A 101,549-nucleotide genomic window follows, 5' to 3' on the forward strand; every position below is an offset into this window, starting at 1 on the left:
GCGCGCATCAAGGACTGGTTCGGCGGCGACCTGCTGGTGCTGACGCCCTACCGGCGCGGCGAGGAGCCCGTGCCGCTGCCGGACCGGGTCATCCGTTCGGTGTCGTCGATCGACGGGGTCTACGGCCTCGTGGGCGCCCGCGTGGTCATCGAGGTGATGTCCTCGATGAAGCGTCACGGCATCAGCGAGCAGGACCTGCCGCAGTTGCACTCCGCCATAGAGAACGTCCGTCTCGAGGGCTTCGCCATCCACCTGCCGCTGGACCGTACCGACGGCTCGGACGCCGTCGAGGAGGTCATCGGCTGGATGGACCGGCTGCGCGCGGCGCGCCTGCCGCTGCACACGATGTTCGTCAGCCACCTCAAGGCCGAGGATCTCGCCCGGCTCCAGCAGCAGTTCCCGCAGACCCGCTTCCGCGCCCGCATCGGCACGCGGCTGTGGCTGGGGGACCACGAGGCCACCGAGTACCGCGGGGCGGTCCTGGACGTCACTCGCGTGGCCAAGGGCGACCGGTTCGGCTACCGCCAGCAGAAGGCGGCCTCGGACGGCTTCCTGGTCGTCGTGGCGGGCGGTACGTCACACGGGGTGGGCCTGGAGGCTCCCAAGGCGCTGCACGGCGTCATGCCGCGCGCCAAGGGCGTGGCCCGCGCCGGCCTCGCCACGGTCAACCGGAACCTTTCTCCGTTCGTCTGGGACGGCAAGCAGCGCTGGTTCGCCGAGCCACCGCACATGCAGGTGTCGATCCTGTTCGTCCCCTCCGACGCCTCGGAGCCGAAAGTCGGTGAGGAGCTGGTGGCCCATCTGCGGCACACCACCACGCAGTTCGACCGGATCGTCGACCGCTGAGCGTCGCACGGACTCGTACGGACGACTGAAGAGCCGTACACAGACAGTCGAAAGGCCGTACACGGACCTCCCGTGTACGGCCTTTTACGTGGGCCGACTACGCCTTGTTCGCTCAGAGCGAACGTTCTGGGGAGGAGGCCGGATCGCCCCACTCCACCTGCGGCCCCCCGAAGTGGGCGGCGTGGCGTGGGGGATGAGCCGCGGGGCCCAGGACGAACACGTCCTCCGCACCGTCGAGCACGCCCCCCGAGGGGTCGTCGTCGCCGGCCCGGCGTACCACGTCCCGCTCCGGCATCCAGATGTCGCGCACCACCACGGCACACAGGTACAGCGTCCCGAGCAGATGCAGCCCGATGGCCCAGTGATAGCCGTCCTGGGGCAGGCCCTTGTGGGCGTCCGCACTGGTCGTGTACGCGAGGTACATCCAGATCCCCAGGAAGTACGCCACCTCGCAGGCCTGCCAGATCAGGAAGTCCCGCCACTTGGGCCGTGCCAGTACGGCGAGGGGGATCAGCCACAGGACGTACTGCGGCGAGTAGACCTTGTTGGTGAGGATGAACGCCGCGACGATGAGGAAGGCCAGCTGGGCGAAGCGCGGCCGACGTGGGGCGGTCAGGGTGAGCGCGGCGATTCCGACGCAGGACAGCAGCACCAGCAGCGTGGCGAGCGTGTTGACCGTGTCGGTGCTCAGCGGGTCGGTCGAGTTCTGGGCCAGGATCAGCCAGAAGGACCCGAAGTCGACTCCCCGTTCCTGACTGAACTCGTAGAACTTCGACCAGCCGTCCCAGGCGAGGAGCATCACCGGAAGGTTCACCACCAGCCAGGAGACGGCGGCACCTCCCAGTGCCTTTCCGAAGTCCCGCCACTTGCCCGCGCGCCAGCACAGCACGAACAACGGGCCCAGGAGAAAGACAGGGTAGAGCTTGGCGGCTGTGGCGAGGCCCAGCAGGACACCGAAGGCGAGAGAGCGGCCCCGCGACCACATCAGCATCGCCGCGGCCGTCAGGGCGACCGCCAGCAGGTCCCAGTTGATGGTGGCGGTCAGCGCGAAGGCTGGCGCCAGTGCGACCAGCAGACCGTCCCAAGGCCGCCGGGCGTGCGTACGGGTCACGCATACGACGATGACGGCGGCACACGCCATCAGCATTCCGGCGTTGACCATCCAGTACCACTGCTCCTGGTCCTGGATGCTGCCACTGCCGGGCGTGAGCCAGGAGGCGACCTCCATGAACACACCGGTCAGCACCGGGTATTCGAGGTACTCCATGTCTCCGTTGAGCTTGTCGAAGTACGGCACGAGCCCATCGGCGAAGCCGCGCCCCGCGTAGAGGTGCGGGATGTCCGAGTAGCAGGCATGCGTGTACTGCGAGCTGGCGCCGAAGAACCACCCGCCGTTGTAGCAGGGCGCCTTCTGGACCAGACCGAGGGCGAACATCCCGATCGCCACGAGCGCGATGATGCGCACGGGAGTCCACCAGGACGTCCCTAGCAGCGCACGCCGCCCGATGGGACCACCGATCAGCTCACTGCCACTCGCGGCGATCTCGTCGTCCTTGGTCGGCCGCACCGTGTCCGGCTCGTGGACGCTCGCTTGCGTCGATTCTGCGCTGGGCATGGGGCACATCCTGCCGTACGTCTCTGGGAATACGCCGTGGGCCGCCGCACCTGGTGGGTGCGGCGGCCCATGTTTCACGTGAAACACCCTCGGCGGGCGATATGGCGGCTAACCGCTCGATCCTCCGAAGATGCCTCCATTGCCGTTGCCTCTGGTGTTCCCGGTTGTCTCCGTGGCCGTCGGCGTGGAACTCGTGCCTCCGTCCGTGCCGCCGGTGTCCGTACCGCCGGTGTCCTCGCACTGGAAGCCGAAGCAGGTCTCCGTCGCCGAGGGCGAGGGAGCAGTGAGGGTCGGGCTCGGCGTCGGCGTCGGCGTCGCCGTGACGGACGGGGTCGGCGTCGCGGTGACGGACGGGGTCGGGGAGGGAGCACCATCCTCGTCCTGGACCTCGCCGATCTTCTCAGCGTCCGGGAAGCCGGGGTCGTTGTCGCCCTTCAGAGCAGCCTTCATGTACTCGGTCCAGATCGACGTGGGGATATCACCACCGTGGATGGAGTCCTCACCCGCCGTGCCGTTCATGGAGAGCAGCTTGCTGTTCTTCGGGTCCTCTCGGAACATCGCGATGGACGTCGACAGCTGCTGGGTGTAGCCGACGAACCAGGCCGACTTGTTGCTGTCGGTGGTACCGGTCTTGCCGGCCGCCGCACGGCCCAGGGCCTTCGCATTCTGACCCGTACCATTCTCGATGACGTTCTCGAGAGTGTCCGTGACATTGTTCGCCACGTTCTCGGGCATCGCCAGCTTGACCTTCGGCTTGTCGAAGCCCGGCAACTGCTGACCGTCCTTCTTGACCTCGGTCACGGAGTACGGGTCCGCGTGCTTGCCGGATGCGGCGAAGGTCGAGTAGGCGTCAGCCATGCGAATGGCACTGGGAGTCGAGGTACCGAGGGCGAACGACGGATTGAGCGCCTCAAAGCTTTGATCCAGGATGCCGGACGCCTTGGCCACATCCCGCACCTTGCTCATCCCCACGTCCATGCCGAGCTGCACGAACGGCGTGTTGATGGATTGCTCCATCGCCTTACGGAGACTGATGTAGCCCCAGGGGTAGTCACTCTCGTTCTCCTGGTAGAAGACCGAGTTGTCCTTCTTCAGGACGTAAGTGCCGTCGTTGTTCCTGACCTTCAGATGGTCGTTGCCGTTGTACTTGCTCAGTGGCGAGACCCCGACGTCCGGGTCCTTGTACGTGCCGTACTCCATGGCTGCCGCGAGGACGAACGGCTTCCACGTCGAGCCGACGGGGACACCCGAGGTGTCCGCGTTGTTGTTGAAGTGGTCGTTCTCGTACCCGGCGCCCCCGTACAGAGCGACGATGGCGCCGTCCTTGGGCTTCACCGACGCCGCACCGAACTGGACGTGCTTGTCCAGCTCACGCTTCTCCGGGTCGATCTTCTCGCTCTCGATCTTCTTCACGGCCTTGGCGAGGGCGTCGACCTTGTCCTTCTCGAAGGTCGTGCGGATCTGATAGCCGCCCTTGTCGAACTCGGTCCGCGAGATGTCCGAGTGGGCCAGCACGTACTTCTTGGCCGTGTCGACCAGGTAGCTGATCTGGCCGGTCATGCCCTTGGTCGCCTTGAGCCCCTGGGGCATGGGGTACTTCTTGGTGGCCGTTTGGTACTCGGCGTCCGTCAGATGCTTGTCGTCGTGCATCTGCTCGAGGATCCAGCCCCAGCGGTACTTGGAGCGCTCGGTGTTCTTCGCCTTGGTCGCCGAGGGGTCGTAGCTCGTGTTGTCCACGGGGTCGTAGTACGTCGGCCCCTTGAGCAGCGCGGCCAGGAAGGCGCACTGGCTCGGCGTCAGTTTTTCCGCGTCCACGCCGTAGTAGGTCTGAGCGGCGGCCTGGATGCCGTAAGCGTCACGGCCGTAGTACGAGGTGTTCAGGTAGCCCTGGAGGATCTCGTCCTTGGTGAGCTTCGTGCCCACCTTTATGGAGATGAACATCTCCTTGAACTTCCGGGAGACGGTCTGTTCCTGGCTCAGGTAGGTGTTCTTCACGTACTGCTGGGTGATCGTCGAACCACCCTGTGTGTCACCGCCCCGCGCCATGTTGGCCAGCGCTCGGGCGATACCCATGGGGTCGACACCCGAGTCGGAGTAGAAGCTCTTGTTCTCGGCCGAGATCACGGCCCACTGCATGGCCTTGGGAATCTTGTCGATCGTGACGTTCTGCCGGTTCGCGCCGGCTCCCGTCGCGACCATCTGGGAGCCGTCCTCCCAGTAGTAGACGTTGTTCTCCGACTTGGCCGCGGTGTTCTCGCTGGGGATGCCGACCATGGCGTATCCGATACCCGCGATCGCCACCAGGCCGCCGAAGAACGCCAGGCACAGCCCGGAGACGAGCTTCCAGGACGGCATCCAGCGCTGCCAGCCGTACTTGCCGGCGCGCGGATAGTCGATGAACCGGTTCTTGCTCGAGGCGGCGGCTCGGCCCCGTCCAGGACCGCTCGGGCCGCCCGGGCCACCGCGTCGGGCGCCACGGCCGGCGGGTTCGGCCGCTCTGCGTCGGCTGCCCCCGCTTCTCTGGCCCGCGCGCCGGGCGTCGGCGCGGCCGCCGTACGGCCGCTCCTCGCCTCCCGACCCGTATGAACCCGACCCGTACGAGTCGGAAGGAGACTCGGTGGCGCCACGCGGTGCCGCACGGCGGCCGGAGGACGAGCCGGACTGGCCGCGTCGGGCCGCGGCACGTCCGCCTCCCTGCGGCTGCGGCGGTTTGCGACGGTGCTCGCTCATCGAACGACTACTCCTCGGGCAGGCGCACCTTTGCGCGCCTGGAAACGGCGGCTGGTTTCCGGTCCCCCCGAAGTACGGATGTGGTCGCTTTCGCATTCACCCGTACTGCACCGAGGACGACGACGCCCCCAGGCGTCACTCGGTTCCCGGTGGTGTGCATGCCGCACAGACTACGCACCGTCAAAACCCGCCTAGCCCCGAAGTTCACCCCAAATCAGGCAACTTGCCTCGGATGAATAAGTGATGTGATCCCGTTCACCATCCCCCCACTTGTCCCATCCGGATGGCCGTTCTATCGTCGTGATGTATCGAGTCGATACATCAGAGCGAGATAAGCGAGCCAGGGACGAGGAGGCGAGAGGATGAGCCGACGCTCAGGGATCCTCGAGTTCGCCGTACTCGGCCTGCTCCGCGAGTCCCCGATGCACGGCTATGAGCTGCGCAAACGACTCAATACATCACTGGGCGTGTTCCGTGCGTTCAGCTACGGCACGCTCTACCCCTGTCTCAAGACGCTGGTCGCCAATGGCTGGTTGATCGAAGAGCCGGGGCACGCTCCTGAAGACGCTCTCGCCGCATCACTCGCGGGACGTCGCGCCAAGATCGTCTATCGGTTGACGGCGGAAGGTAAGGAGCACTTCGAGGACCTGCTCTCGCAGACCGGCCCCGACTCCTACGAGGACGAGCACTTCGCCGCGCGTTTCGCCTTCTTCGGCCAGACGTCGCGCGACGTACGCGTACGCGTGCTGGAAGGCCGCCGCAGCCGGTTGGAGGACCGGCTGGACAAGATGCGCGTCTCCTTCGCGCGCACCCGGGAGCGCCTCGACGACTACACGCTTGAGCTCCAGCGCCACGGAATGGAGTCCGTGGAGCGCGAAGTGCGCTGGCTGAACGAGCTCATCGAGAGTGAGCGGGCCGGACGGGACCTCAAGGGGTCCGACTCCGGGGGGCCCGCTCAGCCCTCTCAGCAGAACAACACATCTGGAGCGTCGGGCAACCTGCCACGGTCCGGGGACACCCCCCGGCCCGATACGCCCGACGACACCACCACGTGAGCGCCCAGTCAGGGCCTCACTCATACACACAGGGAGCAACCGGAATGGGTTCGGTCCGCGTAGCCATCGTTGGCGTGGGCAACTGCGCCGCGTCGCTGGTCCAGGGAGTCGAGTACTACAAGGACGCCGACCCGGCGACCAAGGTCCCCGGCCTCATGCACGTCCAGTTCGGCGACTACCACGTCGGTGACGTCGAGTTCGTCGCCGCCTTCGACGTCGACGCGAAGAAGGTCGGCCTCGACCTCTCGGACGCCATCGGTGCCAGCGAGAACAACACCATCAAGATCTGCGACGTCCCGAACAAGGGCGTCACGGTCCAGCGCGGCCACACCCACGACGGGCTCGGCAAGTACTACCGCGAGACCATCGAGGAGTCCGCCGAGGCCCCGGTCGACGTCGTCCAGATCCTCAAGGACAAGCAGGTCGACGTTCTCGTCTGCTACCTGCCCGTCGGTTCCGAGGACGCGGCGAAGTTCTACGCCCAGTGCGCCATCGACGCCAAGGTCGCCTTCGTCAACGCCCTTCCGGTCTTCATCGCCGGCACCAAGGAGTGGGCGGACAAGTTCACCGAGGCGGGCGTCCCGATCGTCGGTGACGACATCAAGTCGCAGGTCGGCGCCACCATCACGCACCGTGTGATGGCGAAGCTGTTCGAGGACCGCGGTGTCCGTCTCGAGCGCACCATGCAGCTCAACGTCGGCGGCAACATGGACTTCAAGAACATGCTGGAGCGCGACCGCCTCGAGTCCAAGAAGATCTCGAAGACGCAGGCCGTCACCTCGCAGATCCCCGACCGCGACATGGGCGCCAAGAACGTCCACATCGGTCCCTCGGACTACGTGGCCTGGCTCGACGACCGCAAGTGGGCCTACGTCCGCCTCGAGGGCCGTGCCTTCGGTGACGTCCCGCTGAACCTGGAGTACAAGCTCGAGGTCTGGGACTCCCCGAACTCCGCGGGTGTCATCATCGACGCCCTGCGCGCCGCGAAGATCGCCAAGGACCGCGGCATCGGCGGCCCGATCCTGTCGGCGTCCTCGTACTTCATGAAGTCCCCGCCGGTCCAGTACTTCGACGACGAGGCCTACGCCAACGTCGAGAAGTTCATCAAGGGTGAAGTCGAGCGCTAAAGGCGCCGAAGCTCACTGAAAATCGCTCCTGCCAGGGCTGTGTCGAGGGTCCCCGGGTTGTACCGCCCGGGGACCCTCCCCGTGTGTGAGGCTGACGGGTTTCGGGATCCGTAGTGATGGGTCGATCCCATTGGCCTTATGTGGCGGCATGTCGGTGTCGCATGTGAGTACACAGATCGAATGCGTGACCTTTTCGCGGAGTTGTCGTTGATCGGATGACAACATCGCCTCGGGAAAGGGAACGCTGGTGAGCCGGATGCTGCCGCTGGGTCGGGGCGAGACGGCCCGTACGGCCTCCGCCCGTGGCCTGCTGCGGGCAGGGGTGGTGGAGAAGACAGGCGAAGTGCTGTCGGCCAGCGTGCTGGCAGAGCGGGTGGGCTGGGCAGCCGGTCTGGTATCCGGCATGACCACTGAACTGCTGGCGGCGTACTGGAACGCCACCCATGTGGACATGTTGGCCTCCGGTACGGACGCCGAAGGCCGGGCGCTGCCGTCGAACGCGTGGATGGCGCTACGACGTCTGGGCTGGACCGTGACCCCGACCAAGAACATCCGGGTCAACGACCGGATCGTGCGCATGGCCCAGGAACAGGCCGGGCGCACCCTGCGGTCGGTGAAGTGGCGCGCCGACCTGACCGCCGCGATTCTGGCGACGTGGCCCGCCTGTTCCGCGAAGCGCACCCCGAACGAGTGGGACGCCGTCCGCGCAACCGTTCCCCACGGCCGACACCTTCCCTCGAGCGTGATCAGATCCCGCACCCAGCAGATCACCGCTTTCGAACGGCGGTACGGCCGGTTTCCCGTCGATGTGTTCGAGCTAGAGGCCGCTCCACACACGGCGCAGATGCTGCTGCTGTCGGCCTGTGACAGGCAGCAGGCATCGATCGCCCGCGCCGACGATCCGAGCCGGGCGCTGCTTCGGGTACAACTGCCTACCCGCCCGGACCCGCGCTCCTACACCGACTGGACGTGGGTAGCCTGCCCCATCGTGCTGCCGCCGACCGTCCCGTCCAATGCGGCGCTGCACCTGCCCACGCTCCGTGTCCACCAGAACACGGTGCGAGCTGATCTGGCCTACACGCACGCCGTGCCGAAGGCCCGGCGCAGCGGGCACGCGATCGCGCTGGGTGTGGATTGGGGGCTGAACACGCTGCTCAGCGTGGGCGCGGTTCGGCTGCACGGCGACGGGAAGATCACTGCTCTGGGCGCGGGCGGGATGTTCCGGGCGGGCGGTGTCCTGGCCAAACAGCACCGGCTGCGCCGCGAGTCCGAGTACCTGCACACGAAGACCGACCAGTATCAGCGGCTCATGGTCGATGACGCGCAGCATCCGCTGAGGGACAAGCACCACGTGCTCGCCGAAGAGATCCGGCACGTCTCCCTCCGGCGCTCGAACCTCAACGGCGCGCTCGCCTGGGCTGCGGCCCGCTGGGTGGTCGACCAGGCCATCACCTCCAGCGCGACAGTGATCTACATCGAGGACCTCCGCTCTATGGAAGCGCGGGGCATGGGCCGTACCGTCAACACCCGCCTGTCCCAACAGGTCCGCGGGCAGATCATGGAACGGACACAGCACCTGGCCGCCGAGGCCGGTATCGCCGTCGTGACTGTGCCCGCCCGGGGCACCTCCCGGCACTGCCCCCGCTGCCTCGTCCCGCTACGCCATCGCAAGGCTCCCAACCGACCCACCGCCCCCGGCTGGAAATGGGCCGTCTGCCCCAGTCCAGAGTGCGGCTGGCAGGGCGACCGCGACACCGGGGCCTGGCAGCGCATCGCCGCCCGCGGCTTGGCCCATCAGACCAAGACCGTCACCGACAGGGCTGATGGCACCATGGCCATCCGCTCGGTGGTGGACAAGCTCGAAGCCAACGCCGTTGTCGCCCCGGCCACAAAGACCCGCCGGGACCGGTCCAAGTCCGGGCCCACCCGGCGCCAGAGCCCACGTCCCGCGCCCAGGCGACGCGGGGCACCCTCCCCCACCAGACCCTCGGGTCCGGCGGGCCAGCGTCCGGAGGGACACGCACCACCGGGCCGGAGGTGGCTGCCCCGCGCAGCCCACCGGCACCAGGGCGTGACGACGATCAGCACACCATCCCCGAGCCTTCATCCGGGGGGACCCCCATCCGGCCGACACCGGCCACGCGGAGCAGCACGAGGCGCAGGCTTCCACCTCCACGCCCACGCCACCCCGCCACGATGGGCGGATCCCGCGCCGGACATTGGGTCTGGCATGGGATCGCTTAGTTGATCTGAGACGCTGTGCGCCATGGCCGTCGTACGTGACCTGCGCGTCCTGCTGCGCTTCCAAGGCTTCAGACGCCTGCTCGCCGTACGTCTGCTCTCCCAGGGCGCCGACGGCGTCTACCAGGTCGCACTCGCCGCCTACGTCGTCTTCTCCCCGGAGAAACAGACCTCGGCCACCGCCATCGCCGCCGCCATGGCCGTGCTGTTGCTCCCCTACTCCCTCGTGGGGCCCTTCGCCGGCGTCCTGCTGGACCGCTGGCGCCGCCGTCAGGTCTTCCTCTACGGCAACCTGGTGCGCGCCCTGATGGCCACGGCGACCGCCGTCCTGATGATCAGTCACGTGCCGGACTGGCTCTTCTACGTCTCCGCGCTGTGCGTCACCGCCGTCAACCGCTTCGTCCTGTCGGGCCTGTCCGCCGCCCTGCCGCGTGTGGTCGACTCCGAGCGCCTCGTCATCGCCAACTCCCTCTCCCCGACCGCCGGCACACTCGCCGCGACGGCCGGAGGCGGCCTGGCCTTCGTCGTACGCCTGGTGTTCGCGGACTCCGATGCCGCGGTCGTGCTGCTGGGCGCCGCCCTCTACCTGTGCGCGGCGCTGGCCTCGCTGCGCATGTCACGGGAGCTTCTGGGCCCCGACCAGGAGTTGGTGCGGCCCGGCCTCTCAGCCGCCCTCTCCGGCACCGCGAACGACCTGGTGGCCGGCGTACGCCACCTCGCCTCCCCACCGCGCCGAGAGGCCGCCCGGGCGCTCGCCACGATGACGCTCATGCGGTTCTGCTACGGCGCCCTGCTGGTGATGCTGCTAATGCTCTGCCGGTACGAGTTCTCCTCGACCACCGATGACGGACTCGCCCTGCTGGGGCTGGCGTTGGGCACCTCCGGCGCGGGCTTCTTCGTGGCTGCGGTGTTGACGCCCTGGGCGGCGGGACGGCTCGGCCCCGGTCGCTGGATCGCCGTGTGCGCAGCGTCCGCCGCGGTCCTGGAACCGGCTCTCGGCCTCCCTTTCGCCGTCGCGCCCATGCTCGTCGCGGCGTTCGTCCTGGGCCTGACCACGCAGGGAGCGAAGATCGCGACGGACACCATCGTGCAGTCGTCGGTCGACGACGGGTTCCGGGGCCGGATCTTCTCCGTCTACGACGTGCTGTTCAACATCGCGTTCGTGGGCGCGGCCGCCATGGCTGCCCTGATGCTGCCGCCCGACGGGCGTTCTCTGGTGCTGGTGGTCACGGTGGCCGTTATCTACGGGGCAGTTGCGGCGACTATGGCCCGCTTTGAACGCCCGTAAGTGTCACATCAATGACACAGAGTCCCCCTGGGTTGCAGGAGTGTCAGTGGGGCCCGGTAACTTACGTGCGTCTTACTCGCTCCTTATGCGTGCCACACGCCCATGTTCTAGGGGGACCCCCAAGTGACTACTCCGCCGCCCCAGGGCCAGAACCCGTACGCCCAGGGCCAGCAGCTCCCGGCCCCGTACCCGCCCCAGGGCGGTAACCCCTTCGCCCAGGGCCAGCCGGGCGTCCCCCCGCAGGGCGGCGCGCCGTATGCGCCGGTTCCGCCGACCCCTCCGGCCCGGCGCTTCAACAAGAAGCTGCTGCGCATCGCGGGCTTCATCGTCGTCGCGATCCTCATAGCCGGCGGCAAGTGGTTCTTCGGGCAGACCGATGCGGAGACCACGTCGGTGGGCAGCTGCATGCACAACGAAGGCACTCAGGTCAGCCCGGACCTCAAGACGGTCGACTGCGGCTCCAGCGACGCCCAGTACAAGGTCGTCGAGAAGTTCGAGGACACCAGCGACAGCGACAAGTGCGAGGCCGTCAAGGAGGCCGAGATCTCCTACTACCAGACGGGCGATGGTCACGACGTGGTTCTCTGCCTGAAGGAAGTCAAGTAGGACCTGCGGCTACGCCGAGGGGCGCTGTTTCACGTGAAACAGCGCCCCTCGGCGCATCCCGGGGGCATGTTTCACGTGAAACATGCCCCCTTTCGCTGTCTCAGCTCTGCTCGTCCCACCACTCCTTGAGCGCCTTGGCCGCAGCGTCTTCACCCATCGGCCCGTTCTCCAGGCGCAGTTCCAGCATGTGCTTGTAGGCGCGACCCACGGCCGGGCCGGGCCCCACGCCGAGGATCTCCATGATCTGGTTGCCGTCCAGGTCCGGGCGGATTGCGTCGAGCTCCTCCTGCTCCTGGAGCTGGGAGATGCGCTCCTCCAGGCCGTCGTACGCACGGGACAACGCGGCTGCCTTGCGCTTGTTGCGCGTGGTGCAGTCGGACCGGGTCAGCTTGTGGAGGCGGTCGAGGAGGGGGCCGGCGTCACGGACGTAGCGGCGGACCGCGGAGTCCGTCCACTCGCCCATGCCGTAACCGTGGAAACGCAGGTGGAGTTCGACCAGCCGCGAGACGTCCTTCACCAACTCGTTGGAGTACTTCAACGCCGTCATCCGCTTCTTGGTCATCTTCGCGCCGACCACCTCGTGGTGATGGAACGAAACCCGGCCGTCCTCCTCGAAACGGCGCGTACGCGGCTTGCCGATGTCATGCAGCAGGGCGGACAGACGCAGGACCAGGTCGGGTCCGTTCTCCTCGAGCGCGATCGCCTGCTCAAGGACGATCAGCGAGTGCTCGTAGACGTCCTTGTGCCGGTGGTGCTCGTCGCTCTCCAGACGCAGGGCCGGCAGCTCGGGCAGGACGTGGTCAGCGAGCCCGGTGTCGACCAGCAGGGTCAGTCCCTTGCGCGGGTGCGCGGAGAGGATCAGCTTGTTCAGCTCGTCCCGTACCCGCTCGGCCGAGACGATCTCGATGCGCTCCGACATCTCCTTCATCGCGGTGACGACATCGGCAGCCACCTCGAAGTCGAGCTGGGCGGCGAAGCGCGCGGCCCGCATCATCCGCAGCGGGTCGTCCGAGAAGGACGCCTCGGGAGTGCCGGGCGTGCGCAGCACACGCGCCGCGAGGTCGTCGAGCCCGCCGTGCGGATCGATGAACTCCTTCTCCGGCAGCGCGACAGCCATCGCGTTCACGGTGAAGTCACGCCGGACGAGGTCCTCCTCGATGGAGTCGCCGTACGACACCTCGGGCTTGCGTGAGGTCCGGTCGTACGCCTCCGACCGGTACGTGGTGACCTCGATCTGGTAGCCGTCCTTCTGCACCCCGACCGTGCCGAAGGCGATCCCGACCTCCCACACGGAGTCCGCCCACGGGCGCACGATCTTCAGTACGTCCTCGGGGCGGGCGTCGGTCGTGAAGTCCAGGTCATTGCCGAGCCGGCCGAGCAGCGCGTCCCGGACCGAGCCGCCGACCAGGGCGAGAGAGAACCCGGCCTCCTGGAAACGGCGGGCGAGGTCGTCGGCGACAGGGGCTACCCGCAGCAGTTCACTTACCGCGCGGAGCTGCACCTGGCTCAGGGCACTGGGGGTGTCTTCGTTGGCGTTCGGCACAACAGAAGAGGGTACGTGGCCTGGGCGACGCCGAGCGCCTCCATTAAATCTGCACAGCCAGGCATGGGACGCTCACCCCTCGGACGGGCAAAATCGCTGCCCTTTATACGCACACATACGGGACGCCCCGGACCCTTCCCCCGATCTTGTGGAGCAGTCCGCGGCACTTCCCCTCAGCGCGCATCGTTACCATGCGTGGACGCACATTCCGACGACCACTGACGACGACGAGGGACGGGCGAGCGCGTGGCCGAGGCGGCAGACTTCCAGGGGATGACTCCCTCACCTGCCCGCCGGTGGCTGCGGCGCACCGGAGCCCTGCTCGCCGGGGTGCCTCTCCTGGCCGGCCTCCTCCAGCTGCCCGCGGCCACACCCGCGTCGGCCGCGTCCGGCTCCAGCACGGTGGCCGTCGCCCTCGACACGCTCACCCCCAGCGCCCCCACGGACGGCGACACGCTCACGGTGTCCGGCACCGTGACCAACAACGGCAAGCAGGCGGTCACCGACGCCCAGGTCGACCTCCGCGTGGGGCCCTCGCTCAGTACCCGCTCGGCGATCGACACCGTCGCCAAGCGCACCGACTTCCAGCCGGGTCTCGACGGGACGGTCGTTGGCGGCAAGTACGTCAAGAAGTTCACCAAGCTCGCCCCGCGCGTCGCCCAGGACTTCAGCATCTCCGTGCCGGTCGACGAGCTGGATCTCGGCTCGGACGGCGTCTACCAGCTCGGCGTCTCCCTGACCGGTGAGACGTCCGCGCAGCAGTGGCAGCAGGTGCTCGGCATCCAGCGAACGTTCCTGCCCTGGCAGCCCGAGGGCGCCGACACGAAGACGAAGACGACCGTCCTGTGGCCGCTCGTCTCCACTGTCCACATGACGGCGGAGACGGGGTCCAACGAACAGCAGACGCCGGTCTTCCTCAACGATGACCTCGCCAAGGAGATCTCCCCGGGCGGCCGCCTGGAGCAGCTGCTGTCGCTGGGCAAGGAGCTGGACGTCACCTGGGTGATCGACCCGGACCTGCTGGCCTCCGTCGACGCGATGACACGTACCTACCGCGTCGAGTCGGGCAGCACCACCGTGGCGGGCACGCACCAGCGGGTCGCCATGGCGTGGCTTGCCGAGCTGCAGGAGGCGGTGACGGACAAGGAGGTCGTCGCCCTCCCCTTCTCCGACCCGGACCTGGCCTCCCTCGCCCACAACGGCACGACGGTCACCGGCTCGCTGAGCCACCTCAAGGAGGCCACCGACGCCGCCACCACGACGGTGAAGACGGTGCTCCACGTGACGCCGAGCACCGACTTCGCCTGGCCCGTCGAAGGTGCCGTCGACCCGTCGATCGTCAAGGTCGCAACCTCTGCCGGCGCCGACAAGGTGATCGCGCGCAGCGACAGCCTCCAGGAGACCGGCGGGCTGCCGTACACGCCTTCCTCGGCCCGCCCCATCGGCGGCGGTACGACCGCGGTGGTCTCGGACGCGCGGCTGTCCACGGCCTTCGAGGGCGATCTGACGACGGCATCCGCCACGACGCTCGCCGTGCAGAAGTTCCTCGCGTCGAGCCTGGCGCTCAACGCCCAGATCGACAAGCAGCGCAGCATCGTCGTCGCTCCGCAGCGCATGGCGACGGCGAGCCAGGCCCGGGCGATGGCCGAGGCGGTGACGGCCCTCCAGGACGGGAACTGGTTCCAGGCTCAGGGCCTCACGTCGGCGGCCGCCGCCAAGCCGGACACGAGTGCCACCACCAAGGTGCCGTCGGTGTCCGCCTACCCGTCCTCGCTGCGCAAGCAGGAGCTGCCCAAGGCGGCCTTCGAGCAGATCGCGACCACGCAGGACAAGCTCGACAGGTTCAAGGTGATCCTCACCGACGCGTCCCGGGTGGTGACCCCCTTCGGGCGGGCCATGAACCGCGAGATGTCCACGTCGTGGCGCGGCCGCGCCGCCGAGGCGAACCGCTACCGCAACGCCGTGGAGCAGTACCTCAACTCCCTGGTCTCCCAGGTCAGGCTGATCGACAAGTCCGAGACCAAGCTCTCCGGACGCAGCGCCACGATCCCCGTGACCGTCCAGAACAACCTGGTGCAGGGCGTCGAGCACCTGGTGCTGCGGCTCAGCTCGACGAGCCCGACCCGCCTCAAGATCGGCGACGGCGACTACCAGGAGCAGCAGGTCGAGGTCTCCGGCGGGCACAGCCAGTCGGTGAAGTTCACCACCTCCGCCCAGGCCAACGGTCGGGCCACGGTGACCGCCCAGCTGTACACGGAGGACGGCCAGGCGTACGGCGACCCGGTCCAGTTCGACGTGCGGGTCACCGAGTTCACGGCCACCGTCATGCTGGTCATCGGTGGCGGCTTCCTCCTGCTCGTCCTGGCCGGCTTCCGGATGTACACGCAGCGCAAGCGCGCCGCCGCCCGGGAGGCCACGGAGGACGACCCCGACGAGACCGGCGAGGCCGTGGACGCCACGGAGAACCCCGCGGACTCCGAGGGCCGTCCCACGAAGGAGTCCGGCACCGGGCGCGGGGCAGACGACCCGCAGCAGCAGAGTGACCCTGCACCGGACACCGCAGCGGAAAGCGCCGACCCGTCCGGCACGGGTGAGAGAGTGGACCGTTGAGGATGTCGTGGCCGCCGATGGGCCCGGGACGATGAGGTGGGGTAGCCATGAACGCGCCGTACGACGGTGACCGCGGCCAGGCCGCGGGCAGCTCGGGCCACCCCGAGGGCCCGCCGCCCGAGCACGGCCAGGTGCCGCCGCAGCCCCCCGCGGACATGTACCTCCAGGACGCCTACGACCAGGACCCCTACCGGGCGCAGGACCTCTCCGCCCAGGACCCGGTCGCCGAGGCGCTCTACGACCGCGCCGCGCACCCTCCGCCGCCCCCCGGCACGTATCAGCCGCAGCAGCCGCTGTATGCCCAGCCTCAGCAGTCCCCGTACGCACCGGACCCGCACGTGTGGGCCCAGACGCCGGCTCCCGAGCCGGAGGGTCCCACCCAGTACCTGCCGTACGGCGACGATCCCCGCACGACTCAGTACGTCGGCGTCGACGACCTCGTCACTCACTCCGCCGAGGAGCGCCACGAGCCGGACGCCTTCGCCCACCTCTTCCGTGACCAGCAGCAGGGTGGCGGCCAGCCGCCGTACCAGCCCCCGTCGGTCCCCGGTCCCTCACCGGCACCGGTCCCGGGCGCCGAGCCCCCCATGCCGCCCCTCGCGGACAGGACCATGAACCTGGGCACCGCCCCCGTACCGCCTCCGCCCGCGCCGGCTCCGGCGAAGAAGGGCGGCAAGGCCACGGGCCTGCTGAAGTCCAGCGCGGTGATGGCGGCGGGCACGATGGTGTCCCGGCTCACCGGGTTCGTGCGCTCCGCGATGATCGTCTCGGTACTGGGTCTCGGCCTCCTCGGCGACTCCTTCCAGGTCGCCTACCAGCTGCCGACGATGATCTACATCCTGACCGTCGGCGGCGGCCTCAACTCCGTCTTCGTGCCGCAGTTGGTGCGTGCCATGAAGGACGACGAGGACGGCGGCGAGGCGTACGCCAACCGGCTGTTGACGCTCGTCATGGTGGTGCTCGCCGCGCTCACCGCACTGGCGATGTTTGCCGCCCCGCTCCTGGTCCGCGTTCTGTCGAACCCGGTCGCGACCAACCCCGCGGCCAACGAGGTCGCCGTCACCTTCACCCGCTACTTCCTGCCGTCGATCTTCTTCATGGGCATCCACGTGGTGATGGGACAGATCCTCAACGCCCGCGGCAAGTTCGGCGCGATGATGTGGACCCCGGTCCTCAACAACATCGTCATCATCGTGACGCTCGGGACGTTCCTCTGGGTGTACGGCACCGCGGAGCGCTCCGGCATGGCGGTCACCAACATCCCGCCGGAGGGCCAGCGTCTCCTCGGCGTCGGCATCCTGCTCGGCATGGTGGTCCAGGCACTGTCGATGATCCCGTACCTGCGGGAGACCGGCTTCCGGATGCGGCTGCGCTTCGACTGGAAGGGACACGGCCTCGGCAAGGCCGCCATGCTCGCCAAGTGGACGATCCTGTTCGTCCTGGCCAACCAGGCGGGCGCCCTCGTCGTCACCCAGCTCTCCACCGCCTCCGGCATCGACTCCGGCGTGAAGGGCACGGGTTTCGCCGCCTACGCCAACGCCCAACTGATCTGGGGCCTTCCGCAGGCCATCATCACCGTGTCCCTCATGGCCGCCCTGCTGCCCCGCATCTCGCGCTCGGCCGCGGAGAACGACGCCGGCGCGGTCCGCGACGACATCTCCCAAGGTCTCCGGACCACGGCCGTCGCGATCGTGCCCATCGCCTTCGGCTTCGTCGCCCTCGGCATCCCGATGTGCACCCTGATCTTCGGCGCCTCGGGCGCCGACCAGGCCACGAACATGGGCTTCATGCTGATGGCCTTCGGTCTGGGCCTGATCCCGTTCTCCGTGCAGTACGTCGTCCTGCGCGCCTTCTATGCCTACGAGGACACCCGGACCCCGTTCTACAACACGGTCATCGTGGCGGCCGTCAACGCCGCCGCGTCCGCCGTCTGCTACTTCGTGATCCCGGCCCGCTGGGCCGTGGTCGGCATGGCCGCCTCGTACGGCCTCGCCTACGCCGTCGGCGTCGGCGTCGCCTGGAACCGTCTGCGCAAGCGGCTCGGCGGGGACCTGGACGGTGCCCGCGTGATGCGGACGTACGCCAGACTGTGCATCGCCTCGGTACCGGCGGCAGTCCTCAGCGGCGCGGTCTGCTACGGCATCGGCCACACCCTCGGGCAGGGCGTCATCGGATCGTTCGCCGCCCTGATCGTCGGCGGGGTCGTTCTGCTCGGGATCTTCTTCGTGGCCGCGCGCAAGATGCGCATCGAGGAGCTGAACTCCCTGGTCGGCATGGTGCGCGGACGGCTGGGGCGCTGATAAACGGGTACGCGCACAACCATCGTCCGCCACCGTGTGTCGTGCATAGCGGCGGACTGTGGGCACAATTGGGTTCGGCGTCGGACGGCGCGCACGGAAGTCGGTCGGCGCGCAACGAATGGGGAGGCAGGAACGACGGTGGCGGAACGCAGCACGGCTGCCGTCGACGTGGCAGACAACAGTGGCGACGAGCCGCTGACCGCACAGGCGGACCAGTCCACGGCCGACGGGGTGGCCCAGAACCGGGAGCGGGACACGGACAACAAAGAGGCACAGGGGAGTGGTGGGACCGAGAGTCCCGGGAAAGCCTCACCGCCCGAACTGCACAGCGGCCACAAGCTCGCCAGACGCTACCGGCTCGAGGAGTGCGTCACCCGCCTGGACGGCTTCAGCAGCTGGCGTGCGGTCGACGAGAAACTCCGCCGCGCGGTCGGCGTCCACATCCTGCCCGCTGACCACTCACGGGCTCGTTCCGTCCTGGCCGCGGCCCGTTCGTCCGCGCTCCTCGGTGACCCTCGCTTCGTCCAGGTGCTGGACGCCGTCGAGGAGAACGATCTCGTCTATGTCGTCCACGAGTGGCTGCCCGACGCCACCGAGCTGACCACGCTTCTGGCCCCCGGGCCGCTGGAGCCGCACGACGCCTACCAGATGGTCAGCCAGATCGCCGCTGCCATGGCGGCCGCCCACCGTGAGGGCCTCGCGCATCTGCGCCTCAACCCGAACGCGGTGCTGCGTACTTCGAGCGGCCAGTGGCGCATCCGCGGTCTCGCCGTGAACGCCGCGCTGCGCGGGATCACCTCCGACACCCCGCAGCGCACCGACACCGAGGCGATCGGAGCCCTGCTGTACGCGGGGCTCACCCAGCGCTGGCCGTACGAGAGCGACGCCTACGGCCTGTCCGGACTGCCCAAGGACGTCGGCCTGATCGCCCCGGACCAGGTGCGGGCCGGCGTGCACCGCGGCCTGTCCGAGCTGTCGATGCGCGCACTCGTCAACGACGGCGCGACCGCCTCCCGCCACGAGTCCGCGTGCACCACGCCCGAGGAACTGGTGAAGGCGATCGGCGAGATGCCCCGCATCCGCCCGCCGGAGCCGGCGTTCACGGCGCCGCCCGAGTACCAGCACACGACGTACCAGCAGGGCACCTATGGTCGCCCCGCGCCGCACCCGGGTGCCACGCAGGTGATGGCGACCCCTCCGCCCCCGCTGCAGAGCCGCACCGGCAGGGCCCTCAAGTGGGCCGTGTCGGCCCTTCTGATCGCCGCGCTGGGCCTGGGCAGTTGGCAGCTCGCGGACGCCCTCATGGACCAGGGCAACAAGTCCGACGACACCAACCAGACCCAGACGACGGACGACAACGACAAGGGCGGCGACAAGACCAAGCCGACCAAGACGCTCGGCATTGAGGAAGCCCAGGAATATGTCGCGAGCGGCGACGCTCAGGCGCCCGGTGACGTCAAGCTGACCTACGACGGCGACAGTTCCACGTATTGGCGGACCAAGCGATACAACGCCGGTCCGACACTGGCCCCTTACAAGCCGGGCGTCGGCATCGTCTACGACCTCGGCTCGTCGCAGGAGATCTCGACCGCGTCGATAGGGCTCCGGTACCCGGGCAACAACACGACCGTGAAGCTCTACGCCACGGACTCTCTCTCACCCTCGACGGGTGTCGACGGGATGACGGAGATCGGAACCGCCACCACCAAGGACAACTCTCTTACGGTGAAGGCGTCGAAGACCGTCAAGACGCAGTACGTGCTGCTGTGGATCACGGCCGTGCCGTACGCGCCGACAGACGGGTTCAGCGGGGCCGGCTACAAGCAGGCAGTGACCGACGTGACGTTCAAGGGCTGAGCGCACCGCATCCCAGGGGAGGGGGTCCGATGGCAGATGGCACCGCATACGGCGACGTAAGCGATCAGGACCTCCTCGCCTGGCATGTGGAGGGCGATCCCGACGCCTTCGGCGAGCTCGTACGGCGTCACCGTGATCGCCTGTGGGCGGTGGCCCTGCGGACGCTCGGGGATCGCGAGGAGGCCGCTGACGCCGTTCAGGACGCCTTGGTTTCCGCCTACCGGGCCGCCCACACCTTCCGCGGCCAGTCTGCCGTCACGACGTGGCTGCACCGCATCACGGTGAACGCCTGTCTCGACCGCGCCCGCAAGGCGGCCTCCCGCAAGACGTCCCCGGTCGACGACACCGAGCGGCTGGAGCAGCTCCTGGAGCCGCACGAGTCGGCGTCGGCGCCCGCGGAGCGCAATGATCTGCACCGCCAACTTCTGGAAGCCCTCGGCACGCTTCCGCCCGACCAACGGGCGGCCCTCGTCCTGGTGGACATGCAGGGATACCCGGTGGCCGAGGCCGCCCGCATGCTCGACGTCCCGACCGGCACGGTGAAGAGCCGCTGCGCCCGCGGCAGAGCCAGACTCCTCCCCCTCCTCACTCATCTGCGGCCGGAAAACACCGGTGACAGCAGAGAACCGAGCGGGGGACGGAACCGGGTGCAGGGGACATCCGTCCCACCCGCAGCGGAACCTCGTGACGGAGGTCCCCGCGAGACAGGTCCAGGCGATTCAGCTGCTGTGAAGGGCGGAGGTGGGCGAGCGTGACATCGACAGACACGGCCGGGCACCCGGACGTCGCGGAGATCTCCGATCTCACCGAAGGCATTCTCCCCCCGTCCCGGACCACGGACGTACGGCGGCATCTGGACGAATGCGAGCTCTGCGCAGACGTCCACGCGTCCTTGGAGGAGATCCGGGGTCTGCTCGGTACGATGCCGGGTCCCCCACGCATGCCCGACGACGTCGCGAGCCGAATCGACGCCGCACTGGCCGCCGAGGCTCTGCTCAACGCCACAGCCCCCGACACCGTGGATGCCCCCGCGCTCATCGAGGCGCATGTTTCACGTGAAACATCGATGTCGGCGGACCGACCCGTCGGCCGCCCCCGCAGCTCCACTACAGGCCCGGGCCGCAAGGATCGCTCCCGTGACGGGCGCCGCAGGATCGCCGTTCTCGGCACGGTGTTCACGGTCGCCGCTCTGGGGCTCGGTTCGGTCCTGTTGTCGTCCTTCAACGACGGCAAGCCGTCCGACCCGTCCACACAGGCCGCCGTCTTCTCCGGGAAAAAGGTCGAGACCGAGGTCTCCGCACTTCTGGCACAGAGCTCCGGGGCAAACTCTCGCGCCCCCCAGAGTCTCGGTGTGAACACCGTCCCCGAGAACAACCTCAAGAACAAGACCGTCCCTCGGGTGCCTGCGTGCGTCCTTCAGGGCATCGGTCGCGAGGACGACGCAATGGCCGCCAAGAAGGGCACGTACGACGGCGATCCGGCGTATCTCGTGGTGATGCCCGACGCGAAGGACACCAGCCGTGTCGATGCCTACGTGGTCGACGCCGCCTGCGAAACGGATTCCTCGTCCTCGGCGAAGGTTCTGCTGACGCACTCCTACACGCGATCCGCAGGCTGACACTTCACGCGCGGTCCACGGGCTGATCCTTCGCCTCCGGCCGGCGTGGTATCCCGTACGGTGTCGCCTCTCCGTGTGCCCGGACACACCGGGAATGCGCGCCCCTTAGGATCCGTTGGGTGGGGTGAGAGTTCTGACAGGGGCTCCCGCCGGCCGTACTGACGCAGTCCAGAGACGAGGAACCAAGTCGTGAGCGACGTCCGTAACGTGATCATCATCGGCTCCGGGCCTGCCGGCTATACGGCGGCGCTCTACACCGCGCGCGCGTCGCTGAAGCCGCTGGTCTTCGAGGGCGCCGTCACCGCAGGTGGTGCGCTGATGAACACCACCGAGGTGGAGAACTTCCCGGGCTTCCAGGACGGCATCATGGGTCCCGAGCTCATGGACAACATGCGCGCCCAGGCCGAGCGCTTCGGCGCCGAACTCATCCCGGACGACATCGTCAACGTCGATCTGACCGGCGAGATCAAGACCGTCACCGACACCGCCGGCACGGTCCACAAGGCGAAGGCCGTCATCGTCACCACGGGCTCGCAGCACCGCAAGCTCGGCCTGCCCAACGAGGACGCTCTCTCCGGCCGTGGCGTCTCCTGGTGTGCGACCTGCGACGGCTTCTTCTTCAAGGACCACGACATCGCCGTGATCGGCGGCGGTGACACCGCAATGGAGGAGGCCACCTTCCTCTCGCGCTTCGCCAAGTCCGTGACGATCGTCCACCGCCGGGACACTCTGCGCGCCTCCAAGGCGATGCAGGAGCGCGCCTTCGCCGACCCGAAGATCAAGTTCGTGTGGGACAGCGAGGTCGCCGAGATCCAGGGCGACCCGAAGCTGGCCGGCCTGAAGCTGCGCAACCTCAAGACGGGCGAGCTCTCGGACCTCCCTGTGACCGGCCTGTTCATCGCGATCGGCCACGACCCGCGCACCGAGCTCTTCAAGGGTCAGCTGGAGCTGGACGAGGAGGGCTACCTGAAGGTGGAAGCCCCCTCCACGCGGACCAACCTGACGGGTGTCTTCGGCGCCGGCGACGTTGTCGACCACACCTACCGCCAGGCGATCACCGCGGCCGGCACCGGCTGCTCCGCCGCCCTCGACGCCGAGCGTTTCCTCGCCGCCCTCGCTGACGAGGAGCAGGCGGAGCCCGAGAAGACCGCTGTCTGACCCTCCCTTCCACCCCACCCCGCATAACCAGTTAAGGAGCCCGCCGTGGCCGGCACCCTGAAGAACGTGACCGACGACTCCTTCGAGCAGGACGTCCTCAAGAGCGACAAGCCCGTACTGGTGGACTTCTGGGCCGCCTGGTGCGGTCCGTGCCGCCAGATCGCTCCGTCCCTCGAGGCGATCGCCGCCGAGTACGGCGACAAGATCGAGATCGTCAAGCTCAACATCGACGAGAACCCGGGTACGGCCGCCAAGTACGGCGTCATGTCCATCCCGACCCTGAACGTCTATCAGGGTGGCGAGGTCGCCAAGACCATCGTCGGCGCGAAGCCGAAGGCCGCGATCGTTCGCGACCTCGAGGACTTCATCGCCGAGTGACGTTCCACGTGACAGCTGAATGATGTTTCACGTGAAACACGAATGGGCCAGCCCGTGAGGGCTGGCCCATTGTCGTTACAGCGGCCGTAGCGCCGGTTCCTTCTGTACGGCCCCCAGGAGCCGGTCCAGCGCCATCTCCACGTCTTCCTTCCAGGAGAGCGTCGTCCGCAGCTCCAGCCTCAAGCGTGGATGCAGGGGGTGAGGGCGGACCGTCTTGAAGCCCACTGCCAGGAGGTGGTCGGCGGGCAGAAGACAGGCCGGCTCCCGCCAGCGAGCGTCACCGAAGGCCTCGATCGCCTTGAAGCCGCGCCGCAGTAGATCCTTGGCCACCGTCTGGACCATCACTCTGCCCAGCCCCTGCCCCTGATATCCGGGCATGATGAACGCCGTCATCAACTGCACGGCGTCAGGTGACACGGGGCTCGTGGGAAACGCCGTCGAGCGGGGGACATAGGCCGGAGGAGCGTAGAGCACAAAGCCCACCGGCACCTCGTCGACGTACACGACCCGGCCGCACGATCCCCAGTCCAACAGGACCGAGGAGATCCAGGCTTCCTTCTCCAGGGCGGCTGTGCCTGCCTTTACCGCGGCTTCGCCACTGACTGGGTCCAGCTCCCAGAAGACACACGAGCGACAGCGCTTGGGAACGTCCTGAAGGTTGTCCAGCGTGAGCGGTACGAGCCGACGGCCCATGAAGGCTGCTCCTCGCTTCCCTCGCCCGCGGCATCGCGGGCGGCTGTCAGAGCGCTGTGTTCCCGGATCAGGCTGCCGACGAAGCCGCCGACGGCGCCCAGCCCCAGGCCCGCGCTCACCAGTCCGGTGCGGCTCACCGTTCGCATGACACCTGCTTTCCCCTGAAGGTGCTGCCGGGTGGATGCGCCATACCCGAACGCATCGTATCCACGATGTGATTGCCTCGATACCGCCTGAAAGCAAAGAGCGGGCTGTGTCCGGTACCCACCGGACACAGCCCGCTCCGTCGACTGCCGGGCACCGCGCCCTGCCGGTCTGAGGCTCTAGTCCTCCATGTCTTCGGCGTCGCCGTCCAGAAGACTCTTCTGGAGGACGGGTCCCTCGCCGGGGGCGAGCGTGCCCAGGATCCGCTCGAGGTCCTCCATGGAGGCGAACTCGACCGTGATCTTGCCCTTCTTCTGCCCCAGGTCGACCTTCACCCGCGTCTCGAAACGGTCCGAGAGACGGCCTGCCAGGTCGGTCAGCGCCGGGGAGACCCGGGCGCCGGCTCGCGGCCCCTTGGAGCGCTGAGCCGTCTGCGGCCGCGACCCCATGAGGGTCACGATCTCCTCGACGGCACGCACCGAGAGTCCCTCGGCGACGATCCGGTGAGCCAGGCGGTCCTGCTCCTCCGAGTCCTCGACGGAGAGCAGGGCGCGTGCGTGCCCGGCGGACAGGACCCCGGCGGCCACCCGGCGCTGGACGGCCGGCGAGAGCTTCAGCAGACGCAGGGTGTTGGAGACCTGCGGGCGGGAGCGTCCGATACGGTCCGCCAGCTGGTCGTGCGTGCAGTTGAAGTCCTTCAGCAACTGGTCGTAGGCGGCAGCCTCTTCCAGCGGATTCAGCTGAGCCCGGTGCAGGTTCTCCAGGAGCGCGTCCAGGAGAAGCTTTTCGTCGTCCGTGGCCCGCACGATCGCCGGGATCGCTTCCAGGCCCGCCTCACGGCTGGCCCGCCACCGCCGCTCGCCCATGATGAGCTCGTAGCGCCCAGGACCGACCTGCCGTACGACGACCGGTTGGAGGAGACCGACCTCCTGGATGGAGGTGACCAGTTCCTGCAGCGCATCCTCGTCGAAAACCTCACGCGGCTGGCGCGGGTTCGGCGTGATGGAGTCGAGCGGGAGCTCCGCGAAGTAGGCGCCCACGGGAGGCCCGGGCGTCTCCGCGTAGCCGTTGACCGACGGCTCCTCGGTTTCATGTGAAACAGGCGGCAGCATGGCCACCTTCGCCGCAGCCACTCCGCGGTCGGTCGTCAGCACCGGTACGGCCGACGGAGACGCGGAACCGGCGCCCCCCACCGCGGCCGGAGCCGGGTTCTTCTCTGTCGGGGCAGCAGGGATCAGTGCGCCGAGCCCACGGCCCAAACCCCTCCGTCGCTCACTCACTGAATGCCCTCCACCATGCTCGGGTTGCTCTGGGTGCCGATATGGGCCTGCGTCGGGTCATAGGCGACGCCCACGCCCTTCAGCGCGATTTCTCGTGCCGCCTCAAGATAGGAGAGGGCACCGCTCGATCCTGGATCGTAGGTCAGCACCGTCTGCCCATAGCTCGGCGCCTCGGAGATACGGACCGAGCGGGGAATGCTCGTCCGCAGCACCTCGTCACCGAAGTGGGTGCGCACCTCGTCCGCGACCTGGGACGCAAGCCGCGTCCGGCCGTCGTACATGGTGAGCAGGATCGTCGAGACATGCAGGTTGGGGTTGAGGTGCCCCCGCACCAGGTCGACGTTGCGCAACAGCTGCCCCAGACCCTCCAGCGCGTAGTACTCGCACTGGATCGGGATGAGGACCTCGGCGCCGGCGACCATCGCGTTGACGGTCAGCAGGCCGAGCGAGGGCGGGCAGTCGATGAGGATGTAGTCCAGCGGGTGCTCATACGCCTGGATCGCCCGCTGAAGCCGGCTCTCACGTGCCACCAGAGAGACCAGTTCGATCTCCGCGCCGGCGAGGTCGATCGTGGCGGGAGCGCAGAAGAGACCTTCTACGTCCGGGACCGGCTGGACGACTTCAGCCAGCGGCCTACTGTCGATCAGGACGTCATAAATGGACGGTACTTCGGCGTGGTGGTCGATACCCAGGGCCGTGGATGCGTTTCCCTGCGGGTCGAGGTCGATCACGAGGACACGGCTGCCATGCACTGCCAGTGAAGCGGCGAGGTTGACCGTTGTCGTCGTTTTGCCCACGCCACCCTTCTGGTTGGCGACCACCATGACGCGGGTCTGCTCAGGCCGAGGCAGGCCCTCGCCGACACGGCCCAGTGCCTCCACCGCCAATTGGGCAGCACGACCGATGGGAGTGTCGTCCATCGGGGGCGGTGTTTCACGTGAAACATCGTCCCCCATCGACTCGGTACGGGGGCCGGGGACCGGATCGGTCATCGGTCCCGCGATGTTGGCGTCGGACCGCAAGGATTCACTCTCCTCGACTTCAGGCTCGCAATGAACAGAGCCTCCCATGTCTTCGGGGTCGTGAACCAGTGAGGCCTGGCGTTCTGTGGAGAAATCCACCTCTGTGGACAACTCCGTTACCTCTCCGAGAGACCCGAGAGGCTTCCGGTCACGCGGTTCGGCCGCGGCGCGACCACGGCTGATGATGCCGTGCAGCAGTGAGCGACGTTTCACGTGAAACACGATGCACAGCAGCAGAGCCCGAAGTGTCGCGACACTCCGGCATGCGTACGTTTGACAGCTTGTGTGGAGTACGTCTCGTCGTCAGGACGGATCAGCGACGCCTGCGGGTCCGGCCCGTCCGAGCCGCCTTGGCCCGCTTTGCCGCGAAGCGCACGCCGCCAGGGCTCTCACCGACCTCGACCCGCACCACCGTGGACAGCGGATCCACCACGCCCTCCCCGACATGCAGGACCGACGTCTCCACAGCGCCCAGCTTGCTCAGCGCCGTGCCCGCGGCCTTGAGCTCCTCCTCCGCCGTGTCGCCCTTGAGCGCGAGCATCTCGCCGTACGGGCGCAGCAGAGGAATACCCCAGGCGGCCAGCCGGTCCAGCGGGGCCACGGCACGCGCCGTCACCACGTGCACCGGTGGCAGCTTGCCCATGACCTCCTCGGCACGCCCCCGGATGACCGTGACATGGTCCAGGCCCAGCAGCTCCACGACCTCGGTCAGAAAGGTCGTACGCCGCAGGAGGGGCTCCAGCAGCGTGATCTTCAGGTCCTCCCGGACGAGCGCCAGGGGAATGCCGGGGAGGCCGGCGCCCGAGCCGACGTCGCAGACCGTCACACCCTCGGGAACGACCTCCGAGAGCACCGCACAGTTCAGCAGGTGCCGCTCCCACAGCCGGGGCACCTCACGCGGGCCGATCAGACCGCGCTGCACGCCCGCCTCAGCGAGCAGCTCCGCGTACCGGACCGCATCCGCGTAGCGATCACCAAACACCGTGCGCGCCTGCTCGGGCGCAGGGGGAAGCTCCGCTGCCTCCGTCACGGGGACCGTCCTTCCGTACCGCGATGGGCGCACGCGGCGCCGATCACCACATCCACCAGAACTATCAGGCTGACAAAGTTCGGCCCCGTCTGCGCTACAGACGGGGCCGGAGGAACGTACGGACCGATCAGGCGGGAAGCACAACGACGAAGCGCTGCGGCTCCTCGCCCTCGGACTCGCTGCGCAGACCGGCAACCTTGACGGCGTCGTGCACGACCTTGCGCTCGAACGGCGTCATCGGCTGCATTTTCACGGGCTCACCCGTGTTCTTGACCTCGGCGGCGGCCTTGGCACCCAGCTCGGAGAGCTCGGCACGCTTCTTGGCGCGGTAGCCCGCGATGTCCAGCATCAGCCGGCTGCGGTCCCCGGTCTCCCGGTGCACGGCCAGGCGCGTGAGCTCCTGGAGCGCCTCCAACACCTCGCCGTCGCGGCCGACCAGCTTCTGCAGGTCGCGGCCGCCCGAGTCGCTGATGATGGACACAGCAGCGCGGTCGGCCTCGACGTCCATGTCGATGTCGCCGTCGAGATCGGCGATGTCGAGCAGACCCTCGAGATAGTCCGCCGCGATCTCGCCCTCCTGCTCCAGGCGGGACAGAGTGTCTACACCCTCGGCAGCAGCGGAGGTGGTGCCTTCCGTCACGGGATGGACTCCTTCTTACTTCTTGGACGGGGACTTGGGCCGCTGCGGACCCTTGCGCTGTCCGGACTGGGCCTTGCTGCGGGTATTGCCGCCGGGCTGCTTCTTGGCCGGAGCGGCGGGCTTGGCGTCCTCGGGCTCGTCGGACTTGGTGAGCGACGTGGGCTCGTCGGCCGCCTTCGGGGCACCTGTAGCACCGCCGGACTGCCGCTGCGACTTGCTCTGCCGCTTCGGCTGCTGGCGCTTGGGAGTGCCGCCGGTCGTCGGCGTACCGTCCTCGGTCTCGGCGGCGGCCTGGGCCTCGCCCTTCACCACGGTGCCGTCCGCCTGGGCCACGAGGCCCGTCTTGCTCAGAGCGTTGATGAACTTGCGCTCGAACTCGTTGCGGTCGCGGCCCTTGGCCACGATGGCCTTGACGATGGCCTTCTCACCACGGCTGCGCGTCTTGCCGTGGTTCGTGACGTGCTTGGTCAGGCGCTCCAGATAGGCGGCCTGGGCCTTGGAACCCGGGGTCGGGTTGTTGTGGATGACGTACATCTGCTGGCCCATGGTCCACACGTTGGTGGTCAGCCAGTAGACGAGGACACCGACGGGGAAGTTGATGCCGAAAACGGCGAACATGACCGGGAAGACGTACATCAGCATCTTCTGCTGCTGCATGAACGGCGTCTTCACCGTGGTGTCGACGTTCTTCGTCATCAGCTGGCGCTGCGTGTAGAACTGCGACGCCGACATCATCACGATCATGACCGCGGTCACGATGCGGACCGTGGTCAGCGAGGCGTCGAGCGCGGCGACGTCCGAGGAGCTGTCGGTGAACTTCGCGGCCAGCGGGGCCCCGAAGATGTGCGCCTTCTGCGCGCTGTCCAGCAGGCTCTGGTTGATCGAGCCGATGGTGTCGTTGTTCGCGATGGCGTTGAGCACGTGGTACAGCGCGAAGAAGAACGGCGACTGCGCCAGGATGGGAAGACACGAGGAGAGCGGGTTGGTGCCCGTCTCCTTGTAGAGCTTCATCATCTCTTCGGACTGGCGCTGCTTGTCGTTCTTGTAGCGCTCCTGGATCTTCTTCATCTCGGGCTGCAGCGTCTGCATCGCCCGGGTCGCCTTGATCTGCTTCACGAAGAGCGGGATCAGGCAGATACGGATCAGGATCACCAGGGACACGATCGACAGGCCCCAGGCCCACCCGGTGTCAGGGCCGAAAACGGCGCCGTACACCTTGTGGAACTGGACGATGACCCAGGAGACAGGTGTCGTGATGAAGCTGAAGAGGCTGGCAATCGTGTCCACTAATCATGCTCCTTGGGCATGGGACGGTGTCTCTGCGGCCGGGCTCGAAGGAGTCTGTCCTTCAATGGCCGTTTCGGCGGCGGAGTGCCCGCCCTTGCGTGCACGCCAGGCGTTACGCAGAAATTCGTGCCACCGCGGGCGCTTACGGGGCGGAACATGGTCCACACCGCCCAGTGACCACGGATTGCACCGCAGGATGCGCCAGGCGGTGAGCGCCGTGCCCTTGATGGCACCGTGCCGGTCGATGGCCGTGTAACCGTAGTGGGAGCACGACGGGTAGTACTTGCAGACAGGCCCCAGCAGCGGACTGATCGTCCACTGGTACAGCTTGATCAGAGCCAGCAGCGGGTACTTCATCGCGCGCCCCCTCCCAGCAACCGCTCGATGGCGGCATCCAGGTCTCGGGCCAGCTGTGCATGGTCGGCGTCACCCGCACCGGGTAGCGCTCGTACGACTACCAGGCTACCGGGGGGAAACAGTTCGACCCGGTCGCGCATGAGATGCCGCAGTCTGCGCTTCACCTTGTTGCGCACCACGGCACCGCCGACGGCCTTGCTCACGACGAAACCCGCACGCGTCGGGGGAGCGCTCTCCCCAGGCGCGTGCGGGTCCGTGGCACCGCTACGAAGATGGATGACGAGGGACGGGCGGCCTGCCCGGCGCCCCCGTCGTACCGCGGTCGCGAAGTCCTCGCGCCGCCTCAGCCGATGCTCGGTAGGCAGCACGACGTCATGACCTGATCAGGATCAGGCGGACAGGCTGGCGCGACCCTTGCCACGGCGGTTCGCGAGAATCGCGCGACCGGCACGGGTACGCATCCGCAGGCGGAAGCCGTGGGTCTTCGCGCGACGACGGTTGTTCGGCTGGAAGGTGCGCTTGCTCACTCGGGGGCTCCAGAAACTAATCGGTGGTGGCGGGTGCCGTCCTGGCTGTCACCGTGCGCCCACGAGTAGCTCTCGTTACGCCCGAGTGCACCGCTTCCCGATCACCTGACGCGATCTTGGCCCATCGGAGGCAGGCGGCAGCAGCCATCGACAACTCGACCTGGTTACGGTACGCGCGGCTACGCCATCCGGTCAAACCAGCGGTCACCGGGAGACACTATCCACAGGCTGGGGACAACAACTTGAACCGCACCCGTCGCCCTGACTACCGTGGCTGAACTCCGATTCGTTCCCATGTCTCTGCCCCACCCCCTTTGAATCCCGACTCGTCCCACCACCACACGATCGTGGGACCCCGTGAGAGAGCGTGCCCTGTGGCTGACGTACCTGCCGATCTTGCCGCAGTGTGGCCACGAGTACTCGAGCAGCTCCTCGACGGGGGCCGTGGGCAGGGGGTCGAGACGAAGGACGAGCACTGGATCCGCCGCTGCCAGCCCCTCGCGCTGGTCGCCGACACCGCCCTGCTCGCCGTACCGAACGAATTCGCGAAGGGCGTACTCGAAGGCCGCCTCGCGCCGATCGTCAGCGAGACGCTGAGCCGCGAGTGCGGCCGCCCGATCCGCATCGCGATCACCGTCGACGACTCCGCCGGCGAGCCCCCGGCCCCTCCGTCCGCCCGCCCGCAGCCACGCTACGAAGAGCCCGAGCTCCCCTCCAACCAGTACGACGGCCAGACCGACAGGCAGTACGAGGGCTACGGCCGCCACCGCGCCGACGACCGCCGGCCGGGCCGCGCCGAACAGAACGACCAGCTGCCCACCGCGCGTCCCGCCTACCCGAGCGAGTACCAGCGCCCCGAACCCGGCGCCTGGCCACGCCCGCAGCAGGACGAGTACAGCTGGCAGCAGCCACGGCTCGGCTTCCCCGAGCGGGACCCGTACGCGACGCCGCCGTCGCAGGAGTCGTACTCCCAGGACTCGTACTCCTCGCCGTCGCAGGACTACCGCCCGCAGCCGATGGACCGCCCGCCCTACGACGGCCAGCGCCCCGACTACGACCAGCAGCGGCCCTCCTACGACGACCAGCGGCAGGACTACGACCAGCCGCGCCGCTCCTCCGACTACGACCAGCCGGGCCCGCGCCGCGATCTTCCCGAGCCGCCCTCCGGCGGCGGGCACATGCACCGCGGCGGCCCGGCGGTGTCCGCGTCCAGTGGCGCCCCGAGCCCGCTGGCCGCGAAGCCCGCACCCGCGGCAGGCCCGGGTGAGCCGACGGCGCGCCTTAACCCGAAGTACCTCTTCGACACCTTCGTCATCGGCGCCTCCAACCGCTTCGCGCACGCCGCCGCGGTGGCCGTCGCCGAGGCGCCGGCGAAGGCGTACAACCCCCTCTTCATCTATGGGGAGTCCGGGCTCGGCAAGACGCACCTGCTGCACGCGATCGGGCACTACGCCCGCAGCCTCTATCCCGGCACGCGCGTGCGCTATGTGAGCTCGGAGGAGTTCACCAACGAGTTCATCAACTCCATCCGCGACGGCAAGGGCGACAGCTTCCGCAAGCGGTACCGCGAGATGGACATCCTGCTCGTCGACGACATCCAGTTCCTCGCGGACAAGGAGTCGACGCAGGAGGAGTTCTTCCACACGTTCAACACGCTCCACAACGCCAACAAGCAGATCGTGCTCTCCAGCGACCGGCCGCCCAAGCAGCTGGTCACGCTGGAGGACCGGCTGCGGAACCGTTTCGAGTGGGGTCTGATCACCGACGTCCAGCCGCCGGAGCTGGAGACGCGTATCGCGATCCTCCGCAAGAAGGCGGTCCAGGAGCAGCTCAACGCTCCGCCGGAGGTCCTGGAGTTCATCGCCTCCCGCATCTCGCGCAACATCCGCGAGCTGGAGGGGGCGCTGATCCGGGTGACGGCGTTCGCGTCGCTCAACCGGCAGCCGGTGGACCTGGGCCTGACCGAGATCGTCCTCAAGGACCTCATTCCCGGCGGCGACGACGGGGCGCCGGAGATCACGTCGACGGCCATCATGAGCGCGACGGCCGACTACTTCGGCCTCACCGTCGAGGACCTGTGCGGCACCTCACGCGGCCGCGCACTCGTGACCGCCCGCCAGATCGCCATGTACCTGTGCCGAGAGCTGACGGACCTCTCGCTGCCGAAGATCGGCGCGCTGTTCGGCGGCCGCGACCACACCACGGTCATGCACGCGGACCGCAAGATCCGCAATCTGATGGCCGAGCGGCGCTCCATCTACAACCAGGTAACGGAGCTCACGAACCGCATCAAGAACGGCTGACGGCCGCAGAGACACTCGCTAGGGCGCCCCGGGACGAGTTCCCGAGGGCGCCCTTCTTCATGACGCCGTAGCCCGGTGTTCGAATAGCTGTCGCGTTACGGCCTCTCTCCACAGATTCGGCGACTTTTTCCCGTCCACACCCTGGGGACTGGGAAGTTGTCCAGACTGTGTCCACAGGCACCCGCGCTGAAAGGCCATCAGGGCAGGTCACCTGGTTGTGGATTCGTGGATGAAGGATCTCCACAGCCTGTGGACAGAGAAAAGATCCACAGGCTGTGCACGAAGTTGTCCACCGGCAACCCACAGGGTGAGGCGTGTTGTCCCCAGCGATCACCAGTTTCTCCACACCGCTGTCCACTGTTCGGCAACGCGACGCGGCTGCTCACCGGGTCGAGTGAAAGGCGTCACACGAAGGTGCCGGGTTGGCCTGTGGGAAACGTGGGTAAAGCTGGGGACGACGTTGGGGAGAAGTCGCCTCAGGCTGTGCACGGGGTGTGCAGAACTTTTCGTTCTCCACAGATGAGCCCGGTTGTCCACCGCCTCCGCCCACAGGGCCAGTGGACAAAATTTCCGGTGTGACCTGCGAAAACGCGGTTATCCACCGTTTCCACAGCCCCTACTACTACTTCCAACTAGAGAGAGCTGGGAATCCGTTTCGAAGTGGGTCCTGTGCACAACTCGCTGTCCGGCTCCCGACTGCCCCTCGTCACGACTTGACCCCGAGAGGCACCTACTGTCAGTGGGGTGCGTCAGACTGTTCCCCGGTGTCCTTCCCCTCACCGGGACTGACGACACCGAGTCAGACGACGAGGGCCAGGCAGAGCGAAGCGCCGGCAACAGCAGGAGGCGGCAACAGTGAAGATCCGGGTGGAACGCGACGTACTCGCGGAGGCAGTGGCCTGGGCGGCACGCAGCCTCCCGGCCCGTCCGCCGGCGCCTGTCCTCGCCGGCCTTCTGCTGAAGGCCGAGGACGGCCAGCTGAGCCTGTCCAGCTTCGACTACGAGGTCTCGGCGCGGGTGTCCGTGGAGGCCGAGATCGAGGAGGAGGGCACGGTCCTGGTGTCCGGCCGACTCCTCGCCGACATCTGCCGCGCGCTCCCCAACCGACCGGTGGAGATTTCCACAGACGGTGTACGGGCGACCGTGGTCTGCGGCTCCTCGCGATTCACACTCCACACCCTGCCTGTGGAGGAGTACCCGGCGCTGCCGCAGATGCCGACCGCGACCGGCACCGTCCCGGGTGAGGTCTTCGCCTCCGCCGCCGCGCAGGTCGCCATCGCCGCCGGCCGCGACGACACGCTGCCCGTCCTGACCGGTGTGCGCATCGAGATCGAGGGCGACACCGTCACCCTGGCCTCCACCGACCGCTACCGCTTCGCGGTCCGCGAGTTCCTGTGGAAGCCGGAGAACCCCGAGGCGTCCGCGGTGGCCCTGGTGCCCGCCAAGACGCTCCTGGACACCGCCAAGGCGCTCACGAGCGGCGACAGCGTCACCCTGGCGCTCTCCGGCTCGGGTGCGGGCGAGGGCCTGATCGGCTTCGAGGGCGCCGGTCGTCGTACGACGACCCGCCTCCTGGAGGGCGACCTCCCGAAGTACCGCTCGCTCTTCCCGACGGAGTTCAACTCCATCGCCGTGATCGAGACCGCCCCCTTCGTGGAGGCCGTCAAGCGTGTGGCCCTGGTCGCCGAGCGGAACACCCCGGTGCGGCTGAGCTTCGAGCAGGGCGTGCTCATCCTGGAGGCAGGTTCCAGCGACGACGCACAGGCTGTGGAGAGGGTCGACGCCCAGCTGGAGGGCGACGACGTGTCGATCGCCTTCAACCCGACCTTCCTGCTGGACGGCCTGAGTGCCATCGACTCCCCGGTCGCCCAGCTCTCCTTCACCACCTCCACGAAGCCCGCGCTGCTCAGCGGCAAGCCGGCGCTGGACGCCGAGGCGGACGAGGCCTACAAGTACCTGATCATGCCCGTGCGCCTCAGCGGCTGACCCTTCAGAGAACCCGCAGGTCGGGGCATACGTTTGAGCGGGTATGCCCACAGGTGTGCGTGAGCGTCCGGGTTTAGGCTCGGACGTGGGTACGAAGGTGCCCCACACGCCACAGCAACCTAAGGAACAACTGATGGAGCTCGGTCTCGTCGGCCTCGGCAAGATGGGCGGCAACATGCGCGAGCGGATCCGCCGCGCAGGTCACACCGTCATCGGATACGACCGCAACCCGGACCTCGCCGATGTCCACAGCCTGGAAGAGCTTGTGGGCAAGCTCAAGGGCCCGCGCGTGGTCTGGGTGATGGTCCCGGCCGGTGCCGCGACCCAGTCGACGGTCGACGAGTTGGCCGAGCTCCTGGAGCCCGGCGACGTCGTGGTGGACGGCGGCAACTCCCGCTGGACGGACGACGAGAAGCACGCCGAGGAGCTCGCGGCCAAGGGCATCGGCTTCGTCGACTGTGGTGTCTCCGGCGGTGTGTGGGGCCTGGAGAACGGCTATGCGCTGATGTACGGCGGCGACGCCGAGAACATCGCCAAGGTGCAGCCGGTCTTCGACGCGCTCAAGCCCGAGGGCGACTTCGGTGCCGTGCACGCCGGCAAGGTGGGTGCGGGCCACTTCTCGAAGATGGTCCACAACGGCATCGAGTACGCGATGATGCAGGCCTACGCCGAGGGCTGGGAGCTCCTGGAGAAGGTCGACTCCGTGACGGACGTCCGTGAGGTCTTCCGCTCCTGGCAGGAGGGCACCGTCATCCGCTCCTGGCTGCTGGACCTCGCGGTCAACGCCCTCGACGAGGACGAGCACCTGGACAAGCTGCGCGGTTACGCACAGGACTCCGGCGAGGGCCGGTGGACCGTGGAGGCCGCCATCGACAACGCGGTACCGCTTCCGGCGATCACCGCGTCCCTGTTCGCGCGGTTCGCGTCCCGTCAGGACGACTCGCCGCAGATGAAGATGATCGCGGCGCTGCGCAACCAGTTCGGCGGCCACGCGGTCGAGAAGAAGTAATCCACAGGGCTGCGTCGCGATCCACAGGACGCGAGGCGCAGTCCACAAGCTGGGGGAGGTCGGCGCCCGACCATGCACGTCACGCATCTGTCGCTGGCCGACTTCCGCTCGTACGCCCGGGTCGAAGTTCCGCTCGACCCGGGCGTCACGGCTTTCGTCGGCCCCAACGGGCAGGGCAAGACGAACCTGGTCGAGGCGGTCGGCTATCTCGCCACCCTCGGCAGCCACCGAGTCTCCTCCGACGCCCCCCTGGTCCGCATGGGCGCCGACCGCGCGGTGATCCGGGCGCAGGTCAAGCAGGGCGAGCGGCAGCAGCTGGTCGAGCTGGAGCTGAACCCGGGTAAGTCCAACCGTGCCCGTATCAACAGGTCCTCGCAGGTCAGGCCGCGTGACGTGCTCGGCATCGTGCGGACCGTACTGTTCGCGCCGGAGGACCTCGCGCTGGTCAAGGGTGACCCCGGTGAGAGGCGCCGTTTCCTCGACGAGCTGATCACCGCGCGCTCCCCGCGCATGGCCGGCGTGCGCTCCGACTACGAGCGGGTCCTCAAGCAGCGCAACACCCTGCTGAAGTCCGCGGCGCTCGCCCGACGGCACGGCGGCCGCTCCATGGACCTGTCCACCCTCGACGTGTGGGATCAGCACCTCGCGCGTGTGGGCGCCGAGTTGCTCGCCCAGCGGCTCGACCTGATCGCCGCGATCCAGCCGCTGTCCGACAAGGCGTACGAGCAGCTGGCTCCCGGCGGTGGGCCGATTGCCCTGGAGTACAAGCCGTCCGCGCCGGGCGAGGCACACACCCGCGAGGACCTCTACGCGCAGCTGATGGCGGCGCTCGCGGACGCCCGCAAGCAGGAGATCGAGCGGGGCGTCACCCTCGTAGGCCCTCATCGAGACGATGTGATTCTCAAACTCGGTCAGTTGCCCGCCAAGGGGTACGCCTCGCACGGTGAGTCCTGGTCGTACGCGCTGGCGTTGCGCCTGGCGTCGTACGACCTGCTCCGCGCGGAGGGCAATGAGCCGGTGCTGATCCTCGACGACGTCTTCGCCGAGTTGGACACCCGGCGCCGGGAGCGGCTGGCGGAGTTGGTGGCGCCAGGTGAGCAGGTGCTGGTGACGGCCGCGGTCGACGACGACGTACCGCATCTGCTGGTGGGGGCGCGGTACTCGGTGTCCGAAGGGGTGGTGGAGCGCGTATGAGCAGCCCTCAGGAACCCGCTCCCGAGAAGGGCCCTGAGCCCTCCGGTGTCGACCTCGCGCGCGTGGCGCTCAGGGCGGCCAAAGAGCAGGCACGCGCGCGCGGGGACGCGGCGCAGCAGAAGAAGCAGGCGCGGCGGGGTGGTCTGCGTTCCGGCGCGCGCGCCGACGGGCGCGACCCGATGGCGCTGGGCTCCGCGATCAACCGGCTCATCAGTGAGCGCGGCTGGGAGGCTCCGGCGGCGGTGGGCGGGGTGATGGGGCGCTGGCCGGAGATCGTCGGCGAGGACGTGGCCAAGCACTGCGAGCCGGAGCGATACGACGAGGACGAGCGGGTCCTGATCGTGCGCTGTGACTCCACGGCCTGGGCGACCAATCTGCGGCTGCTCGCGCCGACGCTGGTGGCCCGGCTCAACGAGGATCTCGGGCACGGGGCCGTGCGGGTGATCAAGGTGCAGGGGCCCGCGGGGCCCGCGCGGCGCTATGGCCCCTTGCGCGCCCCGGGCAGCACGGGCCCTGGTGACACCTACGGGTGACCGGCAAACCTGCGGGTGACAGACATCACATCCAAGGCCGTCGACGGCTGCGAAGGACCGTCGGCGGCCTTCGTGTCGCAGGACCACACGCGGTTGCGAACAGCGACGTGACTCCCAAGTAGCCAAGGGTTGACAGCCCGAAGCGCTGAGTGCCTCCGTGAGCCTCTTGGAGCCCTGCTCTGTATATGGGGACCCGGAGGAGGAGGATTTAGGGCGGCACATGCGGACTCAGGTACCGGCAAACCCCCATCACTGTCGGCGCTACCGGTAGACTGGAAGCTAATCCCGCCCCACTCGTGGGGACCGCCGGGACAAGCTGAGCAACGCTGAACAAGGCTTACCAACGCAACATGCCGCAGCCGCTCCGGCAAACCGCCGACGAGCCTGGCTCGTGCTGTGCCAGAAAGGGCGCTTCGTGGCCGATTCCGGCAACCCCAACGAGAACATCCCGTCCACCGGCGTCGGAGCGAACGGCGAGGTCACCGCCTCGTACGACGCCAGCGCCATCACCGTCCTCGAGGGTCTGGACGCGGTTCGCAAGCGACCCGGTATGTACATCGGCTCGACCGGCGAGCGCGGCCTGCACCACCTTGTGCAGGAGGTCGTCGACAACTCGGTCGACGAGGCGCTGGCCGGTCACGCGGACACCATCGACGTCACGATCCTCGCCGACGGCGCTGTGCGCGTGATCGACAACGGCCGTGGCATCCCGGTGGGCATCCACCCCGTCGAGAAGAAGCCGGCCGTCGAGGTCGTGCTCACCGTGCTGCACGCGGGCGGCAAGTTCGGCGGCGGCGGTTACGCCGTCTCCGGTGGCCTGCACGGCGTGGGTGTCTCCGTCGTGAACGCGCTCTCGTTCAAGCTGGCCGTGGAGATCAGGACCGACGGCTACCGCTGGACGCAGGAGTACAAGGCGGGCGCGCCCACCGCTCCGCTCGAGCGGCACGAGGCCACCGACGAGACCGGTACCTCGGTCACGTTCTGGGCCGACCCCGACATCTTCGAGACCACCGTGTACTCCTTCGAGACGCTCTCGCGGCGCTTCCAGGAGATGGCCTTCCTCAACAAGGGCCTGACGATCAATCTCACGGACGAGCGCGAGTCGGCGAAGGCCACCGCCGGTGCGGACGAGGCGGGCGAGGACGAGAAGCACGAGGTCAAGACCGTCTCGTACCACTACGAGGGCGGCATCGTCGACTTCGTGAAGTACCTCAACTCCCGCAAGGGAGAGGCGGTCCACCCCTCCATCATCGACCTCGAGGCCGAGGACAGGGAGCGCCACCTCTCGCTCGAGGTCGCGATGCAGTGGAACGGCGGCTACACCGAGGGTGTGTACTCGTTCGCCAACATCATCCACACGCATGAGGGCGGTACGCACGAAGAGGGCTTCCGCGCGGCGCTCACGAACCTGATCAACAAGTACGCGCGCGACAAGAAGCTGCTGCGGGAGAAGGACGACAACCTCACGGGTGACGACATCCGCGAGGGTCTGACCGCGATCATCTCGATCAAGCTGAGCGAGCCGCAGTTCGAGGGCCAGACGAAGACCAAGCTGGGCAACACGGAGGCGAAGACCTTCGTGCAGAAGGCCGTCTACGAGCACCTCAACGACTGGCTGGACCGCAACCCGGTCGAGGCCGCGGACATCATCCGCAAGGGCATCCAGGCGGCCACCGCGCGCGTGGCGGCCCGCAAGGCCCGCGACCTGACGCGTCGCAAGGGCCTGCTGGAGTCGGCGTCGCTGCCGGGCAAGCTCTCGGACTGCCAGTCGAACGATCCGACCAAGTGCGAGATCTTCATCGTCGAGGGTGACTCCGCCGGCGGCTCGGCCAAGTCCGGCCGCAACCCGCAGTACCAGGCGATCCTCCCGATCCGAGGAAAGATCCTCAACGTCGAGAAGGCGCGGATCGACAAGATCCTGCAGAACCAGGAGATCCAGGCGCTGATCTCGGCCTTCGGCACGGGTGTGCACGAGGACTTCGACATCGAGAAGCTCCGCTATCACAAGATCATCCTTATGGCGGACGCCGACGTCGACGGACAACACATCAGCACCCTGCTGCTGACGTTCCTGTTCCGCTTCATGCGGCCGCTGGTCGAGGCCGGGCACGTGTATCTCTCCCGTCCCCCGCTGTACAAGATCAAGTGGGGCCGGGACGACATCGAGTACGCGTACTCGGACCGCGAGCGCGACGCGCTGCTCGAGATGGGGCGCCAGCGCGGCAAGCGCGTGCGCGAGGACTCGATCCAGCGCTTCAAGGGTCTCGGCGAGATGAACGCCGAGGAACTGCGCGTGACGACCATGGACCAGGAGCACCGCGTCCTCGGCCAGGTCACCCTCGACGACGCCGCCCAGGCCGACGACCTGTTCTCGGTCCTGATGGGCGAGGACGTCGAGGCCCGCCGCGCGTTCATCCAGCGCAACGCCAAGGACGTCCGCTTCCTCGACATCTGAGTCGGTCTCAGCTGACCGCACCAGGAAGGATCTTCACCAGCAATGGCCGACGAGAACACTCCTGTCACCCCTGAAGAGGGCGGCATCATCGCCCAGCGTGTCGAGCCCGTCGGGCTCGAGACGGAGATGCAGCGCTCGTATCTCGACTACGCGATGTCCGTCATCGTCTCCCGCGCGCTGCCGGACGTCCGGGACGGCCTCAAGCCCGTCCACCGCCGCGTCCTGTACGCCATGTACGACGGCGGCTACCGACCCGAGCGTGGCTTCTACAAGTGTGCCCGTGTCGTCGGCGACGTCATGGGCAACTACCACCCGCACGGCGACTCCTCGATCTACGACGCGCTGGTCCGCCTCGCGCAGCCGTGGTCGATGCGGATGCCGCTGGTGGACTCCAACGGCAACTTCGGCTCTCCCGGCAACGACCCGGCGGCCGCCATGCGGTACACCGAGTGCAAGATGATGCCGCTGTCCATGGAGATGGTCCGCGACATCGACGAGGAGACCGTCGACTTCACGGACAACTACGACGGCCGCTCCCAGGAGCCGACCGTCCTGCCCGCCCGCTTCCCGAACCTGCTGATCAACGGCTCGGCAGGCATCGCGGTCGGTATGGCGACCAACATCCCGCCGCACAACCTGCGCGAGGTGGCCTCCGGCGCCCAGTGGTACCTGGAGAACCCGGAGGCCTCGCACGAGGAGCTCCTGGACGCGCTGATGGAGCGCATCAAGGGCCCCGACTTCCCGACCGGCGCGCTCGTCGTGGGCCGCAAGGGCATCGAGGAGGCGTACCGCACGGGCCGTGGCTCGATCACCATGCGCGCGGTCGTCGAGGTCGAGGAGATCCAGAACCGCCAGTGCCTGGTGGTCACGGAGCTGCCGTACCAGACCAACCCCGACAACCTCGCGCAGAAGATCGCCGACCTGGTGAAGGACGGCAAGGTCGGCGGTATCGCGGACGTCCGGGACGAGACCAGCTCCCGTACCGGTCAGCGTCTGGTCATCGTGCTCAAGAGGGACGCGGTCGCCAAGGTCGTACTGAACAACCTCTACAAGCACACGGACCTCCAGTCGAACTTCAGCGCCAACATGCTGGCGCTGGTCGACGGCGTTCCGCGCACGCTGTCGCTGGACGCGTTCATCCGCCACTGGGTGACGCACCAGATCGAGGTCATCGTCCGTCGTACGCGCTTCAGGCTGCGCAAGGCCGAGGAGCGGGCGCACATCCTGCGTGGTCTGCTGAAGGCCCTTGACGCCATCGACGAGGTCATCGCGCTGATCCGGCGCAGCGACACCGTGGACATCGCGCGCACGGGCCTGATGGAGCTCCTGGAGATCGACGAGATCCAGGCCAACGCCATCCTCGAGATGCAGCTGCGCCGACTGGCCGCCCTGGAGCGCCAGAAGATCATCCAGGAGCACGACGAACTCCAGGCGAAGATCACGGAGTACAACGCGATCCTGGCCTCGCCGGTCCGCCAGCGCGGCATCGTCAGCGCGGAACTCGCGGTCATCGTCGAGAAGTTCGGCGACGACCGCAAGACGATGCTGGTCCCCTACGACGGTGACATGTCCATCGAGGACCTGATCGCCGAGGAGGACATCGTCGTCACGGTCACGCGCGGCGGTTACGTCAAGCGCACCAAGACTGTCGACTACCGCGCCCAGAAGCGCGGCGGCAAGGGCGTGCGCGGCACGAAGCTCAAGGAAGACGACATCGTCGACCACTTCTTCGTCTCCACGACCCACCACTGGCTGCTGTTCTTCACGAACAAGGGCCGGGTCTACCGAGCCAAGGCGTACGAGCTTCCCGACGCCGGCCGTGACGCGCGTGGACAGCACGTCGCGAACCTGCTGGCCTTCCAGCCGGACGAGGCGATCGCCGAGATCCTCGCGATCCGCACCTACGAGGTGGCGCCGTACCTGGTGCTGGCCACGAAGGGCGGCTTGGTCAAGAAGACGGCTCTGAAGGATTACGATTCGCCGCGTTCCGGTGGTGTCATCGCGATCAACCTCCGGGAGACGGACGACGGTTCGGACGACGAACTGATCGGAGCCGAGCTCGTTTCGGCCGAGGATGATCTGCTTCTGATCAGCAAGAAGGCTCAATCGATCAGGTTCACTGCCACGGACGACGCATTGCGACCGATGGGCCGTGCGACCTCGGGTGTCAAGGGCATGAGTTTCCGTGGGGGAGACGAGCTGCTCTCGATGAATGTTGTTCGACCCGGTACGTTCGTGTTCACTGCCACAGACGGCGGGTACGCGAAGCGGACCGCCGTCGACGAATACCGCGTCCAGGGTCGCGGTGGCCTCGGCATCAAGGCCGCCAAGATCGTGGAGGACCGTGGTTCTCTCGTCGGCGCGCTGGTGGTCGAGGAGACCGACGAGATCCTCGCCATCACGCTGGGCGGCGGTGTGATTCGTACGCGAGTCAACGAGATCAGGGAGACGGGCCGTGACACCATGGGCGTCCAACTGATCAACCTGGGCAAGCGCGATGCCGTCGTCGGTATCGCACGTAACGCCGAGGCGGGACGCGAGGCGGAGGAGGTCGAGGGCGATGGCGCCATCGACGAGACCGCCGAGAGTGCCGCGACCACCGGCACGGACGAGGGTGAGGCGCCCTCAGCCGAGTAGCACGAGGAGTGAGTCAGCGTGAGCGGAGCCACGGGCGCCGGATCGTCCGGTACCCCTACCGGTTCTCAGGCCGGTACGGACACGGACGGCGGCGGCCGTGGCTCCGCCGCGCGGGCGACAGATTCGCACACGACCCAGCTCAAAGCGATCAAGTCGCCCGCGAAGGACTCACCCTCGCCCGACTCGCATGGATCCCAGGGGGGAACTGTGACGGACACCCGAGGCCCGCAGACCCAGCAGTACGCCGCCGGCGCGGGCTCGGCTGCTCCGGGCGCACAGCCGCAGCAGCCTTCGGCTGAGCAGCCGGCTCCGTCCCCGCTGCCGGGAGAGCGCGGGCCTCAGCAAGCCGCCGGGCCGTACCACCCGCCGCAGGCCTACCCGGCGCAGGCCGCCGTCTCCGCGGGTGCCGTACGCCGCCCGCGCACCGGCGCGCGCACCACGCCGCGCACCCGCAAAGCGCGGCTGCGGGTGGCCAAGGCCGACCCGTGGTCGGTGATGAAGGTCAGCTTCCTGCTCTCCATCGCGCTGGGTATCTGCACGATCGTGGCGGCCGCGGTGCTGTGGATGGTCATGGACGCGATGGGCGTCTTCTCGACCGTCGGCGGCACGATCTCCGAGGCGACCGGCTCCAACGAGTCGAACGGCTTCGACCTGCAGTCCTTCCTGTCGCTGCCGAACGTCCTCATGTTCACCACGATCATCGCGGTCATCGACGTCGTCCTCGCGACGGCTCTCGCGACCCTCGGCGCGTTCATCTACAACCTGTCCGCGGGCTTCGTCGGCGGTGTCGAGCTGACGCTCGCCGAGGACGAGTGACATTAACTCCGATCGCCGTTTCAAACCCCTCCTGAAGGGCCGCGGACAACCGATTTTGGGACTGCCCATGTCGTGCGCTAATCTTCAGGAGTCAGCGCGCGGGACACACTCCGCAGAGCGCGGCGGGGCTATAGCTCAGTTGGTTAGAGCGCATCCCTGATAAGGATGAGGCCACAGGTTCAAATCCTGTTAGCCCCACCAGCGAAAAGACCCCCGGATCATTGGTTCGGGGGTCTTTTGACACCAGCGGTTGACACCAACAGCGGCGGTCAGCCGATGAGCGGATCTTCCAGCAGCTCGGCGAGCATGTCGACCGCTTCCCGCTCGCTGTCGCCGACGACGTGGGTGTAGACGTCCATGGTCATGCTGATCTGGCTGTGCCGGAGGATCGCCTGAGCGACCTTGGGGTGCACCTTCAGGAAGGCGAGCAGGGTCCCGCAGGTGTGCCGGGCGAGGCGGACCGTGATGCGGCGGACACTGGCTCGCTTCACGAGCCGGTCGAAGGTCCGGGAGAAGCCCACGGGGTCGATCATGCCGCCGTGCTCGGACGAGAAGATCAGGTCTTGGTCCGGCCCCTGAGACCAGTGCTCACCGGCGATCTTCCGTTCCAGCTCTTGCAGCTCCCGCCGCTCCTCCAAGGCGCGAGCACAGAACTCCGGCAAGGGGAGCACCGCCTGTGACGACTCGGTCTTGAGATCCTTGAGGACCAGACCGACGCCCTTCACGCGCTGCACCTGTTTGACCGGGGTGAACCGCATCCCCTCGAAGTCGACGTCTTGCCAGCGCAGGCCCAGCACCTCACTACGGCGGAGCCCGAGCACCAGGACGAGCACGCAGGCCGCGTAGAGCCGGTGCGCACGGGTGGCGCGGAGGAACGTGATTGCCTCACGTGCGTTCCATGCCGTGCCCTTGTCCTTGCTGACCTTGGGCATGTCGACCAGCAGCGCGACGTTGCGCGTCAGCAGCTCTTCGCGGATGGCCCGGTTGAGGGCGTTCCGGAGGACACGGAGCACCTCGAAGCGCGTGGGCGCCGGGACCTTGTCACGCTTCAACGTCGCCATGAACGCGCGGAGTTGGGCAGGAGTCAGCTTGACCAGTGACTTCTTGCCGAGGTGAGGCGCCAGGTACAGCCTGACCTTGGACTCGTACTTGACGTACGTGTTGTGCTCGGAGTCCGGCTCAACGATGTGCTTCAGCCAGTAGGCCAGCCACTCGCCGAGCGACCAGGCGCGGGAGGGCACCGGGACGCCGTTGCGCTCCTGTTCCTGGAGCTTGCCGAGCTTCTCGTTGGCGTCGTCCCACGTGGCGCCATAGACCGTCTTGCGGACGCGGTTGCCGTCCGTGTCGGTGACGTACGCGCGGCCCATGTATCGGCCGTCCGCACGCTTTGAGATGGTGCCCCCGCCGTTCGGCCGCCTCTTGGTCATCAGGCATCACCCCTCAGCCGACCGTCGATGAAGTCCCGCACGGCATCAGCCGGGATACGTCGACAACCGTCGATCTTGATCGAGACGAGCCGATGGGTACGGATCAAGTCGTAGACCTTGGACCGACCGACCTTGAGCTGTGCCATGACCTCCGGCACCTTGAGCAATTCGGGTGCGGCGACGGTCATGCGGCAGCTCCTTCCAGGTCGAGCAGGGCGGGTAGCTCCTCACGTGCGATCTCGCGGTTGTGCTGGATGTCGCGGCGGATGTTGGCGGCGAGCCAGGATTCGCCGGGGGTGTGGCCGTGTCCGGCGTAGGTCCAGTGGGCGAGGGTCAGGGTGGTTGCCTCTTCGTCGTCGGGGTCGGGCAGGCCGAGGGCTTCGCGTTGCTGGGCTGCGCGGTAGTCGGCGCGGACCTGGCGGAGGGCGCCGAGGGTGGTGGAGTAGCGGCGGGACTTGGTGGAGAAGTGGCCGCGGAAGCCGAGCATGTGAGCCCAGTCCAGGAGCTTGCGGTCCGGGTAGAGCGAGTGGAGGTCGAGGCAGGTCTCAATGAGGCGCCGGGGATGGTCGGGCACGCCGAGCAGGATCAGGGCCTCTTTGTTGCCGATGCGGCGGTCAACGGTGCCGGTCGTTTCGGCTGCCTTGGTGGCGTACTTGGCGACGTAGGAGGCAACCGCGGCTTCGGTGATCTCTTCGCCGTGGCCGAAGGCGCCGATCGGCTGCACGTCGAGTTGCGTGCCCCAGCGCAGTGCGCGGGCGGGTTGGTCACCGGCCGGGGGCACGTCGACGACGACGCGGGCAGCGGCGGCACCGATCGCGTCGGTGAGCAGGTCGAGCGTTGCCCAGGCCGGGGGCGGGGAGTCCGGCCCGTCCGGTCCGTCGAAGCGGATCACGGCATGGAAGTGCACGGCCCCGCGCTTCTGGTACTCCGCGACCTTGCCGAAGGCGACCCGGGACTGTTCCCGGGCAGCCTTCTGTGTGAGTCCGGCCCGGCGTGCGATCTCGCGGCGCAGGTAGATCGTGAAGTAGCGCCACAGTTCCGAGGCGTGGTTGTTCCACAGCACGGCGCCCGCGTAGTCGTATGAGGCGGGGTTGAGCGGGGTGCCGAGTTCGGGTGCGTCCTCGCCGTGCCGTTGCCCGCAGCGGCAGGGCCGGTTGCCGGGCCGGTTGTGGACCGGGCCGAATGAGGGCGCGGTGAGGGTGGCGAAGACGCGAGGGTGATCGCGGACGGTGGGCGGGGTGCCCTTGGCCAGGTCGCCGACGAGTCCAGCGCGGATCAGGTGATAAGTGTCTCCGGCGTAGGTCCAGGCGCAGGAGGGGCAGCGTGAGGCGCGGCGGTTGCCGCACGCGATGCGGAGCCGTCCCCCGGGCTCGTGGTCGGTGGAGTAGGAGTGCAGCACCTGCCCCGAGACCGCATCACGGGTGACGGCGGCGCCTTGCAGGTGGATCGGGTCGGAGCAGCCGCCGGTACGGCGGATCTGGTCTTGGACGCGGTCGAAGCCGTCAGACCCGGCCAGCCTCAGCACGTCGGTGAGGGTGGCCGGGTCCAGGCCCGCCATGGTGGCGGTGTCGGTCACGCGATCACTTCCCGGCCTGGGCGAGGGCGGCGGGGGCGTGGTGGCCGGTGCCGCCGCAGACGTGGCAGACGACGTACAGCAGGACGCGGGAGCCGTCACGGTGACGGGCGCCGGTGGCGATGGCGACGACCGGGAAGTTGTCGCAGTTGTGGCAAACCGGACGGGTCTTGGCGCGGGCAGGCATGATGGTTGGAGCCCTTTCGGATCGGGAGATCGGGAAGCGGTGAGCCGTCCGGGGCGGCGGAAACTTGGCGGTTGAGGCCGCCCCGGAGGGCACTACTTGCTGAGTGAGGGTGGTTCCTTCTTGCGCGAGGACTTACGGCTGATCGAGTAGCCGATCCCGCCGGTTGCTGACAGGACCGCGACAGCCGCACCGGCGACGACCTGGGCGACGAAGGCGATGACCAGGAGCACCGCGATCGAGCCGGTGATGACCAGGAGCGTCAGCACGATGGGGCCGGTGTAGGAGCGCGGGGCCTGCTGAACGATGACGACCTGGCGCATGTCGGTGCCGGACGGGATCTGCCGGTAGAGGTCGGCGGGGATGTGACCGGCGCGAAGCTGGTCCTCGGGCAGGTGCATGACTCCAGGTCTCCTTTCGCGATCAGGTGCAGCGGTGGGTACGGGCGGCGAGTTCAGCGGCCGAGCGGTCGCGATGCTCGGTGGAGAACCCGCAGTTCGGGGCCGTGCATGCGGCGGTGTGCCGGGTCTGGCCGCGGCCGTTGTTGAACGTGGCGACCTTCACGGGACCGATGCGGAGCACGTTGTAGAAGCGGTTCGGGCGCACGGTGGAACCTCCTTGTCTGCTAGGTGAGTTGGGCGGCGATTGCTCCGGCGAGGTCCTCGGGGACGCCGAGACGGGCCCGCAGGGTGGCGGTGTCAATGTCCGTGCCGGTACGGGTGCGGTGTTCGGTAGCGACCTTGCGGGCGTGATCCACCAGAGCCGGAGGCACGGCCACAGCCGGGACCGGGGCCGGGGCCGCTTCGGGCAGCGCCGGTACGGGCTCAGCAGTGACGAGCGGCTCGCGTTCGAGGACCTCGGGGGCGGGTTGCGGGGCCGCGGCGGTGGGTGTCGGCCGGACCGGCGCAGGCGTGCCGGCCGGAGTCGGCGAGTGAGCGAGCAGGGTGCCGCCGAGGAAGGCGATTGCGGGCCATCCGGCGACGAGGATGCGCAGCCAGTCCGGGACGTGGTCCAGGTCAAGGAGCCCGGCGGTGGCGATGTTGGCGCCGAGCGAGGCGACCAGGGCGACCAGGAACCAGAACCAGGCAAGCCCGGACCGGGCAGTGCGCAGCCGCTGCCATACGGCGACCAGCAGCAGATCAACGGAGACCGGGTAGGCCCAGGCCTTCCAGCCGGTCTGCCCGGCAGCGGCGGCAAGGTCGTGCAGGTGCGCGAAGGACAGTGCACCGGCGATCACGGCCTGAACGAGCACAGCGTCAATGCGCAGCGAGCGCATGTCCTCACCTCCTTCTAGGAGTTGGGCTAGGACGGGGCGGGGATCTCGCAGGCACCCAGGCAGTTCAGGCAGAGCCCGGTCTGCTGGCCCACGGCTCGCTGTTTGCGGCCGACGCGGACGGTCCGGGAGACCTCACCGGTGCCCTTGCAGGTCGGACACGGCAGGGTCGCGGGCTTGACGGTCTTGCGTGCCATGAGCGATCTCCCTTCGGTTTTCGGCATGGCTCAGGTAGGGACCTGGCGCGAGGCGGTCACGCCGACCGTGGAGCAGGGGGGTTACTTCGTGACGGGCTGGGGCTGCACCCGGGGCGGGGCAGCGGGCATCGGCGGGATGACGACCTGGCCGACCGGCCGGAACGGAGCCAGGAACGGCAGCTCCGGGGTGAGGTCGGCGAACTCACGGCAGACCGCGGCAGCTTCATCCGGCGTGGTCTCCGGGGTACGGATACGCGACCAGCCACCGGAGGTGTCACCGGCCACCGCCACCCCCGGACGGTCCGGAGCTATCGAGGTCACCGCGACCACCGCGTCCGGGGCAATATCGCCCAGGCCCATGTCGGCGGTCTGCTTGTCGTTGACGCGGTGCACCACACGGCCGGTCAGCTGGGCCCGCAGAGCAGTAGCACCGCGGCCGAGGTCGGAGCCGAAGCGCTGCCCGCACACCTCCAAGAAGATGCCGATCGCACGGGCCATCTGCCCCAGGCGCACCAGCTGCATGACCGTGTGGTCGCGGGCCGGTTCGTCCTTCTTAGAGGTCACCAGAAACAGTTCGGCGATCTCGTCGACGAGGACGATCAGCGGCACCGGCCGCACCGCATCGGACAGTTCCCACAGGTCGGAGACGCCGTAGAGGGCGAGGAGATCGAAGCGCTCTTCCATCTCGGCAACCAGGGCATCGATCAGAAGCCCGGCGTCCTCGGGATTGGTGACCAGCGCAGACAGACGCGGCGCGTACCGGCCCTGCTCCACACCGCGCTTGCAGTCGATCCCGATCAGCCCGACCGGCAATTGAGCCAGCCCCTTGATCAGGTTGCGCTGATACATCGACTTGCCGGACTGGTTGGCACCCAGCGTGAGCGCCATCGGGACCTTGCGGTAGTCCCGCTCAAAGACCGTGCCGTCCTCCCGCAGCGCCACCGGAACGACCAGGTCATGAGGCCGTGCCTTCCGCGGCAGGTTCACCTTGGCCAGCACGTCGTAGCCAGTCATGCGCAGCTCGACATAGCCGGGCTTGGTCTCCGCGATGGTGACCGAGCGGACTCCCCAGGCGTGGCGGAGGCGTTCGGTGGACGCGGCGAGGTCAGCGGGCTCCAACCCGGCAGGCAGGCGCAGGGTGATGCGCAGGCCGGTCGAGGTCGGGCGAACCCGGCGAACCCTCGGCGGCACCGGCCGGACCTCACCACGGGCCACATTGCGCCGGACGAAGGCACGGAACCTGGACGGCTGCACCGTCAGCCCGCACACCTCCATCGTGTCCCGGTAGGTCCAGGTGAACCGGCCCCACGTACGAGGCAGACCCACCAGCGACCAGTACACGCGCGGCGCACGGGACTTGGCGACGCCGAGCCCAGCAACACCAGTCGCAGCCCCGGCCAGCTCCATGTAGGTCGTGAGGTCGGTCATGATCAGGCCCCCAGCGGGGTGACCGCGACCGCGCGGAAGCTGATCCCGTGCCGCTTCTGGCCGTTGAACTCGTTCTCCCAGTCCCGAGCCTTCAGCCCGGTGACCGCGACCGGCGTACCCGGCACGAGGCTCGCGGGGAGGCCAGTCTCCGGGACGGTCACCTGGTAGAGGTTCCCCTCCCCCTCATCCGAGACCAGCAGGCCCACCGTGGACATGCCCACCGCGGGGTTGTCCCGGTCCACGGCCCGCTCACCGGTCCGCTTGTTGACCATCTTCGGCTCCGGCGCAGTCGCCACGAACACCTGAGCGGTCGTGAGGTCGATCTTGAACGACGGCATGAGCACATCCCTCAGTTCCTGGAGACCGCCCGTTTGCGACCTCTCTAGACATCTCCAGTAGGTCACACGTCTCTAGAGACGTCAAGGGAATCTGTATAGAGATGTTGAGGACGCGGGATTGCGGCTACACGAGAGGTCGGGTGCGGCATGCATGGCCTAGGCTGTCTAGAGAAGAAGGGAGGGCTCCCGAATGACCACCACCGACGACGACCGTCGGCCGAAGTACCAGCGGATTGCGGACTCTCTACGCGAGGCGATCCGGTCCGGCGAGTACAGTCCCGGTGATCGGCTTCCGGGAGAGAACGACCTCATGGCCACCCACGGCGTGGCCCGCATGACAGCCCGTCAGGCCTTGGGTGTACTCAAGGACGAGGGTGTCGCCGAGTCCCGCAAGGGTGCCGGTGTCTTCGTACGTTCTTTCCGCCCCCTGAGGCGCCAAGGCATCAAGCGCCTCGCGCAGGAGCAATGGGGTAGCGGCCGGTCCATCTGGTCCGCCGACACCGAGGACCGCACACTCGTTGTGGATCAGGTGACGGTGTCCGAAGAGACGGCGCCCGCACACGTTGAGCAGGTCTTGGACCTGGGTGACGAGGACACCGTGTGCGTGAGGCGACGGCGGTTCGTTTTGGATGGGAAGCCCGTTCTGCTCGCGACGAGCTATCTCCCGACATCGATGGTGGCGGGGTCGCCGATCACGCAGGCAGACACGGGACCCGGTGGAACCTACGCCCGACTTGCCGAACTCGGGTACAAGCCAGTGCACTTCCGTGAGGAGATCCGCTCGCGCATGCCCACGAAGCATGAGGCGGGACAACTGAGCATCTCCGCGGGAACGCCGGTCATCCTCATCTGCCGGACCGCGTTCGCGGACGAGGGACGCCCCGTCGAGATCAACGAAATGACGCTCGATGCCGCCTCGTACATCCTGGAGTACGACTTCGACGCGTAGGCCAGCGCGAGTTGTTACAGATTTCTCTACCTCATCAAGCCCCGGCTGCGCTCCGCTCCGCCGGGCGCGCTTCCCGGCTCTGGCTGCGCCCGCGCTCCTGCCTTCGGCCCGCTCGGCGCTGCCGCCGCCGACGCGCGCCCACATGTGGATAGGGCCGGAAGCCATGAGTCGACCACCGCATAGCGCGGCCCACGGTCAGGACGATGCCTCCGGCGGGGGATCGGCCGGCACCGGGATGGAGGGGGCGCCATTCCCGACTGCGGGCCCGTAGTGGCGTGCGCGGGGTGCTCCCATCCCGTCCACCATCGACCCAGGCAGAGCCGAGCAGACGCGGCCCATGGCGTCCAGGTCGTTCGTACAGTGGCGCGCTCCACCTGGACGCCATGAACCACGCCCGCTCCACGGTGTGTGGGTCGACGGCGGACGGGATGGGAGCTGGGGAGAGTGGTGGGTGAAGGTAGATCGTTGACGCATCCAGGAGAACCCCGCGATGATGCGCGTCATGTTGCAGCTCAGCGCGCAAGCCACCCATGGCGGCCGGGTGTTCCTCTTGATCTGGGGTGTGGGCGCACTGGTCATGGGATCGGCACTCGCTTCGAAGAAGGGGTCCGCCTGGTTTCGCGCAGTGGTCGTATCGGGGCTCCAGGGAAGACCTGTGGAGCAGGTCCGAGCGCAGAACTTCGGCGGCCTGCGAGTGATAGCCACTGGGGTTGCCGTAGCAGGGCTGATCGGAATGGGGGCGGCGATCGTCCTGCTGTCCCGAGGCTAGAGCACTCGTGCTTGTCAAGACCGCGCGTGTCGGCTGACACCAGCGGCTGACACCAACAGCCGCGCACAACGACGGCCGCCGTTGAACTTCTATGGCCAGTCACCGCGAGCAGCACAGGGATTGAGGCAGGCGATCAGAACCCATGATCGACCTGATAAGGATGAGGCCACAGGTTCAAATCCTGTTAGCCCCACAGACGAAGAACAAGAAGTCGGGTGCCTCCCAATGGGAGGCACCCGTTCTTTGTTTTGGCGGCAGTACGAAGGCTGGGCGATGGGCTCAGTCACCCAAGCACGACACCCCCGGTCGATGGAGACCGGGGGTGTCGCTTGTCTGTACGTCTATGTAGCGGGCGTGTACGCAAGTTCGCCGTTACATCGTGGAGGGGACGGCGCTGTCAGCGCTGGAGGGGTGTGGCCGGCTCGGCGGCCGAGTCGTCGCAGGGGGACGTGACCCCGTCGGTGTCCTCCGTGTCCGCGGGCGGGCGGTTGCGGCAGCTGGGGGTCTTGCCGTGAGCCTCGGCTCGAATGCGCTGCTTCATCGTGGGGGGCAGGGACCTGGTGTAGGACCAGGGCCAGAGGGATGGCGCCGGTGCCGCGGCCTCGGTGCTGCTGTTGCGGGTCGTCTCGGTCTGCGGTACGGCCGCGGCGGCGGTCGTGGTGATGAGTCCGAGCGTCGTGCACAGCGCCAGGAGGGCGGTGACGATGGCGTTCCACACGTTCATGACCTTGTTCTGGGCCATGGCCCCTCACTTTCGGGTTGGGCGATTTGCGTACTTTCCTCATGATGTGTATGGGGGCCGCGAAATCATGGACCGACGCCCGTGGCGCGTCGATGTTCAGATGAACACCACCCGGATGGGTGCAAGGAGCCCGAAAAGTGGAGGAGAGTGGAGGAGAAGGTCCAAAGTGACCGTCCGTGGAGGTGTGATCACCCTCCGATCGGAGTGGCATCATCCGCTTCTACTGCGGTGTGCAGGACGGAAGTTGAGGGGCTGACGCAGGTCACCGATCGGTATCGGTCGGTGTGTATAGTCGGGCGCCAGAGGTCCCCTACGTCAAGGAAAGACGAGGTCGCACGGTGAAGAAGCTTCTCCTGGTCGCACTGGCCGCCATCGGCGGGCTCCTCGTGTACCGCCAGATCCAGGCGGATCGCGCCGAGCAGGATCTGTGGACGGAGGCGACCGACTCCGTGCCCACGGGTTCGTGAGTACCGACATTCGGTTCTGAACAGACCCCGGCCGCCTCGCGGTCGGGGTTTTGTGTTGCGTGAGACGCAGCCGGGCAGGATGAGCCACGATCAGGCGACGGCGAGGGGTGGCGCGTGATGGGGCGGCGTACGGTGCGGTGGCGCGGCGTGTGCGCGGCTGTCGTGGGAATGGCCCTGGCCGCCCTTCTGCCGGGACAGACGGCCCTCGCGGCGAGTACCCCCAGCCCCTCTTACGGGTTCGCGCCCGACGTCCGGTCGGTCACCGGCGCCGCGACCACCTCGGACGCCGAGTCCCTCGACATCGGCGAGACGTACAGGAGCACCCTCCCCGCGAGCGGCGAGCTCTACTACCGCCTCGTACTCGACGCGACGTCGGACACGTACGTCTCCGTCACTGCCGTCCCGCGCGCGGGCACGACGGTCTCCACCGGCGGCGGCATCAGGGTGTATCTGCAGGACGCCGACAGCCGCTCCTGCTCCTTCGAGAGCGCCTACTTCGGAACGAGCCGCAGTCCTCGGCCGATCGTCGCCTGGGGAGCGAGGGAGGCCTTCACCAATCGCGCCCTGTGCAAGGGCGGCGGCCTGTACTACGTGCGCGTCGAGCGCATCGACGGCACGGACGTATCGCCCGGCGAATGGGACCTGGAGCTCTCTGCGGTCTCGGAGTCGCCCCTGGACCAGGCTGAGGCGACGAGCCCGCCGCAGAGCTGGAACTCCACGCCCCCACAGCCTCCGACGGACCAGGCCGTACGACGTCCGGGCGGCGCGGGTTTCGACGAGGCCGTGCCGGTGAAGCAGGGGGTCTGGAGCGCCGATGTCGCGCCCGGACAGACACTCTTCTACAAGGTGCCGGTCGACTGGGGGCAGCAACTCCACGTCACCGCCGAACTGGGCAGCACGACCCGCGGCCGCTATGTGGGCAGTGCGCTCATCACGTCCCTGTACAACCCCGCACGCATGCCCGTCGACGACGTGGCCATCGGCTACAACGGCACCCAGAAGACGGACTCCCTCAACCCCTTGCCCCCAATCGACTACTCCAACCGCTACGACTCCTCCCGACAGGTCAGAGCGATGCGGTTCGCCGGCTCGTACTACCTCGCCCTCCATCTCTCGTCGGCCATGGCCGAGAAGTACGGCGACAAGCCGTTCGGCGTGACGCTGCGGGTGCGGGTCGACGGCACGACCGAGACGGCACCCGCCTACGCGGCGCCGTCCGATCCGCGGAGCCTCTTCGAGGTGTCGGCACAGGACCGGGAGGCGGCGGCCGAGGGCGGGGGCGCGGGAGGCGACGCGGTGATGAAGGTGGTCGCCGTGGCGGGGATCGGGGGCGGGAGCCTGGTGCTGGCGGTACTGGGGACGTGGACGGTGATCGCTCGACGGAGGACGGCCGGGGCCGTCGGGTAGAAGCGGGGGTTCTGGTGCCCGTGCGTGCTCAGATCCGGGTCAGCGCCCAGAAGCCCACGGCGTAGCAGGCCAGCGCGAGAAGCAGCATCGGGACGACCACCTTGGCCGGAGGGCCGGGACGGCGTCGTGCCCTGCGCGCTCCTCTGCCTGCGCGGTGCCGCGAAGTTTCCTGGGCCGGAGGTGGAACCTGCGCGACCTGAGCCGTGTACGAAGCAGTAGAGGCATCGGCGCGATGGAGCGGCGGTGACGCCAGGGGCGGCGCCGGGTAGGGCGGTGCCTGCGGTCGGGGGGAGGGCAGGACATGCGTGGGGTCATCGGGGGAGACACGGGAGGGCTGGTGCTGCGCGCCCTGCTGTGTCTGTGCCGGTGTCTGGGGGTTGTCCGGGGGGCGCAGCTGAGGGGAGGAGCCAGTGGCCTGCGGGGGTGGCAGAGGGAAGCTGCCGGTGTCCGACATGCTGGGCGGCTGCGCGGCACCGGAGGACTCGGAGGGGGACGCCGCCGGCCGTGGCCCGGTGCTCTGACGGGGATCGGGCGGTACGGCACCGGGGGTGTGGCCCCGACGCGGATCCGCCGGCACGGAGTCGGTGCCGGGCCATGCGGAGGCGGGGTCGTCTTCCCGCGCGGACGGCCGGACGCCGGTGTCCGGTCCCGGGGTTGCCTGCCCAGGCGCTGGGAAGCCGGCACTCGGTCCTGGGTCGACCTGCCCGGACAGTGGCCGGGGCACCGTTCCCGACCCCGAGGAATCCCAGCCCTGCCCGGTGTCCGAGAACCCCGTCCGTACCCCCGGCGCGGGCTTGAGCGGCCCCGCCGGACCGAACCCCGGTGGCAGTGGCCCCAGTTGGTCGAAGATCTCGATCAACTCGTCGTCGGGGCCCGGCTCCGGAAGAAGCTCCGCGGCCGCGGCGAGCGCCTTGCGCGCCCCCGTGGCGGTGCGGAACCGCGCCTGTGGATCCGGCTGCACCAGCGTCGCCACGACCTGCCACAGCGGCTCGGGAATGCCCTTGGGCGCACTCGGCGTCCCATGCGCCGCGAAGTACTGGACGAGAGCCTTGGCGTCCGGCTTGGCGCCCTCCAGGAGATACAGCGCGACCAGGCCGACGGCGAACAGATCGGCGGGAAAGTCCGGCTCCGAGCCCATCATCTGCTCGGGCGAGATGTAACCCGGCGTCCCCACCACGAGGTTGGTCTCCGTCAGCCGCGGTTCGCCCAGCCGCATCGCGATGCCGAAGTCGGACAGCCGCAGCCGGGGCCGACCGGTACCGGTGGCCTCCAGCAGCACGTTGGCGGGTTTGATGTCCCGGTGCACCACATCCTCCGCATGCACCGCCGCCAGCCCCGACAGGAGTTGGTCGAGGAGCGTGCACACCAAGGACGGCGGCAGAGGACCGTAGTCCCCGATCAGATGGGCCAGCGAACCACCGGCGACCAGATCCATGGTGAACAGGACCTTGTCGTCGTCGGCGGCCCAGCTGGCGGGCGCGAGCACATGGGGGTGGTCGATCCGCAGCGCCTGTTCGCGGACGAAGCGCAGCAGCGAGTGCGCGTCGCTCTGCTGCAGCACCTTGGCGGCGACATACCGACGACGGCGGTGGTCCCAGGCGCGCCACACGGCGCCGACACCTCCGCGCCCGATCGGATCGACGAGTTCGTACCGGCCGGCGAAGACCTCACCCATGGCAGTGCGTCGCTCCTCCCCCTGCGGTCTCCCCCCTTGCCTCCCCCTCCACGAGCGATACGACTCCCGCCGCACCGCTCCAGGATGAGTGACGCCCCTCGCACCGCCCCCGGCGAGTGACACGGCCCGTCTCCCGGCCGGTGAGTGACACGCCCCCACGTGTCCCTCCCCGGATGAGCGACGACCCCCGTGCCCTCTCCGCGCGGCGCAACCCCCTAGCGCCTCCTCGACCGTCGGCCCGGCTGCCGAACCCCCTTCGGCGACCGGGCCGCGGGGTCAGCTCTGGTGGGACTGGTAGTGCGAGACCGCGTCGGAGGTGCGGCCCGCGCCGTAGACCCGGAGGAACTCTGCCAGTTCCGGATGGGTCGGGGCGAGGGTGTCCGCGGCCTCGATGATGTCCCCGGCGGCCGCGACCGACCGCAGCAGCGACTGGATCTCACGGACGACCCGCTTGACCGTCGGCGCTCCCGAACTGCTCGTCGTGGTCGTGGCGTTGCTGAGCACCGAGCCCCCTTGCGACTTCTTGATCTCGTCCATCCGCTCGGTCGCCTCGGCCGCGCTGACGCTGCCGTCCGCGACCTGCCTCGCCAGGTCCTGCAGCAACTGCACCCGCTGGACCACGGCTGGATTGCCGATCTTCGCCCGCTGACCGCTCATCAGCTGCGACAGCATCGGTGCGGACAACCCCAGCACCCCCGCGAGACGAGCCTGGTTGAGACCAAGATCGTCGATGAGCTTACGGAAGAGCGCCCCCAGCGGCTCCCCGTACCAGTTCCGCTGCAGTTCCCGCGCTCTTGCGGTCGCTTCCTGCTGTGCGGCGTCCATTGCGTCTCCCCATCGCTTCCCCAAATACCGCGGTTCGCTGTAGCGAACCACGCCGAGCATCTTACGGAGAGTGGTCGTTCATCGGGACCCCCAATCTTTTTGCGAGATACCGGGGGCGACCCGGTACTCTGGTCTGCGACGCCCACCGGTATGAGTCACTTCCGGTCGGACGCTCCCCTTCCGGGGCCTTAGCTCAGTTGGTAGAGCGCTGTCTTTGCATGGCAGATGTCAGGGGTTCGACTCCCCTAGGCTCCACACCTCGGACCGGTCAGACGCCCTTCACGGCGCCTGGCCGGTTCTTGCATGTGCCGGTTTTTCACGCGCCGGATCCGCGTGTACGGCGGGTGTGGACGGAGAAGGGCTCCCGAGGTGACGTGCGTCACTCGGCAGCACCTGAGGCGTTGCGGATATTTGCGCAAACGTGAGAGGCGGCAAGGTGTCGGAGCCTGTCGAGCGAGTAGTCGACCGGATGCCGGAGTCGATGATTCCGCTGGTGGAGGCCTTGTGGGGACTGATGGGAGCGTGTGCTGGTAACCAGGGCGATGCTCTCCGTCAGCAAAGTCTGTGCGGAACGTGCACATCCGAACCGTTGCAAACGTCATCGTGGGTGCAGAGGGCAAGCATCCGCTGTTCCACGTGAAACATCGCTGTGGGGCAGGAGACCCTCAAGTCTCCTGCCCCACAGCGATGTTCGGAGTGCCGGACGTCAGTGCCGTTCGTCGCGGTGCGCGGCCTCCTCCTCGGCTTCCTTGGCCTGCACCTCAGGGTCGAGCACGGACTGGCCGCTGCCGTCGACCGACGTCAGCCGACTCGACTCCGGGACCTCCGTCGCGGTGGGCGGCTCGACCAGCCAGTCGGGGTTGGCCTGCTTGTCCCACCACTTCCAGGCGGCGAAGGCGCCGCCCGCGAGGACACCCGCGATCGCCAGTGCCTTGGCGAGACGACCGGCCCTCGCCCGGCGCTCGTGCTTACGGGCCAGCTTCTCGATCTGCTTGGCCGAGACCTGACCGCGCAGCGCGAGCAGCGCGGCGGCACCACGAGATGCGGCCTCGTCCCTCACGGGCCCGGCCGCGGCCACGGCCTGCTCGATCCTCGGACGTGAATAGTCGGTGGCCTGCCGGGCAGCCTTGCGGGTGCGGATGGCAGCCTCATGGGCGGCCTGGTCGACCTTCGGCGGCACATGCGTCAGAGCCTGTTCCAGACGCGGCGCGAGATGCGCGTCGTACTGGACGCGGGCCTGCTCGGCCGCCTGCGACACCTTCGGCGCGAGCCGTACGCGTGCCTCGTGTGTGTAGTGAGCGGCCCTGTCCTTGGCCGTGTCGGCGTAGGGCGCCACCACTTCCGCGGCGTGCAGCACGCTGTCCTTCGCCGAACCGGTCGCGGCGCGCACGCTGTCGATGCGGGTCACGGGAATCCTCCTCCTCGGTGGCGTACGGTAATTCGACTTTCCACCCTTTTACGGATCATGCCTGCCAACGGGCACTTGAGCATGTGAGGGCGGGCATCCGGGTCATGGGAGCTGACTCCGGACCATCTCCGATCAAGAGCTGCTGAAGAACCGATCACATGCAATAGCGGATGAATACAGGGCAACGGGAGCTTGTCGTCGACAATGCCACGGATCGCCGACGAACGCCCCCAGTCCGGAACCACTCGACCGGTTTTCTGCAGGCGACACCCCGCGACGGACACCCGGAGAAGGACGACGGGGGACGGATCGCGTCGACCGTGCGAGGATCGGGGGAGCTACAGAAAGACAACGGAAGGCAGATCGTGGCCGAGCAGCTCTACGCCACCCTGAGGACCAACCACGGTGACATCGAGGTCCGGCTCCTCCCGAACCACGCGCCGATCACGGTCAAGAACTTCGTCGAGCTCGCCACCGGCGAGCGCGAGTGGACCAACCCCGCCACCGGCGAGAAGTCCACGGCCAAGCTCTACGACGGCACGGTCTTCCACCGGGTCATCAGCGGCTTCATGATCCAGGGCGGTGACCCGCTGGGCAACGGCACCGGCGGCCCTGGCTACCAGTTCCAGGACGAGTTCCACCCGGACCTCTCCTTCAACAAGCCCTACCTGCTGGCCATGGCCAACGCCGGACCGGGCACCAATGGCTCGCAGTTCTTCGTCACCGTCGGCCCCACGACATGGCTGAACCGCAAGCACACCATCTTCGGCGAGGTCACCGACGTGGCCAGCCAGAAGGTCGTCGACGCCATCGCGGACACGCAGACCAACCCGCGCACCTCCCGCCCCGTCAACGACGTCATCATCGAGTCGGTCGTCGTCGAGACCCGCAAGGGCTGATCACCAGGCCCCGCAAGGGCCGAGGCGGACGCCCCGGCCCATCGGCGCCAGGCCCACCAGGGAACCAAACGCCCCGCTCGTCCGTAAGGATGGGCGGGGCGGTTTCATTGCATACGACGACTTAGGGGACCCCATGGACCAGGCGCCAGGCAGCCCACAGGGCCCGGAGGACCAGGGCCCCCAGCAATCCGAGGGCCCGCCCGGCTGCTACCGCCACCCCGACCGCGAGACCGGCATCCGCTGCACCCGCTGCGAACGCCCGATCTGCCCCGAGTGCATGGTCAGCGCCTCCGTCGGCTTCCAGTGCCCCGACTGCGTCCGCGGCGGCTCCGGCACCGGTCACCGCCCCGACGCCGCGATGCCCCGCACGATCGCCGGCGGCACGATCGCCGCCGACCCCCGGCTGGTCACCAAGATCCTCCTCGGGATCAACCTCGCCGTGTTCATCGCCGTCCGGGCATCGGACTCACTGCTCAGCGATCTGGTCCTCATCGGCGCCTGGCCGCCGGCCCCCTTCACGACCACCGAGGGCGTCGCGGACGGACAGTGGTACCGCCTGGTCACCTCGATGTTCACGCACCAGGAGATCTGGCACATCGCCTTCAACATGCTGAGCCTGTGGTGGCTCGGCGGCCCACTGGAGGCGGCCCTCGGCCGTGCCCGCTACCTCGCGCTCTACCTGGTGTCCGGCCTCGTCGGCAGCGTTCTGGCCTATCTGCTGGAGTCCCCGACCACGGCCACGCTCGGCGCCTCCGGTGCCATCTTCGGCCTGTTCGGCGCCACCGCCGTCCTGATGCGCCGGCTCAACTACGACATGCGGCCGATCATCGCGCTCCTGGTGATCAACCTGATCTTCACCTTCAACCCTGCGTTCGACATCTCCTGGCAGGCCCACATCGGCGGCCTCGCAGGAGGAGTGGTCATCGGCTACGCCATGGTGCACGCCCCGCGCGAGCGACGAGCCCTGGTCCAGTACGGCACCTGCGCCCTGGTCCTCGCCCTCGTCGTCGTATTGACGCTGGTGAGGACGGCTCAGCTCACCTGAGCGGGGCAGTTGTCCACAGCGGGTGGCGAATCTTGTGCATAGTGTGCGCGAACAAGCGTGCCCCCTGTCACTGACCTGTGTTTCCGCAGGTCGGACAGGGGGCGAACATGCTTTCGGGTGACCGGTAGTTCCGTCACACCGGCGTCAACACTGGATGGGTTATCCACAGATGGTCGTTCTTTTTCCCCACTGTGGAAAACGTTGTGGATAACTCAGCGGATAGCCCTGGGTAGAGCTGTGTTCACCGCGAAGCAGCCACTACTTCCACTGCGTGGAGACGCCGAATCCCGCGGCGATGAAGCCGAAGCCCACCACGATGTTCCAGTTGTCGAGCTTGTCGATGGGAAGCGAGCCGTCCGTCACATAGAAGACGACGATCCAGGCCAGCCCGATGACGAACAGGGCCAACATGACGGGTGCGACCCAGGCGCGGTTGGTCAGCTTGATGCTGGTCGCCTGCTTCGCCGGCGGCGGCGTGTAATCGGCCTTCTTGCGGATACGTGACTTCGGCACGAGGGTCTCTCCTGTCGATGCGCTGCGTGGCCGCGCAGGTAACTAGGTCGGGCTCGGGGCAGCGTACAAGGGGACACTTAGTGCTCCCCCGGGCGTCCGTTAGCGTAGTGCTTCCGCGGCGCCGAAGGAGATAAGGGTACGTTGAGCAATTCTGCCGACTCCCCCCAGGCCGGATCCAGCCCTGTCCGCAGACGGGGTTTCCGGCCCGTGCGGCTGCTCACGATGGCCGTCTTCGCTCTCGCGGGCCTCATTTTCTTCACCAGCTTCAATACGGCCAAGGGCACCAATATCCGCACGGATGCCTCGCTGCTGAAGCTGTCCGACCTCATCCTGGAGCGCAGCCACAAGAACGGTCAGCTGGACGAGACTACCGGGACGCTCAGGGACGACGTCGAGGCGCTGGCCGAGCGGGACGACGGCAGTACCAAGGCCGAGGACGACAAGCTGGCGGCGCTGGAGAAGAAGGCGGGGACACAGAAGCTGAAGGGCGAGGCGGTCTCCGTCACGCTCAACGACGCCCCGCCGGACGCCACCGCCAAGCTCCCCGGCTATCCGGAGCCGCAACCGGACTACCTGGTCATCCACCAGCAGGACCTGCAGGCCGTGGTGAACGCCCTGTGGCAGGCCGGCGCCCAGGGCATCAAGGTCATGGACCAGCGGCTGATCTCCACCAGCGCCGTGCGCTGCGTGGGCAACACGCTCATCCTCCAGGGCCGGGTCTACTCACCGCCGTACAAGATCACGGCGATCGGGGACCCGGAGAAGCTGAAGACGTCGCTCGCGGCGAGCCCGACGATCCAGAACTACATGGTGTACGTCAACGTCTACGGGCTCGGCTGGAAAGTCGAGGACGAAGGGACGGTGACTCTGCCCGGCTACTCGGGCACAGTGGATCTGCAGTACGCCAAGCCTGTGGAGTAGGCCTTTCTGGAGCCGCCGGTGCGTGTCGTCGTCAGGACTGTCAGCGAACTCTGCATCACCGTCGGCAGCGTCATAGTGCTCTTCGTCGTCTACGTGCTGTTCTGGACCGGCGTGAAGGCCGACGACGTCATGGGCGAGCAGATCGACCAGTTGCAGGACCAGTGGTCGAAGGGGAGCGTGCGGCAGCCGACGGGGGGCGCCCCGTCCGGTAGGCCGGAGCCGACGGCGTACAAGAGCGGCAAGCCCTTCGCGATCATGTACATCCCCCGGCTTGGTTTCACGTGGAACAAGCCGGTGCTGGAGGGGACGGCCGTCGGCACCCTGAAGAAGGGGCTCGGGCACTACGCGCGGACCGCGCGGCTCGGGGAGAAGGGCAATTTCTCGGTGGCCGGTCACCGGCGTACGTACGGCGACCCCTTCAAGGACTTCCCCAGGCTGCGGCGCGGGGACGCGGTGGTGCTGACGGACGGGACGACCTGGTTCACGTATCGGATCGACAAAGGCCCCTACAAAACCGTGCCCACGGACGTTGAGGTGATCGATCCTGTGCCACGTAAGTCGGGGTATACGCGCTCCGGCCGCTATCTCACCCTGACCACGTGCGATCCGGAGTGGGGGCACAGTCACCGGCTGATCGTGTGGGCGCATCTGGACTCCACACAGCCTGTGGAGGAAGGGAAGCCGACGGCCCTGCGCCGTTAGTCTGGTGCGGTACGGCGTGAGTCTGGTGCCGTGGTGCGACGGAAGGGACGGCATGTACGGCTGGATCTGGCGGCATCTGCCAGGGAACGCGTGGGTGAGGGCTTCCATCTCACTCGTGCTGGTGCTTGCTGCGGTCTACGTCCTTTTCCAGTACGTCTTCCCGTGGGCCGAACCGCTGCTGCCCTTCAACGATGTGACGGTGGACAACCAGTGAGTGCGCGGATTCTCGTCGTCGACAACTACGACAGCTTCGTCTTCAACCTGGTGCAGTACCTGTACCAGCTGGGCGCCGAGTGCGAGGTGCTGCGCAACGACGAGGTGTCGACGGCGCACGCCCAGGACGGCTTCGACGGTGTGCTGCTGTCGCCGGGTCCGGGGACGCCGGAGGAGGCGGGCGTCTGCATCGAGATGGTCCGCCACTGCGCCGCGACCGCGGTGCCCGTCTTCGGTGTGTGCCTGGGGATGCAGTCGATGCAGGTGGCGTACGGCGGTGTCGTGGACCGCGCGCCGGAGCTGCTGCACGGCAAGACGTCGTTGGTGGAGCACGAGGGCAAGGGTGTCTTCGCGGGTCTGCCGACGCCCTTCACGGCGACCCGCTATCACTCCCTCGCGGCCGAGCCGGAGACGGTGCCGGCCGAGCTGGAGGTGACCGCGCGGACGCACGACGGGATCATCATGGGGCTGCGCCACCGTGAACTGCCCGTCGAGGGTGTGCAGTTCCACCCCGAGTCGGTGCTGACGGAACACGGGCACCGGATGCTGGCCAACTGGCTGGTGGAGTGCGGCGACCAGGGTGCGGTGGCGCGAAGCGCGGGGCTGGCCCCGGTGGTGGGCAGGGCCTCGGCGTGACCGCACTGCGCCCCGAGCGCGAGTCCGGGACCTCGTACGGGGAGCAGTCGTACGAGGATGCCGGTGCGCTTGGGGAGTGGTACGACAGTGCGTCGTACGACGCGGGGGGCAGGGCGGGTGCCGATGAGCCCTGGGTGCCGCCCGCCGACGACGAGACGGTGGCGCTGCGGATACCGGAGCCGCCGCCGGCCCGAATAGACGGGTCCGTATCGGCGTCTGGATCGGTGTCCGACGCCTCGTCCGCCACAGGAGCCCCCGGAACCCCTGCGGGGGGCCGTGCGGCCCGTAGAAAGGCCGCCAAGCGCCGTGGTGGGCGTCATGGGGGTGGAGCGAGGCCTTCTGCGGAGTCGGTGGAGGCGTCGGACGACGGGAAGCCGTCGGCTCCGCTCTCCCGAGTCGAGGCCCGGCGGCGGGCGCGGGCGAGCAAGCCGGGTCCGGCGGTGCTGGCGAGCCGGGCGGTCGGTGAGGTGTTCATCACGACCGGCGTTCTGATGCTGCTGTTCGTCACCTATCAGCTGTGGTGGACGAACGTGCGGGCGCACGCGCAGGCCGGCAAGGAGGCGAGCACGCTCCAGAACGAGTGGGCGAGCGGGAAGCGGGCGCCGGGCGAGTTCGAGCCGGGGCAGGGGTTCGCGCTGCTGCACATTCCCAAGCTGGACGTGGTCGTGCCGATAGCGGAGGGCGTCAGCAACAAGAAGGTGCTCGACCGGGGCATGGTCGGGCACTACTCCGAGGGTGCGCTGAAGACGGCGATGCCGAGCGCGAAGACCGGGAACTTCGGGCTCGCGGGGCATCGGAACACGCACGGCGAGCCGTTCCGGTACATCAACAAGCTCAGCAAGGGCGACGAGATCGTCGTGGAGACACAGGACGACTACTTCGTCTACAAGATGACGTCGTCGCTGCCGGTGACGGCGCCGAGCAACACGAGCGTGCTCAATCCGGTTCCTCCGCAGTCGGGTCTCACCGAGCCGGGCCGCTACATCACCCTGACGACCTGTACGCCGGAGTTCACCAGCAAGTACCGGTTGATCGTCTGGGGCAAGATGGTCGAGGAACGGCCGCGCAGCAAGGGCAAGCCGGATGCGCTCGTCCAGTAAGGGCAGATGAACAGTGGCAGCGACCGCGGAGCAGCACGAGGTCACCGACACCACCCCCGCGCCGCGCCGCCGCGGCATGGGCCCGATCGCCACAGCGGTCAGTGTCTTCGGTGAACTCCTCATCACGGCGGGCCTGATCCTCGGCCTGTTCGTCGTCTACTCGCTGTGGTGGACGAACGTCGTCGCCGACCGCGCGGCGGGCAAACAGGCCGACAAGGTCCGCGACAACTGGGCCCAGGACACGGGGCCGGGTGCGCTGAACACGAAGAACGGCATCGGCTTCCTGCACGTCCCCGCGATGAAGAACGGCGAGGTCCTCGTCGAGAAGGGCACGTCGGCGAAGCAGCTCAACGACGGTGTCGCCGGTTACTACACCGACCCGGTCAAGGCGACGCTGCCGATGTCCGGCAAGGACGGCAACTTCTCCCTCGCGGCCCATCGCGACGGCCATGGCGCCAAGTTCCACAACATCGACAAGATCGAGAAGGGCGACCCGATCGTCTTCGAGACGAAGGACAAGTGGTACGTCTACAAGGCGTACGCGATCCTTCCGGAAACCTCGAAGTACAACGTCAAGGTCCTGGGCGCCGTCCCCAAGGAGTCCGGCAGGAAGAAGGCCGGCAAGTACATCACGCTGACCACCTGCACGCCGGTGTACACGTCGCGGTATCGGTATGTGGTGTGGGGGGAGTTGGTGCGGGTGGAGAAGGTGGACAGTGCGCGGACGTTGCCGAAGGAACTGCGCTGACCGGGTCACCGGGAACAGAATGAAGAAGAGCTGTCTCCCCGGCGAAAACGGGGGAGACAGCTGTCAAAGTCCGCGGAGTTTCCTATGGGTGGTCTTTGGCTTTTCTTTGTTTCAGCCGCAGTGAACGGCGTTCAGCGTGCGCTTGGCCCAGACGTCGTTGTGGCGGGTCTGCGCAAAGATGGTGATGCAGCGGTTCGAGGCTGTCACGTCCACGGGACCCGCGTAGTACTGGTAGTAGCCGTAGTCGCCGTCGATCGGGGTGTCGGCGGTACACGCCGCGCCGGGGGTGGAGCCGGCCACGCAGCGCCAGATCTGGACGTCTATGGCCTGGGGGTTGCTGGTGCCGTAACCGCCCGCGCTGGTGCGGACGTTGGAGGCGCAGTTCGTCCCGGTGGCGGAGTCGTAGTAGAGGTAGATGTTGCTGTAGGTCGTGCCGCCCGACGTCTTCACCGCATAGGTGTCGATCTGCGAACCAGGGCAGCCGTAGCCGGCCGCGCTGGCCGACGGGGCCATGATGAAACCGGCCAACATCGTGAAGAAGAGTGCCGAAATTATCGCGGTAATCCTGCGCACGGTCATTCCTTTCTTACGTCTGTGAATTAGCCGTGCGAATTCTGGCAGTCTGTTGATCAAGCAACAAGATCGCCCAACGGGGCGAACCGCCCACTTCGGGCGATGGCTTTTTGTGATCTGCGCCACCCTGTAAAGCCCTGAGGGGCTGGTCGCTTCAGAGCGACCAGCCCCTCAGATGGGGTCGACCAGGGGTCAGTCCTCGATGCGGGCTGCTGTTCCGGTGGTGCCGCCGAAGAAGCCGCCACCGCCGTTGTTGCCGCCGTTGTTGTTGTTCTGGGCCACGGCCACCATGTTGACTGCGGTGCCCTTGGCGACCTGGGTGCCCGGTTGCGGGTCCTGGGTGAGGACGATCGCGTTGTCGTCCGAGGTGCCGCCGATCTGACCGACCGACAGGCCGACGTCCTGCAGGGCCTTCTTGGCGTCCTTGACGCTCAGCTGGGTCACCTGCGGTACCTGGACCTGCTCGTCCTCGGCGGCCTTGCCGAGGTGGATCGTCACCGTCGAGTTCTTGTCGACCGAGGAGCCGGCCGCCGGGTCGACGCTGATGACCTTGTTGACGAGGTTGTCGTCCTCGGTTTCCGTGTCGGTGACGCAGTTGCCGGTGAGGTTGCTCTCCGTCATCCGGGCCTTGGCCTCGTCGCAGGTCAGGCCGCTGACGTCCGGGACCGTGGACTTCTGGATCTCTGTGGCGACGGTGAGGGTGATCTCCGTGCCCTTCTCGACTTCCTTGCCGAAGACCGGGTTCTGGTCGAGGACGGAGCCCGTTTCCTCGGTGGACTCCTTCTCCTTCTTCTTGACCTTCAGTCCGAAGTCGTCGCCCTCGAGTTTCGCCTTGGCGTCGTCGAACTGGTCGCCGATGACGCTGGGGACGGTGACCTTCGGGGCGCCCGTCGAGACCACCAGTTCGATGGTCGACTTCTTGTCGACCTTGGTGTCGGGGTCCGGGTTCTGGTCGCAGATGTTGCCCTTGGGCTGGTCCTCGCAGGTCTTGCTGGTGAACGACAGCTTCAGGTCGCTGTTCGTCGCCATCTGCTCGGCGTTTGTCTTCGTCTCGCCGATGAAGCGCGGCACCGCCACCTGGTCGTCGGCGGCGTTGTTCCCGCTGAACGCCCACTTCCCGATCAGGATCGCGCCCACCAGGACAAGCACAGCCGCGACGACCAGCAGGATCGTGGACGTGTTGTTCTTCTTCTGCTGGCGGCGGCGGTCCGGGCGGTCGTCGTAGCCGCCGTAGCCCGGGTCGTCCGGGTTCATGGGCGGGAGCATCGACGTGGCGCCGGCGTCCGTGGAGCGCAGGGCCGTGGTCGGCTGGTCGTCCGGGTAGGCGCCGTAGCCGACCGAGCCCATCGCCGCGGTGGCCGCCACGGGCTGGCCGTCCAGGCACGCCTCGATGTCGATGCGCATCTCGTCGGCGGACTGGTAGCGGTAGTTCGGGTCCTTGACCAGGGCCTTGAGGACGATGGCGTCCATCTCGGGCGTGAGCTCGGGGTCGAAGACCGACGGGGGCTGCGGCTCCTCGCGGACGTGCTGGTAGGCCACGGCCACGGGGGAGTCGCCCACGAAGGGCGGGCGTACCGTCAGGAGCTCGTAGAGGAGACAGCCCGTCGAGTACAGGTCCGAACGCTGGTCGACCTGCTCGCCCTTCGCCTGTTCCGGCGAGAGGTACTGGGCCGTGCCGATGACCGCGGACGTCTGGGTCATCGTCATGCCGGAGTCGCCCATGGCACGGGCGATGCCGAAGTCCATGACCTTGACCTGGCCGTTGCGCGTGAGCATGACGTTGGCCGGCTTGATGTCGCGGTGGACGATGCCGGCCCGGTGGGAGTACTCCAGGGCCTGGAGGATGCCGATCGTCATCTCCAGCGTGCGCTCCGGCAGCAGCCTGCGGCCGGAGTGCAGCAGCTCACGGAGCGTGGAGCCGTCGACGTACTCCATCACGATGTACGGGATCGAGACCCCGTCGATGTAGTCCTCACCCGTGTCGTAGACAGCGACGATCGCGGGATGGTTGAGCGAGGCGGCCGACTGGGCCTCCCGGCGGAACCGGGCCTGGAAGGACGGGTCGCGTGCGAGATCCGCGCGCAGCGTCTTCACCGCCACGGTGCGGCCGAGCCGGGTGTCATGCGCGAGGTAGACCTCCGCCATGCCACCACGGCCGAGCACCTGGCCCAGCTCGTACCGGCCGCCGAGGCGACGCGGCTCTTCCATAGCTACCTACCAGCCCTCTCCGTCGGTCCCGACCGGCACTGGTGTGCGGTCGGGGGCTGCCATCCGGGCCTACCGTACCCGGCTGGCTTTGTGTGACCTGGCCAAGCCCGTCACCCGATACAGGACCGGTATCGCAACGTGCACCGATGTGAAGGGGACGTGAGCGGGGTCACTTGTTGGAGTTGATGACCGCCTCCATCACGCTCTTGGCGATGGGCGCCGCGAGGCCGCTGCCGGAGATGTCGTCGCGGACCGCCTTCTCGTCCTCGACGACCACGGCCACGGCGACCGGCTTGCTGCCGTCGCCGAGCTTGGCGTACGAGATGAACCAGGCGTAAGGGTTCTTGCTGTTGTTCTCGCCGTGCTGGGCGGTGCCGGTCTTGCCGCCGACCGTGACGCCGTCGCCCATCTGTGCGGTTTTGCCGGTGCCGTCCTTGACGACCGTCTCCATCATCGACTGCAGGATCTGCGCGTTCTTCGCCGACAGCGGCTGGCTGTACGTCTCCGGGTCGGTCTTCTCGATGACGTCGACATTGCTGGCCTGGAGTTCATCGACCATGTACGGCTTCATGAGGGTGCCGTCGTTGGCGACCGCGGAGGCGACCATGGCCATCTGCAGCGGGGTGGCGGCGGTGTTGAACTGGCCGATGGAGGACAGGGCGACCTGCGAGGGCTCCATGTCGTCGGAGAAGACGGAGGCGCTGGAACGGACCGGCGTGAACTGTTCCTCGGTGAAGCCGAACTTCTTGGCCTCTTCGAGCATCTTCTCGTTCTTGAGGTCAGCGCCGATCTTGCCGAAGACGGTGTTGCAGGACACCCGCAGTGCCTCACGGAGCGTGGCGTTCTTGCAGGGGATGTTGCCCTCGTTCTTCAGCTCGGTCGTGGTGCCCGTCATGACCCAGGGCAGCGGGGAGTCCGTCTTTTCGTCCGCGTCGTCGTACAGGCCGTTCTCCAGCGCGGCGGCCGCGGTGACGACCTTGAAGGTGGAGCCGGGCGGGTAGACCTCGCGCAGCGCCCGGTTGAGCATCGGGTCGGCGGGGTTGTTCTTCTTGTCGAGGGCCTTCCAGGCCTTCTCGTCCGACTCGCCGCCGCCGGCGATCGTTCCGGGGTCGTACGACGGGTAGGAGGCCATCGCCAGGATCTTGCCGGTGGACGGTTCGAGCGCGACGACCGCACCCTTGCCGCGCTTGGCGAGGCCCTCGTACGCGGCCTTCTGGGCGGCGGCGTTGAGGGTGGTGACGACGTTGCCGCCTTCCTTCGCCTTGCCCGTGATCATGTCGAGGGTGTTGCGGAAGAAGAGCCGGTCGTCGTTGCCGGTGAGGATGCCGTCCTCGAGGTACTCCAGCTGGTTGGCGCCGTAGGCCTGGGAGACGAAGCCGGTGACGGGCGCCCACATGGCGCCGTCCTTGTAGGTGCGCTTGTACTTGAAGTCGCCCGTGGTCGTCTCTTTGTACCCGGTGATGGCCTTGCCGTCGACGATGATGTTGCCGCGCGGGGTGGCGTAGCGCTCGATGGCGACCCGGCGGTTGTCGGTGTCGGTCCTCAGGTCGTCGGCCTTGACGTACTGGAGCCAGTTGTCACGGATGAGCAGGGCCATGACGAGGAGGCCGCAGAAGATCGCGATCCGGCGCAGGGGCTTGTTCATGACGGGCGGACCACCTGGGTCATCTCGGCGTCGGGGTTGGGGGCGGGAGCGGGTGCCGGACGGCGTGCGGTGTCGCTGATGCGCAGCAGGATGCCGATCAGGGCCCAGTTGGCGATGACGGACGAACCGCCGTAGGCCACGAACGGCAGCGTCATGCCGGTCAGCGGGATGAGGCCCATGACACCGCCGGCCACGACGAAGACCTGGAGGGCGAAGGCGCCGGACAGGCCGATGGCCAGCAGCTTGCCGAACGGGTCGCGGGCGGCCAGGGCGGTGCGCACACCGCGCTCGACGATCAGGCCGTAGATCAGCAGGATCGCCATGACGCCGGCGAGGCCCAGTTCCTCGCCGAACGTGGCGAGGATGAAGTCGGAGTTGGCGGCGAAGCCGATGAGGTCGGAGTTGCCCTGCCCGAGGCCGGTACCGAGGGTGCCGCCGGAGCCGAATGCCCACAGCGCCTGCATGGACTGCTCGGTGTGGCCGTAGATGCCCTGCCTGCTGAGTGTGTACTCGCGCATGGGGTCGAGCCATGCCTGGACTCGCTGCTGGACGTGCGGCTCGAAGGAGGCGACACCCACGGCGCCGGCGGCGGACATCAGCAGGCCGAAGACGATCCAGCTGGTCCGCTCGGTGGCGACGTACAGCATGATGATGAACATCCCGAAGAACAGCAGGGATGTACCGAGGTCGGTCTCGAAGACCAGGATGAGGATCGACATCACCCAGACGACGAGGATCGGACCGAGGTCGCGGCCGCGTGGCAGGTACAGGCCCATGAAGCGACGGCTGGCCAGGGCCAGGGCGTCTCTCTTGACCATGAGATAGCCGGCGAAGAAGACCGCGAGGGCGATCTTCGCGAACTCGCCGGGCTGGAGCGTGCCGAGTCCGGGGATCTTGATCCAGATCTTGGCGCCGTAGGTGGGGGCGCTGAGGCCGGGAATCAGCGGCATCACGAGCAGGAGCATGGCCCCGGCCATGGAGATGTAGGTGTAGCGCTGCAGGACGCGGTGGTCCTTGAGGAAGATCAGCACGGCCACCAGCAGGGCGACGCCCAGCGCCGAGTACAGCAGCTGACGCGGTGCCGCGTCGGGGTAGTTGGCGCTTAGTCTCTTGGACTGGTCCAGGCGCCAGATGACGACTAGGCCGAGCCCGTTCAGCAGCGTAGCCAGAGGCAGCAGCAGGGGGTCGGCGTACGGCGCGAACTTGCGGACGACGAGGTGGCCGACGCCGGCGAGGAGGCCGAGTCCCAGGCCGTAGCCCAGCAGTCCGGGCGGCACCTCGTCGTTGATGGCCAGCCCGACGTTGACGTAGGCGAACACCGGGATGACGACGGCGAACACCAGCAGCGCGAGCTCGGTGTTGCGTCGGCTCGGTGTGCCGATCGAGCCGATCGTGGACGTGTGGTGCGTCGACGTGTTGGAAGTACTGCTCATCGTGTGACTGGGCCTCTCACGGCTTGCCTACTGCGTACCGCACTGCCCGACGACCTGCTTCTCTTCGTCCGAGAGGGTGGGGCCGGGGGTGGGAGTGGGCGCGGTCGGGGAGGCGGAAGCGTTCGGGGACGGTGAGGTCGTGGTGGACGGGGTCGGTGAGGCCTTGGACGTGAGGGAGGTCCTGGTGGTTCCCGTGGTGCCTCCGGCCTCGCCCTCGCCGGTCTTGGAGTTCTGCTCGCTCTCGGCGGCCTGCTGTTCGGCGCGCTTCTTGCACGCGGAGGCCTGCAGGGAGAGTTCGTCGATTTTCTTCTGGGCGGTCTTGAGGTCGCCTTCGGCGATGGTGCCCTCGACGAGCTTCTGCTGGTACGGCGGCAGGTACTTGAGTTCGATCTCGGGGTGGTCCTTCTGCACCTTCGACAGCGACACCCAGGCAAGGTCCTGGCTGATGCCCCGGTACAGCGCCACGTGTTCGTCGTTGGTGGCCACGTAGTACTGGGTCTGGGTCCAGCGCCAGCCGCCGTAGAGGCCGCCGCCGACGACGGCGAGTGCGAGGGCGATGTAGAAGGATCTCTTCAGCCACTTGCGGCCCTTGCGGGGCTTGACGAAGTCCTCGTCGCTGTAGTCGCCGAAGCCGTCGGTGGGGATGAAGCCGGTGACGTCGCCGGATCCGGGCGGGCCGAACTGTCCGCCCCCGCCCTGTCCGGGCACCTGGCGGCCGAGCCCGGAGGCGCGGCCCGCGGGGGTCTGCATGATGCCGTTGTCGTGCAGTTGGTGCTGCTGGTTCTCGGCGACCGCGCCGACGACGACCGGGGTGTCGGAGAGCTGCCCGGCGAGGGTGTCCCCGGTGTCCAGGTCCAGTACGTCGGCGACGATGACCGTGATGTTGTCGGGGCCGCCGCCGCGCAGGGCGAGCTGGATCAGCTCCTGCACGGTCTCCTGGGGGCCCTGGTAGCTGGCGAGGGTGTCCTCGAGGGTCTGGTGGGAGACGACCCCGGACAGCCCGTCGGAGCAGATCAGGTAGCGGTCGCCGGCGCGGACCTCGCGGATGGAGAGGTCGGGCTCGACGTGCTCGCCGCTGCCCAGTGCGCGCATCAGCAGGGAGCGCTGCGGGTGGGTGGTGGCTTCTTCCTCGGTGATGCGGCCCTCGTCGACCAGGCGCTGCACCCAGGTGTGGTCCTGGGTGATCTGGGTGAGGACGCCGTCGCGGAGCAGGTACGCGCGCGAGTCGCCGACATGGACGAGGCCGAGGCGCTGGCCGGTCCACAGCAGGGCGGTGAGCGTGGTGCCCATGCCCTCGAGCTGGGGGTCCTCCTCGACCAGGGAGCGCAGTTGGTCGTTGGCGCGCTGGACGGCGGTGCCGAGGGAGGTGAGGACGTCGGAGCCGGGGACGTCGTCGTCGAGGGCGACGATGGTGGAGATGGCCTCGGAGGAGGCGACCTCACCGGCGGCGGCGCCGCCCATGCCGTCGGCGATGGCGAGGAGGCGCGGACCGGCGTATCCGGAGTCCTCGTTGCCCTCCCGGATCATGCCTTTGTGCGATCCGGCGGCGAAGCGCAGTGACAGACTCATGCGCACCTCGCCCGTCGGCTCCGGATACATCCGCACGGTGCCCACCCTCCGGTCGGGAGCGCGCCGGGGCCCGGGGTGGGGGCCCACTCCGCGTGCTCGCTCCGCTCGCGCCTATTCATGATGTAGCACTACTTCCGCAGCTCGATGACGGTCTTGCCGATGCGGATCGGCGCGCCCAGCGGAATCGGTGTGGGGGTCGTCAGCCGACTCCGGTCCAGATAGGTGCCGTTGGTGGACCCGAGGTCCTCGACGATCCACTGGCCGTCCCGGTCCGGGTAGATCCTGGCGTGCCTGCTGGAGGCGTAGTCGTCGTCCAGCACGATGGTGCTGTCGTGCGCCCGGCCCAGGGTGATGGTCTGGCCCTGGAGCGCGACGGTGGTGCCGGTGAGGGTGCCCTCGCTGACGACCAGCTTGCTGGGGGCGTTACGGCCGCGGCGGCCGGCGGCGGGCTGCTGGCGCTGCTGCGGGGGCGCCGGTTGGCGCTGGGCCTGCTGCGGCCGGGCGGCCTCTCGCCTGGCCCCGCGCTGGGTGACGCGCGTACCGAACAGGTCGCTGCGGATGACCTGCACGGCCACGATCACGAACAGCCACAGTACGGCTAGGAAACCCAGCCGCATGACCGTGAGGGTCAGCTCTGACATTGCCCCCGCTTCACCCTTCGGCTTGCCGGTAAATGATGGTGGTGTTGCCCACGACGATCCGCGAGCCGTCGCGGAGCGTAGCGCGGGTGGTGTGCTGTCCGTCCACCACGATGCCGTTGGTGGATCCGAGATCCTGGACGGTCGAGGGCGTTCCGGTCCGGATCTCACAGTGCCGGCGGGAGACGCCGGGGTCGTCGATCCGCACGTCGGCCTCGGTGCTGCGGCCCAGCACCAGCGTCGCGCGGGAGATCTGATGGCGGGCGCCGTTGATCTCGATCCAGTGGCGGGTGCGTCCGCCTGCCGCGGCTGCGGGAGCGGGTGCGGCAGGGGGCCGCTGGCCGCTCGCGGGCTGCGGGTATCCGTAGCCGCCGGGGCGGCCGCCGGGTGGCGGCGCGGCCGGCATGGGCGGGGCGCCCGGGGCTCCGGCGGGAGCCGCGGCCGGCGCGGAGCCGTAGCCGCCGGGGGCCGCGGGCCGGCCCGCCGGGGCGGCCGCACCGGGGGCCTGCTGGTCGGTGGAGGAGGCGAGCGTGCGGCTGCGCACCCGGTACAGGCCGGTGTCGAGGTCGTCGGCCTTCTCCAGGTGGACCTTGATGGAGCCCATGAAGGTGTAGCGCTGCTGCTTGGCGTAGTCGCGCACCATGCCGGCGAGCTCGTCGCCGAGCTGGCCGGAGTACGGGCTCAGGCGCTCGAAGTCCGGTGTGCTCAGCTCCACGATGAAGTCGTTGGGGACGACCGTGCGGTCGCGGTTCCAGATGGTCGCGTTGTTGTCGCACTCGCGCTGGAGTGCTCCCGCGATCTCCACGGGCTGTACCTCGGACTTGAACACCTTGGCGAAGGTGCCGTTGACCAGACCTTCGAGGCGCTGCTCGAACTTCTTCAGGACTCCCATGGGGCACCTCCTCCGTAGCTGCTGCCGTCCTGCACCCCGCAGAGCGGGTACTGCCTTACCTGGTACTGCTTACTGATCGTATCCACGCGCCGGTCAATCGGCTGGTTCCCCCTGTCGGCCTCGTCGACGGGTGTCGACGCCTCCGAAGTTCCCTGTGGAGCTCCTCTTCGAACTCCCCCGGCCGACTCCTCCTGTCAAGGATCGTAGAGGTGGCCGCAGACAAGTGTCCCGCACCTGACTGTGGACCCCGACCGGCTCCTGGGGTGACGGGCGGTACCGGTACGAGGTTGATACGTGAACAGACACGTGTTGATACGTAGCCGGAAGAGCGGTGGGTTGGTGCGGGATGTCTACGGCCCTGATGAGCGGCTGCCCCTCGATAAGGGATGTGAACCCACCCCTGCCCGCGTGCTAATGTTCTGCATGTCGGAAGGCGCCAACCCCATGGGGAAACAGCCCGAAGACACACCCAATGCGCGGGTGGCGGAATAGGCAGACGCGCTGGATTCAGGTTCCAGTGCCCGAAAGGGCGTGGGGGTTCAACTCCCCCCTCGCGCACAGCTGAAAGCCCCGCAGGTCTCAGACCTGCGGGGCTTTTGCGTTGCCCTGCGGGCGCCGCCTGCCGTGAGGACAATCACACGCTGCGGCCCCGCCGGAGGCTTACGCGGCCAGGCGTTGGGCGAGGTGCTTCGCCTTGGTCTCGGCGTCCTGGTGGGCACGCGCGCGGGAAGCCTCGTAGAGGGGGACCAGTTCGGTCATCGCCGGGTTCTGCGGGGCCATGGTCAGCTCCGGGACGATGAAGTCGACGTCCAGGGCGAGGGAGTCGCCGAGTACCGCCCGCAGGTAGTTCTGCACGTACTCGAAGCCCTCGCGCGGAGTGCCCGGCGCGTAGGAGCCGCCGCGGCTGGCGACGACGGTGACCGGGGTGCCGGTGATCTTCGAGTCCTCGGTCATGAAGGTGCGGCCCACGAGCATCACGTTGTCCAGCCAGGCCTTGAGGGTCGAGGGGATCGCGAAGTTGTACATCGGGGCGCCGATCAGCACGGCGTCCGCCCCCTCCAGCTCCTCGATCAGCTGCACGCGCGCGTGGAAGGCGGCGGCCTGCTCGGGGGTGTGCGTGGCGGGATCGGAGAAGCCGGCGATGTGGGCGTCGGCGGTGATGTGCGGCACTGGGTCCGTGGCGAGGTCGCGGTAGATCACCGTGCCCTGGGGGTGCTGCTCCTCCCAGGTCCTGCGGAAGGCGTCCGTGACGGAGCGGGACGAGGAGGCGCCGTGGGGGAACACGGAGGAGTCGATGTGCAGCAGGGTGGCCATGGGGGTCTCCTGAGGAGCGGCGCGTGGCTAACAGTTCGTACTCGACTATTGATAACACAGGGACTTACTTTTTTTCATCACCGTACGGGAGCGCAGTACCCTGAAGGCATGACGGTCGAGGAGAGTCACGGCACGGAGGCGTGCAAGCGGGTGGACGACGGGATCACCCGTGTCTTCCAGTTGCTGGGGAAGCGCTGGACCGGGCCGATCGTGGCCGTTCTGACCTCGGGGCCGGCGTACTTCGTCGACCTGCGCCGGGCGATTCCCGGCATCAGCGAGCGGATGCTGTCCGACCGTCTCACCGAGCTCGCCTCCGCGGGGCTCGTGCTGCGCGAGGTCGCCGAGGGGCCGCCACTTCGGGTGTCGTACCGGCTGACGGCGGCGGGGGCGGCGCTCGAGCCGGCGTTCGCGGAGCTGAAGCAGTGGGCGCAGCGGCACTTGCCGGAGGGGCCCGGGGGCGGGTGCTGAGGGACTCCGACGCGGGGCGGGTGCCGAGGAGGGCGGTTGCGGGGCCGGTTTTCCACAGCCGTGGGGTCGTCCACAGGGTCTGACGCGTTTCGGCCACCGGCTGTACGGTCTGCACGAGTTGATGTTCGGGCGCGTGCATGGTCGGAGAGGCGGTCGCAATGACCGAGGTCGGGGTGGGGGCTTCTGGCGAGGTTTCCGTGGGCGTGGCGCGCAGGCTGCCGCGGGCGCGGGGCTTCGCCGAGTGGCCGGTGCAGGGATCGCCCAAGCAGGAGGGCAAGGCGCTGCGCAAGCGGGTCCCGCGTGGGGCGCACACCGCGCTCGACCTGGACGGCTCGCGTCCCGACGCGGTGAGCGCGGTCGAGGAGTCCAGCCGCGACCGCATCCCAGAACTCACACCGCTGCGCGTCGGGCGGATGGCGGCAACGCCCTTCGCCTTCCTGCGCGGCTCGGCGGGCCTCATGGCCTACGACCTGGCGCGTACCCCCATGACCCGGATCCGCGCCCAGATCTGCGGTGACGCCCACGCGGCCAACTTCGGTCTGTACGGGGACGCGCGTGGCGATCTGGTCATCGATCTCAACGACTTCGACGAGACGGTCCAGGGCCCCTGGGAGTGGGACCTCAAGCGGCTCGCGGCCTCGCTGGTGCTCGCCGGCCGGGAGGCGGGCGCGGACGAGGACACCTGCCGCGGTGCGGCGCACGGCGCGGTGGGCGCCTACCGCCGCACCATGCGGCTGCTGGCCAGGCTCCCGGTGCTGGACGCGTGGAACGCGATCGCGGACGAGGAGCTCGTCTCCCACACCGACGCCCACGATCTCGTCGGCACGCTGCAGCGGGTCTCCGAGAAGGCGCGGGCCAACACCAGCGGACGGTTCGCGGCGAAGTCGACCGAGCAGACCGAGGACGGCGGGCGCCGCTTCGTCGACGCCCCGCCCGTGCTGCGGCGCGTGCCGGACACGGAGGCCGCGGCGGTGGCCGGGTCCCTGGAGGGGTACCTGGAGTCGCTCTCCGAGGACCGTCTTCCGCTGCTGTCCCGGCACGCGGTGCACGACGTCGCGTTCCGGGTCGTCGGTACGGGCAGCGTCGGTACACGGTCGTACGTCGTGCTGCTCCTCGACCACCGAGGTGAGTCGCTGGTGCTCCAGGTGAAGGAGGCCCGTCCCTCGGCGCTGCTGCCGCACCTGGTGACCGCCGGGTTCGAGGCGCCCGCCGTCGAGCACGAGGGCCGCCGGGTCGTCCTCGGGCAGAAGCGGATGCAGGTCGTCAGCGACATCCTGCTGGGCTGGACGTCGGTGGAGGGACGGCCGTTCCAGGTACGGCAGTTCCGCAACCGCAAGGGCAGCGTCGACCCTGCCGCGCTCGCCGCGGACCAGATAGACGACTACGGCCGTATGACGGGGGCGCTGCTGGCCCGCGCCCACTCGCACAGCGTCGACCCGCGCCTCGTGGCCGGGTACTGCGGCAAGAGCGAGGAACTGGACGAGGCGATGGCCGCGTTCGCCGTGGCGTACGCCGACCGTACGGAGGCGGACCACGCGGCGCTGGTGGCGGCGGTGCGGTCGGGGAGGCTCGCGGGCGAGACGGGGGTGTGAGGGGCTTGCGGCCGGTGGGGGTCTTCGTCGGTGAGGTACGTCGTACGAGGGGTCTCGCGACTCCAAGTGGATGTCCTGGACGTCTGTGACGTGGCCGCGCTCGGGGAGGTGATCCTAGGCGAGGTGTTGCCGCACGACGGGGGCTGCACCCATGAGGTCGTATGCCGGCCGGGGACACTGGTCGTCGCGTGCCGGGACCTCGCGGCGCAGTGGGGGGCGGCGGATTGCCCGGGTGCGCGTGGGGGCTGACACCCGTCGTCCGAGGGCCGGCCCGGCCGTGGCCTACGCTGGTCGGGTGACGACCCCGGAAGCTGAGCAGGGTGGTGTCGCCGGCGGGACGCGGGCGGCGCCCGAGGATGGTGCGCCCCGGCCCGAGGAGCGGCTGGAGCGGGCCGTGCGGGCCGCCGAGCAGGCGCTGATCGAGTACGAGATCGCGGTGGAGACCTTCCGGGTCGAGGTCGAGAACTTCTCCCGGCTGCACCACCAGAGACTCGGCCCGATGTACACCCGGCTCGACGAACTGGACGCCCAGATCGCCGAGGCCACGGCCGAGCGCACCGGTGACCCCGAGGACCGGCGCAAGGCTGACGAGGCCCGTGCCCGGGTGATGCCGATGCCGGCGGTGGAGGAACTGTTCCACGGCTGGATGGATGGGGACGGGCTGTTCCCGGAGGCCGTGGCGATGCTCACGGAGCAGCCGGTGCGGCCCCCGCAGCGGGTGCGGCCCAGCGACGAGGCCCGCAAGCTCTACCGCGAGCTGGTCCGCAAGGCCCACCCCGACCTGGCGCAGGACGACACCGAGCGGGCACGGCGCGACGAGTTCATCACCCGGGTCAACGCCGCCTACGCCCGCGGTGACGAGCCGCTGCTGCGGGAGCTGGCCGAGGAGTGGGCCGCCGGGCCGAAGCCGCCGGAGCAGGGGCCGACGCCGAGCGAGGAGCTCTACGCCCGCCTCGAGTGGCTCGCCCAGCGCAAGGAGCTGCTCAGCGTGGTCGCGCGGGAGCTGGAGGAGAGCGCGATCGGGGCGATGCTGCGGCTGGCCCCGGACGACCCCGACCGGCTCCTGGAGGAGATCGCCGAGCAGTTGCTGGCGCAGCTCGCGGAGCGGGAGCGGGAGCTGGCGGAGCTGCTCGGGCAGTAGGCGGGCCGGGTGCCGGGTGCCGGGCGGGCTTGTGGACGTCGGGTGTCGGCTTGGCGGGGTGGGTCTCGTGGCCGTGGGGCTCGGGTGGCGCTCAGGTAGCCTCGGGGCATGAGTTTCGGAGCTTCCCTGCCCTCGGTCGACGTCGCCGGTGTTCCGGCCGACGGTCTCGTTGTGGATGTCCGTGAGGCCGACGAGTGGGCCGCGGGGCATGTCGAGGGTGCGCTGCACGTGCCCATGAGTGACTTCGTGGCCCGGTTCGGCGAGGTGACCGAGGCGGTGGCGGAGGGTCGGCGGGCCTATGTGATGTGCCGCGTCGGCGGTCGCTCCGCGCAGGTCACCCAGTATCTGGTCCAGCAGGGAATCGACGCCGTGAACATCGACGGCGGCATGCTGGCCTGGGAGGGCGCAGGCCGCCCCATGGTCACGGACAACGGTTCGCCGGCGTTCGTCCTCTAGGGCAGATGGCCGGGCCGGGCGCGTGTCAGGCCAGAGGATGCGCCGCCAGCAGGTCGCCCAGCGTCTCCTCGTGGGCGGCTGCCGGGCCGAGCGACAGTTCCAGGTGCTTGGCCCAGGCGTGGTAGCGGTGCAGCGGGTAGTCGATGTCGGCGCCGAACCCGCCGTGCAGATGCTGCGCCGTCTGCACGACCCGCCGTACGCCCTCGGAGGCCCAGATCTTCGCCACGGCGACCTCACCTGAGACCGGCAGCGTGCCCTGCGTCCCGGAGCCGGTCCGCCAGGCCGCCTGCCACAGGGTGGCCTCCATCGCCTTCAGGTCGATGTAGCGGTCGGCGGCCTGCACGGCGACGGCCTGGAACGTGGCGACCGGGAAGCCGAACTGCTCCCGCTTGCTGGTGTATTCACTGGTCATCCGCAGGACCTGACGGCCCAGGCCGAGTGCCTGCGCACACGTCCCGACGGTCAGCAGATGCCGTAGCGACTCCCACGCACCGTCCGCGTCGACGATGTCCCGGGCCGCGATCCGCGCCGACTCCAGCCGTAGTTCGCCGAGCCGCTCGCCGGTGGTGGAGAGCTGCTCGGCGAGGGCGACCCCTTCGCCGGCGGGCGCTACCAGCGCGAGCACGGTCTGCCCGGCCGCCGTGTGCGCGGGTACGACGATGTGGTCCGCGTCGAACGCCCACGGCACCGCCGTCTGCACGCCGTCCAGGATCCACTCCGCGCCCTCCTGCCGTGCGGTCACGGCGAGTTCGGCAGGGTCGTGGCCGGTACGGCCGCTCGCGGCGACGGTCAGCACGACCTCGCCGCGGCCCGCCCGGGCGAGCAGGCCGGACCTCAACTCCTCGGTGCCATGGGCCTGTACGGCCGCCGCGGCCGCGCTGCTCTCCAGCAGCGGTACTCGCGCCAGCACCTTCGCCGACTCGATCAGTGCCAGACACAGCGCGACCGCGTCCAGACCGGCCCCGCCGTACTCCTCCTTCAGCAGCAGGCTCAGCAGGTCCGCGTCGGCGAGCCTGCTCCACAGCTCGGTGTCGAACGTGTCGGCGACGGCGCCCGTGGCGAGCGCGGGGCTCGGCACCCCGTCCGGCGCGACCCCGGCGAACACGCCCCGTGCCGCCTCGGCCGCCGCCTGCTGCTCCTCGGTGAAGGTGAAGTCCACGGTCCCTGTCCTCCCGACGCGTCAGCCGATCGACGGGTGAGCCGATCTGACGGACCGTCAAGATAGAACAGGTTCTAGAAGAAGGGAACGGGGCAGCCCACCTCAGGTGCCCTCACCTGTCGAAGTCCAGCTCCACCGTCTCCGTCGCCGGATGCGACTGGCACGCCAGTACGTACCCGGCCTCCGTCTCCTCCGGCTCCAGCGCGAAGTTGCGGTCCATGCGGACCTCGCCGGAGACGAGGAAGGCGCGGCAGGTGCCGCACACCCCGCCCTTGCAGGCGTAGGGCGCGTCGGAGCGGTTGCGCAGGACCGCGTCGAGAAGTGACTCGCCGTCCTGGACGGGCCAGGTTCCGCCGCGGCCGTCGAGACGGGCGGTCACGGTGCTGTGTGCGGGCGCGGGGGTCCTGGGCGCCGGGGCCGCTCCCTCGTCGACGTGGAAGATCTCCTCGTGGACGCGGCTCCGGGGGACGCCGAGCTCCCTCAGGGCTCGTTCCGCACCCTGCACCAGCCCGAACGGCCCGCACAGGAACCAGCCCGCCACATCCGCCACCGGCAGCAGCGCCGGCAGCAGCCCCGTCAGCCGCTCCCGGTCGAGCCGTCCGGACGGCAGCCCGGCCTGCTGCTCCTCCCGGGAGAGAACCGTGGCGAGCTGCAGCCGCTCCGGGTAGCGGTCCTTCAGGTCGGCGACCTCGTCCAGGAACATCGTCGAGGCGGCCGTACGGTCACTGCGGATCAGGCAGAACCGGGCCTCGGGCTCGCGCGCCAGCAGCGTCGACACGATCGACAGCACCGGGGTGATGCCGCTGCCGCCGACGACCGCCGCGTACAGGCCGGGTGCGGGGGCGAGGGTGAAGCGCCCCGCGGGAGTCATCACCTCCAGCTCGTCGCCGACGGCGATCTCCTTGAGGGCGTACGTGGAGAAGGCTCCGCCGTCCACCAGCCGCACACCGACGCGCAGCCGGCGAGGGGCTTCGGCGTCCGGTGCCGGGGAGCAGATCGAGTACGTGCGCCGGATCTCCTCGCCGTCCCCCGTGCGGCGCACGGCGAGGTGCTGGCCCGGTGTGTACCGGTAGGCCTCGCCGAGTTCCGGCGGCACGGTGAAGGTGAGGGCCACGGAGTCGTCGGTGAGCGGGTCGACCGCCGCCACCCGGAGCGCGTGGAAGCGGGCCATCACAACTCCTTGAAGTGGTCGAACGGTTCACGGCAGTCCAGACAGCGCCGCAGCGACTTGCAGGCCGTGGAGGAGAAACGGCTGAGCAGCTCGGTGTCGGCGGATCCGCAGTGCGGGCAGCGGACGGGGTCGATGGTGTCGAGCGTCCGGGTGGAGCTCAGGGACACGGTCACCGGTCCTGCCGCCCGCTGCGTGCGGGGCGGGGCTATGCCGAACTCCCGCAGCTTTCGGCGGCCTTCCGCCGAGATGTCGTCCGTCGACCAGGCGGGCGCGAGGACCGTGCGCACGGTGACCTCGCGGACGCCGTGGGCGTGCAGCGCCCGCTCGATGTCCACGGACATCGCCTCGATCGCCGGACAGCCGGTGTACGTCGGGGTCAGTTCGACCTCGGCCGTGTCCTCGCCGCGGACGTGCACCGCGCGCACGACTCCCAGTTCCCGCAGGGTGAGCACGGGCAGTTCGGGGTCGGGCACCGACCCCGCCACCTCCAGGAGTTCCGCCTCCAGCGGTGTCACGGTCACCATGACGCCCCCGGGTGGCTGCGGTGCAGATGCTGCATCTCGGCGAGCATCCGCCCGAAGGACTCGGTGTGCAGGCCCTGCCGGCCCGCACCCGCCGTCCACGCGCCCGTGCGCGGTCCCTCGGGGACGCTCAGGGTGGCGCGGCCCAGGACGTCCGTGACGGACGCCAGCCATGTCGTCTCCAACGCGGTCCAGTCGACGTCGACGCCCTCCACCGGCTGGAACATCTCGCCGGTGAACCGCCACAGCGCCTCGCACGCCCGGCGCATTCGCTCATGGCTGACGTCCGTGCCGTCGCCGAGGCGCAGGGTCCACTGCTCGGCGTGGTCGCGGTGGTAGGCGACCTCCTTGACGGCCTTCGCGGCGAGCGGGGCGAAGGGGCCCTCGCCCGCGGCCAGTTCGGCGTGGAGCAGGTGCTGGTAGGTGGAGAAGTACAGCTGGCGGGCGATGGTGTGGGCGAAGTCGCCGTTGGGCTGTTCCACCAGCTGGAGGTTGCGGAAGGCGCGCTCCCCGCGCAGATACGCCAGTTCGTCCTCGTCGCCGGCCATCGAGAGCAGGACGCGGGCCTGGCCCAGGAGGTCCAGCGCGATGTTGGCGAGGGCGACCTCCTCCTCCAGGACGGGGGCGTGGCCGGCCCATTCGCCGAGGCGGTGGGAGAGCACCAGGGCGTCGTCGCCGAGGGCCAGAGCGGCGGCGTGCGTGGCCAGGTCGACGCTCACAGGTGCTTCACCCCGTCCGGGATCTCGTAGAACGTCGGGTGGCGGTAGGGCTTGTCGGCGGACGGTTCGAAGAACGGGTCCTTCTCGTCCGGCGAGGACGCGGTGATCGCGGAGGACGGGACGACCCAGATCGAGACGCCCTCGCCGCGGCGGGTGTACAGGTCGCGGGCGTTGCGCAGGGCGAGGTCCGCGTCCGGTGCGTGCAGGCTGCCGGCGTGGGTGTGCGAGAGGCCGCGGCGGGAGCGTACGAAGACCTCCCACAGAGGCCAGTCGGTGTTCGTCATGCGCGCGTGGCTCCCGTCTCGGTGTGCTTGCCTGCGTAGGCCGAGGCGGCCTCGCGGACCCAGGCGCCCTCGTCGTGGGCCCGCCTGCGCTGGGTGATCCGCTGTTCGTTGCAGGGGCCGTTGCCCTTGAGGACGTTCTTGAACTCGGTCCAGTCGATCGGGCCGAATTCGTGCCGGCCCAGCTCCTCGTTCCACTTCAGGTCCGGGTCGGGGAGCGTGAGGCCCAGGGACTCGGCCTGGGGGACGCAGATGTCGACGAAGCGCCGGCGCAACTCGTCGTTGGAGTGCCGCTTGATCTTCCAGGCCATCGACTGCGCGGAGTGTGCGGACTCGTCGTCGGGCGGGCCGAACATCATCAGGGACGGCCACCACCAGCGGTCCACGGCGTCCTGGGCCATCGCGTGCTGCTCGGGGGTGCCCTTGCTGAGGGCCAGCAGGAGCTCGTAGCCCTGGCGCTGGTGGAAGGACTCCTCCTTGCAGACGCGGACCATCGCGCGTGCGTACGGGCCGTAGGAGCAGCGGCACAGGGGGACCTGGTTGGTGATCGCGGCGCCGTCCACGAGCCAGCCGATCGCGCCGACGTCCGCCCAGGTCAGCGTGGGGTAGTTGAAGATCGATGAGTACTTCTGGCGGCCGGAGTGGAGCTTGTCGAGCAGTTCGTCGCGGCCGGTGCCGAGGGTCTCGGCCGCGCTGTAGAGGTAGAGGCCGTGCCCGGCCTCGTCCTGGACCTTGGCCATCAGGATGGCCTTGCGGCGCAGCGAGGGCGCGCGCGTGATCCAGTTCGCCTCCGGCTGCATGCCGATGATCTCGGAGTGGGCGTGCTGGGCGATCTGGCGGACCAGCGTCGCGCGGTAGGCGTCCGGCATCCAGTCGCGCGGTTCGATGCGCTCGTCGGCGGCCACAGCGGCGTCGAAGGCGCGCTCGTACGCGTCCTGGTCGACGGCGTCCTCCCTGTCGTACGCCTGTGCTGCTGTTGCCATGTGGCCCCCTCGACCCTGTGTGCTGCCCGGAGCAGCAGGCTCCCGACCGATCGTTCGGTTCGTCGATTCCATGGTGTGCCGGGCGCCGTAAGGTGTCAACCGCTGTGGATAACCTGCCGACGGGCTGTGCGGGCGGGAGGGCCTGAGTACCGTTCCCGTGCGAGCGCCGTGGAGTGGTGCGCGAGGGTGGTGGAGCGCCCTGCGGCCTCGTGGCCGGAATACGGAGCGGACATCGGGAGACGGGGCGCAATGGACGCGTACGACACAGGCTCGGGCGCCCGGAACGGGCCTGCCGACGAGCCGGGGGCGCCGGAGGGGGACGCCTGGCCGCGGCCTGCCCTGCCCACAGCCGGCGATCCCGCGGACGCGACTCCCCCACCCTCGCCGTACGACTCGCCTCCCCCGCAAGGCACCGAACCCCGCACCGGTGTGGCCGGCCTCTCGCTCCGCTACCAGATCGGTGCCGCGCTGGCGCTCGCGATCGTGGCGGTCACCGTCTGCGTCCATCTGGGGATGACGTTCCTGCATGTCGCGCCGGCGAACGCGGTCACCAAGCAGCACGGCAAGGCGATCGACGACTGGATCTACCCGGAGTTCGAGCAGAACTGGAAGCTGTTCGCGCCGAACCCGCTGCAGCAGAACATCGCGGTCCAGGTGCGGGCCCAGGTCCTCGCCGAGGACGGCACGGTGCGGACCACCGGCTGGTACGACCTGTCCGCCGAGGACGGCCGGGCCATCGACGGCAATCTCCTGCCCAGCCACACCCAGCAGAACGAGCTGCGGCGCGCGTGGGACTTCTTCACCGCCACGCACGGCACCGACAACCGCCCCGTCGGTCTGCGCGGCGCCCTGTCCGAGACCTATCTGCGCCGCATCGTGGTGATGCGCCTGGACCGGGACGACGCGGCCGGGTCCGACGGCAGCGTCGAACGCGTTCAGGTCCGCTCCCGTACCACCAGTGTGCGACCGCCGAAATGGAGCCAGGAGCAGGTCTCCGAGAAGCCCCTGTACCGCGAGCTGCCCTGGTGGTCGGTCACGCCGGCCGATCTGCCGGGAGGTGCGCGGTGAACCGCTTCGCCCTGTCGCTATCCGCCGCCATCGCCCGTATCACCGAGTCGGCGCTGGGCCCGTACCAGAGCGCCGTGGTCCGCATCGGCTTCAGCGCGACCTGGCTGCTCTTCCTGCTGCGCGAGCTGCCCCACCGCCGGGAGCTGTACGGCCCCGACGGCCCGTGGAGCTGGGACCTCGCCGAGCAGCTGATCGCCGGCAACGGCGCCTTCACGGCGCTGATCTGGTCGGACGGCCGGATCTGGTTCGAGAACGTCTACGGCCTCGCCGTGCTGTCGAGCGTCCTGCTGCTGCTGGGCTGGCGCACCCGCACCATGTCGGTGCTCTTCATGGTCGGCGTGCTGTCGCTGCAGAACCGCTCCATCTTCATGGGCGACGGCGGCGACAACGTCCTGCACCTGATGTGCGTCTACCTCGTCTTCACGCGCTGCGGCCAGGTGTGGTCGCTGGACGCGCGCAGGGCGCGGCGCGAGCACGAGGCACGCGCGCGTGGCGAGCGGGTCGTGGACCGGGTCGGTCCGGCCCTGTGGATCGTGCTCGGGCTGATGCTGATCGCGGTGACCGGGGCCGGACGGCTGCTGGAGGGCGATCCGTTCATCCCCGCGCTGCTGTGGGCGGTGTGGCTGGGGCTCGGCGTGTGGTGGACGGTCGGGCGACTGGCGCGGACGGATCAGCCGCGGATCCTGCTCGACGTCATCGGCAACATCGTGCACAACGGCGCCCTGCTCGTGATCATGGCCGAGGCCTGTCTGATCTACGCCACGGCCGGCTGGTACAAGATCCAGGGCACGCGCTGGCAGGACGGCACCGCCGTCTACTACCCCCTGCACCTGGACTACTTCTCGCCCTGGCCCGCCCTCGCCGACGCGCTGTCCTCCAGCGCCACGATGGTGCTGCTCGTGACGTACGGGACCGTCGTGGTCCAGGTGGCCTTCCCGTTCACCCTGTTCAACCGGCGGGTCAAGAACGTCCTGCTGGCGGCCATGATGACCGAGCACGCGGTGATCGCGGTCGTCCTCGGGCTGCCGTTCTTCTCGCTGGCGATGATCGCCGCCGACGCGGTGTTCCTGCCGACGCCGTTCCTGCGCCGGGTGGGTGGCCGGGTGGCACGCGCGTGTGAACGGCTGACGGCGGGACGGGACGGTCCCGCGCCGGTGCCGGAGCCGCGCGCCCCGGAGGGCGCCGAGGAGAGGCACGTAGGCTTCACGGCATGACCGACCCCGCCGGCCTCTGGCACCGGCTCGCCGACTCCTCCGTCCTGCTCGACGGCTTCCACGCCCTCAAGCACGCGGTGCGCTTCGGCGCCGAGGTCCCGGTCGCGGTCACCACCGACCGACAGGCCACGCTCGCCCTCGCGGACGAACTCGCCCCCGACGTACGCCGGACGCTGGACGCGCTGCTGAGCGAGGTCCCGGAGCCGGTGTACGCCTCGCTGGTGCCGCGTCCGCATCCGACCGGGGTCGCCGCCCTGGCGGTACGACCGTCCCGCGCGGCCAACCTGGAGCGGCTGGCCCGGGTGGAGCGCACCGCCCCGGTGGTGGTCCTCGACCAGCCGCGCAACCTCGGCAACGCCGGGGCCGTGATCCGGCTGGCGGCGGGCTTCGGCGCGACGGGGGTGGTCACCACCGGCACGCTCGACCCCTGGCATCCGACGGTGGTGCGCGCAGGCGCCGGGCTGCACTTCGCGACGGCAGTGGAACGGGTGAAGGTCGAGGAACTGCCTCCGGGCCCGCTGTTCGCCCTGGACCCGGAGGGCGACGACATCCGGGGCCTCAAGCTCCCGGACGACGCCGTCCTCGCGTTCGGCTCGGAGCGCAGCGGACTGTCGGCCGGCCTACGCGCGCGTGCCGACCATTTGCTGTCCCTGCCGATGCGCTCGCAGGTGTCCAGCTACAACCTGGCCACCAGCGTGGCGATGACGCTGTACCACTGGAGCGCGGCCGGCTTCTGAGCGCTCTGTCGGAAGTCACCGCACTTCGCCAGGACCGCTCAGGCCTCCCTGCGCACCTCGACCACCCGGAAGCGGTTCGCCACGAACGCCCCGTCGCACAGCGCGGCGTTCGCCGCGGGGTTGCCGCCCGACCCGTGGAAGTCGGAGAACGCGGCCGTCTGGTTGACGTACACCCCGCCCGTGAGGTTCAGAGACAGCTGGGCCGCCTCCTCCAGGCAGACCTCCTGCACGGACCGCTCGACGTCGTCGTCTGTGGTGTACGCGCCGACCGTCATGGCGCCCTTGTCGCGGACCGTGCGCCGCAGCAGTTCCATCGCGTCGGCCGAGGAGTCGACGGCCACGGCGAAGGAGACGGGGCCAAAGCACTCGCTCATGAAGGCGGCCTCGTCGTCCGCCCCCTCCCAGTATTTCCGCGCGCCGTCCAGCTTGACGATGACGGGGGTGCGCACGACCGCGTCCGGGAACTCCGGGTTGGCGATCTCGCGGGAGGCGAGGGCGACTTCGCCGAGTCCCGTCGCGGCCTCCAGGCGGGCCTTGACGTCCGGGTTCACGATCGCGCCGAGCAGCGCGTTCGCCCGCGCGTCGTCGCCCAGCAGACCGTCCACCGCGCGGGCGAGGTCGGCGACCACCTCGTCGAAGGTGCGGGGGCCTTCGTCGGTGCGGATGCCGTCGCGGGGGATCAGGAAGTTCTGCGGAGTCGTACACATCTGGCCGCTGTAGAGCGACAGCGAGAACGCCAGGTTGGAGAGCATGCCCTTGTAGTCGCTCGTCGAGTCGACCAGCACGGTGTTGACGCCGGCCTTCTCCGTGTAGACCTGCGCCTGGCGGGCGTTGGCCTCCAGCCAGTCGCCGAACGCCGTGGAACCCGTGTAGTCGATGATCCGGATCTCCGGGCGGCCCGCCAGGGTCTTGGCGATGCCCTCGCCGGGACGCTCGGCGGCCAGCGCGACCAGGTTCGGGTCGAAGCCGGACTGGCTCAGGACCTCACGCGCGACCTGGACGGTGAGCGCGAGCGGCAGCACCGCGCGCGGGTGGGGCTTGACCAGGACCGCGTTGCCGGTGGCGAGGGAGGCGAACAGGCCCGGATAGCCGTTCCAGGTCGGGAAGGTGTTGCAGCCGATGACCAGGCCGATGCCGCGCGGGACCGGCGTGAACTGCTTGGTGAGCGCCAGCGGGTCGCGCTTGCCCTGCGGCTTGCTCCACTCCGCGGTGTCGGGCGTGCGGACCTGCTCCACGTACGCGTACGCCACCGCCTCCAGACCGCGGTCCTGCGCGTGCGGGCCGCCCGCCTGGAACGCCATCATGAAGGCCTGGCCGGAGGTGTGCATGACCGCGTGCGCGAACTCGTGCGTCCGGTCGCTGATCCGCTTGAGGATCTCCACACAGACCACCGCGCGGATCTCGGCGCCGGCGTCCCGCCAGGCGCGCTGCCCTGCGCGCATGGCGGGCAGCAGTACGTCGATGTCCGCGTGGGGGTAGCTCACCCCCAACTCGATGCCGTACGGCGACACCTCGCCGCCCACCCAGTCGTCCGTGCCGGGCTGGCCGAGGTCGACGCGGGTGCCCAGCAGGGCGTCGAAGGCGGCCTTGCCCGCGGCCGCGTCCAGGCTGTCGTTCTCACCGTAGGCCTTGGGGTGCTCGGGGTGCGGCGACCAGTACGCGCGCGTGCGGATCGCTTCGAGCGCCTGGTCGAGGGTGGGCCGGTGCTTGGCGATCAGCTCGTGGGCGGTCAGTTCGGCGGCCATGCGGGACCAACTCCTCGTCTTGTGAACTCTTCGTCGAGCTCATGACCTGGGCAGAACCTGGGCAGATACAGCCAGACAGAGTTAGAGTAACCGAACGATCGGTCGGGACAAGGGGGTCCGCCGCATCTGTGGAAAACCCCGTGCGGGAGGATCGCGCACATGACAGCACTCGACCTCAGCAGCCCCGTGGCCGTCGTCGGCACCGGCACCATGGGCCAGGGCATCGCCCAGGTCGCGTTGGTCGCCGGCCATCCCGTCCGGCTGTACGACGCCGCTCCCGGGCGTGCCCAGGAAGCCGCTGACGCGATCGGCGCGCGGCTCGACCGGCTCGTCGAGAAGGAGCGTCTCACCGGCGCCGACCGGGACGCGGCACGCGCGCGTCTCACGGCCGCCGACAGCCTCGCCGGCCTCGCGGACTGCGCCCTGGTCATCGAGGCGGCCCTGGAGCGGCTGGACGTCAAGCAACAGCTCTTCCGGGAGCTGGAGGACGTCGTCGGTGAGGACTGTCTGCTCGCCACCAACACCTCGTCCCTGTCGGTGACGGCCATCGGCGGCGCCCTGCGCAACCCGGGCCGCTTCGTGGGCCTGCACTTCTTCAACCCCGCACCACTGCTGCCGCTCGTCGAGGTCGTCTCCGGCTTCGCCACCGACGTCACCTCGGCCACGCGCGCGTACGAGACCGCACGGGTCTGGGGCAAGACGCCGGTCGCCTGTGCCGACACCCCCGGATTCATCGTCAACCGCATCGCCCGGCCCTACTACGCCGAGGCGTTCGCGGTGTACGAGGCCCAGGGCGCCGACCCCGCCACCATCGACGCGGTGCTGCGCGAGTGCGGCGGCTTCAAGATGGGCGCGTTCGAGCTCACCGACCTGATCGGGCAGGACGTCAACGAGTCCGTCACGCACTCGGTCTGGAAGTCCTTCTTCCAGGACGTCCGCTTCACGCCCTCGCTCGCACAGCGGCGGCTGGTGGAGTCGGGCCGGCTCGGCCGCAAGAGCGGACACGGCTGGTACGCCTACGGCCCCGACGCCGAGCCCGCCGATCCGCACACCGCGGAACCGGCGCAGGCGCCCGCGTACGTCGTCGTCGAGGGCGACCTGGGTCCCGCGTCCGAGCTGCTCGCGCTGATCCGCGAGGCGGGCATCCCGGTGCGCGAGGACGACGAGGACCACGGCACCCGGCTGGTGCTGCCGAGCGGGGGCCAGCTGGCGCTCGCCGACGGGCAGACCTCGGTGGAGTTCCGGGACGTCGTCTACTTCGACCTCGCGCTCGACTACCGCCGGGCCACCCGTGTCGCCCTGTCCGCCTCCCAGGACACCGCGCAGCAGACCCTCGCCGAGGCGATCGGCCTCTTCCAGGCTCTCGGCAAGGACGTCAGCGTCATCGGTGACGTCCCCGGCATGATCGTCGCCCGCACGGTCGCCCGGATCGTCGACCTGGCGCACGACGCCGTCGCCAAGGGCGTGGCCACCGAGGAGGACATCGACACCGCGATGCGCCTCGGCGTCAACTACCCGCTGGGCCCCTTCGAGTGGAGCCGCAGGCTCGGCCGCAACTGGGCCTACGCCCTCCTCGACGACCTGCACCTGCGCGATCCGAGCGGCCGCTACGCACCGTCCCTCGCGCTGTACCGCCACGCGTACGCCACCGACAAGAGGGAGGGCAGCACCTCATGACCACCGCCAAGCGCGACACGTACACCCCGGAGACGCTGCTGTCCGTCGCCGTCCAGGTCTTCAACGAGCGCGGCTACGACGGCACGTCCATGGAGCATCTCTCCAAGGCGGCCGGTATCTCCAAGTCCTCGATCTACCACCACGTCGCGGGCAAGGAGGAGCTGCTGCGCCGCGCCGTGAGCCGGGCCCTCGACGGGCTCTTCGGGATCCTCGGCGAGGAGCACGCGCGCGTCGGGCAGGCGGTCGAGCGCCTGGAGTACGTCGTGCGGCGCATGGTCGAGGTGCTGATCACCGAGCTGCCGTACGTGACGCTGCTGCTGCGCGTGCGCGGCAACACCGACACCGAGCGCTGGGCCCTGGAGCGGCGCCGCGACTTCGACCACCGGGTCGCCGAGCTGCTGCGGGCCGCGGCCGCCGACGGTGATGTGCGCGGCGATGTGGAGGTGCGGCTCGCGACCCGGCTGGTCTTTGGAATGATCAACTCGATGGTGGAGTGGTACCGGCCGGACGGGCGGGGCGTTAGTGAACGCGAAGCGGCCGACGCCGTCGTGCAGTTGGTGTTCTCGGGGCTGCGCAAGGAGCACTGAGCCGCACGCACAGGTCCGCAGAAAGGGTTCACCCTGTCCGGCCGGCGCGGCCCTGCTCAGCCCTGCGGCTCCAGGTCCTCGTCCTCGAAGACCAGCAGGGTGCGGGTGCTGAGGACCTCCGGGATGGCCTGGAGGCGGGTGAGGACCAGTTCGCGCAGGGCCCTGTTGTCGGGGGTGTGGACCAGGAGCAGGACGTCGAAGTCGCCGCCGACCAGGGCGATGTGGGAGGCGCCGGGCAGCTGGATGAGCTGTGCGCGGACCGTGCGCCAGGAGTTCTGGACGATCTTCAGGGTGATGTACGCCGACGTGCCCTGACCGGCGCGTTCGTGGTCGACACGGGCGCCGAAACCGCGGATCACGCCGTCCTCGACGAGACGGTTGATACGCGCGTAGGCATTCGCGCGCGAGACGTGCACGCGTTCGGCCACCGACCTTATCGACGCGCGGCCGTCCGCCTGGAGCATCTTCAGGATGTCCTCGTCGATGGCGTCGAGGGGACGAGGGGGTGGCAGTGGGCGACCGCCGTCCGGGCTCTCGGCCATTTGTTCAGGTGCCATGTCCCCCCGCCTCCCTACCATGGACGTACTGCGTTCATTGCAGGCTGTGGAGAACCGTTTGTCCACAGCCTGAGGGTGCCTGTAGCCAAAATGTGCCGACGACCGAACAATCGGTAGGTGAGGCGCATCACAAGCCGTGACGCGTCTGAAGCCGCTCCCACGAAGGAGGTGCCGTCATGACGGTCATGGAGCAGCGGGGCGCGTACCGGCCATCGCCGCCGCCCGCCTGGCAGCCCCGTACCGACCCCGCGCCGCTGCTGCCCGACGCGGAGCCGTACCGCGTCCTCGGCACGGAGGCGGCAGGGAAGGCCGACCCCGGCCTGCTGCGCCGCCTGTACGCCGAACTGGTGCGCGGCCGTCGGTACAACACGCAGGCCACCGCCCTCACCAAGCAGGGCCGCCTCGCCGTCTACCCCTCCAGCACCGGCCAGGAGGCCTGTGAGGTCGCCGCCGCGCTGGTCCTCGAGGACCGTGACTGGCTCTTCCCCAGCTACCGCGACACCCTCGCCGCCGTCGCCCGCGGCCTGGACCCCGTCCAGGCGCTGACCCTGCTGCGCGGCGACTGGCACACCGGCTACGACCCGCGCGAACACCGGGTCGCCCCCCTGTGCACCCCCCTCGCCACCCAGCTCCCGCACGCCGTCGGCCTCGCCCACGCGGCCCGCCTCAAGGGCGACGACGTGGTCGCGCTCGCCATGGTCGGCGACGGCGGCTCCAGCGAGGGCGACTTCCACGAGGCGCTGAACTTCGCCGCCGTCTGGCAGGCGCCGGTCGTCTTCCTGGTCCAGAACAACGGCTTCGCGATCTCCGTCCCGCTCGCCAAGCAGACCGCGGCCCCGTCGCTGGCCCACAAGGCCGTCGGCTACGGCATGCCCGGCCGGCTGGTCGACGGCAACGACGCGGCCGCCGTCCACGAGGTCCTCGCCGACGCCGTACGCCGCGCGCGCGAGGGCGGCGGCCCCACCCTCGTGGAGGCGATCACCTACCGCGTGGAGGCCCACACCAACGCCGACGACGCGACCCGCTACCGCGGCGACGCGGAGGTCGAGACCTGGCGGCAGCACGACCCGATCGCACTCCTGGAGCACGAGCTGACCGCGCGCGGTCTCCTCGACGACGACGCCGTCCAGGCCGCGCGGGACGCCGCCGAGACCATGGCCGCCGACCTGCGCGAGCGCATGAACCAGGACCCGGCGCTCGACCCGATGGACCTGTTCGCCCACGTCTACGCCGAGCCGACCCCGCAACTGCGCGAGCAGCAGGCGCAGTTGCGGGCGGAGCTGGCGGCGGAACAGGAAGGGGCGCACTGATGACGACCGTCGCCCTCAAACCGGCCACCATGGCGCAGGCCCTCACGCGCGCGATGCGCGACGCAATGGCCGCCGACCCGACCGTGCACGTCATGGGCGAGGACGTCGGCACCCTCGGCGGTGTCTTCCGGGTCACCGACGGCCTCGCCAAGGAGTTCGGCGAGGACCGCTGCACCGACACCCCCCTGGCCGAGGCCGGCATTCTCGGCACCGCGGTCGGCATGGCGATGTACGGTCTCAGGCCGGTCGTGGAGATGCAGTTCGACGCGTTCGCCTACCCCGCGTTCGAGCAGCTGATCTCGCACGTGGCGCGGATGCGCAACCGCACGCGTGGCGCGATGCCGCTGCCCATCACCGTCCGTGTGCCCTACGGCGGCGGCATCGGCGGCGTCGAGCACCACAGCGACTCCTCCGAGGCGTACTACATGGCGACTCCGGGGCTCCATGTCGTCACGCCCGCCACCGTCGCCGACGCGTACGGGCTGCTGCGCGCCGCCATCGCCTCCGACGACCCGGTCGTCTTCCTGGAGCCCAAGCGCCTGTACTGGTCGAAGGACTCCTGGAATCCGGACCACCCGACCGACGTCGAGCCGATAGGCCGCGCGACGGTGCGGCGCTCGGGGCGGAGCGCCACGCTCATCACGTACGGGCCGTCCGTACCCGTCTGCCTCGAAGCCGCCGAGGCGGCACAGGCCGAGGGCTGGGACCTCGAAGTCGTCGATCTGCGCTCGCTGGTGCCGTTCGACGACGAGACGGTCTGTGCGTCGGTCCGCCGCACCGGGCGCGCGGTCGTCGTGCACGAGTCGGGCGGGTACGGCGGGCCGGGCGGGGAGATCGCGGCCCGGGTCACTGAGCGCTGTTTCCACCACCTGGAGGCGCCGGTGCTGCGCGTGGCCGGGTTCGACATCCCTTACCCGCCGCCGATGCTGGAGCGCCACCATCTGCCCGGCGTGGACCGGATCCTGGACGCCGTGGGGCGTCTGCAGTGGGAGGCCGAGGGCTGATGGCACAGGTCTTGGAGTTCAAGCTGCCCGACCTCGGGGAGGGGCTCACCGAGGCGGAGATCGTGCGCTGGTTGGTGGAGGTCGGTGACGTGGTCGCCGTGGACCAGCCGGTCGTCGAGGTCGAGACGGCCAAGGCGATGGTCGAGGTGCCGTGTCCGTACGGCGGTGTCGTCACGGCTCGGTTCGGCGAGGAGGGCACGGAGCTTCCTGTGGGGTCGCCTCTGATCACGGTGGCGGTCGGGGCACCCGTCGCCGACGGGTCCACCGACGGCTCTGCCGGGAAGCGCGAGGGCTCCGGGAACGTGCTGGTGGGGTACGGCACGTCCGAGGCGCCCGCGCGGCGGCGCAGGGTGCGGCCGGGGCAGGGGGCGCCCGTGGCGTCCCAGGCGGCGAACGGGCAGGCGGCGGTGCGTGAGGTGGTGGAGGGTCCGGTTCCCGTGATCTCGCCCCTGGTGCGCAGGCTTGCCCGGGAGAACGGCCTGGATCTGCGGGAGTTGACCGGTTCCGGACCCGACGGGCTCATCCTGCGGGCGGACGTGGAACACGCCCTGCGGTCCACCGGCGCGCAGGACAGGGTCGCGGAACCGACACCGACAGCGCTGCCGCAGACGTCGGCTCCCACCCCCGGAGGCATCCGCGTCCCCCTCAAGGGCATCCGCGGCGCCGTGGCCGACAAGCTCTCCCGCAGCCGGCGTGAGATCCCCGACGCCACCTGCTGGGTGGACGCCGACGCGACGGAGCTGATGCGTGCGCGTACGGCCATGAACGCGGCGGGCGGACCGAAGATCTCCCTGCTCGCGCTCCTCGCCCGGATCTGCACGGCCGCCCTCGCCCGGTTCCCCGAGCTCAACTCGACCGTCGACATGGCGGCCAGGGAGGTCGTCCAGTTCGACCATGTGCACATCGGGTTCGCGGCGCAGACCGAGCGCGGGCTCGTCGTGCCCGTCGTACGGGACGCGCACGCGCGGGACGCCGAGTCGCTCACCGCGGAGTTCGCCCGGCTGACCGAGACGGCCAGGACCGGAGGCCTCACGCCCGGGGAACTCACCGGCGGGACCTTCACGTTGAACAACTACGGGGTCTTCGGCGTCGACGGCTCCACACCGATCATCAACCACCCCGAGGCCGCCATGCTCGGCGTCGGCCGGATCATCCCCAAGCCGTGGGTGCACGAGGGCGAGCTGGCGGTGCGCCAGGTCGTCCAGCTGTCGCTCACCTTCGACCACCGCGTCTGCGACGGCGGCACGGCGGGCGGCTTCCTGCGGTACGTGGCGGACTGCGTGGAACAGCCGGCGGTGCTGTTGCGCACCCTCTGATCCCACGGACCGCACATGCACTGATTGCACGGCCTCCCCTGCGTTCCCTGTGATCGCCACGGCACGCATACTCGGGGGGTGACCGCTTACGACGTCGTCGTGCTCGCCGGGGGCGCCGCCCGGCGGCTCGGCGGTGCCGACAAACCCGGGGTGCGGGTGGGCGGCCGGGCGCTGCTCGACCGGGTCCTGGCGGCCTGCGCCGACGCGCGCACGACCGTCGTCGTCGCCGATCCCCGGCCCACCGCACGGCCGGTGACCTGGGCCCGCGAGGACCCGCCCGGCGGGGGCCCGCTCGCCGCGCTCGGCGCCGGGCTGAGCCACACCACGGCACCGGACGTCGTCGTCCTCTCCGCCGACCTGCCCTTCCTCGCCGCCGACACCGTCCGGCAGCTGCTGACCGCCCTGCGGACGGGGGACACCGAAGGCGCGCTGCTCACCGATGCCGACGGCCGTGACCAGCCGCTCGTGGCCGCGTACCGAGCCGCCGCCCTCCGCCGCGAGCTGGTCGCGCTCGACAAGGATCACGACGGCCTCACCGGCCTCCCCCTGCGTCACCTCACCGCAGGCCTCCACCTCACTCGGGTCCCGGACCCCGTCGCGTCGTTCGACTGCGACACCTGGGACGACATCGCCGCCGCCAGGGCACGTATCAGGGAGCATGGGCACGTGTTGGATGAATGGATTTCCGCAGTCAAGGACGAGCTGGGCATCGATCTCGACGTCGACACCGGCGTCCTGCTCGATCTCGCCCGCGACGCCGCCCACAACGTGGCCAGGCCCGCGGCGCCGCTGACGACCTTCCTCGTCGGCTACGCGGCCGCACAGGCCGGGGGAGGCCCGCAGACAGTGGCCGAAGTCGCCCGCAAGGCCGCCGGCCTCGCACTCGGCTGGTCCGAGGAGAACGCCCCGGACGCCGGGCCCAAGCCCGACACGGACGCCGGATGACCGCCCGCACCGGCTCGGACGCCGAGGACGCCGAGGATCTGGACGTAGAGGAGGTGCTCGCCCTCGTGAACGGCGACAACGGCCGCACCCCCGCAGACCGGACGCCCCCGCCGCAGCCCACGTCGCCCGCCGGCGGCCACAAGCCCGACAACCACCACCGCGCCACCTCCTGGCCCGAGGCCCGGGCCATCGCCGGACGCGCCGCCCGGTCCGGAACCCGGGCCGCCCGCCGCGCCCCCGTCTCCGTACCCCTCGACACCGCCCTCGGCCTCACCCTGGCCGCTCCCCTCACCGCCCTCACCGACCTGCCCTCCTTCGACACCTCCGCGATGGACGGCTGGGCGGTCGCCGGACCGGGCCCCTGGGACGTACGGGACGAGGGTGTGCTGGCCGGGCACGCGGAGCCGCAGCCGCTCACCGACGGGGAGGCCGTCCGGATCGCCACCGGCGCCCGTGTCCCCCTGGACACCACCGCGGTCATCCGCAGCGAGCACGGCCGTACCGATGTCCAGGGCCGGCTGCACGCCACCCGCGACACCCGCCACGGCCAGGACATCCGCCCGCGGGGCCAGGAATGTCGTAGCGGAGACCAACTCCTGCCCGCCGGCGCCCTCGTGACCCCGGCCGTCCTCGGGCTCGCCGCGGCCGCCGGATACGACACCCTCACCGCGATCCCCCGCCCCCGCGCCGAAGTCCTCGTCCTCGGCGACGAGTTGCTCACCGAGGGCCTTCCGCACGACGGCCTCATCCGTGATGCGCTCGGCCCGATGTTGCCGCCGTGGCTGCGTGGACTCGGCGCCGAGGTCATCGCGGTACGCCGGTTCGGGGACGACGCCCAAGCCCTGTACAAGGCGATCACCACCTCCGACGCCGACCTGATCGTCACCACCGGCGGCACCGCCTCCGGCCCCGTCGACCACGTCCACCCCACGCTGAAGCGGATCGGCGCCGAACTCCTCGTCGACGGCGTCAAGGTGCGCCCCGGCCACCCCATGCTGCTGGCCCGCACCAAGGAGAACCAGCACCTCGTCGGCCTGCCCGGCAACCCCCTCGCCGCCGTCTCCGGTCTGCTCACGCTCGCCGAGCCGCTGCTGCGAACGCTCGCGGCACGCCCCGCGCCCGAGCCGTACACCCTGCCCGTGCGGGAGGAAGCGCACGGGCACCCGTACGACACCCGGCTCATCCCTGTCGTCCTGCGCGGCGACAGCGCCGTCCCGCTGCACTACAACGGGCCGGCCATGCTGCGTGGCATCGCGGCGGCGGACGCGCTGGCCGTCGTGCCGCCCGGTGGCGCCCGTGCCGGTCAGGAGCTGGAACTGCTCGACCTGCCCTGGGCGTCCGCCGGAATCGAGGTGTGTTTCACGTGAAACTTCCGGGCCATGACGCGATCGCCCGCCAGGCGGACGAGCATCTCGTGACCTATCGGGTGAAACTCCCCAGGAAAGTGGTGCAGCACCCGTTCCGGCAGGTCGCCAGGCGGGTCATCATGGCGCTGCTGCTCCTCGCGGGCACGGCTCTGATCGTCTATGCCGACCGTAGCGGCTACAACGACAACTCCGACGGCTCCGTCGACCTGCTCGACGCCGCGTACTACGCGACCGTCACCCTCTCCACCACCGGGTACGGCGACATCACGCCGGTCAGCGACGGCGCCCGGCTCACCAATATCTTCGTCATCACGCCCATGCGTGTGCTGTTCCTGATCATCCTGGTCGGAACCACGCTCGAGGTCCTCACCGAACGCACCCGGGAGGAATGGCGCCTGAATCGCTGGAGGTCCACCTTGCGCGACCACACCGTCGTCGTCGGCTTCGGTACGAAGGGGCGCTCCGCGATCCAGACCGTCTGTGCGACGGGCCTGAAGAAGGAGCAGGTCGTCGTGGTCGACCCCAGCTCCAAGGTGATCGAGGCGGCCACGGCCGACGGCTACGCGGGGGTCGTCGGGGACGCGACGCGCAGCGAGGTGCTGAAGCGGGCCGAGGTGCACAAGGCCCGCAAGATCATCATCGCGACCCAGCGCGACGACACCGCGGTGCTGGTGACGCTGACGGCCCGGCAGCTCAACAAGGGCGCCAAGATCGTGGCCGCGGTGCGCGAGGAGGAGAACGCTCCGTTGCTGAAGCAGTCCGGTGCGGATGCGGTCATCACCAGCGCCAGCGCCGCCGGACGCCTGCTCGGGCTGTCCGTGCTCAGCCCCGCCGCCGGCATGGTGATGGAGGACCTGATCCAGCAGGGCAGCGGGCTCGACATCATCGAACGGCCGGTCATAAAGGCCGAGGTGGGCAAGAAGCCGCGGGAGACGGAGGACCTGGTGGTGAGCGTCGTACGCGGGCACCGGGTGCTCGGATACGACGACGTGGCCGTCGGTGCGCTGGAGCTGACGGACCGGCTGATCACGATCGTGCGGGCGACGCCGGGCTCGCAGATCGCGCCCGACGTCCGCCCGATTCCCCAGGACTGACAGCTATTTCCTGTTGTACAGCCGCATCGTGATGGGTCCGAAGATCGCGACGAACAGGCCCGCCCACCCCAGCGACCAGGCGATCTCGTCGGCGGGCCAGTCGCCCGCCATCAGCTCGCGCACGGCCGAGGACAGATGGGTGATCGGGCTGTTGTTGACGAAGGCCTGCAGCCAGCCCGGCATGGTCTTCGGGTCGACGAAGATGTTCGACAGGAAGGTCAGCGGGAACATCACCATCATGCTGACGCCCATCACCGACTTCTCGGTGCGCAGCAGCAGCCCGAACATCGTCCAGATCCACGAGAACGCGAACGAGAAGACGATCAGCAGCGCGATTCCGGCGAGCACGCCGCCGAACCCGCCGTCCGGGCGGTAGCCGAGGATCAGGCCGACGGTGAGCATCACGATGGACGCGATCGTGTAGCGCAGGGCGTCGCCGAGCAGATAGCCGACCATCGTCGACGGCCGCCAGATGGGCAGCGTCCGGAAGCGGTCGAAGACGCCCTTCTCGATGTCGGTGTTCACCGAGACACCCGTGTACATCGTGATCATCACGACCGACATCACCATGATGCCGGGCAGCAGGAACTGGATGTACTCCTTCGGGGAGCCGGCCAGGGCGCCCCCGAACAGGTACGTGTACATCAGCACCATCATGATCGGGAACGCGGTGACGTCGAAGAGCTGCTCGGGGACGTGCTTGATCTTGAGGATCGCCCGCCAGCCGAAGGTCAGCGAGGCGGACAGGGCGCTGGGCCGCGCCGGCCGTTCCCCGGAGACGAGCAGCGCGGCGAGGGACTCGGCGCTGACGGGGGCGAGGTCCTTGGTCTCAGTCTGCGTCACGGTGCTCATGCCGCGACCTCCTCGTCCTCGGAGTGCTTCGAGTCGTCGCGGGTGTCGTGTCCGGTGAGGGCGAGGAACACCTCGTCCAGGCTGGGCTGGCCCAGGGAGAAGTTGTCGACGGTGATGCCGGTGCGGGCCAGCTCGGCGAGGGCCCGGGAGGCCTGCTCGGCCGCGCTGTCGCTGGTCGTGCCGCCCAGGCGGGCGGTCAGTGCCACGGGATCGGGCTCCAGCTGTACGTCCGTGTCCAGCGCCAGCCGCAGCACCTGTTGCGCCTCGGGCCGCTGAGCCTGGTCGCGCAGTCGCAGATGGACGGATCCGGCGCCCACGGACGCCTTCAGCTCGCCCTTGGTGCCCTCGGCGATCACCTTGCCGCGGTCGATGACGGCGATCCGGGACGCCAGCTGGTCGGCCTCGTCGAGGTACTGCGTGGTCAGCAGCACGGTGGTGCCCTGGGCGACGACCGCGCGCACGATGTCCCACACCTGGTTGCGGCTGCGCGGATCGAGGCCGGTCGTCGGCTCGTCGAGGAACAGCAGGTCGGGGGTGTTGAGGATGGACGCGGCGATGTCGATGCGGCGCCGCATGCCGCCCGAGTAGTGCTTGACCTGCTTCGCGGCCGCGTCCGTCAGCCCGAAGGCCTCCAGGAGCTGCCCGGCACGCACCCGCGCGGCCTTCTTGTGGTGGCCGAGGAGACGGGCGAGCAGGATCAGGTTCTCGGCGCCGGTGAGGTCCTCGTCGACGGAGGCGTACTGACCGGTGAGGCTCACCCGGCCGCGCACCTCATCGGCCTCGCGGACGACGTCGTGGCCGAAGACGTGGGCCTGGCCGCCGTCGGGGCGCAGGAGGGTGGCGAGCATCTTCACGGTGGTCGTCTTGCCGGCGCCGTTCGGGCCGAGGACGCCGTAGACCGTGCCGGCCGGGACGGAGAGGTCGACTCCGTCGACGGCCCGGGTCTCGCCGAACGTCTTCACCAGTCCCGCCGTCTCGATGGCCAGGCCGGAGGTGTGCTGGCTCATGGTGGGTTGTCCTTCCGCGTGCTTGGGCTAGCGCGTGCTTGGGCTACGCATGGGGAGACCTTTACCGTCGCGCAAACTCATCGGTCGCGCACAGGGATTTCCGAGCGGATCCGCCCAATTACCGGGGGCCGCTCCGTCCGACGCCCGAGGGGACTGCGACCGGGGACGCAGGAGTAGCGTCCCCCTCATGCGTGCGATCACGATTCCCGAACCTGGTGGGCCCGAGGCGCTGGTGTGGGACGAGGCCCCCGATCCGGTGCCCGGCGAGGGCGAGGTGCTGGTCGAGGTGGTGGCCAGCGCCGTCAACCGGGCCGACATCCTGCAGCGCCAGGGCTTCTACGACCCGCCGCCCGGCGCCTCCCCCCACCCCGGCCTGGAGTGCTCGGGCCGTGTCGTCGAGACCGGGCCCGGTGTCTCCGGCTGGGCGGTGGGCGACGAGGTGTGCGCGCTGCTGTCGGGCGGCGGGTACGCCGAGAAGGTCGTCGTGCCGGCCGGTCAGCTGCTGCCCGTACCCAAGGGCGTCGACCTCCGGCAGGCCGCCGCGCTGCCGGAGGTGACCTGCACGGTCTGGTCGAACGTCTTCATGATCTCCCACCTGCGCCCCGGCGAGACGCTGCTCGTGCACGGCGGCTCCAGCGGCATCGGCACGATGGCGATCCAGCTGGCGAAGGCCGTCGGTGCGAAGGTCGCGGTCACGGCCGGCACGAAGGAGAAGCTGGACCACTGTGCCGAGCTCGGCGCGGACATCCTGGTCAACTACCGGGAGCAGGACTTCGTGGCCGAGGTGAAGCAGGCGACCGGCGGTGCCGGAGCCGACGTGATCCTCGACAACATGGGTGCGAAGTACCTCGACCGCAATGTCCAGACCCTCGCCGTCAACGGGCGCCTCGCCATCATCGGCATGCAGGGCGGCATCAAGGGCGAACTGAACATCGCGGCGCTCCTGGCCAAGCGCGCCGCCATCAGCGCGACGTCGCTGCGCGCCCGTCCGCCGGCCGAGAAGACGGCGATCGTGGCGGCGGTACGGGAACACGTCTGGCCGCTGCTGGACGGGGGCCATGTCCGTCCGGTGGTGGACCGCGAGATCCCGATGAGCGACGCGGCGGCGGCGCACCGGGTGGTGGAGGAGAGCGGGCACGTGGGGAAGGTGCTGCTGGTCGTGGAGTAGGGGTACGACGGGCAGGGCGGGCCTGAGGGCCCTCAACCCCGCCGCACCCGCAGGCCGACGAACGCGAGTCCCAGACCGAGCCCGATCAGGACCAGACCGCTGCCGAGCGGCAGGATCCGCAGTACGGGCTCGGCGGGGCTCTCGGCACGGGTGACGGCCTGCCGCACGGGCCGCTGCGGTGGCGGGGAGGCGTTCGGTACGGCTTCCAGCGACGGCTCCGGTACGACGGTGGCGTCCCCGTCGGAGGGCTGCTCGGCCTCGCTCTCGCTCCCGACACCCGCACCGGCGTCCTCCTCGCCGGTCTCCGCCGTCTGCGCTGCCTCCCGCCGCCCCGGCCGCTCCCGCCCCTCACCCGCCCGGCTCCCGGCCCGGGACGGCTCGGCCGAGGGGGATGCGGTGGCTTTGGGGCGCAAAGCGGGCCCGACGTCGTGCAGCGCCGGCTCGGGCCGGGCGATCTCCGACTTCGGTGTCATCCTGCTGTCCGGTACCGCCGACGCGGTCGCGCTGTCCCGCGGCGCCGCTCGCCCTCCGGGCGTGGCCCGGCTGCCCGGCACCGCCGGTGTCGAGGGGACGTATCGCGATTCCGGGCCGGACGCACCGCCTCGCGCCCACCCCGTGGAGTAGGCCCTCCGGTCCGCCGCGGCCCCGCTCTCCTGCGCCGTGGGCGCGGACTCGCTCTTCCGTACCCCCCGTGGGGGCTCCCCGCCCCCCGCCCCCGCCGAGGGCTCAATCATCCTCCGGTCCGCCGCGGTCTCGCCTTCCTGCGCCCCCCGTGCGGGCACACGGCCTCGCGCCCCCGCCGACGATTCGACGC

At 69.0% G+C, this 101,549-nt stretch carries 93 protein-coding genes and 3 tRNA genes (1 of these 96 cut by a window edge); 50 read left to right on the forward strand and 46 right to left on the reverse strand.

From position 1 onward, the window contains the following. On the forward strand, positions 1 to 846 hold the 3' portion of the coding sequence (locus TN53_RS01820; RefSeq protein WP_046256492.1) for an alanine racemase. The gene continues 186 nt to the left of window position 1, outside the view; the window shows 846 of its 1,032 coding nt (coding positions 187–1,032); its start codon lies beyond the left edge, outside the window; it ends in the stop codon at positions 844 to 846. Positions 847 to 958: 112 nt separating this feature from the next. Here TN53_RS01820 and TN53_RS01825 read toward each other — a convergent pair whose 3' ends face one another. Beyond that, positions 959 to 2,461, reverse strand: coding sequence for a glycosyltransferase family 87 protein (locus TN53_RS01825; RefSeq protein WP_046256493.1), 1,503 nt, complete (start codon positions 2,459 to 2,461; stop codon positions 959 to 961). 108 nt (positions 2,462 to 2,569) lie between these two features. Next, positions 2,570 to 4,816, reverse strand: coding sequence for a transglycosylase domain-containing protein (locus TN53_RS01830; protein ID WP_046256594.1), 2,247 nt, complete (start codon positions 4,814 to 4,816; stop codon positions 2,570 to 2,572). Positions 4,817 to 5,553: 737 nt separating this feature from the next. Here TN53_RS01830 and TN53_RS01835 point away from each other — a divergent pair. From TN53_RS01835 to TN53_RS01855, 5 genes are all read left to right on the forward strand, one after another. After that, entirely contained in the window at positions 5,554 to 6,246 is a 693-nt protein-coding gene (locus TN53_RS01835) for a PadR family transcriptional regulator (RefSeq protein ID WP_046256494.1), read from the forward strand. 44 nt (positions 6,247 to 6,290) lie between these two features. Further along, on the forward strand, positions 6,291 to 7,373 hold the full coding sequence (locus TN53_RS01840; RefSeq protein WP_046256495.1) for an inositol-3-phosphate synthase: 1,083 nt from the start codon (positions 6,291 to 6,293) through the stop codon (positions 7,371 to 7,373). Between the two features lie 325 nt (positions 7,374 to 7,698). Further along, entirely contained in the window at positions 7,699 to 9,621 is a 1,923-nt protein-coding gene (locus TN53_RS01845; RefSeq protein WP_234441491.1) for a zinc ribbon domain-containing protein, read from the forward strand. A gap of 18 nt (positions 9,622 to 9,639) precedes the next feature. Next, positions 9,640 to 10,902 (forward strand): MFS transporter, encoded by a 1,263-nt coding sequence (locus TN53_RS01850; protein WP_046256497.1) that lies wholly within the window; start codon positions 9,640 to 9,642, stop codon positions 10,900 to 10,902. A gap of 123 nt (positions 10,903 to 11,025) precedes the next feature. Beyond that, positions 11,026 to 11,508, forward strand: coding sequence for a proline-rich domain-containing protein (locus TN53_RS01855; RefSeq protein ID WP_046256498.1), 483 nt, complete (start codon positions 11,026 to 11,028; stop codon positions 11,506 to 11,508). Positions 11,509 to 11,608: 100 nt separating this feature from the next. On the opposite strand, the gene TN53_RS01860 is transcribed toward TN53_RS01855, so the two are convergent. Continuing rightward, entirely contained in the window at positions 11,609 to 13,051 is a 1,443-nt protein-coding gene (locus tag TN53_RS01860; RefSeq protein ID WP_046256499.1) for a CCA tRNA nucleotidyltransferase, read from the reverse strand. A gap of 246 nt (positions 13,052 to 13,297) precedes the next feature. On the opposite strand from TN53_RS01860, the gene TN53_RS01865 reads away from it, so the two are divergent. From TN53_RS01865 to trxA, 7 genes are all read left to right on the forward strand, one after another. Continuing rightward, positions 13,298 to 15,661, forward strand: a complete 2,364-nt coding sequence (locus TN53_RS01865; protein WP_046256500.1) for a DUF6049 family protein — start codon at positions 13,298 to 13,300, stop codon at positions 15,659 to 15,661. A gap of 47 nt (positions 15,662 to 15,708) precedes the next feature. Next, positions 15,709 to 17,961 carry a murein biosynthesis integral membrane protein MurJ gene (gene murJ, locus TN53_RS01870; protein ID WP_046256501.1) on the forward strand — a complete coding sequence of 751 codons (2,253 nt, stop codon included), beginning with the start codon at positions 15,709 to 15,711 and terminating at the stop codon, positions 17,959 to 17,961. Positions 17,962 to 18,099: 138 nt separating this feature from the next. Continuing rightward, positions 18,100 to 19,818: a protein kinase family protein gene (locus TN53_RS01875; protein WP_046256502.1), complete on the forward strand. Its 1,719-nt coding sequence runs from the start codon at positions 18,100 to 18,102 to the stop codon at positions 19,816 to 19,818. A gap of 29 nt (positions 19,819 to 19,847) precedes the next feature. Beyond that, on the forward strand, positions 19,848 to 20,573 hold the full coding sequence (gene sigM, locus TN53_RS01880; RefSeq protein ID WP_046256503.1) for an RNA polymerase sigma factor SigM: 726 nt from the start codon (positions 19,848 to 19,850) through the stop codon (positions 20,571 to 20,573). After that, positions 20,570 to 21,436 carry an anti-sigma factor family protein gene (locus TN53_RS01885; protein WP_046256504.1) on the forward strand — a complete coding sequence of 289 codons (867 nt, stop codon included), beginning with the start codon at positions 20,570 to 20,572 and terminating at the stop codon, positions 21,434 to 21,436. Before sigM ends, TN53_RS01885 begins: the two co-directional genes overlap by 4 nt. A gap of 189 nt (positions 21,437 to 21,625) precedes the next feature. Further along, positions 21,626 to 22,594 carry a thioredoxin-disulfide reductase gene (gene trxB, locus TN53_RS01890; protein ID WP_046256505.1) on the forward strand — a complete coding sequence of 323 codons (969 nt, stop codon included), beginning with the start codon at positions 21,626 to 21,628 and terminating at the stop codon, positions 22,592 to 22,594. 45 nt (positions 22,595 to 22,639) lie between these two features. Further along, positions 22,640 to 22,972, forward strand: a complete 333-nt coding sequence (gene trxA / locus TN53_RS01895) for a thioredoxin (RefSeq protein ID WP_007383275.1) — start codon at positions 22,640 to 22,642, stop codon at positions 22,970 to 22,972. Positions 22,973 to 23,047: 75 nt separating this feature from the next. Here the strand turns inward: trxA and TN53_RS01900 are convergent, their stop codons facing one another. The 9 genes from TN53_RS01900 to rpmH form a co-directional block, all read right to left on the reverse strand. Beyond that, positions 23,048 to 23,665, reverse strand: coding sequence for a GNAT family N-acetyltransferase (locus TN53_RS01900; RefSeq protein WP_046256506.1), 618 nt, complete (start codon positions 23,663 to 23,665; stop codon positions 23,048 to 23,050). Between the two features lie 323 nt (positions 23,666 to 23,988). Then, complete coding sequence (locus TN53_RS01905; RefSeq protein ID WP_046256507.1) at positions 23,989 to 25,089, reverse strand: ParB/RepB/Spo0J family partition protein; 1,101 nt, start codon at positions 25,087 to 25,089, stop codon at positions 23,989 to 23,991. Then, positions 25,086 to 26,159 (reverse strand): ParA family protein, encoded by a 1,074-nt coding sequence (locus TN53_RS01910; RefSeq protein WP_095046246.1) that lies wholly within the window; start codon positions 26,157 to 26,159, stop codon positions 25,086 to 25,088. Before TN53_RS01910 ends, TN53_RS01905 begins: the two co-directional genes overlap by 4 nt. Positions 26,160 to 26,424: 265 nt before the next feature. Then, positions 26,425 to 27,141 carry a 16S rRNA (guanine(527)-N(7))-methyltransferase RsmG gene (gene rsmG / locus TN53_RS01915; RefSeq protein ID WP_046256509.1) on the reverse strand — a complete coding sequence of 239 codons (717 nt, stop codon included), beginning with the start codon at positions 27,139 to 27,141 and terminating at the stop codon, positions 26,425 to 26,427. A 127-nt stretch (positions 27,142 to 27,268) separates the two neighbouring features. Beyond that, complete coding sequence (locus tag TN53_RS01920; RefSeq protein ID WP_046256510.1) at positions 27,269 to 27,781, reverse strand: protein jag; 513 nt, start codon at positions 27,779 to 27,781, stop codon at positions 27,269 to 27,271. Positions 27,782 to 27,796: 15 nt separating this feature from the next. After that, complete coding sequence (gene yidC, locus TN53_RS01925; RefSeq protein ID WP_046256511.1) at positions 27,797 to 29,068, reverse strand: membrane protein insertase YidC; 1,272 nt, start codon at positions 29,066 to 29,068, stop codon at positions 27,797 to 27,799. 3 nt (positions 29,069 to 29,071) lie between these two features. Then, on the reverse strand, positions 29,072 to 29,425 hold the full coding sequence (yidD, locus tag TN53_RS01930) for a membrane protein insertion efficiency factor YidD (protein WP_046256512.1): 354 nt from the start codon (positions 29,423 to 29,425) through the stop codon (positions 29,072 to 29,074). Next, positions 29,422 to 29,793 carry a ribonuclease P protein component gene (gene rnpA / locus TN53_RS44600; RefSeq protein WP_095046237.1) on the reverse strand — a complete coding sequence of 124 codons (372 nt, stop codon included), beginning with the start codon at positions 29,791 to 29,793 and terminating at the stop codon, positions 29,422 to 29,424. Before rnpA ends, yidD begins: the two co-directional genes overlap by 4 nt. A gap of 21 nt (positions 29,794 to 29,814) precedes the next feature. After that, positions 29,815 to 29,952 carry a 50S ribosomal protein L34 gene (gene rpmH / locus TN53_RS01940; protein WP_006381191.1) on the reverse strand — a complete coding sequence of 46 codons (138 nt, stop codon included), beginning with the start codon at positions 29,950 to 29,952 and terminating at the stop codon, positions 29,815 to 29,817. A gap of 374 nt (positions 29,953 to 30,326) precedes the next feature. Here rpmH and dnaA point away from each other — a divergent pair, with 374 nt between their 5' ends. The 9 genes from dnaA to TN53_RS01985 all read left to right on the forward strand — a co-directional run bounded on the left by dnaA (position 30,327) and on the right by TN53_RS01985 (position 43,086). Beyond that, a complete protein-coding gene (dnaA, locus tag TN53_RS01945) occupies positions 30,327 to 32,255 on the forward strand; it encodes a chromosomal replication initiator protein DnaA (protein WP_046256513.1) in 1,929 nt (642 codons plus the stop codon). Positions 32,256 to 33,110: 855 nt separating this feature from the next. Next, on the forward strand, positions 33,111 to 34,241 hold the full coding sequence (gene dnaN, locus TN53_RS01950) for a DNA polymerase III subunit beta (protein WP_046256514.1): 1,131 nt from the start codon (positions 33,111 to 33,113) through the stop codon (positions 34,239 to 34,241). A 133-nt stretch (positions 34,242 to 34,374) separates the two neighbouring features. Then, the gene (gnd, locus tag TN53_RS01955) at positions 34,375 to 35,250 is read left to right on the forward strand and encodes a phosphogluconate dehydrogenase (NAD(+)-dependent, decarboxylating) (protein WP_046256515.1); all 876 of its coding nucleotides are present in this window, start codon (positions 34,375 to 34,377) and stop codon (positions 35,248 to 35,250) included. A 72-nt stretch (positions 35,251 to 35,322) separates the two neighbouring features. Beyond that, the gene (gene recF / locus TN53_RS01960) at positions 35,323 to 36,444 is read left to right on the forward strand and encodes a DNA replication/repair protein RecF (protein ID WP_046256516.1); all 1,122 of its coding nucleotides are present in this window, start codon (positions 35,323 to 35,325) and stop codon (positions 36,442 to 36,444) included. Continuing rightward, complete coding sequence (locus tag TN53_RS01965) at positions 36,441 to 36,977, forward strand: DUF721 domain-containing protein (protein ID WP_046256517.1); 537 nt, start codon at positions 36,441 to 36,443, stop codon at positions 36,975 to 36,977. The genes recF and TN53_RS01965 overlap by 4 nt, the downstream gene beginning before the upstream one ends. Positions 36,978 to 37,392: 415 nt before the next feature. After that, positions 37,393 to 39,432 (forward strand): DNA topoisomerase (ATP-hydrolyzing) subunit B, encoded by a 2,040-nt coding sequence (gyrB, locus tag TN53_RS01970; RefSeq protein WP_199924491.1) that lies wholly within the window; start codon positions 37,393 to 37,395, stop codon positions 39,430 to 39,432. 42 nt (positions 39,433 to 39,474) lie between these two features. Beyond that, complete coding sequence (gyrA, locus tag TN53_RS01975) at positions 39,475 to 42,069, forward strand: DNA gyrase subunit A (protein WP_046256519.1); 2,595 nt, start codon at positions 39,475 to 39,477, stop codon at positions 42,067 to 42,069. Positions 42,070 to 42,087: 18 nt separating this feature from the next. Continuing rightward, a complete protein-coding gene (locus TN53_RS01980) occupies positions 42,088 to 42,885 on the forward strand; it encodes a DUF3566 domain-containing protein (RefSeq protein WP_046256520.1) in 798 nt (265 codons plus the stop codon). A gap of 124 nt (positions 42,886 to 43,009) precedes the next feature. Beyond that, positions 43,010 to 43,086 (forward strand) — tRNA-Ile (locus tag TN53_RS01985). A 68-nt stretch (positions 43,087 to 43,154) separates the two neighbouring features. On the opposite strand, the gene TN53_RS01990 is transcribed toward TN53_RS01985, so the two are convergent. The 10 genes from TN53_RS01990 to TN53_RS02030 form a co-directional block, all read right to left on the reverse strand. After that, positions 43,155 to 44,252: a tyrosine-type recombinase/integrase gene (locus TN53_RS01990; RefSeq protein WP_234441493.1), complete on the reverse strand. Its 1,098-nt coding sequence runs from the start codon at positions 44,250 to 44,252 to the stop codon at positions 43,155 to 43,157. Positions 44,253 to 44,311: 59 nt separating this feature from the next. Continuing rightward, entirely contained in the window at positions 44,312 to 44,500 is a 189-nt protein-coding gene (locus TN53_RS01995; RefSeq protein WP_046256522.1) for a helix-turn-helix domain-containing protein, read from the reverse strand. Further along, positions 44,497 to 45,888 (reverse strand): replication initiator protein RepSA, encoded by a 1,392-nt coding sequence (repSA, locus tag TN53_RS02000; protein WP_046256523.1) that lies wholly within the window; start codon positions 45,886 to 45,888, stop codon positions 44,497 to 44,499. The genes TN53_RS01995 and repSA overlap by 4 nt, the downstream gene beginning before the upstream one ends. Before the next feature lie 4 nt (positions 45,889 to 45,892). After that, entirely contained in the window at positions 45,893 to 46,072 is a 180-nt protein-coding gene (locus tag TN53_RS02005) for a hypothetical protein (RefSeq protein ID WP_046256524.1), read from the reverse strand. Between the two features lie 92 nt (positions 46,073 to 46,164). Further along, positions 46,165 to 46,470: a hypothetical protein gene (locus TN53_RS02010; RefSeq protein WP_046256525.1), complete on the reverse strand. Its 306-nt coding sequence runs from the start codon at positions 46,468 to 46,470 to the stop codon at positions 46,165 to 46,167. Positions 46,471 to 46,492: 22 nt separating this feature from the next. Further along, positions 46,493 to 46,675: a mobile element transfer protein gene (locus TN53_RS02015; protein WP_046256526.1), complete on the reverse strand. Its 183-nt coding sequence runs from the start codon at positions 46,673 to 46,675 to the stop codon at positions 46,493 to 46,495. Between the two features lie 19 nt (positions 46,676 to 46,694). Continuing rightward, positions 46,695 to 47,345, reverse strand: coding sequence for a DUF2637 domain-containing protein (locus tag TN53_RS02020; protein WP_046256527.1), 651 nt, complete (start codon positions 47,343 to 47,345; stop codon positions 46,695 to 46,697). Between the two features lie 26 nt (positions 47,346 to 47,371). Then, positions 47,372 to 47,539: a hypothetical protein gene (locus tag TN53_RS47755; RefSeq protein WP_199924492.1), complete on the reverse strand. Its 168-nt coding sequence runs from the start codon at positions 47,537 to 47,539 to the stop codon at positions 47,372 to 47,374. A gap of 81 nt (positions 47,540 to 47,620) precedes the next feature. Further along, the gene (locus TN53_RS02025) at positions 47,621 to 48,967 is read right to left on the reverse strand and encodes an FtsK/SpoIIIE domain-containing protein (protein ID WP_046256528.1); all 1,347 of its coding nucleotides are present in this window, start codon (positions 48,965 to 48,967) and stop codon (positions 47,621 to 47,623) included. A gap of 2 nt (positions 48,968 to 48,969) precedes the next feature. After that, positions 48,970 to 49,305: a hypothetical protein gene (locus tag TN53_RS02030; RefSeq protein ID WP_046256595.1), complete on the reverse strand. Its 336-nt coding sequence runs from the start codon at positions 49,303 to 49,305 to the stop codon at positions 48,970 to 48,972. A gap of 190 nt (positions 49,306 to 49,495) precedes the next feature. On the opposite strand from TN53_RS02030, the gene TN53_RS02035 reads away from it, so the two are divergent. After that, complete coding sequence (locus TN53_RS02035; RefSeq protein ID WP_046256529.1) at positions 49,496 to 50,254, forward strand: GntR family transcriptional regulator; 759 nt, start codon at positions 49,496 to 49,498, stop codon at positions 50,252 to 50,254. 1,166 nt (positions 50,255 to 51,420) lie between these two features. On the opposite strand, the gene TN53_RS02045 is transcribed toward TN53_RS02035, so the two are convergent. Further along, positions 51,421 to 51,765, reverse strand: coding sequence for a DUF6344 domain-containing protein (locus tag TN53_RS02045; protein ID WP_046256531.1), 345 nt, complete (start codon positions 51,763 to 51,765; stop codon positions 51,421 to 51,423). A 338-nt stretch (positions 51,766 to 52,103) separates the two neighbouring features. Here TN53_RS02045 and TN53_RS44615 point away from each other — a divergent pair, with 338 nt between their 5' ends. Beyond that, positions 52,104 to 52,232 carry a DLW-39 family protein gene (locus tag TN53_RS44615; RefSeq protein ID WP_003999697.1) on the forward strand — a complete coding sequence of 43 codons (129 nt, stop codon included), beginning with the start codon at positions 52,104 to 52,106 and terminating at the stop codon, positions 52,230 to 52,232. A 117-nt stretch (positions 52,233 to 52,349) separates the two neighbouring features. Continuing rightward, on the forward strand, positions 52,350 to 53,639 hold the full coding sequence (locus tag TN53_RS47190; RefSeq protein ID WP_046256532.1) for a hypothetical protein: 1,290 nt from the start codon (positions 52,350 to 52,352) through the stop codon (positions 53,637 to 53,639). 28 nt (positions 53,640 to 53,667) lie between these two features. On the opposite strand, the gene TN53_RS02055 is transcribed toward TN53_RS47190, so the two are convergent. Both TN53_RS02055 and TN53_RS02060 read right to left on the reverse strand, forming a co-directional pair. After that, a complete protein-coding gene (locus TN53_RS02055) occupies positions 53,668 to 55,314 on the reverse strand; it encodes a protein kinase domain-containing protein (protein WP_046256533.1) in 1,647 nt (548 codons plus the stop codon). A 276-nt stretch (positions 55,315 to 55,590) separates the two neighbouring features. Further along, a complete protein-coding gene (locus TN53_RS02060; RefSeq protein WP_046256534.1) occupies positions 55,591 to 56,139 on the reverse strand; it encodes a helix-turn-helix domain-containing protein in 549 nt (182 codons plus the stop codon). Positions 56,140 to 56,321: 182 nt separating this feature from the next. Between TN53_RS02060 and TN53_RS02065 the strand changes: the two genes are divergently transcribed. After that, positions 56,322 to 56,394: transfer RNA gene (locus tag TN53_RS02065), tRNA-Ala, on the forward strand. A gap of 451 nt (positions 56,395 to 56,845) precedes the next feature. On the opposite strand, the gene TN53_RS02070 is transcribed toward TN53_RS02065, so the two are convergent. After that, positions 56,846 to 57,547, reverse strand: a complete 702-nt coding sequence (locus tag TN53_RS02070; protein WP_046256535.1) for a DUF5324 family protein — start codon at positions 57,545 to 57,547, stop codon at positions 56,846 to 56,848. A 365-nt stretch (positions 57,548 to 57,912) separates the two neighbouring features. Between TN53_RS02070 and TN53_RS02075 the strand changes: the two genes are divergently transcribed. After that, entirely contained in the window at positions 57,913 to 58,446 is a 534-nt protein-coding gene (locus TN53_RS02075; RefSeq protein ID WP_046256536.1) for a peptidylprolyl isomerase, read from the forward strand. Between the two features lie 133 nt (positions 58,447 to 58,579). Beyond that, positions 58,580 to 59,491 carry a rhomboid family intramembrane serine protease gene (locus TN53_RS02080; protein ID WP_046256537.1) on the forward strand — a complete coding sequence of 304 codons (912 nt, stop codon included), beginning with the start codon at positions 58,580 to 58,582 and terminating at the stop codon, positions 59,489 to 59,491. Between the two features lie 258 nt (positions 59,492 to 59,749). Here the strand turns inward: TN53_RS02080 and crgA are convergent, their stop codons facing one another. After that, a complete protein-coding gene (crgA, locus tag TN53_RS02085; protein ID WP_046256538.1) occupies positions 59,750 to 60,004 on the reverse strand; it encodes a cell division protein CrgA in 255 nt (84 codons plus the stop codon). Positions 60,005 to 60,145: 141 nt separating this feature from the next. Between crgA and TN53_RS02090 the strand changes: the two genes are divergently transcribed. The 5 genes from TN53_RS02090 to TN53_RS02115 all read left to right on the forward strand — a co-directional run bounded on the left by TN53_RS02090 (position 60,146) and on the right by TN53_RS02115 (position 64,324). Next, positions 60,146 to 60,925, forward strand: a complete 780-nt coding sequence (locus TN53_RS02090) for a DUF881 domain-containing protein (protein ID WP_095046240.1) — start codon at positions 60,146 to 60,148, stop codon at positions 60,923 to 60,925. Positions 60,926 to 60,943: 18 nt separating this feature from the next. Further along, positions 60,944 to 61,627 (forward strand): class E sortase, encoded by a 684-nt coding sequence (locus TN53_RS02095; protein ID WP_046256540.1) that lies wholly within the window; start codon positions 60,944 to 60,946, stop codon positions 61,625 to 61,627. Between the two features lie 210 nt (positions 61,628 to 61,837). Continuing rightward, positions 61,838 to 62,476, forward strand: coding sequence for an aminodeoxychorismate/anthranilate synthase component II (locus tag TN53_RS02105; RefSeq protein WP_046256542.1), 639 nt, complete (start codon positions 61,838 to 61,840; stop codon positions 62,474 to 62,476). Beyond that, the gene (locus TN53_RS02110) at positions 62,473 to 63,576 is read left to right on the forward strand and encodes a class E sortase (protein WP_046256543.1); all 1,104 of its coding nucleotides are present in this window, start codon (positions 62,473 to 62,475) and stop codon (positions 63,574 to 63,576) included. Before TN53_RS02105 ends, TN53_RS02110 begins: the two co-directional genes overlap by 4 nt. A 13-nt stretch (positions 63,577 to 63,589) precedes the next feature. Continuing rightward, the gene (locus TN53_RS02115) at positions 63,590 to 64,324 is read left to right on the forward strand and encodes a class E sortase (protein WP_046256544.1); all 735 of its coding nucleotides are present in this window, start codon (positions 63,590 to 63,592) and stop codon (positions 64,322 to 64,324) included. Between the two features lie 111 nt (positions 64,325 to 64,435). Here the strand turns inward: TN53_RS02115 and TN53_RS02120 are convergent, their stop codons facing one another. The 7 genes from TN53_RS02120 to TN53_RS02150 form a co-directional block, all read right to left on the reverse strand. Then, positions 64,436 to 64,897, reverse strand: a complete 462-nt coding sequence (locus TN53_RS02120) for a hypothetical protein (protein ID WP_159038093.1) — start codon at positions 64,895 to 64,897, stop codon at positions 64,436 to 64,438. Between the two features lie 192 nt (positions 64,898 to 65,089). After that, the gene (gene pknB, locus TN53_RS02125) at positions 65,090 to 67,105 is read right to left on the reverse strand and encodes a Stk1 family PASTA domain-containing Ser/Thr kinase (protein WP_046256546.1); all 2,016 of its coding nucleotides are present in this window, start codon (positions 67,103 to 67,105) and stop codon (positions 65,090 to 65,092) included. A 169-nt stretch (positions 67,106 to 67,274) separates the two neighbouring features. Beyond that, positions 67,275 to 68,750 (reverse strand): peptidoglycan D,D-transpeptidase FtsI family protein, encoded by a 1,476-nt coding sequence (locus TN53_RS02130; protein ID WP_046256547.1) that lies wholly within the window; start codon positions 68,748 to 68,750, stop codon positions 67,275 to 67,277. After that, complete coding sequence (locus TN53_RS02135; protein WP_046256548.1) at positions 68,747 to 70,183, reverse strand: FtsW/RodA/SpoVE family cell cycle protein; 1,437 nt, start codon at positions 70,181 to 70,183, stop codon at positions 68,747 to 68,749. The genes TN53_RS02130 and TN53_RS02135 overlap by 4 nt, the downstream gene beginning before the upstream one ends. Before the next feature lie 27 nt (positions 70,184 to 70,210). Then, positions 70,211 to 71,782 carry a Stp1/IreP family PP2C-type Ser/Thr phosphatase gene (locus TN53_RS02140; protein WP_046256596.1) on the reverse strand — a complete coding sequence of 524 codons (1,572 nt, stop codon included), beginning with the start codon at positions 71,780 to 71,782 and terminating at the stop codon, positions 70,211 to 70,213. Positions 71,783 to 71,880: 98 nt separating this feature from the next. Next, on the reverse strand, positions 71,881 to 72,393 hold the full coding sequence (locus tag TN53_RS02145; protein WP_046256549.1) for an FHA domain-containing protein FhaB/FipA: 513 nt from the start codon (positions 72,391 to 72,393) through the stop codon (positions 71,881 to 71,883). A 10-nt stretch (positions 72,394 to 72,403) separates the two neighbouring features. Continuing rightward, a complete protein-coding gene (locus TN53_RS02150) occupies positions 72,404 to 73,282 on the reverse strand; it encodes an FhaA domain-containing protein (protein WP_046256550.1) in 879 nt (292 codons plus the stop codon). Between the two features lie 474 nt (positions 73,283 to 73,756). Here TN53_RS02150 and TN53_RS02155 point away from each other — a divergent pair. After that, positions 73,757 to 73,840, forward strand: a tRNA-Leu gene (locus tag TN53_RS02155). 102 nt (positions 73,841 to 73,942) lie between these two features. On the opposite strand, the gene TN53_RS02160 is transcribed toward TN53_RS02155, so the two are convergent. Then, a complete protein-coding gene (locus TN53_RS02160; RefSeq protein WP_046256551.1) occupies positions 73,943 to 74,596 on the reverse strand; it encodes an FMN-dependent NADH-azoreductase in 654 nt (217 codons plus the stop codon). Positions 74,597 to 74,704: 108 nt separating this feature from the next. Here TN53_RS02160 and TN53_RS02165 point away from each other — a divergent pair, with 108 nt between their 5' ends. The 4 genes from TN53_RS02165 to TN53_RS02185 all read left to right on the forward strand — a co-directional run bounded on the left by TN53_RS02165 (position 74,705) and on the right by TN53_RS02185 (position 78,253). Then, positions 74,705 to 75,064 (forward strand): winged helix-turn-helix transcriptional regulator, encoded by a 360-nt coding sequence (locus tag TN53_RS02165; protein WP_046256552.1) that lies wholly within the window; start codon positions 74,705 to 74,707, stop codon positions 75,062 to 75,064. Between the two features lie 158 nt (positions 75,065 to 75,222). Then, the gene (locus TN53_RS02170; RefSeq protein WP_046256553.1) at positions 75,223 to 76,656 is read left to right on the forward strand and encodes a DUF2252 domain-containing protein; all 1,434 of its coding nucleotides are present in this window, start codon (positions 75,223 to 75,225) and stop codon (positions 76,654 to 76,656) included. A 295-nt stretch (positions 76,657 to 76,951) separates the two neighbouring features. Next, a complete protein-coding gene (locus tag TN53_RS02180) occupies positions 76,952 to 77,797 on the forward strand; it encodes a J domain-containing protein (protein WP_420719078.1) in 846 nt (281 codons plus the stop codon). 108 nt (positions 77,798 to 77,905) lie between these two features. After that, positions 77,906 to 78,253, forward strand: a complete 348-nt coding sequence (locus TN53_RS02185; RefSeq protein WP_046256556.1) for a rhodanese-like domain-containing protein — start codon at positions 77,906 to 77,908, stop codon at positions 78,251 to 78,253. Positions 78,254 to 78,278: 25 nt separating this feature from the next. On the opposite strand, the gene TN53_RS02190 is transcribed toward TN53_RS02185, so the two are convergent. The 6 genes from TN53_RS02190 to paaA all read right to left on the reverse strand — a co-directional run bounded on the left by TN53_RS02190 (position 78,279) and on the right by paaA (position 83,087). After that, complete coding sequence (locus TN53_RS02190; protein WP_046256557.1) at positions 78,279 to 79,412, reverse strand: acyl-CoA dehydrogenase family protein; 1,134 nt, start codon at positions 79,410 to 79,412, stop codon at positions 78,279 to 78,281. A gap of 112 nt (positions 79,413 to 79,524) precedes the next feature. Further along, positions 79,525 to 80,583, reverse strand: a complete 1,059-nt coding sequence (locus TN53_RS02195) for a 2Fe-2S iron-sulfur cluster-binding protein (RefSeq protein WP_046256558.1) — start codon at positions 80,581 to 80,583, stop codon at positions 79,525 to 79,527. Further along, positions 80,583 to 81,107, reverse strand: coding sequence for a 1,2-phenylacetyl-CoA epoxidase subunit PaaD (gene paaD, locus TN53_RS02200; protein WP_046256559.1), 525 nt, complete (start codon positions 81,105 to 81,107; stop codon positions 80,583 to 80,585). Before paaD ends, TN53_RS02195 begins: the two co-directional genes overlap by 1 nt. Then, entirely contained in the window at positions 81,101 to 81,823 is a 723-nt protein-coding gene (gene paaC / locus TN53_RS02205; protein ID WP_046256560.1) for a 1,2-phenylacetyl-CoA epoxidase subunit PaaC, read from the reverse strand. Before paaC ends, paaD begins: the two co-directional genes overlap by 7 nt. After that, the gene (paaB, locus tag TN53_RS02210) at positions 81,820 to 82,107 is read right to left on the reverse strand and encodes a 1,2-phenylacetyl-CoA epoxidase subunit PaaB (RefSeq protein WP_046256561.1); all 288 of its coding nucleotides are present in this window, start codon (positions 82,105 to 82,107) and stop codon (positions 81,820 to 81,822) included. Before paaB ends, paaC begins: the two co-directional genes overlap by 4 nt. After that, positions 82,104 to 83,087, reverse strand: a complete 984-nt coding sequence (paaA, locus tag TN53_RS02215) for a 1,2-phenylacetyl-CoA epoxidase subunit PaaA (protein WP_046256562.1) — start codon at positions 83,085 to 83,087, stop codon at positions 82,104 to 82,106. The genes paaB and paaA overlap by 4 nt, the downstream gene beginning before the upstream one ends. A gap of 249 nt (positions 83,088 to 83,336) precedes the next feature. On the opposite strand from paaA, the gene TN53_RS02220 reads away from it, so the two are divergent. The 3 genes from TN53_RS02220 to TN53_RS02230 are packed head-to-tail and all read left to right on the forward strand — an operon-like array spanning position 83,337 to position 86,106. After that, on the forward strand, positions 83,337 to 84,155 hold the full coding sequence (locus TN53_RS02220) for a DUF5819 family protein (RefSeq protein WP_046256563.1): 819 nt from the start codon (positions 83,337 to 83,339) through the stop codon (positions 84,153 to 84,155). Beyond that, positions 84,152 to 85,369 carry an HTTM domain-containing protein gene (locus TN53_RS02225; RefSeq protein WP_046256564.1) on the forward strand — a complete coding sequence of 406 codons (1,218 nt, stop codon included), beginning with the start codon at positions 84,152 to 84,154 and terminating at the stop codon, positions 85,367 to 85,369. Before TN53_RS02220 ends, TN53_RS02225 begins: the two co-directional genes overlap by 4 nt. Further along, positions 85,366 to 86,106 (forward strand): TrmH family RNA methyltransferase, encoded by a 741-nt coding sequence (locus TN53_RS02230; protein WP_046256565.1) that lies wholly within the window; start codon positions 85,366 to 85,368, stop codon positions 86,104 to 86,106. Before TN53_RS02225 ends, TN53_RS02230 begins: the two co-directional genes overlap by 4 nt. Before the next feature lie 38 nt (positions 86,107 to 86,144). On the opposite strand, the gene paaN is transcribed toward TN53_RS02230, so the two are convergent. Continuing rightward, positions 86,145 to 87,851, reverse strand: coding sequence for a phenylacetic acid degradation protein PaaN (paaN, locus tag TN53_RS02235; protein ID WP_046256566.1), 1,707 nt, complete (start codon positions 87,849 to 87,851; stop codon positions 86,145 to 86,147). Positions 87,852 to 88,010: 159 nt separating this feature from the next. Between paaN and TN53_RS02240 the strand changes: the two genes are divergently transcribed. Continuing rightward, entirely contained in the window at positions 88,011 to 89,528 is a 1,518-nt protein-coding gene (locus TN53_RS02240) for a 3-hydroxyacyl-CoA dehydrogenase (protein WP_046256567.1), read from the forward strand. Further along, entirely contained in the window at positions 89,525 to 90,115 is a 591-nt protein-coding gene (locus TN53_RS02245) for a TetR/AcrR family transcriptional regulator (protein WP_046256568.1), read from the forward strand. The genes TN53_RS02240 and TN53_RS02245 overlap by 4 nt, the downstream gene beginning before the upstream one ends. Positions 90,116 to 90,171: 56 nt before the next feature. On the opposite strand, the gene TN53_RS02250 is transcribed toward TN53_RS02245, so the two are convergent. Continuing rightward, positions 90,172 to 90,657: an Lrp/AsnC family transcriptional regulator gene (locus TN53_RS02250; RefSeq protein ID WP_046256569.1), complete on the reverse strand. Its 486-nt coding sequence runs from the start codon at positions 90,655 to 90,657 to the stop codon at positions 90,172 to 90,174. A gap of 191 nt (positions 90,658 to 90,848) precedes the next feature. Here TN53_RS02250 and pdhA point away from each other — a divergent pair, with 191 nt between their 5' ends. The 6 genes from pdhA to TN53_RS02280 all read left to right on the forward strand — a co-directional run bounded on the left by pdhA (position 90,849) and on the right by TN53_RS02280 (position 97,708). Then, positions 90,849 to 91,982 (forward strand): pyruvate dehydrogenase (acetyl-transferring) E1 component subunit alpha, encoded by a 1,134-nt coding sequence (pdhA, locus tag TN53_RS02255; RefSeq protein WP_046256570.1) that lies wholly within the window; start codon positions 90,849 to 90,851, stop codon positions 91,980 to 91,982. Then, entirely contained in the window at positions 91,982 to 92,986 is a 1,005-nt protein-coding gene (locus TN53_RS02260) for an alpha-ketoacid dehydrogenase subunit beta (RefSeq protein ID WP_046256571.1), read from the forward strand. Before pdhA ends, TN53_RS02260 begins: the two co-directional genes overlap by 1 nt. Then, the gene (locus TN53_RS02265) at positions 92,986 to 94,302 is read left to right on the forward strand and encodes a dihydrolipoamide acetyltransferase family protein (protein WP_046256572.1); all 1,317 of its coding nucleotides are present in this window, start codon (positions 92,986 to 92,988) and stop codon (positions 94,300 to 94,302) included. The genes TN53_RS02260 and TN53_RS02265 overlap by 1 nt, the downstream gene beginning before the upstream one ends. 78 nt (positions 94,303 to 94,380) lie before the next feature. Then, positions 94,381 to 95,247, forward strand: a complete 867-nt coding sequence (locus TN53_RS02270; protein ID WP_046256573.1) for an NTP transferase domain-containing protein — start codon at positions 94,381 to 94,383, stop codon at positions 95,245 to 95,247. Beyond that, positions 95,244 to 96,614, forward strand: coding sequence for a molybdopterin molybdotransferase MoeA (locus tag TN53_RS02275; protein WP_046256574.1), 1,371 nt, complete (start codon positions 95,244 to 95,246; stop codon positions 96,612 to 96,614). The genes TN53_RS02270 and TN53_RS02275 overlap by 4 nt, the downstream gene beginning before the upstream one ends. Further along, the gene (locus TN53_RS02280) at positions 96,611 to 97,708 is read left to right on the forward strand and encodes a potassium channel family protein (RefSeq protein WP_046256575.1); all 1,098 of its coding nucleotides are present in this window, start codon (positions 96,611 to 96,613) and stop codon (positions 97,706 to 97,708) included. Before TN53_RS02275 ends, TN53_RS02280 begins: the two co-directional genes overlap by 4 nt. Positions 97,709 to 97,711: 3 nt before the next feature. Here TN53_RS02280 and TN53_RS02285 read toward each other — a convergent pair whose 3' ends face one another. Both TN53_RS02285 and TN53_RS02290 read right to left on the reverse strand, forming a co-directional pair. Next, positions 97,712 to 98,560, reverse strand: a complete 849-nt coding sequence (locus TN53_RS02285; protein ID WP_046256576.1) for an ABC transporter permease — start codon at positions 98,558 to 98,560, stop codon at positions 97,712 to 97,714. Continuing rightward, positions 98,557 to 99,567 carry an ATP-binding cassette domain-containing protein gene (locus tag TN53_RS02290; RefSeq protein ID WP_046256577.1) on the reverse strand — a complete coding sequence of 337 codons (1,011 nt, stop codon included), beginning with the start codon at positions 99,565 to 99,567 and terminating at the stop codon, positions 98,557 to 98,559. Before TN53_RS02290 ends, TN53_RS02285 begins: the two co-directional genes overlap by 4 nt. A gap of 187 nt (positions 99,568 to 99,754) precedes the next feature. Between TN53_RS02290 and TN53_RS02295 the strand changes: the two genes are divergently transcribed. Next, positions 99,755 to 100,735 carry an NAD(P)H-quinone oxidoreductase gene (locus tag TN53_RS02295; protein WP_046256578.1) on the forward strand — a complete coding sequence of 327 codons (981 nt, stop codon included), beginning with the start codon at positions 99,755 to 99,757 and terminating at the stop codon, positions 100,733 to 100,735. A 32-nt stretch (positions 100,736 to 100,767) separates the two neighbouring features. Here the strand turns inward: TN53_RS02295 and TN53_RS02300 are convergent, their stop codons facing one another. After that, entirely contained in the window at positions 100,768 to 101,208 is a 441-nt protein-coding gene (locus TN53_RS02300; RefSeq protein WP_052745129.1) for a hypothetical protein, read from the reverse strand. Positions 101,209 to 101,549 lie beyond the last annotated feature (341 nt).

The sequence above is a fragment of the Streptomyces sp. WM6386 genome (genome assembly GCF_000972385.1).
Taxonomy (GTDB): Bacteria; Actinomycetota; Actinomycetes; order Streptomycetales; family Streptomycetaceae; genus Streptomyces.

What these genes read in the sequence shown, in the direction of transcription:
- TN53_RS02295 (WP_046256578.1), top strand. Translation starts at nt 99,755, where the DNA reads ATGCGTGCGATCACGATTCCCGAACCTGGTGGGCCCGAGGCGCTGGTG.
- paaD (WP_046256559.1), bottom strand. Translation starts at nt 81,107, where the DNA reads ATGGTGACCGTGACACCGCTGGAGGCGGAACTCCTGGAGGTGGCGGGG.
- paaA (WP_046256562.1), bottom strand. Translation starts at nt 83,087, where the DNA reads ATGGCAACAGCAGCACAGGCGTACGACAGGGAGGACGCCGTCGACCAG.
- recF (WP_046256516.1), top strand. Translation starts at nt 35,323, where the DNA reads ATGCACGTCACGCATCTGTCGCTGGCCGACTTCCGCTCGTACGCCCGG.
- gnd (WP_046256515.1), top strand. Translation starts at nt 34,375, where the DNA reads ATGGAGCTCGGTCTCGTCGGCCTCGGCAAGATGGGCGGCAACATGCGC.
- TN53_RS01840 (WP_046256495.1), top strand. Translation starts at nt 6,291, where the DNA reads ATGGGTTCGGTCCGCGTAGCCATCGTTGGCGTGGGCAACTGCGCCGCG.
- TN53_RS02080 (WP_046256537.1), top strand. Translation starts at nt 58,580, where the DNA reads ATGGACCAGGCGCCAGGCAGCCCACAGGGCCCGGAGGACCAGGGCCCC.
- TN53_RS02300 (WP_052745129.1), bottom strand. Translation starts at nt 101,208, where the DNA reads ATGACACCGAAGTCGGAGATCGCCCGGCCCGAGCCGGCGCTGCACGAC.
- TN53_RS02005 (WP_046256524.1), bottom strand. Translation starts at nt 46,072, where the DNA reads ATGCCTGCCCGCGCCAAGACCCGTCCGGTTTGCCACAACTGCGACAAC.
- TN53_RS02035 (WP_046256529.1), top strand. Translation starts at nt 49,496, where the DNA reads ATGACCACCACCGACGACGACCGTCGGCCGAAGTACCAGCGGATTGCG.
- murJ (WP_046256501.1), top strand. Translation starts at nt 15,709, where the DNA reads ATGAACGCGCCGTACGACGGTGACCGCGGCCAGGCCGCGGGCAGCTCG.
- TN53_RS01995 (WP_046256522.1), bottom strand. Translation starts at nt 44,500, where the DNA reads ATGACCGTCGCCGCACCCGAATTGCTCAAGGTGCCGGAGGTCATGGCA.
- TN53_RS02285 (WP_046256576.1), bottom strand. Translation starts at nt 98,560, where the DNA reads ATGAGCACCGTGACGCAGACTGAGACCAAGGACCTCGCCCCCGTCAGC.
- yidD (WP_046256512.1), bottom strand. Translation starts at nt 29,425, where the DNA reads ATGAAGTACCCGCTGCTGGCTCTGATCAAGCTGTACCAGTGGACGATC.
- TN53_RS01965 (WP_046256517.1), top strand. Translation starts at nt 36,441, where the DNA reads ATGAGCAGCCCTCAGGAACCCGCTCCCGAGAAGGGCCCTGAGCCCTCC.
- TN53_RS02160 (WP_046256551.1), bottom strand. Translation starts at nt 74,596, where the DNA reads ATGGCCACCCTGCTGCACATCGACTCCTCCGTGTTCCCCCACGGCGCC.
- TN53_RS02135 (WP_046256548.1), bottom strand. Translation starts at nt 70,183, where the DNA reads ATGAGCAGTACTTCCAACACGTCGACGCACCACACGTCCACGATCGGC.
- TN53_RS02185 (WP_046256556.1), top strand. Translation starts at nt 77,906, where the DNA reads ATGAGTTTCGGAGCTTCCCTGCCCTCGGTCGACGTCGCCGGTGTTCCG.
- TN53_RS02140 (WP_046256596.1), bottom strand. Translation starts at nt 71,782, where the DNA reads ATGTATCCGGAGCCGACGGGCGAGGTGCGCATGAGTCTGTCACTGCGC.
- TN53_RS02030 (WP_046256595.1), bottom strand. Translation starts at nt 49,305, where the DNA reads ATGCCGTCGTTCAAGATCGACCTCACGACCGCTCAGGTGTTCGTGGCG.
- TN53_RS02245 (WP_046256568.1), top strand. Translation starts at nt 89,525, where the DNA reads ATGACCACCGCCAAGCGCGACACGTACACCCCGGAGACGCTGCTGTCC.
- TN53_RS02060 (WP_046256534.1), bottom strand. Translation starts at nt 56,139, where the DNA reads ATGGACGCCGCACAGCAGGAAGCGACCGCAAGAGCGCGGGAACTGCAG.
- TN53_RS01850 (WP_046256497.1), top strand. Translation starts at nt 9,640, where the DNA reads ATGGCCGTCGTACGTGACCTGCGCGTCCTGCTGCGCTTCCAAGGCTTC.
- TN53_RS02145 (WP_046256549.1), bottom strand. Translation starts at nt 72,393, where the DNA reads ATGTCAGAGCTGACCCTCACGGTCATGCGGCTGGGTTTCCTAGCCGTA.
- paaN (WP_046256566.1), bottom strand. Translation starts at nt 87,851, where the DNA reads ATGGCCGCCGAACTGACCGCCCACGAGCTGATCGCCAAGCACCGGCCC.
- sigM (WP_046256503.1), top strand. Translation starts at nt 19,848, where the DNA reads ATGGCAGATGGCACCGCATACGGCGACGTAAGCGATCAGGACCTCCTC.
- TN53_RS02045 (WP_046256531.1), bottom strand. Translation starts at nt 51,765, where the DNA reads ATGGCCCAGAACAAGGTCATGAACGTGTGGAACGCCATCGTCACCGCC.
- TN53_RS01835 (WP_046256494.1), top strand. Translation starts at nt 5,554, where the DNA reads ATGAGCCGACGCTCAGGGATCCTCGAGTTCGCCGTACTCGGCCTGCTC.
- TN53_RS02020 (WP_046256527.1), bottom strand. Translation starts at nt 47,345, where the DNA reads ATGCGCTCGCTGCGCATTGACGCTGTGCTCGTTCAGGCCGTGATCGCC.
- pdhA (WP_046256570.1), top strand. Translation starts at nt 90,849, where the DNA reads ATGACGGTCATGGAGCAGCGGGGCGCGTACCGGCCATCGCCGCCGCCC.
- TN53_RS02220 (WP_046256563.1), top strand. Translation starts at nt 83,337, where the DNA reads ATGGACGCGTACGACACAGGCTCGGGCGCCCGGAACGGGCCTGCCGAC.
- TN53_RS02130 (WP_046256547.1), bottom strand. Translation starts at nt 68,750, where the DNA reads ATGAACAAGCCCCTGCGCCGGATCGCGATCTTCTGCGGCCTCCTCGTC.
- gyrA (WP_046256519.1), top strand. Translation starts at nt 39,475, where the DNA reads ATGGCCGACGAGAACACTCCTGTCACCCCTGAAGAGGGCGGCATCATC.
- TN53_RS01830 (WP_046256594.1), bottom strand. Translation starts at nt 4,816, where the DNA reads ATGCCGTCCTGGAAGCTCGTCTCCGGGCTGTGCCTGGCGTTCTTCGGC.
- TN53_RS01990 (WP_234441493.1), bottom strand. Translation starts at nt 44,252, where the DNA reads ATGGGCCGCGCGTACGTCACCGACACGGACGGCAACCGCGTCCGCAAG.
- TN53_RS02025 (WP_046256528.1), bottom strand. Translation starts at nt 48,967, where the DNA reads ATGACCGACCTCACGACCTACATGGAGCTGGCCGGGGCTGCGACTGGT.
- TN53_RS02275 (WP_046256574.1), top strand. Translation starts at nt 95,244, where the DNA reads ATGACCGCCCGCACCGGCTCGGACGCCGAGGACGCCGAGGATCTGGAC.
- paaB (WP_046256561.1), bottom strand. Translation starts at nt 82,107, where the DNA reads ATGACGAACACCGACTGGCCTCTGTGGGAGGTCTTCGTACGCTCCCGC.
- TN53_RS02290 (WP_046256577.1), bottom strand. Translation starts at nt 99,567, where the DNA reads ATGAGCCAGCACACCTCCGGCCTGGCCATCGAGACGGCGGGACTGGTG.
- TN53_RS02010 (WP_046256525.1), bottom strand. Translation starts at nt 46,470, where the DNA reads ATGCACCTGCCCGAGGACCAGCTTCGCGCCGGTCACATCCCCGCCGAC.
- TN53_RS02165 (WP_046256552.1), top strand. Translation starts at nt 74,705, where the DNA reads ATGACGGTCGAGGAGAGTCACGGCACGGAGGCGTGCAAGCGGGTGGAC.
- TN53_RS01900 (WP_046256506.1), bottom strand. Translation starts at nt 23,665, where the DNA reads ATGGGCCGTCGGCTCGTACCGCTCACGCTGGACAACCTTCAGGACGTT.
- TN53_RS02195 (WP_046256558.1), bottom strand. Translation starts at nt 80,583, where the DNA reads ATGGCCCGCTTCCACGCGCTCCGGGTGGCGGCGGTCGACCCGCTCACC.
- pknB (WP_046256546.1), bottom strand. Translation starts at nt 67,105, where the DNA reads ATGGAAGAGCCGCGTCGCCTCGGCGGCCGGTACGAGCTGGGCCAGGTG.
- TN53_RS02260 (WP_046256571.1), top strand. Translation starts at nt 91,982, where the DNA reads ATGACGACCGTCGCCCTCAAACCGGCCACCATGGCGCAGGCCCTCACG.
- TN53_RS02250 (WP_046256569.1), bottom strand. Translation starts at nt 90,657, where the DNA reads ATGGCCGAGAGCCCGGACGGCGGTCGCCCACTGCCACCCCCTCGTCCC.
- TN53_RS47755 (WP_199924492.1), bottom strand. Translation starts at nt 47,539, where the DNA reads ATGGCACGCAAGACCGTCAAGCCCGCGACCCTGCCGTGTCCGACCTGC.
- TN53_RS02240 (WP_046256567.1), top strand. Translation starts at nt 88,011, where the DNA reads ATGACAGCACTCGACCTCAGCAGCCCCGTGGCCGTCGTCGGCACCGGC.
- TN53_RS02265 (WP_046256572.1), top strand. Translation starts at nt 92,986, where the DNA reads ATGGCACAGGTCTTGGAGTTCAAGCTGCCCGACCTCGGGGAGGGGCTC.
- TN53_RS01825 (WP_046256493.1), bottom strand. Translation starts at nt 2,461, where the DNA reads ATGCCCAGCGCAGAATCGACGCAAGCGAGCGTCCACGAGCCGGACACG.
- TN53_RS02230 (WP_046256565.1), top strand. Translation starts at nt 85,366, where the DNA reads ATGACCGACCCCGCCGGCCTCTGGCACCGGCTCGCCGACTCCTCCGTC.
- TN53_RS02055 (WP_046256533.1), bottom strand. Translation starts at nt 55,314, where the DNA reads ATGGGTGAGGTCTTCGCCGGCCGGTACGAACTCGTCGATCCGATCGGG.
- TN53_RS01910 (WP_095046246.1), bottom strand. Translation starts at nt 26,159, where the DNA reads ATGGGAGGCTCTGTTCATTGCGAGCCTGAAGTCGAGGAGAGTGAATCC.
- TN53_RS02170 (WP_046256553.1), top strand. Translation starts at nt 75,223, where the DNA reads ATGACCGAGGTCGGGGTGGGGGCTTCTGGCGAGGTTTCCGTGGGCGTG.
- TN53_RS02150 (WP_046256550.1), bottom strand. Translation starts at nt 73,282, where the DNA reads ATGGGAGTCCTGAAGAAGTTCGAGCAGCGCCTCGAAGGTCTGGTCAAC.
- TN53_RS47190 (WP_046256532.1), top strand. Translation starts at nt 52,350, where the DNA reads ATGGGGCGGCGTACGGTGCGGTGGCGCGGCGTGTGCGCGGCTGTCGTG.